This window comes from Streptomyces sp. NBC_01707 (assembly GCF_041438805.1).
GTDB lineage: Bacteria > Actinomycetota > Actinomycetes > Streptomycetales > Streptomycetaceae > Streptomyces.
The window spans coordinates 1,489,560-1,604,902 of the sequence record NZ_CP109190.1 but is presented as its reverse complement, the minus strand read 5'-3'; the positions used below and the strand labels follow the sequence as shown (position 1 = coordinate 1,604,902).

General features: G+C 69.7%; 96 protein-coding genes and 3 pseudogenes (2 of these 99 cut by a window edge). 59 read left to right on the top strand and 40 right to left on the bottom strand.

Annotation, left to right across the window (positions count from 1 at the left end; genetic code table 11):
- Positions 1-1,768, top strand: the 3' portion of a protein-coding gene (locus OG963_RS07395) for a glycoside hydrolase family 65 protein (RefSeq protein WP_371798673.1). 698 nt of this gene lie to the left of the window's left edge; 1,768 of the gene's 2,466 nt are visible here — the last part of the coding sequence; the start codon falls outside the window, past its left edge; the stop codon is at positions 1,766-1,768.
- A gap of 114 nt (positions 1,769-1,882) precedes the next feature.
- Here the strand turns inward: OG963_RS07395 and OG963_RS07390 are convergent, their stop codons facing one another.
- Positions 1,883-2,965, bottom strand: a complete 1,083-nt coding sequence (locus tag OG963_RS07390; protein ID WP_093770256.1) for an aldo/keto reductase — start codon at positions 2,963-2,965, stop codon at positions 1,883-1,885.
- A gap of 257 nt (positions 2,966-3,222) precedes the next feature.
- On the opposite strand from OG963_RS07390, the gene OG963_RS07385 reads away from it, so the two are divergent.
- Both OG963_RS07385 and OG963_RS07380 read left to right on the top strand, forming a co-directional pair.
- Positions 3,223-4,035 (top strand): AraC family transcriptional regulator, encoded by an 813-nt coding sequence (locus OG963_RS07385; RefSeq protein WP_093929295.1) that lies wholly within the window; start codon positions 3,223-3,225, stop codon positions 4,033-4,035.
- Positions 4,036-4,190: 155 nt separating this feature from the next.
- Complete coding sequence (locus OG963_RS07380; RefSeq protein WP_256223304.1) at positions 4,191-4,322, top strand: hypothetical protein; 132 nt, start codon at positions 4,191-4,193, stop codon at positions 4,320-4,322.
- A 24-nt stretch (positions 4,323-4,346) separates the two neighbouring features.
- Here OG963_RS07380 and OG963_RS07375 read toward each other — a convergent pair whose 3' ends face one another.
- From OG963_RS07375 to OG963_RS07350, 6 genes are all read right to left on the bottom strand, one after another.
- Positions 4,347-4,523 carry a hypothetical protein gene (locus tag OG963_RS07375; protein ID WP_176902022.1) on the bottom strand — a complete coding sequence of 59 codons (177 nt, stop codon included), beginning with the start codon at positions 4,521-4,523 and terminating at the stop codon, positions 4,347-4,349.
- A gap of 530 nt (positions 4,524-5,053) precedes the next feature.
- Positions 5,054-6,088: an alpha/beta fold hydrolase gene (locus tag OG963_RS07370; protein ID WP_093770258.1), complete on the bottom strand. Its 1,035-nt coding sequence runs from the start codon at positions 6,086-6,088 to the stop codon at positions 5,054-5,056.
- A gap of 214 nt (positions 6,089-6,302) precedes the next feature.
- Complete coding sequence (locus OG963_RS07365; protein ID WP_093770260.1) at positions 6,303-6,908, bottom strand: GPP34 family phosphoprotein; 606 nt, start codon at positions 6,906-6,908, stop codon at positions 6,303-6,305.
- 384 nt (positions 6,909-7,292) lie between these two features.
- Positions 7,293-8,066 carry a polysaccharide deacetylase family protein gene (locus OG963_RS07360; protein ID WP_093929148.1) on the bottom strand — a complete coding sequence of 258 codons (774 nt, stop codon included), beginning with the start codon at positions 8,064-8,066 and terminating at the stop codon, positions 7,293-7,295.
- Positions 8,060-8,926, bottom strand: coding sequence for a DMT family transporter (locus tag OG963_RS07355; protein ID WP_093770264.1), 867 nt, complete (start codon positions 8,924-8,926; stop codon positions 8,060-8,062). Before OG963_RS07355 ends, OG963_RS07360 begins: the two co-directional genes overlap by 7 nt.
- A 42-nt stretch (positions 8,927-8,968) precedes the next feature.
- Positions 8,969-9,802 carry an SDR family oxidoreductase gene (locus tag OG963_RS07350; protein WP_093770266.1) on the bottom strand — a complete coding sequence of 278 codons (834 nt, stop codon included), beginning with the start codon at positions 9,800-9,802 and terminating at the stop codon, positions 8,969-8,971.
- Positions 9,803-9,998: 196 nt separating this feature from the next.
- Here OG963_RS07350 and OG963_RS07345 point away from each other — a divergent pair, with 196 nt between their 5' ends.
- Positions 9,999-11,111, top strand: a complete 1,113-nt coding sequence (locus OG963_RS07345) for a galactosyldiacylglycerol synthase (protein WP_093770268.1) — start codon at positions 9,999-10,001, stop codon at positions 11,109-11,111.
- Between the two features lie 183 nt (positions 11,112-11,294).
- On the opposite strand, the gene OG963_RS07340 is transcribed toward OG963_RS07345, so the two are convergent.
- Complete coding sequence (locus tag OG963_RS07340) at positions 11,295-11,891, bottom strand: GNAT family N-acetyltransferase (protein WP_093770270.1); 597 nt, start codon at positions 11,889-11,891, stop codon at positions 11,295-11,297.
- Between the two features lie 496 nt (positions 11,892-12,387).
- Here OG963_RS07340 and OG963_RS07335 point away from each other — a divergent pair, with 496 nt between their 5' ends.
- Positions 12,388-13,269 carry a peptidoglycan recognition protein gene (locus OG963_RS07335; RefSeq protein ID WP_256328022.1) on the top strand — a complete coding sequence of 294 codons (882 nt, stop codon included), beginning with the start codon at positions 12,388-12,390 and terminating at the stop codon, positions 13,267-13,269.
- Between the two features lie 54 nt (positions 13,270-13,323).
- Here OG963_RS07335 and OG963_RS07330 read toward each other — a convergent pair whose 3' ends face one another.
- Together OG963_RS07330 and OG963_RS07325 are read right to left on the bottom strand one after the other, a co-directional pair.
- Positions 13,324-14,295 carry a M56 family metallopeptidase gene (locus tag OG963_RS07330; protein ID WP_093770272.1) on the bottom strand — a complete coding sequence of 324 codons (972 nt, stop codon included), beginning with the start codon at positions 14,293-14,295 and terminating at the stop codon, positions 13,324-13,326.
- 16 nt (positions 14,296-14,311) lie between these two features.
- Positions 14,312-14,713, bottom strand: a complete 402-nt coding sequence (locus OG963_RS07325; protein ID WP_093770273.1) for a BlaI/MecI/CopY family transcriptional regulator — start codon at positions 14,711-14,713, stop codon at positions 14,312-14,314.
- A gap of 309 nt (positions 14,714-15,022) precedes the next feature.
- On the opposite strand from OG963_RS07325, the gene OG963_RS07320 reads away from it, so the two are divergent.
- Positions 15,023-15,859 carry an undecaprenyl-diphosphate phosphatase gene (locus tag OG963_RS07320; RefSeq protein ID WP_030924460.1) on the top strand — a complete coding sequence of 279 codons (837 nt, stop codon included), beginning with the start codon at positions 15,023-15,025 and terminating at the stop codon, positions 15,857-15,859.
- Between the two features lie 111 nt (positions 15,860-15,970).
- Here the strand turns inward: OG963_RS07320 and OG963_RS07315 are convergent, their stop codons facing one another.
- Positions 15,971-17,353, bottom strand: coding sequence for a nucleobase:cation symporter-2 family protein (locus OG963_RS07315; protein WP_362271114.1), 1,383 nt, complete (start codon positions 17,351-17,353; stop codon positions 15,971-15,973).
- Between the two features lie 200 nt (positions 17,354-17,553).
- Here OG963_RS07315 and OG963_RS07310 point away from each other — a divergent pair.
- The 3 genes and pseudogenes from OG963_RS07310 to OG963_RS07300 all read left to right on the top strand — a co-directional run bounded on the left by OG963_RS07310 (position 17,554) and on the right by OG963_RS07300 (position 21,213).
- Positions 17,554-18,361: pseudogene (locus OG963_RS07310) on the top strand (IS5 family transposase).
- A 615-nt stretch (positions 18,362-18,976) separates the two neighbouring features.
- Positions 18,977-20,749 (top strand): PP2C family protein-serine/threonine phosphatase, encoded by a 1,773-nt coding sequence (locus tag OG963_RS07305; RefSeq protein ID WP_319326304.1) that lies wholly within the window; start codon positions 18,977-18,979, stop codon positions 20,747-20,749.
- A complete protein-coding gene (locus OG963_RS07300; protein ID WP_093770275.1) occupies positions 20,746-21,213 on the top strand; it encodes a response regulator in 468 nt (155 codons plus the stop codon). Before OG963_RS07305 ends, OG963_RS07300 begins: the two co-directional genes overlap by 4 nt.
- Here the strand turns inward: OG963_RS07300 and OG963_RS07295 are convergent.
- Positions 21,195-23,483, bottom strand: coding sequence for an ATP-binding protein (locus OG963_RS07295; RefSeq protein ID WP_371798672.1), 2,289 nt, complete (start codon positions 23,481-23,483; stop codon positions 21,195-21,197). The genes OG963_RS07300 and OG963_RS07295 overlap by 19 nt on opposite strands.
- Before the next feature lie 494 nt (positions 23,484-23,977).
- On the opposite strand from OG963_RS07295, the gene OG963_RS07290 reads away from it, so the two are divergent.
- The 8 genes and pseudogenes from OG963_RS07290 (at position 23,978) to OG963_RS07255 (ending at position 33,209) form a co-directional block, all read left to right on the top strand.
- A complete protein-coding gene (locus OG963_RS07290) occupies positions 23,978-25,201 on the top strand; it encodes an aromatic acid exporter family protein (protein WP_319326300.1) in 1,224 nt (407 codons plus the stop codon).
- A 134-nt stretch (positions 25,202-25,335) separates the two neighbouring features.
- A complete protein-coding gene (locus OG963_RS07285; RefSeq protein ID WP_030924469.1) occupies positions 25,336-25,695 on the top strand; it encodes a UBP-type zinc finger domain-containing protein in 360 nt (119 codons plus the stop codon).
- Between the two features lie 233 nt (positions 25,696-25,928).
- Positions 25,929-26,375 (top strand): nitroreductase family deazaflavin-dependent oxidoreductase, encoded by a 447-nt coding sequence (locus tag OG963_RS07280; RefSeq protein WP_371798671.1) that lies wholly within the window; start codon positions 25,929-25,931, stop codon positions 26,373-26,375.
- Positions 26,376-26,547: 172 nt separating this feature from the next.
- A complete protein-coding gene (locus OG963_RS07275; protein WP_093770279.1) occupies positions 26,548-27,555 on the top strand; it encodes a PHP domain-containing protein in 1,008 nt (335 codons plus the stop codon).
- A 194-nt stretch (positions 27,556-27,749) separates the two neighbouring features.
- Positions 27,750-27,914, top strand: a pseudogene (locus tag OG963_RS07270) (VOC family protein); the annotation flags it as partial.
- A 130-nt stretch (positions 27,915-28,044) separates the two neighbouring features.
- On the top strand, positions 28,045-29,934 hold the full coding sequence (gene nhaA, locus OG963_RS07265) for a Na+/H+ antiporter NhaA (protein WP_319738182.1): 1,890 nt from the start codon (positions 28,045-28,047) through the stop codon (positions 29,932-29,934).
- Between the two features lie 206 nt (positions 29,935-30,140).
- Positions 30,141-31,199: an NAD(+)/NADH kinase gene (locus tag OG963_RS07260; RefSeq protein ID WP_093770283.1), complete on the top strand. Its 1,059-nt coding sequence runs from the start codon at positions 30,141-30,143 to the stop codon at positions 31,197-31,199.
- A gap of 162 nt (positions 31,200-31,361) precedes the next feature.
- Positions 31,362-33,209, top strand: a complete 1,848-nt coding sequence (locus OG963_RS07255; RefSeq protein ID WP_093770285.1) for a glycoside hydrolase family 15 protein — start codon at positions 31,362-31,364, stop codon at positions 33,207-33,209.
- 7 nt (positions 33,210-33,216) lie between these two features.
- On the opposite strand, the gene OG963_RS07250 is transcribed toward OG963_RS07255, so the two are convergent.
- Positions 33,217-36,105: a SpoIIE family protein phosphatase gene (locus tag OG963_RS07250; protein WP_371798670.1), complete on the bottom strand. Its 2,889-nt coding sequence runs from the start codon at positions 36,103-36,105 to the stop codon at positions 33,217-33,219.
- A gap of 412 nt (positions 36,106-36,517) precedes the next feature.
- Here OG963_RS07250 and OG963_RS07245 point away from each other — a divergent pair, with 412 nt between their 5' ends.
- The 5 genes from OG963_RS07245 to OG963_RS07225 all read left to right on the top strand — a co-directional run bounded on the left by OG963_RS07245 (position 36,518) and on the right by OG963_RS07225 (position 41,989).
- Complete coding sequence (locus OG963_RS07245) at positions 36,518-36,772, top strand: hypothetical protein (protein ID WP_093770289.1); 255 nt, start codon at positions 36,518-36,520, stop codon at positions 36,770-36,772.
- Positions 36,769-38,010, top strand: a complete 1,242-nt coding sequence (locus OG963_RS07240) for a PP2C family protein-serine/threonine phosphatase (protein WP_093770291.1) — start codon at positions 36,769-36,771, stop codon at positions 38,008-38,010. The genes OG963_RS07245 and OG963_RS07240 overlap by 4 nt, the downstream gene beginning before the upstream one ends.
- Before the next feature lie 384 nt (positions 38,011-38,394).
- A complete protein-coding gene (locus OG963_RS07235) occupies positions 38,395-40,221 on the top strand; it encodes a glycoside hydrolase family 15 protein (RefSeq protein WP_371798669.1) in 1,827 nt (608 codons plus the stop codon).
- 47 nt (positions 40,222-40,268) lie between these two features.
- Positions 40,269-40,610, top strand: coding sequence for an iron chaperone (locus OG963_RS07230; protein WP_371798668.1), 342 nt, complete (start codon positions 40,269-40,271; stop codon positions 40,608-40,610).
- A gap of 272 nt (positions 40,611-40,882) precedes the next feature.
- Positions 40,883-41,989 carry an AI-2E family transporter gene (locus OG963_RS07225; RefSeq protein WP_256223300.1) on the top strand — a complete coding sequence of 369 codons (1,107 nt, stop codon included), beginning with the start codon at positions 40,883-40,885 and terminating at the stop codon, positions 41,987-41,989.
- Positions 41,990-42,063: 74 nt separating this feature from the next.
- On the opposite strand, the gene OG963_RS07220 is transcribed toward OG963_RS07225, so the two are convergent.
- Positions 42,064-42,792: a two-component system response regulator gene (locus OG963_RS07220; RefSeq protein ID WP_371798667.1), complete on the bottom strand. Its 729-nt coding sequence runs from the start codon at positions 42,790-42,792 to the stop codon at positions 42,064-42,066.
- On the bottom strand, positions 42,789-47,081 hold the full coding sequence (locus OG963_RS07215; protein WP_093770299.1) for a HAMP domain-containing protein: 4,293 nt from the start codon (positions 47,079-47,081) through the stop codon (positions 42,789-42,791). The genes OG963_RS07220 and OG963_RS07215 overlap by 4 nt, the downstream gene beginning before the upstream one ends.
- A 126-nt stretch (positions 47,082-47,207) precedes the next feature.
- Here OG963_RS07215 and OG963_RS07210 point away from each other — a divergent pair, with 126 nt between their 5' ends.
- A complete protein-coding gene (locus OG963_RS07210) occupies positions 47,208-49,070 on the top strand; it encodes a SpoIIE family protein phosphatase (RefSeq protein ID WP_371126227.1) in 1,863 nt (620 codons plus the stop codon).
- 179 nt (positions 49,071-49,249) lie between these two features.
- On the opposite strand, the gene OG963_RS07205 is transcribed toward OG963_RS07210, so the two are convergent.
- Positions 49,250-50,188, bottom strand: a complete 939-nt coding sequence (locus OG963_RS07205; protein ID WP_371798666.1) for a GlxA family transcriptional regulator — start codon at positions 50,186-50,188, stop codon at positions 49,250-49,252.
- A gap of 206 nt (positions 50,189-50,394) precedes the next feature.
- Between OG963_RS07205 and OG963_RS07200 the strand changes: the two genes are divergently transcribed.
- Genes OG963_RS07200 through OG963_RS07185 form a run of 4 tightly spaced genes read left to right on the top strand, consistent with a single transcriptional unit; the run spans position 50,395 to position 52,223 of the window.
- Positions 50,395-51,084 carry a DJ-1/PfpI family protein gene (locus OG963_RS07200; RefSeq protein ID WP_093770301.1) on the top strand — a complete coding sequence of 230 codons (690 nt, stop codon included), beginning with the start codon at positions 50,395-50,397 and terminating at the stop codon, positions 51,082-51,084.
- Between the two features lie 57 nt (positions 51,085-51,141).
- Positions 51,142-51,462: a hypothetical protein gene (locus OG963_RS07195; protein ID WP_093770302.1), complete on the top strand. Its 321-nt coding sequence runs from the start codon at positions 51,142-51,144 to the stop codon at positions 51,460-51,462.
- 2 nt (positions 51,463-51,464) lie between these two features.
- A complete protein-coding gene (locus OG963_RS07190; protein WP_371798665.1) occupies positions 51,465-51,932 on the top strand; it encodes a hypothetical protein in 468 nt (155 codons plus the stop codon).
- 3 nt (positions 51,933-51,935) lie between these two features.
- On the top strand, positions 51,936-52,223 hold the full coding sequence (locus OG963_RS07185; protein WP_093770311.1) for a DUF3817 domain-containing protein: 288 nt from the start codon (positions 51,936-51,938) through the stop codon (positions 52,221-52,223).
- A 45-nt stretch (positions 52,224-52,268) separates the two neighbouring features.
- On the opposite strand, the gene OG963_RS07180 is transcribed toward OG963_RS07185, so the two are convergent.
- Together OG963_RS07180 and OG963_RS07175 are read right to left on the bottom strand one after the other, a co-directional pair.
- On the bottom strand, positions 52,269-52,541 hold the full coding sequence (locus tag OG963_RS07180) for a DUF6225 family protein (protein WP_371798664.1): 273 nt from the start codon (positions 52,539-52,541) through the stop codon (positions 52,269-52,271).
- Between the two features lie 146 nt (positions 52,542-52,687).
- Positions 52,688-55,198 (bottom strand): SpoIIE family protein phosphatase, encoded by a 2,511-nt coding sequence (locus OG963_RS07175; protein ID WP_256223299.1) that lies wholly within the window; start codon positions 55,196-55,198, stop codon positions 52,688-52,690.
- A 917-nt stretch (positions 55,199-56,115) separates the two neighbouring features.
- Between OG963_RS07175 and OG963_RS07170 the strand changes: the two genes are divergently transcribed.
- Positions 56,116-56,568 (top strand): FxLYD domain-containing protein, encoded by a 453-nt coding sequence (locus OG963_RS07170; protein ID WP_051878431.1) that lies wholly within the window; start codon positions 56,116-56,118, stop codon positions 56,566-56,568.
- Between the two features lie 103 nt (positions 56,569-56,671).
- Here OG963_RS07170 and OG963_RS07165 read toward each other — a convergent pair whose 3' ends face one another.
- The 3 genes and pseudogenes from OG963_RS07165 to OG963_RS07155 all read right to left on the bottom strand — a co-directional run.
- Positions 56,672-57,481, bottom strand: coding sequence for an inositol monophosphatase family protein (locus tag OG963_RS07165; RefSeq protein WP_093929140.1), 810 nt, complete (start codon positions 57,479-57,481; stop codon positions 56,672-56,674).
- A gap of 158 nt (positions 57,482-57,639) precedes the next feature.
- Positions 57,640-61,473: a S8 family serine peptidase gene (locus tag OG963_RS07160; RefSeq protein WP_371798663.1), complete on the bottom strand. Its 3,834-nt coding sequence runs from the start codon at positions 61,471-61,473 to the stop codon at positions 57,640-57,642.
- Between the two features lie 155 nt (positions 61,474-61,628).
- Positions 61,629-62,060 (bottom strand): annotated as a pseudogene (locus OG963_RS07155) (DUF1295 domain-containing protein); the annotation flags it as partial.
- Between the two features lie 188 nt (positions 62,061-62,248).
- Here OG963_RS07155 and OG963_RS07150 point away from each other — a divergent pair.
- Both OG963_RS07150 and OG963_RS07145 read left to right on the top strand, forming a co-directional pair.
- Positions 62,249-62,737, top strand: coding sequence for a MarR family winged helix-turn-helix transcriptional regulator (locus OG963_RS07150; protein WP_093770321.1), 489 nt, complete (start codon positions 62,249-62,251; stop codon positions 62,735-62,737).
- Between the two features lie 254 nt (positions 62,738-62,991).
- Positions 62,992-65,115: an MMPL family transporter gene (locus OG963_RS07145; RefSeq protein WP_093929139.1), complete on the top strand. Its 2,124-nt coding sequence runs from the start codon at positions 62,992-62,994 to the stop codon at positions 65,113-65,115.
- A 181-nt stretch (positions 65,116-65,296) separates the two neighbouring features.
- Here OG963_RS07145 and OG963_RS07140 read toward each other — a convergent pair whose 3' ends face one another.
- Together OG963_RS07140 and OG963_RS07135 are read right to left on the bottom strand one after the other, a co-directional pair.
- Positions 65,297-66,028: a flavodoxin family protein gene (locus OG963_RS07140; RefSeq protein WP_093770325.1), complete on the bottom strand. Its 732-nt coding sequence runs from the start codon at positions 66,026-66,028 to the stop codon at positions 65,297-65,299.
- A 319-nt stretch (positions 66,029-66,347) separates the two neighbouring features.
- Positions 66,348-66,803, bottom strand: coding sequence for an SRPBCC family protein (locus OG963_RS07135; protein ID WP_093770327.1), 456 nt, complete (start codon positions 66,801-66,803; stop codon positions 66,348-66,350).
- 340 nt (positions 66,804-67,143) lie between these two features.
- Between OG963_RS07135 and OG963_RS07130 the strand changes: the two genes are divergently transcribed.
- The 3 genes from OG963_RS07130 to OG963_RS07120 are packed head-to-tail and all read left to right on the top strand — an operon-like array spanning position 67,144 to position 69,445.
- Positions 67,144-67,821, top strand: a complete 678-nt coding sequence (locus OG963_RS07130) for an ABC transporter permease (RefSeq protein ID WP_093770329.1) — start codon at positions 67,144-67,146, stop codon at positions 67,819-67,821.
- Positions 67,818-68,495, top strand: coding sequence for an ABC transporter permease (locus OG963_RS07125; RefSeq protein WP_371798662.1), 678 nt, complete (start codon positions 67,818-67,820; stop codon positions 68,493-68,495). Before OG963_RS07130 ends, OG963_RS07125 begins: the two co-directional genes overlap by 4 nt.
- Complete coding sequence (locus tag OG963_RS07120) at positions 68,492-69,445, top strand: ABC transporter substrate-binding protein (protein WP_093770333.1); 954 nt, start codon at positions 68,492-68,494, stop codon at positions 69,443-69,445. The genes OG963_RS07125 and OG963_RS07120 overlap by 4 nt, the downstream gene beginning before the upstream one ends.
- A gap of 56 nt (positions 69,446-69,501) precedes the next feature.
- Here OG963_RS07120 and OG963_RS07115 read toward each other — a convergent pair whose 3' ends face one another.
- Entirely contained in the window at positions 69,502-70,665 is a 1,164-nt protein-coding gene (locus OG963_RS07115; RefSeq protein WP_093770335.1) for an ABC transporter ATP-binding protein, read from the bottom strand.
- Between the two features lie 106 nt (positions 70,666-70,771).
- On the opposite strand from OG963_RS07115, the gene OG963_RS07110 reads away from it, so the two are divergent.
- Positions 70,772-72,067: an alpha/beta fold hydrolase gene (locus OG963_RS07110; protein WP_093772097.1), complete on the top strand. Its 1,296-nt coding sequence runs from the start codon at positions 70,772-70,774 to the stop codon at positions 72,065-72,067.
- Positions 72,068-72,143: 76 nt separating this feature from the next.
- On the opposite strand, the gene OG963_RS07105 is transcribed toward OG963_RS07110, so the two are convergent.
- Positions 72,144-72,716, bottom strand: coding sequence for a rhodanese-like domain-containing protein (locus tag OG963_RS07105; RefSeq protein WP_030924586.1), 573 nt, complete (start codon positions 72,714-72,716; stop codon positions 72,144-72,146).
- Positions 72,717-72,793: 77 nt separating this feature from the next.
- Between OG963_RS07105 and OG963_RS07100 the strand changes: the two genes are divergently transcribed.
- Positions 72,794-73,072 carry a metal-sensitive transcriptional regulator gene (locus OG963_RS07100; protein ID WP_030924588.1) on the top strand — a complete coding sequence of 93 codons (279 nt, stop codon included), beginning with the start codon at positions 72,794-72,796 and terminating at the stop codon, positions 73,070-73,072.
- Between the two features lie 33 nt (positions 73,073-73,105).
- On the opposite strand, the gene OG963_RS07095 is transcribed toward OG963_RS07100, so the two are convergent.
- The 3 genes from OG963_RS07095 to OG963_RS07085 are packed head-to-tail and all read right to left on the bottom strand — an operon-like array spanning position 73,106 to position 75,710.
- Entirely contained in the window at positions 73,106-73,888 is a 783-nt protein-coding gene (locus OG963_RS07095) for a sulfite exporter TauE/SafE family protein (RefSeq protein WP_093770336.1), read from the bottom strand.
- The gene (locus tag OG963_RS07090) at positions 73,885-74,244 is read right to left on the bottom strand and encodes a rhodanese-like domain-containing protein (RefSeq protein ID WP_093772099.1); all 360 of its coding nucleotides are present in this window, start codon (positions 74,242-74,244) and stop codon (positions 73,885-73,887) included. The genes OG963_RS07095 and OG963_RS07090 overlap by 4 nt, the downstream gene beginning before the upstream one ends.
- 53 nt (positions 74,245-74,297) lie before the next feature.
- Entirely contained in the window at positions 74,298-75,710 is a 1,413-nt protein-coding gene (locus OG963_RS07085; protein WP_093770337.1) for an MBL fold metallo-hydrolase, read from the bottom strand.
- 489 nt (positions 75,711-76,199) lie between these two features.
- On the opposite strand from OG963_RS07085, the gene OG963_RS07080 reads away from it, so the two are divergent.
- From OG963_RS07080 to OG963_RS07045, 8 genes are all read left to right on the top strand, one after another.
- On the top strand, positions 76,200-77,024 hold the full coding sequence (locus tag OG963_RS07080) for an LLM class F420-dependent oxidoreductase (RefSeq protein WP_093770338.1): 825 nt from the start codon (positions 76,200-76,202) through the stop codon (positions 77,022-77,024).
- A gap of 92 nt (positions 77,025-77,116) precedes the next feature.
- Positions 77,117-77,545: a TIGR03668 family PPOX class F420-dependent oxidoreductase gene (locus OG963_RS07075; RefSeq protein WP_093770339.1), complete on the top strand. Its 429-nt coding sequence runs from the start codon at positions 77,117-77,119 to the stop codon at positions 77,543-77,545.
- 402 nt (positions 77,546-77,947) lie between these two features.
- Complete coding sequence (locus tag OG963_RS07070) at positions 77,948-80,623, top strand: beta-N-acetylglucosaminidase domain-containing protein (protein WP_371798661.1); 2,676 nt, start codon at positions 77,948-77,950, stop codon at positions 80,621-80,623.
- A gap of 214 nt (positions 80,624-80,837) precedes the next feature.
- Positions 80,838-81,806, top strand: a complete 969-nt coding sequence (locus OG963_RS07065) for an NADPH:quinone oxidoreductase family protein (RefSeq protein ID WP_093770341.1) — start codon at positions 80,838-80,840, stop codon at positions 81,804-81,806.
- Positions 81,803-82,996: an acyl-CoA dehydrogenase family protein gene (locus OG963_RS07060; RefSeq protein ID WP_319326254.1), complete on the top strand. Its 1,194-nt coding sequence runs from the start codon at positions 81,803-81,805 to the stop codon at positions 82,994-82,996. The genes OG963_RS07065 and OG963_RS07060 overlap by 4 nt, the downstream gene beginning before the upstream one ends.
- Positions 82,993-84,120, top strand: a complete 1,128-nt coding sequence (locus OG963_RS07055) for an acyl-CoA dehydrogenase family protein (protein WP_371798660.1) — start codon at positions 82,993-82,995, stop codon at positions 84,118-84,120. The genes OG963_RS07060 and OG963_RS07055 overlap by 4 nt, the downstream gene beginning before the upstream one ends.
- 298 nt (positions 84,121-84,418) lie before the next feature.
- Positions 84,419-85,312: a phosphatidylinositol-specific phospholipase C/glycerophosphodiester phosphodiesterase family protein gene (locus OG963_RS07050; RefSeq protein WP_093770345.1), complete on the top strand. Its 894-nt coding sequence runs from the start codon at positions 84,419-84,421 to the stop codon at positions 85,310-85,312.
- Positions 85,313-85,446: 134 nt separating this feature from the next.
- Complete coding sequence (locus OG963_RS07045) at positions 85,447-85,641, top strand: hypothetical protein (protein ID WP_030924608.1); 195 nt, start codon at positions 85,447-85,449, stop codon at positions 85,639-85,641.
- A 332-nt stretch (positions 85,642-85,973) separates the two neighbouring features.
- On the opposite strand, the gene OG963_RS07040 is transcribed toward OG963_RS07045, so the two are convergent.
- Positions 85,974-86,336, bottom strand: a complete 363-nt coding sequence (locus OG963_RS07040) for a DUF779 domain-containing protein (protein WP_030924611.1) — start codon at positions 86,334-86,336, stop codon at positions 85,974-85,976.
- 277 nt (positions 86,337-86,613) lie between these two features.
- Here OG963_RS07040 and OG963_RS07035 point away from each other — a divergent pair, with 277 nt between their 5' ends.
- The 5 genes from OG963_RS07035 to rbsD are packed head-to-tail and all read left to right on the top strand — an operon-like array spanning position 86,614 to position 92,440.
- A complete protein-coding gene (locus tag OG963_RS07035; RefSeq protein WP_371798659.1) occupies positions 86,614-87,630 on the top strand; it encodes a LacI family DNA-binding transcriptional regulator in 1,017 nt (338 codons plus the stop codon).
- The gene (locus tag OG963_RS07030; RefSeq protein WP_093770347.1) at positions 87,627-89,171 is read left to right on the top strand and encodes a sugar ABC transporter ATP-binding protein; all 1,545 of its coding nucleotides are present in this window, start codon (positions 87,627-87,629) and stop codon (positions 89,169-89,171) included. Before OG963_RS07035 ends, OG963_RS07030 begins: the two co-directional genes overlap by 4 nt.
- Positions 89,161-91,113 (top strand): substrate-binding domain-containing protein, encoded by a 1,953-nt coding sequence (locus OG963_RS07025; RefSeq protein ID WP_371798658.1) that lies wholly within the window; start codon positions 89,161-89,163, stop codon positions 91,111-91,113. Before OG963_RS07030 ends, OG963_RS07025 begins: the two co-directional genes overlap by 11 nt.
- Before the next feature lie 35 nt (positions 91,114-91,148).
- Complete coding sequence (locus tag OG963_RS07020; RefSeq protein ID WP_093770351.1) at positions 91,149-92,054, top strand: ribokinase; 906 nt, start codon at positions 91,149-91,151, stop codon at positions 92,052-92,054.
- Complete coding sequence (gene rbsD / locus OG963_RS07015) at positions 92,051-92,440, top strand: D-ribose pyranase (RefSeq protein ID WP_371798657.1); 390 nt, start codon at positions 92,051-92,053, stop codon at positions 92,438-92,440. Before OG963_RS07020 ends, rbsD begins: the two co-directional genes overlap by 4 nt.
- A gap of 313 nt (positions 92,441-92,753) precedes the next feature.
- Here the strand turns inward: rbsD and OG963_RS07010 are convergent, their stop codons facing one another.
- The 4 genes from OG963_RS07010 to OG963_RS06995 all read right to left on the bottom strand — a co-directional run bounded on the left by OG963_RS07010 (position 92,754) and on the right by OG963_RS06995 (position 96,714).
- Positions 92,754-93,614 (bottom strand): hypothetical protein, encoded by an 861-nt coding sequence (locus tag OG963_RS07010; protein ID WP_256223296.1) that lies wholly within the window; start codon positions 93,612-93,614, stop codon positions 92,754-92,756.
- The gene (locus tag OG963_RS07005; RefSeq protein WP_093770353.1) at positions 93,604-94,332 is read right to left on the bottom strand and encodes a 2OG-Fe(II) oxygenase; all 729 of its coding nucleotides are present in this window, start codon (positions 94,330-94,332) and stop codon (positions 93,604-93,606) included. The genes OG963_RS07010 and OG963_RS07005 overlap by 11 nt, the downstream gene beginning before the upstream one ends.
- Before the next feature lie 57 nt (positions 94,333-94,389).
- A complete protein-coding gene (locus OG963_RS07000; protein WP_371798656.1) occupies positions 94,390-94,899 on the bottom strand; it encodes a methylated-DNA--[protein]-cysteine S-methyltransferase in 510 nt (169 codons plus the stop codon).
- A gap of 327 nt (positions 94,900-95,226) precedes the next feature.
- Positions 95,227-96,714, bottom strand: coding sequence for a PLP-dependent aminotransferase family protein (locus OG963_RS06995; RefSeq protein WP_371798655.1), 1,488 nt, complete (start codon positions 96,712-96,714; stop codon positions 95,227-95,229).
- 98 nt (positions 96,715-96,812) lie between these two features.
- Here OG963_RS06995 and OG963_RS06990 point away from each other — a divergent pair, with 98 nt between their 5' ends.
- The 5 genes from OG963_RS06990 to OG963_RS06970 all read left to right on the top strand — a co-directional run bounded on the left by OG963_RS06990 (position 96,813) and on the right by OG963_RS06970 (position 101,070).
- Positions 96,813-97,652: a YitT family protein gene (locus OG963_RS06990; protein ID WP_256223295.1), complete on the top strand. Its 840-nt coding sequence runs from the start codon at positions 96,813-96,815 to the stop codon at positions 97,650-97,652.
- A 77-nt stretch (positions 97,653-97,729) separates the two neighbouring features.
- Positions 97,730-98,077 carry a VOC family protein gene (locus OG963_RS06985; protein ID WP_093770357.1) on the top strand — a complete coding sequence of 116 codons (348 nt, stop codon included), beginning with the start codon at positions 97,730-97,732 and terminating at the stop codon, positions 98,075-98,077.
- Between the two features lie 171 nt (positions 98,078-98,248).
- Positions 98,249-98,458: a ferredoxin gene (locus OG963_RS06980; protein ID WP_093772103.1), complete on the top strand. Its 210-nt coding sequence runs from the start codon at positions 98,249-98,251 to the stop codon at positions 98,456-98,458.
- The gene (locus OG963_RS06975; RefSeq protein ID WP_093770358.1) at positions 98,455-99,837 is read left to right on the top strand and encodes an NAD(P)/FAD-dependent oxidoreductase; all 1,383 of its coding nucleotides are present in this window, start codon (positions 98,455-98,457) and stop codon (positions 99,835-99,837) included. The genes OG963_RS06980 and OG963_RS06975 overlap by 4 nt, the downstream gene beginning before the upstream one ends.
- A gap of 12 nt (positions 99,838-99,849) precedes the next feature.
- Positions 99,850-101,070 carry a cytochrome P450 gene (locus OG963_RS06970; protein WP_371798654.1) on the top strand — a complete coding sequence of 407 codons (1,221 nt, stop codon included), beginning with the start codon at positions 99,850-99,852 and terminating at the stop codon, positions 101,068-101,070.
- 65 nt (positions 101,071-101,135) lie between these two features.
- Here the strand turns inward: OG963_RS06970 and OG963_RS06965 are convergent, their stop codons facing one another.
- Together OG963_RS06965 and OG963_RS06960 are read right to left on the bottom strand one after the other, a co-directional pair.
- A complete protein-coding gene (locus OG963_RS06965; protein WP_371798653.1) occupies positions 101,136-102,653 on the bottom strand; it encodes a glutamate synthase subunit beta in 1,518 nt (505 codons plus the stop codon).
- An 88-nt stretch (positions 102,654-102,741) separates the two neighbouring features.
- On the bottom strand, positions 102,742-103,362 hold the full coding sequence (locus OG963_RS06960) for an L-threonylcarbamoyladenylate synthase (RefSeq protein ID WP_030924662.1): 621 nt from the start codon (positions 103,360-103,362) through the stop codon (positions 102,742-102,744).
- A 219-nt stretch (positions 103,363-103,581) separates the two neighbouring features.
- Between OG963_RS06960 and OG963_RS06955 the strand changes: the two genes are divergently transcribed.
- Entirely contained in the window at positions 103,582-105,000 is a 1,419-nt protein-coding gene (locus tag OG963_RS06955; protein ID WP_371798652.1) for a DEAD/DEAH box helicase, read from the top strand.
- A 184-nt stretch (positions 105,001-105,184) separates the two neighbouring features.
- Here the strand turns inward: OG963_RS06955 and OG963_RS06950 are convergent, their stop codons facing one another.
- Entirely contained in the window at positions 105,185-105,622 is a 438-nt protein-coding gene (locus tag OG963_RS06950) for a hypothetical protein (RefSeq protein ID WP_030924666.1), read from the bottom strand.
- Between the two features lie 484 nt (positions 105,623-106,106).
- On the opposite strand from OG963_RS06950, the gene OG963_RS06945 reads away from it, so the two are divergent.
- Both OG963_RS06945 and OG963_RS06940 read left to right on the top strand, forming a co-directional pair.
- The gene (locus tag OG963_RS06945; RefSeq protein WP_319326223.1) at positions 106,107-107,000 is read left to right on the top strand and encodes a MerR family transcriptional regulator; all 894 of its coding nucleotides are present in this window, start codon (positions 106,107-106,109) and stop codon (positions 106,998-107,000) included.
- Between the two features lie 243 nt (positions 107,001-107,243).
- On the top strand, positions 107,244-108,176 hold the full coding sequence (locus OG963_RS06940; RefSeq protein ID WP_319738395.1) for an NADP-dependent oxidoreductase: 933 nt from the start codon (positions 107,244-107,246) through the stop codon (positions 108,174-108,176).
- Positions 108,177-108,214: 38 nt separating this feature from the next.
- On the opposite strand, the gene OG963_RS06935 is transcribed toward OG963_RS06940, so the two are convergent.
- Positions 108,215-109,159 (bottom strand): TauD/TfdA family dioxygenase, encoded by a 945-nt coding sequence (locus OG963_RS06935; RefSeq protein WP_093770366.1) that lies wholly within the window; start codon positions 109,157-109,159, stop codon positions 108,215-108,217.
- A 572-nt stretch (positions 109,160-109,731) separates the two neighbouring features.
- Between OG963_RS06935 and lpdA the strand changes: the two genes are divergently transcribed.
- Positions 109,732-111,144 (top strand): dihydrolipoyl dehydrogenase, encoded by a 1,413-nt coding sequence (lpdA, locus tag OG963_RS06930; RefSeq protein ID WP_030924678.1) that lies wholly within the window; start codon positions 109,732-109,734, stop codon positions 111,142-111,144.
- A gap of 207 nt (positions 111,145-111,351) precedes the next feature.
- Here the strand turns inward: lpdA and OG963_RS06925 are convergent, their stop codons facing one another.
- Entirely contained in the window at positions 111,352-111,819 is a 468-nt protein-coding gene (locus tag OG963_RS06925) for a nuclear transport factor 2 family protein (protein WP_093770368.1), read from the bottom strand.
- A gap of 221 nt (positions 111,820-112,040) precedes the next feature.
- Here OG963_RS06925 and OG963_RS06920 point away from each other — a divergent pair, with 221 nt between their 5' ends.
- Positions 112,041-112,991 (top strand): aminoglycoside phosphotransferase family protein, encoded by a 951-nt coding sequence (locus OG963_RS06920; RefSeq protein ID WP_093772107.1) that lies wholly within the window; start codon positions 112,041-112,043, stop codon positions 112,989-112,991.
- Positions 112,992-113,045: 54 nt separating this feature from the next.
- Here the strand turns inward: OG963_RS06920 and OG963_RS06915 are convergent, their stop codons facing one another.
- Positions 113,046-113,840, bottom strand: coding sequence for an SDR family NAD(P)-dependent oxidoreductase (locus OG963_RS06915; RefSeq protein WP_093770369.1), 795 nt, complete (start codon positions 113,838-113,840; stop codon positions 113,046-113,048).
- A 154-nt stretch (positions 113,841-113,994) separates the two neighbouring features.
- Positions 113,995-114,822: an aldo/keto reductase gene (locus tag OG963_RS06910; protein WP_371798651.1), complete on the bottom strand. Its 828-nt coding sequence runs from the start codon at positions 114,820-114,822 to the stop codon at positions 113,995-113,997.
- 254 nt (positions 114,823-115,076) lie between these two features.
- Here OG963_RS06910 and OG963_RS06905 point away from each other — a divergent pair, with 254 nt between their 5' ends.
- Positions 115,077-115,343: the 5' end (the start) of an NAD(+)/NADH kinase gene (locus OG963_RS06905; protein ID WP_093770371.1), read on the top strand. It continues 813 nt past the right edge of the window; 267 of the gene's 1,080 nt are visible here — the first part of the coding sequence; the start codon lies at positions 115,077-115,079; its stop codon lies beyond the right edge, outside the window.

Below are 115,343 nucleotides of genomic sequence, written 5' to 3'. Positions count from 1 at the left end.
TGAGTCCGGTCGGCATTCGCGTCCCCGGCGGGCGCCACGGCAGGTCTTCCAGACACTGGTGCTGTCGCTGGACCCGGAACGCGATGCCGTCGTGGACAAGACGGTCGCGCTGTACACCTCGCGTGACCCGGCGATCGGCAGCCCCCTGCGGGCTGCTGTGGCCGGCGTCCGGACGGCCCCGGATTTCGCGGAGCTGCTGGCCTCGCACTGTCGGGCGTGGGCCGGCCTGTGGCGGCGGGCCCGTATCGAGGTTCCGGGCGAAGTCGGCAGGATTCTGCGACTGCACCTCTTTCATGTGCTGCAGACGCTGTCTCCGCACACCGCCGAGCTCGACGTCGGTGTACCGGCGAGAGGGCTGCACGGTGAGGCGTACCGCGGCCACGTGTTCTGGGACGAGCTGTTCGTACTGAGGTTCCTGAGTCTGCATTTCCCGGAGGTGTGCCGGGGACTTCTGGACTACCGCCACCGGAGGTTGCCCGCGGCCTGCCGGGCGGCGCAACAGGCGGGGCGGGCAGGGGCCATGTTCCCCTGGCAGAGTGCCGACGACGGCCGGGAGGAGACGCAGGAACTCCATCTCAACCCGGCTTCGGGGCGTTGGCTGCCCGATCGCTCACGACTGCAGCACCACGTGGGTTCGGCCGTTGCCTACAACGTGTGGCAGTACTGTCAGGCCACCGCGGACACCGATTACCTGCATTCCAAGGGCGCGGAGATGCTGCTGCAGATCGCCCGGTTCTGGGCTGCCGGTGCCGAATGGGACGCGTCGCTGGCCCGGTACCGCATCCGTGGTGTGGTCGGCCCCGACGAGTACCACGACGCCTACCCCGGAGCCGGGAGTGCGGGCATCGATGACAACGCGTACACGAATGTGACGGCGGCCTGGGTGCTGGCGCGGGCCACGGAGCTGTACCGCGACCTGCCCGAGCCATGGCGCAGGACCCTGCTGGAGCGCTCGGGGCTCGACCCCGCAGAGCTGGAACGGTGGGAGGACATTTCCCGGCGGCTGTATGTGCCGTATCACCGTGGTGTCATCAGCCAGTTCGCCGGTTACGGCGAGCTCGACGAACTCGACTGGGCCGCATACCGGAAGCGCTATGGCGACATCCGGCGGCTCGACCGCATTCTTGAGGCGGAGGGCGACACGGTCAACCGCTACCAGGCATCCAAGCAGGCCGATGTGCTGATGCTCGGCTACCTCTTCTCACCCGGAGAGCTCGGCGGCCTGTTCCAGCGCCTCGGGCATGTTCTGGACGACGAGACCTGGCGGGCCACCGTCGACTACTACCTCGCGCGTACCAGCCACGGTTCCACCCTCAGCTCTCTGGTCCACGCCTGGGTGCTCGCACGGGTGCACCGCGAGGAGGCGTGGACCTACTGCGAAGAGGCCTTGACCGGTGATGTGGTCGACATCCAGGGCGGCACCACCGCCGAAGGCATCCACCTGGGGGCGATGGCCGGCACCCTCGATCTGGTGCAGCGTGGGATGACCGGGCTGGAGACCCGTGACGACGCACTGTGGCTCTCCCCGGCCCCGCTTCCCCAGCTGTCGAAATTCGGGGTACGCATCCGATTCCGCGGACACGGGGACGTGGACCTGGGGATACGGGCGCAGCGGCTCCGGATCGCGGTACCGCACTCGCACCACCCGGCCGTGCGGCTGGTCCTGGGTGGCCACACCCACCTGATCGCCCCCGGCACCGTGCGATGGCTCGATCTGCCGGCGGGCGGACGTCCCGACCGCCGGCACAGGAACGGCCGTCAGGGCTGAGACCGTCGGCGTCCACTACGTGGTCGACGTGGTTCGGTGGCGATCACGACGGTGTCGCGGACCGGGGGCGGGCCTTGCCGAGGACCGGTTCGTCGCCGTGTCCCGGGGGGGGGGTCAGTAGCGGGCGCTGCCGGCCTGCAGCAGCGGGGACACCGTTGACCGGCGGCCGTCCACGGTGGCTCCGCCGAACTGGATCATCGGCGCCAACGTCCTGTTGTTGTCGGCGGGGAAGTTCAGCGTGGGAGCGGACACGTCATCCAGCACACCGCGCTGGGCCTCGGTGAGGGTCACGTCCAGGGCCTGCAGGTTGGCCTCGAACTGGTCGATGCGGCGCGCGCCGACCAGGGTGGAGGTGATCCCGGGACGACCCTGCACCCAGGCCAGGGCCACTGCGGCGGGGCCGGCGCCCACCTCGCGGGCGACGGCGTCGAGCGCGTCGATCACGACATAGTCGGCCTCGCTCGGCGCACCGACCAGCTGTGTGCGCGTGGTGTCGACCGGGCCGGTGGTGGTGCTGGAGTACTTGCCGGACAGGAACCCGCTCTTCAACGGGCTCCATGGCATCACACCCATGCCCAGGGCCTGGGCCATGGGGATCAACTCCCCCTCCGAGGTGCGTTCGAGCAGGGAGTACTCCAACTGCAGAGCGATGATCGGGGCCCACCCGCGGAAACGCGCGATGGTTGCCGCCTCGGCGGCGGCCCACGCAGGCACGTCGGAGAATCCGACGTAGCGGACCTTGCCGTCGCGGATCAGGTCATCCAGCGCGCGGAGAGTCTCCTCGACCGGTGTGACCGGGTCGAAATTGTGCAACCAGTAGATGTCGACGAAGTCGGTCTGCAGACGCCGCAGCGAGTTCTCCAGCTGTTGCACGATCGCCTTCCGACCGGGTCCGCCGCCGTTGGGGTCGTTCTCGTACAGGTTGCCGAAGAACTTCGTGCCGATCACGACCCGGTCGCGCAGCGCGGACCGGCCCGCGAAGTAGTCGCCGATGATCTTCTCGGAGTGGCCGTTGGTGTAGATGTTGGCAGTGTCGATCGAGTTGCCGCCCCGGTCCAGATAGGCGGCCAGGATGTTCGCGGACTCCTGTGGGCTGCTGCCCCACCCGAGATCCTCACCGAAGGTCATCGTGCCCAGCGTGAAGGGGCTGACGCGCAGACCTGAGCGGCCGAGCGTGACGTAGGAATCGAGCGACATGGTGGAACTCCCAGACGGAACGAGGTTCGGGGACGCCGTGGAGGCCATCCCGGTGCCCCTCCATTCGACCCCGCGGCCTGGCGATCTCCTAGACCGATGCGCGCGGATCGTTGCACAATCCGCTCAACCTTGCCTGGATCATGTTGGCCTTGCGGGCAACCCCATGGTCCACTGGTGTGGTGCATCACCTGGACGAAATCCGAAACCGGATCGCGCGGCTCGCCGCGGGCGGCCCGCGCCCGGTGCGGGTCGAGGGAATGACGGTGTTCTCGACCGAGCACGTGACCGAACCGCTGGGCACGGTCACCGAACCCGTGATCGCTCTGGTGGCTCAGGGGGCGAAGCGCTCGATCCTCAACGACCGCGTCTTCGACTACCACGCGGGCCAGTACCTCGTCGCGACCGTCGACCTCCCCCTGACCTCGCAGATCACCGACGCCACGCCCGCCGAGCCGTTTCTCGCGTTCGGGCTTCCGTTGCAACCCTCGATCGTTGCGCAACTGCTGGTGGAAGCCGGCCCCGCGGCCGTCCCCACTCATGACGGACCGGGCATCGCGACCAGCGACGCCGACGACACGCTGCTCGATGCCGTCGTCCGGCTGCTGCGCCTGCTGGACGAGCCACGCGACATCCCGGTACTGGCGCCCGGCGTGCGACGCGAGATTCATTGGCGACTGCTCAACGGGCCCCAGGCGGCCCTGGTCAGACAGGTCGGCCTGGCCGACAGCCGTATGGCTCTCGTCGCCCGCGCGACCGAGTGGATCCAGGCTCATTACGACCAGGTGATTCGCGTCGACGACCTCGCCCGCGAGGTCGGCATGAGCGTCTCGTCGCTCAATCGGCACTTCCGTGCGGTGACCGCCATGAGTCCGCTGCAGTATCAAAAGCAACTCCGGCTCCAGAAGGCCCGCATTCAACTCATCGCAGCGTCGCACGACGTGGCCGCGATCGGACACGCCGTCGGCTACGACAGCCCGTCGCAGTTCAGTCGCGAGTACCGGCGCATGTTCGGAGCCCCGCCGGGTCAGGACGCGGCACGCCTCCAGAGCGCGGTGATCGTCCAGGAGTAGACACTCGGTCCCGCGGCCTCCCGCCGGCGGACCGCGCCTGTCAGCACACAGAGGACCGGCGGGTGCCACGCCCAGAGATGTGACAAGGCCCTACCGGTTGTCCCCGAAGCCCTTGGCCGGCGGCCGAGGCGGGGTGTGGACCGCGGGCCACACCCATGGCTTCGGACCTCCTGGGGGAGGCGGCGTTTCAGAAGAGTTGGACGAAGCAGCCGAAGGCGATGGTCACCGCACCCACGGCCACCGACACCCTCTTCAGCGGCATTGACATCTTCACGGGAATCCTTTGACGGACGGGCGGGGCGTTCTGCACGTCACAGACACATGCGCACGAGCCACTCGTCGTAGTTGTACGCATCCCTCGCCGGATCCAGGAATGTGGCCGCGTGCCCTTCGGTCGTGTCCTCCAGGCGGATGCGCTCCGGCAGTCTGCCGAACCGGGCATGACGGGCCGCTTCGGCGTCGCTCGGGATCTTCTCTGTTCGCGACATGGGTCGCCTCCTGCGCTGGTTGTGCTGGAGCCTGGGTCGTTACCGGTCGCCGGAGATACGGCACCGGCGAGGGTGGTGGCCCGTGTGATCACGTGCCAGGCACTCTGAGATGCATCACTGGTTAGAGTAGTGACGATATTTACACGCAAGTTCGTCACCCGTCAAGGTGGTGATGTGGGGCACGTCTTTCCTGCATCTACCGTTCACGGGGAGCGCGCTGGGAGTGGTGCGCCATGGATCCGCGCGACTACAAGATCAAGGTGGCGGCGTGCCGTGCCCGCACGCGTGCGGGCACGGCAGGCAACATCAGTCGCCACGCGTCCGTGACCGGGCCGGGTGGCGATCTCGATCCTGTCTCGTCGAGCCGCAGCAGTGGAGGCCGGGCGGTTGCAGGTCCGCCGGGCCGACAGCGGTGAGGCGTTCCGATCACGCCGGAGGTCGGCATCGGAGGTCGGTGACGTCGAGTGGCGCCGACGGCCGTCCACCGGGACATCCACTGGACGGCCGTGAGCAGACAGCGGGTCGGCCGGTCAAAAGCTGTCGACCTCGACCACCGCTTCGGCAAAGGCTTCAGGGGCCTCCTGCGGCAGGTTGTGGCCGATGCCCTTCAGAGTTCGGTGGGCGTACCTGCCCGTGAAGCGGCCGCGATAACTGGCGCCGTCTCCGGGCGGAGTGAACGGATCCAGCTCACCGTCAAGGGTGATCGTCGGGAGCGAGATGGCAGGGCTTCGGGCAAGTTGCTTCTCGAGCTGATCGAATTGTGGGTCGCCCGCGGCCAGGCCAAGTCGCCAGCGGTAGTTGTGAATCACGATGGGCACCCAGTCCGGATTGTCGAAGGCCGTCGCAGTGCGCTCGAACGTTGCGTCATCGAAATGCCATGTCGGGGAGACGTTCTTCCAGATGAGCTTCGCGAAAGCGTGCTTGTACCGCTCGAGGCCGAGCCTGCCCCTTTCCGTGGCGAAGTAGTACTGATACCACCACGCCCACTCGGCCTCCGGCGCCAGTGGCGCCTTGTTGCGTTCACGGTTGGTGATCAGATAGCCGGTCACCGAGACCAGCGCCTTGCATCGTGCCGGCCAGAGGGCCGCGATGATGTCGGCCGTCCGCGCGCCCCAGTCGAAACCGGCGAGGACAGCCTTCTCGATCTTCAGCGCGTCCATCAGCGCGATGATGTCGAGAGCGATCACCGACTGCTGGGCGTTCCGGAACGTCTTGCTCGAAAGGAAGCGCGTCGTGCCATGACCGCGCAGATACGGGACGACCACCCGGTAGCCCTTCGCGGCCAGCAACGGTGTCACGTCGACATAGCTGTGAATGTCGTAGGGCCAGCCGTGCAGAAGGACGACCACAGGGCCGTCGGCGGGGCCGGCCTCGGCGTATCCGATGTTCAGGACCCCGGCATCGACCTGCTTGAGTGTGCCGAAGGACGTGTTACCCCGCCGTCCCGCGGGGGGCATCGTGAGCCCTTCCCGGCCGGGTGCCGAGGCCGATGTCACCGGCAGCGCCGGTAACGATATTCCGACAGCCCCTGCCGTGAGAATTCTGGAAAACGTACGCCTGTCCATCGGGCTCACCTCTCTGCGAAGTCTCCACACGCTCATGCACGCCGGGCGAGCGGCCACATCGGACGTGGCGGATGAATCAGTTGGGAAACCGCGTGACGTCGGTGAGTCGGCGACACAGGGCGTCATCCGGTTCAATCACGGCATCATCTGCGGTTCATCGCCGGTGGCTGCGGCTCCCGGCCTGTGGAGATGGCTGATGGTCCGCCCGTGCCCGTCATTGGCCGCGCCAGATGTTGTCGAAGGCCGCATCTTCGATGGCTCGCCGCTGCCGTACGGCCTCCAGCTCCATCACTGCGTCGTTGACGGCGGCGAGCACCGTCTCGACCGCGTCGTCGGCCCCGCTCGGGGAGTCCTCAGCAGGCATTTCGCGGATCCCGACGGCAGCAGCGAGGACCGCGAGGACGGGCTCACCGGACGTCCAGCGTTCAGAGGCGTGGCGGCGAGCGGGTGAGTCGACCGGTGCCGTCCGGATGGTCCGCGTGGGAATCCAGCGGCCGTGCTGCCGAGTGACCTGCCCTTCCGCCTCCAGGGCGGCCAGATAGGCCGAGGACAGTCCGCGGCCCCGGCGCCACAGCCAGTCCTCGACCGACTCGTAGGGCATCTGCCGAACGAGTGACGAAGCGGCCTCGTCCAACAAGTGATCAGCCAGCGTCCACCGGGCACTCGGCACGATGCGGTCGTCGTCCAGAGTCAGTGCCTCGGCGTCGATGAGATCGATCACCTCGGCTCCCGCGAGTGCCAGCGACAGATCGCCCTGCTCCACGGGACGGCTGGGTTCCACGTCCAAGGCGACGATCAGCAGATCTTGCGGTGTGGTCATGAAGGGCTCCACGTCAGAGGCATCGGTGGCGATACGTCGCTGAGCGGCCGGCCCGGCACCGGGCGCGAGGCCGAACGCGGCGGCCGGCCCGAGGTCCGGCCGGACACCGGGGACGGTGTCCGGGGTCGGGAGCTTGTCGTACGTGGCCGACTGTAGCCCGGTCGAGCCGACGGCGGTCGGTCGAGACCGGTGCGGTTACTCCGATGCGGGCCATCCGGGAAGCGTGCGCCGCAGAGGGCCATGCGATGCCGGAGGCCGATTCGCGGGACGGCGACAGCAACGCGGCGGCGAGTGTCACGAGGGCGGGCGGGATCAGGGACCGGCTCCCGTTCCGGGCGTCCCCACCGGCGAGGCCGTCGCTCTCACCGGCGGCGCCGTGCCCGGTCAGCGTGTGCCGGTGTGCACGCGCTTGATGCCGTGCTCGGCGAGCGGGCCGGCGGTCAGACCGAGTCGGCGACACTCGGCGAGCAGTCCGGGCAGCGCGCCCAGCGCGGCTCGCCAGGCACCCGGCGCGCTCCAGCCGTCCGCGTCGTGCAGCAGTACGGTGCCACCGCCGGTCAGATCCGCGAGGACCGATGCCTGCACGGAGCGAGCATCGGCGCACGCCGTCCAGTCCCGGCCCCAGGCCGACCACAGCACCGGTCGCAGCCCGGCGCGGCGGGCTGCGACCAGGCGGCCGCCGGTGAGGATGCCGTAAGGCGGCCGGTACCACTGCGGAACGGTCCCGCAGATTCGCCGTACCGCGCCGACGGTGCGCGCCACCTCCCGTACGTCGCGCAGCGGCGTGGGGAACCAGGGGCGCCCGTGCTGCCAGCCGTGCACCGCGACCTCGTGACCACCCGCCACAAGCGCCCGGCCGAGGTCAGGATGCCGTTCCAGCGAGCTGCCGACGACGAAGAAGGTGGCCCGCACCCGGTGCTCGTCCAGGACGCGCAGGAAGTGTGGGGTGCTGGCCGGATCCGGCCCGTCGTCGAAGGTCAGCGCCACATGGGCGGGATGACCGCGGCCGTCCAACGCCGGGCTGAGGATCCTCCGTACGGGCGGCAGCCAGGTGGCGGCGGGCCCGATGTGCCACGCGGCGGCCGCGGCCGCACCCACCGCGCCGGCCGCCGCGCCTGACGACACCGCCGTCCGCCCTGCACCGGAGCGTCCTACCATCGCTGTTCTTCCTTTCCGGAGACCACCGGTGAACTGCTCAGATGCACGCTGGCGAGCGCGATGAGCCCCAGCGCCGCAGCCTCCGGCAGCACCCGCCAGCCCAGGTCGATCTGCTCTTCGAAGAGCGCGACACCCAGAATGACGCTCAGCAACGAGTCGCCGAGCGTGAGCGCGGGCTGCGACGCCGCCAGCGAGCCGGCCCGCAACGTGGCCTGCAGCAGCAGGAAGGATCCCAGGCCCACGGCCGCGGCCGTGTAGATCTGCCATGTCGCGAACAGCCCCTCGACCCCGCCGGACACCAGGCCGAGCGTGTCCTTGATCAGCGCCGCGGTGAAGGAGAAGCCGATGGCGGTCGCCGACCCCAGTACCGCCGCGCGGGCGGAGCCCAGCAGTCGCATACCCACCACGATCAGCACGGTCGACACGGCGGCGGCCGGGACGGCGCCGAGCAGCCACCTCTTCGGCGGCACGGTCTCCAGGCCCCCGGTCGGACTGGCCAGCAGCAGGAAGACCGCCAGACCCAGCGCCATCCCGAGGAACGCTCCCCAGGTACGAACCCCGGGCGGCCGCCGGAAGACGATCGCGGCCAGCACCAGTGTGAACAGCAGCTCCGTCGTCATCACCGGCTGCACCACAGCCAGTGGTCCGGTCGCCAGGGCGAGGGCCTGTGCCAGCCCGGAGACGACCAGCAGCGCCGCACCCCAGCGCCAGGCCGGCCGGCGGATGAACCCCAGCTTTCCGAACAGATGGCTGCCCGCGAGCCCGGGCAGGTCGACCGCCGCGGCGCGGCGCTGCAGCACGGAGGCTCCCGCGTTCCCCAGCGCGGCGAGCAGTGCCAGTACGACAGACAGGATGATCATGTGTCACCACCCCTGCGCGCGTGCCCGTCGCCGTGGGCCCGCTCAGCCAAAGCGTGTGGCCAGCCTGCGGAAGAGCCGCGGGGCCATACCCTGCACCCGGCCCGGCACGCCCAGCCAGCGTGGCACGGCGATCTCGTCCCGCCCACCGGCCAGCGCCTCCTCGACCGCTGCCGCGACCCGCCCGGCGGATACCGGCCGTGGCCAGGACCGCGTGTACGGCGTGCCACGGCGGGTGAAGAACGGCGTGTCGACGGGCCCCGGCAGTACCAGGCAGAGCTGGACGCCGGTGCCCCGGAGCTCGTAGCGCAGGCTGTCCGCGAACGCGATCAGGGAGCCCTTCGTCGCCGCGTACGCCGCCTCGCCCCGCACGCCGAACCGGCCGGCGACAGAGCCGATGAGCACCAGCCGGCCCGATCCGCGGGACACCATCTGCGGCAGGACCAGGCGAACGAGATGGAGAACGGCGCAGACGTTGACACTCACCAGGCGGTCCACGGTGGCGGGCGGCATGTCGGTGTAGGCGCCCGCCCAGCCGAGGCCCGCTGCTGCGACGAGGGCGTCGACTCTGCCACTGTGCGCCAGCGCGGCCTCGGCGAGCCTGCGGCAGCCCTCCTCGGAGGCCAGGTCCATCGGCAGCGCGACACCGGAAGTACGCGCGGCGACACTGCCGAGCCGGTCTTCGTCCCGCCCGTTCAGCAGCAGTTCCCATCGGCCGCCGACGGCGAGCCGTGAGGCGACTTCGGCACCGATACCGGAGGAGGCCCCGGTGATCAACACGACCGGACGCGGGGCGCGGGCAGACGGACCGGCCGCAGCCGACAGTGCCGCACCGGCCTCGGCTGCGGGCATTCCGCGGGGTAGGGGGCTCTTGCGCATGGGCCTTCCGTCCTCCGGGGCCGCCGACATCCTGGTGCTCTCGAAGCACCGCCTGTACCGACCCGTACTGAGTAATCCTTCATGCAACCGACGCAACGGCAAACGCGCGCGACGCCACTGGGCTAACGGCCCGCCCGTCCGGGTGTGGCGCACCGGCCGCCATGCGCGGAGGGTCCATGCGGAGGAATATCCAAGAATGGGACGTCGGATTTTGATCGTCAGCGCGAGCATGGGCGCCGGACACGATGCCGTCGCCGCCGAACTGGCCGGGCGTCTGCGGTCCGGCGGCGACCTGACGGTATGCGTGGACCTCCTCGACCTGCTGCCCCCCGGTGCCGGGCGTGGGCTGCGCGCCGTGTACCGCACGACGCTGCGCCGCTGCCCCTGGGCCTACGGAGCGGTCTACTCTGCATTCTTCCGCGACCGCGGAGACCCGGGCGACCGGAACAACTGGGCACCGGGCACCGGGCCGCTGGCCGCGGTCCTGGAGCCACGCCTGCGCAGCGTCGTGGAACGCTGGCGACCGGACGCGCTCGTCTCCACCTTCCACCAGGCCGCTCAGGTCACGGGGCGGCTGCGGTCCCGGGACGGTGTCTGCCCGCCCAGCACGGTCGTGGTCACCGACTTCGCCGTGCACCGACAGTGGCTGCATCCCGGCAACGACCTGCACCTGTGCCTGACCGAGGCCGCCGCGGCACGCGTGCGCGCCACGACCGGACGCCCGGCAGAGGTCTGCGGCCCGATCGTGCCCCCGGCCTTCGCCTCGGTCGGCCACGAGAACCCGCGCGGCCGGTCGTCCCGCTGGGCGCGGGAGTTCGCGCGGCGCGGCCCCGGCCGTCCACCCGTGCTGATTTCGGCCGGGGCCTGGGGCGTGGGACACGGGCTGACGGAAACGGCGCTGCTGCTCGCCGGCGCGGGCCACATACCGGTGCTGCTGTGCGGCAGGGACGAACAGCTGCGGGACCGTGCCGCGATGCTTCCCGGCGTTCTGGCGCTGGGCTGGGTCGAGGACCTGCCCGACCTCATGGCGGCATCGAGCGCCCTGGTTGACAACGCCGCGGGGCAGACGGCACAGCAGGCGCTCGCCGCCGGCGTACCGGTCGTCGGATACCGGCCGATCGCCGGTCACGGCGCCGAGGGCGTCGGCGAGATGGCTGCCGCAGGACTCACCGAGCATGCTGCCGACGAGATGGCGCTGGTCCGCGCGCTGGACCGGCTGGTGCGCCCCGGACCCGACCGGGACCGACAGGTGGCCGCCGGGCGGGCTGTCTTCACCGTGGACGCGGCCGGACTGGTCGCCTGCTCCTGACCTCCACCGACGACCTGCCGCTGATCGGCCTGCCGGTGGGCGCCACTCGCCAGGGCGGGCCGCACGGGCCGACCGGTCACCATGTCGCGTGAGCCGCACGCCGGCTCGTCCGTCCGACCGGTGAACACCTTGAGGGCTCCGTGTACGGGAGTGGCTGCGACCGGCGCGCTGTCGCGGCAGGCCTCAGATGCCGATGTCGCCCTGGACGAGGGCGTGCAGGTGCTGGTCGTGCCAGCCGTCCGCGTGCAGCAGCGCGCTGCGCATGGTGCCTTCGAGGGAGTATCCGGCCTTGACCGCCACCCGGCAGGACGCCGGGTTGGCCACCGAGTGGCACAGCCGGAGCCGGTGCAGGCCGAGGTCGTCCAGGGCCCACCGGCTGACGCGTTTCGTGGCTTCGACCGCCACACCGCCGCCGCGTACCGCGGGCAGGACCCAGTAGACGATCTCGGCACCGCCGCCCTTGAGGTCGATGCCACTCCACCCGATCAGGCCCGTGGCTTCGCCGCCGTCCGTGCGGGCGATGGCCCACATGGCACTCAGCTCGGTCTGCCACCGCTCGTGCATGCGCTCGATCCTCTCGCGTGCGTCCTCCGGCGAGTCCACATGCAGAAGGTTCCATCGCCGAATCGAGGGATCCTGGCCGGCCGCCACGAGGACGCCCGCGTCACTCCGGCGCCACGGACGGAGTTCCAGGCCGCCGGAAAGACCGAGCACCGGCTGTCGCATCCGGGCCATCCGGCCCGCGGGAACGACCGAAGGTATGGGCGAGTTGGAGATCATTTCAGGATCGTGTCACAGGGCCCGGTGGTGCGGAACCCGTCAAGTACCGGGCAGTGTTGGCATGCGGTCGGACGTGCGGCGCCGTGTACGTGGCCGGCGAGGGCGCCGTCCTGCCACGACGTGCCGCGGGGCAGGTCCGCGCCCGTACCGGCGCCCCCGCAACGTGCCGCACGGGTCGGCCAGGGTGCCGTCAGGCGTACACCGAGGTCGGCTGTGTCGTACTCGCCTGCATGCAGTAGCCCGGCGCGCGCGGCGAACCCACTGCCGCAAGGCTGATGGCTGTCGCGCCATCCCTGGCGGGCGCGCGACGACAGCCACGGCGCTTCGCCGTTGTCGGAACGTCCGAGTACATGCAGTATGCGGATGTCCTTCCGCCTTGCGATGCGCCGCATCTGACGCCGTGCGCTGATCCACCAGGGATGACGGGTCAGCCCTCAGCGGGCTCACGTGCTCCCGCCGCCCGCTCGGCGAAATGGAAAGAAGGCCCCCTGTGCGTATGTGGCGAATCGTGCTGCCCCTCACGGCTTCCATAGCGGCAGTTCCACTCGTGGCGGCACCGGCGAGGGTGACGACGGCCGGGATCGTCGGCGGGACGATGCCGGGTAGCCCTGCTTCGGTGCTGCAGGTCGGTACGGGGCCGGCGCCGACCGTCGATTCCACGCCGTCACTCGTCGCGCTGAGTGCGATGACGGTGGCGTTCCCCCATGCGGCACTTCGCCCCACCATCGTGTCCCGTGCGCAGTGGCGGGCCGACGAGAGCAAGCGTGATCCCCGGGCCCACTACGCGAATGGGGTGAGTGCGATCTTCATTCACCATACGGACACTCCGAATGCCTACGACTGCGCCGACGTGCCGCACATCCTGCGCAACCTGTACACGGGCCAGACCCGTGACCAGCACTGGGGAGACTTCGGCTACAACTTCCTCGTCGACCGATGCGGAAACATCTACGAAGGCCGCGCCGGCGGTGTCGACCGCCCCGTCGTCGGGTCCCACACCCAGGGGTTCAACCAGGGCACCGCGGGGATCGCGGCGATCGGCACCTTCGGACGAGGGACGAAGGTGCCGGCACCCATGGAACGTGCGATCGCAGCCCTCGCCGCCTGGAAACTCGGCCTGCGCGACGTCGACCCCCGCGGCAAGGTGCGACTGACGTCCACCAATGACAAGAGCCTCTACCCCAAGGGGACTTCGGCCAGCTTTTATGCCATCTCCGCCCATCGCGACGGCTTTGCCACCGACTGCCCGGGGGATGCGCTGTTCGCCCGTCTCCCAGCGATCCGGGACCTTGCGGCCCGCCTTCAGGGCAGAGTCCTGCGCGAACCCGCTCGTGTCCAGCTTTCCCGGGCCCTGCCGAGCCTCGACGGCAGTCGCTGACCGTCCACCTGTACGCAGTGCGGCTCCGGGGCCCGAGGCCCGCGGAACGGCCCGTCAGCCGCCTCTGGCCCGCTCCAGCACCTCGTGCAGATCCTGGGCGGCTTCGACCGTGCACAGGACGGCAGCCGTGAGGTAGGCGGCGGTGACCATGGCTCGCCACTTCCCGCCCGTCGGTGCGGGGGACAGGAGCGCAGCCACCCGCCGCGGCACGGGGCCCGCCCTGTCCAGCCCCGTCCGATCCGTGTCCGTCCGGCGCTCCGCACCCCGGCGGCCGAGAAGTCCCAGGGCCGCGGAAGGCAGTCGCCGCTGCCCCCCGGAGCGCTGTGTCGCCAGCGCCGCCTTTCCCACGGTGACCGCCACCCGCCGCCGGTCGCCGGTTGTTCCTGCCGCGGCCTCGTCCGCCCACCGCTCGATCGTGTAGGAGACCTGGGCCGCCAAGGGGCGTACCAACGGGTTGGCGGTTGCCGCCAGTTGGGCGGCTGCGGCGAACAGGTAGTGGTGCGCGCGCAGATGGGCCCGCTCGTGCGCGAACAGGATTGCCCGCTCGGTCTCGTCGAGCGTGGCCAGCATGCCCGTCGAGACCACGATGCGGCCGGGCAGTCCGGGCATCGCGAACGCGTCGGCGGCCGACTCCTCCATCACCACGAGCGGATCCTGACCCGGGAAGCACGCGGACTCCAGAACGGCCGCACACACCGCCCGGACCCGGCGTACCAGGAATCGGGAGGCGACCACGGTCACGGCGAGCAGCAGCACCGCGGCCGGCGCGGCCACCGGCAACCACGCCGGATCGTCGCGCCCCAGCACGGCCGGGGACAGATCGGCGAGTCGGGCGATCCTCGGGATACGCACCAGGCCGGCGAGGGCGAGCAGGCCAAGTACCGTCGTACTGCCCGCGGCCAACACCGCGGACGCCGTCGTCAGCACCCAGGTGGCCAGCCGCGGTTCCAGCCGGTCGGCAAGCGGCCGGGCCGCGGGTCCCGCCAGCAGCGGGAAGAGCAGCGGCAGGTAGACCGCGAGATGCATGGCAGCCTCCGTGGCCCTACCGGTCGGAGTCCAGGTCGCCGCCGAGCAGGCGGCGCAGAAGCGCCTCGTCACCGCTCGACAGGTCGTCGACGAAACGGGTGAGAACCGTCTCGCGATCCGGAACCTCCTCCATGGCCTGGCGCATCCGCCGGGCGGCGAAACCCGGCTCGTCGGTCGCGGGCGTGTAGGCGAAGGCCCGGCCTCGTGGGACCCGGGTGAGGACGTCCTTCTCGTACAGCCGGGTCAGGATGGTCACGACGGTGCTGTACGACAAGTCGTCGTCCATGACCTCACGTACGGCTCTCGGGGTGAGCGGCTCCTGCGCCGACCGGAGCACGGCGAGCACCTCGGCCTCCCGCTTCCCGTTGGCCAGGCGGCTGTCCGTCTCGTGCGTCCCGGCACGCTCGACCGCATCCACCGTTGGCTGCCTCCTTGCTCATCCTCTACAGTCACACCCGTCTTCTACGCGCGCGTAGAAGACAATGGCCTTCCCCGAGTGTGCCACGCATGCTCGGGGACCCGTGACGCCCGCCGCCATGACAGGAATCCCATGCTCCGTCACACGCCCGACCCCGGGGCACCGCCCGGTACGGCACCGGTGCGCCCGCCCACCGGCTGTCGGCGGCTGCGCGGGCCTCGCTTCCCGGAACTGCGGCCCTGAGCCGAGAGCGCCACCGAACCGCACCACCACCGTCATCCCATCGAATGCTTCGCAAGGACGGATCACTTGAGCGCCATCACCATCGGACAGGCCATCGTTCTCGGGATCGTGGAGGGGGTGACCGAGTTCCTGCCGATCTCCTCCACCGGGCACCTGAAGATCACCGAGGGGCTGATGGACATCCCGGTGGACGACAAGGGCGTCGTTGCCTTCACCGCCGTCATCCAGGTGGGTGCGATCGCCGCCGTCCTCGTGTACTTCTTCAAGGACATCGTCCGATTCGTCACCGCGTGGGTACGGGGCCTGGCCCATCGCGACCAACGGGACAACCATGACTACAAGTTCACCTGGTGGGTCATCTACGCAACGATCCCGATCGTGATCGTCGGACTCGCGGCGAAACGGCTCATCGAAGGTCCGCTCGCCTCGCTGTGGGTGGTGGCCGGATCGCTGATCGTCGGCAGTGGCGTCATGTGGGCGGCCGATCAGATGGGCCGGCACAGGCGAGGCGAGGAGGACACCACGCTCAAGGACGCGATGCTGGTCGGCTGCTCCCAGATCCTGGCGCTCCTCTTCCCCGGCTTCTCCCGCTCCGGCGCCACCATGTCCACCGGACTCATCCTGGACCTCAACCGGGTTGCCGCGACCCGGCTTTCGTTCTTCCTCGGAATCCCGTCACTGACCGGTGCCGGGCTGTACGAGCTGAAGGACGCGGTCGGCGGCGGGGTGGGCGCGGTCCCGCTCGCCGTGGGCACGGTGGTCTCCTTCGTCGTCGCGTACGCCTCGATCGCCTGGCTGTTGAAGTTCGTCGCCAAGCACTCGTTCAACGCGTTCGTGATCTACCGCATCATCGTGGGCGTGCTGCTCTTCGCCCTGCTGGGCGCGGGTGTCCTCAACGCCTGACGGACGGACATGCACGAAAGACGGCGAGGCCGATCGGCCTCGCCCTCCCGGCGTCGGTGGGCCGTCGACTCCCTCACCCCAGGGGCGGCAGGACTCGAGGCTCGGGGTTTGTCAGGTCGGGCCGGAAGTGGCCACCTCCGCGGCCGACACCGGCCCGGCCGTCGCGGATCTGCCGCGGCCCCCTGTGTGGTTGAAGAGCAGGTTGAGGAGGAACGCGGCGAGGGTGGCACTGGTGATGGCGCTGCCGCCGATGATCTGGAACCAGGTCGGGAAGGCGTGATAGATCGACGGCGCGACGACGGGGAGCATGCCGATCCCGATGGAGACAGCGACGACCATCAGGTTGTTGGTCCCCTCGAACTCCACCGTGCGCAGGGTCTTGATGCCCACGGCGGTCACGGTGGCGAACATGACCAGACCGGCCGCGCCGATCACCGGCTCGGGGAGCGAGGCGACGATCTCGCCGAGCTTGGGGACCAGGCCCAGCAGGAGCAGGATGCCTCCGGCGACGGCGGCGACGTAGCGGCTACGGACCTTGGTCATGCCGACCAGCCCGACGTTCTGGGCGAATACGGTGTCCATGAAGCCGTTCATGATGCCGCCGAGGATGCCGGAGACGCCGTCGGCGGCAAGCCCCCGGGCCACGTCGGCCTTGGAGAGCGGGCGGTCGGTCATCTCACCGACGGCGAGCATGTCGGCGGTGGACTCGGTGAACGTCACCAGCATCACGACACACATCGAGATGACGGCGGCGATCGGGAACTGCGGGGCGCCGAAATGGAACGGCGTGGAGACGCCCAGCCAGTCGGCCGGCCCGACCGAGGAGAAATCGGTCAGTCCCATCGGAACGGCGACCAGGGTGCCGGCGACCAGGCCCAGGAGCACGCCGATCTGCGCGAAGAAGCCACGGGTGAAACGGCTGACGACGATGATGAGCAGGATGATGCCGCCCGCCAGCGCGAGGTGGCTGGGGGCGGCGTAATCCTTGGCTGTGGGGTCGAGACCGGCGATCAGCCCGGCCGCGACTCCGATGAGCGAGAGCCCGATGACGGTGATCACCGAACCGCTGACCAGCGGCGGGAAGAACCGTACGGCGCGGGAGAAGGGCACGGCGACGAGCAGGCCGAAGACACCTGCCGCGATCATGGACCCGTACACGGCCTGCATGCCGTACTTGCCCGCGATGAGGATCATCGGGGTCACCGCCGTGAAGGTGGCTCCGGCGACGACCGGCAGCCGCACGCCGAGGAGTTTGCCGATGCCGAGCGCCTGGATCAGCGTGATCAGGCCGGCCACCAACAGGTCGGCGTTGATCAACAGCCCGATGGTGGAGGTGTCCAGCTTGGCGGCGGAGCCGAAGACAAGGGGGACGGTGACGCAGCCTGTGTACATGACCAGCACGTGCTGCAGACCGAGGATCCCGAGCCGGCCGGGCGGCAGCACCTGATCGACGGGGTGGCGGGCGGGGGCGGGCGAGGACGGTGCCTGTGACACGGATGCCTCCGTAACGGGGCGGGGACGGACGGGTACGCGTGAGAACGGGTGGGTGGGGCGCGAGCGCGGACGGACGGCCCGCTCGAGTGCGGGGGAGCGGTGACGCGGCAGCGGGTCAACTTTCTGTTGAAGGTGTTTCCCGTGGGTTGCCGCATTCCTAAGAAGTCGTCTCATTTGGCGGAGTCGGTAGGCTGTCGTTCATGGTGGGGATTGTTGAGCGGCTGGTGCCGGATGAGTTGTGGGAGTTGTTTCAGCGGGTGGTGCCGGATGCGCCGTCGCGGCCTCAGGGTGGTGGTCGGCGGCGGCATGGTGATCGTGAGGTGCTGGCCGCGATCGTGTTCGTGGCCACGTCAGGGTGCACGTGGCAGCAGCTGCCCACTGCTTCGTTCGGGCCGTCGGGGGCCACGGCTCATCGGCGTTTTTCCGAGTGGACGAAGGCCAGGGTGTGGGCCAAGCTCCACCGCCTGGTCCTCGACGAGCTCGGCTCCCGCGGCGGGTTGGACTGGTCCCGGTGCGCGATCGACTCAGTCAACATGCGAGCCCTGAAAAGGGGGACCTGACAGGTCCGAATCCTGTCGACCGGGGCAAGTACGGGTCAAAGATCCATCTGATCACCGAGCAGGCCGGTCTGCCCCTCTCTGTCAGGATCTCGGGAGCGAACCTGCACGACAGCCAGGCCCTGATCCCCCTCGTGCAAGGGATACCGCCGATCCGCTCCCGCCGCGGACCGCAGCGCCGCAAACCCGCAAAGCTCCACGCCGACAAAAGCTACGACTACCCCCACCTGCGACGATGGTTACGCCAACGCGGCATCCGGCAACGCATGCGAGGAAGGGCGTCGAGTCCTTACAGCGACTGGGCCGCCACCGCTGGACCGTCGAACGCACCATGGCCTGGCTCGCCGGCTGCCGCCGTCTCCACCGGCGCTACGAGCGCAAAGCCGAGCACTTCCTCGCCTTCACGGGCATCGCCTGCACCCACATCTGCCACCGCGGACTAACCAAATGAGATGCAATGGGGCGTCCGACGCTACGCTGACGCGCCAAACGGCAGCAGCGAGAAGCCCCGAGTCCACCTCGTGAGCCGGATCGCTGGCCAGGATCTGGTCCGCTTCTACCGCCCAGGAGATCAGAGCTTTGGGGTCACCTACGGCTGCCGGCCGCCTTCCCGTGGTATTCGAAGTGCCTGGTTCACGAGCCCTTCGACGAGGCCACGAGCCACGGGTTGCGCACCCTGCAGCAGAGGCGAAGAGGCGAAGAGGCGAAGAGGCGAAGAGGCGAAGAGGCGAAGAGGCGACCTGGCCTGGTGGAACCGGAGACGTTCGCTTCTCGTCGCTCCAGTCGGCTCGGGCGCGAGGGTGGGCCGCCGTCGGCACCACTCAGTGGCGATGAGCTGCTTGGAACGACGGCGCCGCCGCTTTCACCGGCGACGGCGTCCACTGCACTTCCCAGCACCGGGCGGGCGGCGCCTCTGCGCGTGGGGGCCCATGGCGATCAGGCTCGCGCGTCTCGTGCGGAACGCCGCCGCGGGGATCGCGCCTGGAGGCGCTCAGCCGCGGCGTGACATAGCGTTTCCCCTGACGGGCCGGAGCCGACAGTGGTATTACGGAACGGCGGATCAGCGGTGGAGCAGCACGAGGGCAAAGCTTCCTGTCAGGCGGATGACGGATGGTGGTCCAGCCGTCTGCATGAGCTCTGGAGTCTCGCCGACAGCGCGCAGGACGTGACCGAGCTGGCCGGTTCCCTCTACGACATGCTGCTCCGTATGCCCGGCGTACTGGCCGTCGTGGGCACCCGCTGGAGCGGTGGGCTGCTGCACTATCTGCGTAGTGTCACCCTGGCGGAGCCCACGCCATCGTTCGTGGAATTCGAACAGGATTTTGGCGAATCTGCCGCCGCCGGGGCTCCGGGCGGCGATCCGACTGTCACGGTTCACGAGGTGTCGGAACTCGACGGTGCTATGCCGCATGCCCAGATTCTGGCAGCAGCGGGCGCGCGGAGTGTGGCCTTGTGTGCTGTGCCGCTGGGGCAGGGCGGCTGGGCGTCGTTCATGGTCGGCACCGCAGAGAGGGACGCAGCCGATGTGACGCTACGGACCCGGTTGAAGCAGGTGGCTGAGGTCACCATGGTCTCCAACAGGCGCATCGTGGCGCGGCGCGAGGATGAGCTGCGTCAGGTGAGTGACGCCTTCCTGGCGGAGGCGTCGTTGCAGATGGATTCGAGCCTTGATGTGAAGAGGACCGTGCGACGGGTGGCTCGGACGGCTGTTCCCGCTGTCGCCGAGGGGTGCGTCCTGCATCTGTGTCTTTCCCGCGGACTGACTCCCGTGGCCTTCTCACATATGGACGCGGGCGAGCAGCAGTGGCTCGGTGTGGTCGCGGCCGAGGACCTCTGGCTCACGGATGTGTTGCAGCAGGTCGTCAACGGCGGGCAGGGGCTGGTGTTGCAAGGTGACGAGCTGGCAGGAGGTCCCTTCGGGACCACCTCGTCCGGGGCGGGGCGTGCTGTGCGTGCGCTCAGTGTGAATCCGCTCAAGGCTCGGGGGCGGGCTCTGGGCACTCTGACGTTCCTGTACCACCGGGTGGACATCGCTGAGGTGGCCTCTCTGTTCCTTGCCGATCTTGCAGACCGGGCCGCGTTGGCCATCGATACGAGCACCCTCCATGAACAGCGGCGCCGGCACGTGGTCTCTCTCCAGCGGCATCTGCTACCGAGAGAGCTACCGCAGATTTCGGGTCTCACTCTGAGTTCGGCATACGAAGTGGGCGATGAATCGCTAGATGTGGGCGGTGACTTCTATGACGCTGTCCCGGGGGCGCAGGGCAGTGTGACGCTCCTTATCGGTGACGTCTGTGGTCGCGGGGCGGAGGCTGCGGCACTCACTGGTCTGGCCCGCCATACCCTGCGCACCCTGCTCGAGGACGGCAGTACGCCCGAGCACGCGCTGGGACGGCTGAACCAGACTCTGGTCAGGGAGGGCACGTTCCGCTTCGTGACAGCGCTCGTAGCGGTACTGGTGTCGGACGGAAGGGGATTTCGCCTGCGTTATTGGAGTGCCGGGCATCCGGCGCCTTTGGTGCGGCGTGAGGATGGCGCTGTGGAGGAGCTCGCGGCCCACGGGGATCTACTGGGCGTACTGGATGAAATCGAGTACGGATCTGGGTCGGCGCATATGGCGCCGGGGGACGCGCTGGTGCTGTTCACCGACGGGGTGACCGAGGCGAGAGCGGCTGACGGAACATTCTTCGAATCCTGCCTGCAGGACGCGGTGGCGCAGCAGGGGGCCGGTGAGGCTCAAGGTTTTGCCGAACGGCTGGCAGCGGCTGTTGTGGAATTCCGCGCGGCGGGTGCGGACGACATTGCCGTGCTCGTCGCACAGGCGGAGATGGTCGCGTGAGCGGGTCAGCCGGGGATCCGAGGATCGATCACGATTTCGTCTGGGTGGTCGAGGATTCGGCGGAGGACGCTGAGGCGATTCAGCGGGCGCTCGGACGTACTCATCCGGGTCTGACGCTGGAATTCACGGACAGGGGGGCCGGAGTGGCCGAGCGGTTGCTGGAAGCCACCCGACGACCGGGGCTAGTCCTCCTGGATCTGCACATGCCCGGTCTCAGTGGAACCGCGGTACTCCGATCGATCCGCTCCATGCCCGAACTGAACAACGTGACCGTGGTTGTCTTCACGTCATTGACCGCGCCGGACGAGGTCGACGCAACCTACGCAGCAGGGGCCGACAGCTACATCTACAAGCCGGTCAACTTCGAGCTCTTCCGCACCGTTCTGAAGGGGGCCGTGGACTACTGGCAGAGAAGAGTGAAGGGCGGGGACGAGGGCCCTGCCGCTCAGTCGCCGCCGTCCTGACCCAGAGTGAAGCAGAAGCTGGTCCCGCAGCCTGGTTCGCTTTCGAGCCACAGCTCGCCACCGTGCCGTTCGACGATCCGTTTGACGATCGCGAGACCCACACCGGTGCCTCCGCCGCGCTCGTCCTGCCCGTGCAGTCTGCGGAACAGCTCGAAAACCTCGCCCTGCTGGTCGGCCGGAATGCCGATGCCGTTGTCGCGGACCACGACGGTCTGCTGGGGGGTCCCGCCTGCCGGCGTGCGGAGTGTGTCGACCAGGACCTCGACCGTGCGGTCTCCTTGGTCGGCGGCGTACTTGGCAGCGTTCACCAAGAGGTTGACCAGGACCTCGTAGAGCCGGTGCTCATCGGCGTACACCTCGGGTAGATCTCTTCTGATGACCCGCACATGGGCCTCGGCCAGACGTTCCCCGGCCACATCGAGTGCGGAGTCCAGTACCCGGTCCAGTGGAACACGGATGCGGTGCAGTCCGCCTCGACCCAGCCGGGCGAAGTGCAGCAGCGAGTCGAGCAGGTCGTCTATCCGACCGGCCAGTCGCCGCATGGTGAGCATCCGTCGGACGGTCGTCGAGTCGAGGTCCGCTGCGGCATCCTCAATGATGAAGGTCGCGGCGTTGAAGATGCCCCGCAGTGGTTCCTTGAGGTCGTGGGCTGCCACATGGGCGAACGAGTCGAGGTCGGAGTTGGCGACACGTAGCTGTTCGTTGAGCGCTGTCAGTTCGGCCTCGTGCCGGAGTACCAGACCGGTCAGCGTGCGCCAGAGCTCCTGCGCGGTGGCGCGGTCGGTCGGCGTCCAGGGCAGGCTCTGTCCACGTACCACCGCGCGGAAGACGGCACCTGATCCGCGAGGAGTGAGCCGCTCGCCTCGCGGGCCGACCTGGATGGGTTTGGAAGGGTCGGTGGCCCATTGGCGGGCGGTGGGACGGTCCCTGCGGAACCAAGCGAGGAAGTCGCCCGCGCGGCTCAGCGTCACCATCAGGACCCCCGCAGGACCGCTTTCCGTCGTGTCGCCGCCGGGTCGGTCCGGTTCCTCGGACAGGCGGTCCGTACTCCAGACCGTGCCCGGTGACAGCCCTGCCGAGCGTGCCTGGAGGGTCTCCAGCAGAGCGGGCGCAACACTCATCCCGCTGGAGGTGCTGCGTCCGCCGCGGCAGAGCGCCGCACCATCGGCGTCCAGCAGTGTTCTGAGGGCGTCGTCCCCGGCCAGAAGCGAGTTCTCCAGATCGGACGTGACCCGGGAGATGATCTGATCAAGCCGCTCACGGGACGCGGCGAGCGCCTCGGCCTGCTCTCGTTCCGCGATGACCGCGAGTTGCAGGGAGAAGGCGACACCGAAGAACTCACATACCGCCCGCAGTTCCGGGGGAACGGTTGCAGGGGCGTCGCCATGACAGGCGATCAGCCCCCAGAGCTCGCCCTCCCGCAGGACACTCACCGACATCGACGACTTCACACCGATGTTCCGCAGGTACTCCAGATGAAAGCCGGACACGGTGCGCAGTACGGAATTCGACAGGTCCAGTGGCAGGCCCGAGCCGGCCCGTCGCGGGGGGTGCAAGCCCACACTGACGTCGTCCACGTCGGCGATCACCCGGATCCAGTTGTCGCGGTAGAGCTGCCTCGCCTGGGGCGGGATGTCACTGGCGGGGAACCAGAGCCCCAGCCAGGGCTCGTGGCCGTCGGTGAGTTCCTCCGCGACCACCTCTCCTGGCCCGTCTTCGCCCTCGAAGCGGTAGGCGACTACACGGTCGAAGCCGGTCAGCGCCCGGATCTCATGGGTGGCCGCCTGGCAGCACTCGGCGGCCGTCGTCGACGACCGAAGCCGTGTCAGGGCTCGCCGAACCCCCTGGTAGTAGCGCGCGAAATGCGGCAACGCGACGGCTCGCGGCTCGCACTCCAGGATCAGAAGGGGCCCCTGCCGGTGTGCGGTCACGTCGAACATCCGGGGGGCGCCTGCCACGTCGATGGAAACAGGGAGAACCAGGCTTGCCGCCTCGTGCTGAGCGCTGACCTCAAGAGCCTCGGCCCAGTCCTCGGGGGACAGCACCCGTGTGATGGATCCCCCGACCAACTCCTGGGCCGCGATCCCCAGCAAACAGCCGGTGTTCAGAGCTGCGGTCTCCACGGTGCCGGTATCGGCCTCCACCGCGAGCAGGGTGCCGTGGGACTGGATCCTGCCCAGCAGATGAATGGGCTCCTCGACGCACTCGCTGAGGTCGAAGCCCAGGGCCGCCGCGGCCTCGGCCTCCCGCCCCGGGTCCGGAAGGGACATCTCTTCTCCCACGTACCGTGTTCTCGATCCGGTCTGGTCGGCCGTCCGGCCCGCCGAGATCCTTCCACGGCACCCTGGGGCTGAGGGGCTGCTGCGGGCGCGTGTCGTCGCTGCTGGCGGCGGCCACCTGCCGCCGGGCTGCCGGTGCGATAGGCCTTTGGGACCACATGTCTCCCCGCAGTCGTACCCCTCCGTGCCGTTCAGAGCGGATGACAGCGGTCAAGTACGGACCGGCTGGACCCTGGACACGGGCCCTGCTCAAAACAAGATCAAGAAGACGGGTTAAAGATCTGCACGCCCTTAATGAGGTGAGGTTGCGCGTCCCGCGCCACCGGGCGGTTCCCCCGCCGGTACGCCGCGAGGCCCGCGAGCCCCGGATCGGCCGGCCGGCTCGGGGTCTTCGGTGGCGGTTGCGCCGGTCGATCCCGACACATCGGCACCCGTCCGGTCCATTCGTGGGGCTGCAAGCGGTCGTGCGAGGGAAGGGGAGTGAGATGCCAGAACTCTCCGCACCTGTGGTCAAGCTCGTCCGGCGAACCACCGAACCTGTCGCGGCGCAGACCCTGCGTTCGACGGCGGCGGCGGTCATCGCCTATGTCGTCGCGGTGTGGACCCTTCCTCAGCCCGCTCCGCTGACGGCTCCGCTCACCGCACTCCTGGTCGTTCAGGTCACCCTGTACGCGACGCTCACCACAGGCATCCGGCGAGTCAACTCCGTCGTCGTCGGGGTGCTCATCGCCATCGGATTCAGCGCGCTGGTGGGCCTGACCTGGTGGAGTCTGGGGCTGACGATCTTCAGTTCGCTGATCATCGGACGCATGGTGCGGGTCGATGAGTTCGTGCCCGAGGTGGCGATCAGCGCGATGCTCGTCCTCGGCGTGTCCCAGATCGCCTACACCGCGTGGGACCGCGTACTCGAGACCCTGATCGGTGCGGGCGTCGGCCTGTTGTTCAACCTGCTGTTCGCACCGCCCGTATGGGTGCAGACCGCCGGGGCGTCCATCGACACGCTGGCACGGGAGATGGGACGGATGTTCCGTGCCATGGGTGAGGAGTCCGGCGGACACCTCACCGTCCCCCAGGCGGCGGCCAGACTGCACGACGCCCGTCGGCTGGACCACGACATCGTGGCCGTCGACGCCTCGCTGCGGCAGGCCGAGGAGAGCCTCATGCTCAACCCCCGGGTCCGCCAGGGACTCCTCTACCGGATCGTCCTGCGTACCGGACTCGACACGCTGGAGATCTGCGCGGTCGTGCTCCGCGTGCTGGCACGCACCATGACGGATCTGGCCAAGGCCCGCACCGAGGAATCGCTGTTCCCCGAGGACGTGGCGCGGTCACTGCGAGAACTCTTCGCCCAGATGGCCGAGGCGATCGAAAGCTTTTCCACGCTGATCACCACCCCGGTGTCCGCCAACGCCGAGGAAGCCGAGTCGCGGCTGGCCGCCGCACTGGTGTCCAGCCGCGCCGCCCGGGACGTGGTGGCCGACCTCCTGTTGGAGGACGTCCAGGAACACCCCAGGGAGTGGCAACTGCACGGTGCCCTGCTCGCCGAGGTCGATCGCATTCTGGATGAGCTGGACATCGACAAGCGCGCCGAACGACTCGGGCATGAACTCGACCGCCACTCGGCCGAAATGCATGAACGACATCCCCGACTCGCCGCACTCCGGCGGCGGCTGGTGAGCAGCCGGGAGACGCAGCCGTCGGCCCGGTGAGGTGAGGGACTACCGACACAGGCGCACCGTCCCACCCGGCCGTACGATGCAGAAGGGGAGACGGAAGGCCTCAGCGCGTCGAGCCAAGACCATTGAGGTCGGTGTGCTCACGCTTGATCACGGAGACACGTCCCATGGCACCTGACCGGATTCCAGGTATCGATCCCACCGCGGCTCCCAGTGGCACAGGGTGTGCGGACTGCATGGCGGGCGACGGACCGGGGTGGTGGTTCCATCTGCGCCGCTGCGCCGCCTGCGGACACATCGGATGCTGCGACTCCTCACCCGGGCAGCACGGAACGAAGCATGCCCGCGACGCGGGACATCCCTTCCTGGCCAGCTTCGAGCCGGGGGAGGACTGGATGTGGAACGTCGAGACCGAGGAGTACTACGAGGGGCCGGAGCTACTCGCGCCCACCTGCCACCCGGCGGCTCAGCCGACCCCGGGTCCGCAGGGGATGGTTCCGGCGGACTGGGAGGCGCAGCTGCGCTGAGCTTGCACGGATCGGCGTCCGTGCTCGTCACCCGCGCTCTCCATCCACGAGCGGGCGGACCTGTCGAGCGGACCCACCGACCCGCCCGCATCCCGCCGCGCAGGGGACCGAACTGCCGCTCTGACACGCGTACTCGCCCAGGTCCCGGGACGGCGCGATGATGGAAGAGTTCGCGGTGCAGCGGGACACATCGGTGTCCGCGCTGCCCGAATGCCGACGATGGGACAGATGCCATGCCTCTCAAAGGTGAGTACGAGCCGAGCCCCGAGCAGTGGGTCCGCGATCAGGTCGAACTGTTCGAAGGTTCGGGAGGGACGGACGGGACCACGATGCGGGGCATGCCGGTCATCATCCTGACCACGCGTGGAGCCAAGAGCGGCAAGATCCGCAAGACACCGCTGATGAGGGTCGAGCACGACGGCGCGTACGCCGTGGTCGCCTCGCTGGGCGGAGCTCCCCGGCATCCCGTCTGGTATCACAACATCACCGCGGACCCCCGGGTGGAGCTGCAGGACGGCCCGGTACGCCAGGACATGAACGCCCGTGAGGTCACCGGCGACGAGAAGCGCATGTGGTGGGAGCGCGCGGTCGAGGCCTTCCCCGACTACGCCGACTACCAGGAGAAGACGGACCGGCAGATTCCTGTCCTCGTCCTGGAACCGGCCGCCGGGAGTCACTGACACGGTCCGGAGGAGGCGTCGGCCTGTGCCCGCCGCGTCTCCTCCGGCGCGCCGCCCGACGGTGCAGCCCGGCGGCCGAGCGGGAGCGTACGAGACGCCGCCGCCTCAGGGGTGTGCCGACGTGGGAAGAACCCCGGTGCGCAGCCCCCGCGTGGCGGGACGGGAGGAGCCGATGGATCCGGTGGATGCCCTGCGCCGGATCGCCTTCCTGCTGGAACGCGACCGGGCAGCCACGTACCGCGTCCAGGCGTTCCGTACAGCGGCTGGTGCGATCGGAGCGATGGGGGGCGACGAGATCACGGAACGCGTGACGGCGGGGACGCTGGAGTCGGTCAGAGGCATCGGGCCGAAGACGGCACAGGTCGTACGGGAAGCGCTGGCCGGTGAAGTCCCGGACTACCTCCGGCGGCTGGAGGAGGACACGGCCGGTCCGCTCACCGAAGGCGGCGGTGGCCTGCGTGCCGAGCTGCGCGGCGACTGCCATCTGCATTCCGACTGGTCGGACGGCGGAAGCCCGATCGAGGAGATGGGCCGTACGGCCATGGAGCTGGGACACGAGTGGGCGGTCCTCACCGACCACTCTCCCCGGCTGACCGTGGCACACGGCCTGTCGCCGGAACGGCTGCGCCGCCAGTTGGCGGCCGTGGCCGAACTCAACGACCGCTGGGCGCCGTTCCGGCTGCTCACCGGAATCGAGTGCGACATCCTCCCGGACGGCTCCCTCGACCAGGAAGCGCAACTGCTGGAACAGCTCGACGTGGTGGTCGTGTCCGCGCACTCCGAACTGCGGATGGACGCGCGGACCATGACCCGCCGGCTGGTCGCCGCCGTCCGTCATCCGCAGGCGAACGTTCTGGGGCACTGCACAGGCCGTCTGATCACCGGCCGAGGGCGCCCGGAGTCGCAGTTCGACGCGGACGAGGTGTTCGCCGCGTGCGCCGAGTCCGGCACCGCCGTGGAGATCAACAGCCGGCCCGAACGGCTCGATCCGCCCCGGCGTCTGCTGCGTCGCGCCGTGGATGCCGGAGTGCTGTTCGCCATCGACACCGACGCCCACGCGCCGGGTCAGCTCGACTGGCAGATCTTCGGCTGTGCCCGGGCCGAGGAGTGCGGTGTGCCGGCGGAACGGGTCGTCACCTCATGGCCGGCGGACACACTGCTGGCCTGGTCAGGACGGTGAGACCGATCCCTCCGCGCGACCTCGCCGTTCGGGTCCGGCGGGCGGGGCGCCGAGGCCGTCGTCAGGAGAGCGCCGTCGGTGACGCCAGGAGGGGCTCCCTCGCCGGCACCGTACTCGGCCTCAGCCCTGGCTGCCCCTCGGACGTCGTGCGAGGAAGACGAGTTCCTGGCCCGGGCGGTCGGGCGCGTCGCGGACGGCGCGGCGTGGTGTTCGAAAAGGTCGACGTACCCGGATCGCGAACGAGGGACGGGATCGCCGAGATCGAGGGAGACCACCCCGGCAAGGCTGCACGGGGTGAACGCGGCGACTGGTTCCGTGACAGCGAGGGGAACATGCTCGGCGTCGGCGAGCCGGTCGTCCGAGGAGAGAACCTGGTCGACGCCTGGCATGAACGGGCCGGGTCCGGTCGTCATCTGAAGCGGTCGAATGCCGTGCGGCCCTGGTGGGCCGTTGCAGCCCAACAAGCACACGACACGCGATGATGGCCCGGTGACACACGCCCCCTCCTCCCCTCAGCCCTTCCAGGAGCAGAGCACACGTGACCCGGAGACCCGGACCCCGCTGCGCGCGTTCCTCGCAACCGAGTCCGGCAGCGCGGCGGTGCTGCTGGCCGCCACGGTGGCGGCGCTGGTGTGGGCGAACGTGGCTCCCGTGGGGTACGCATCCTTCTGGGAGACGCATCTGTCGGTGACCCTGGGATCGGCAGGGGTGTCGCTGGACCTGCGTGAGTGGGTGAACAGCGGCCTGATGACGTTCTTCTTCTTCGTCATCGGGCTGGAGGCGCGCCGGGAGTTCGACACGGGCGAACTACGGGAGCGGCAGCGGGTCATGCTGCCACTGGCCGCCGGGCTCGCCGGCATGATCGTCCCCGTCGGTATCTACTTGGCGTTCAACGCGGGCGATGCCTCGGCCCACGGATGGGGTGCGGCCATGTCCACGGACACCGCGTTCGCCCTGGGCATGCTGGCGATCCTGGGACGACGGTTCCCCGACGCGCTGCGCACGTTCATCCTCACGGTCACCGTGGTCGACGACTTGCTGGCCCTGGTGGTCATCGCGTTCGTCTACAGCGACGACATCGCCGTGCCCGCCCTGCTGGCGGCGGTGGCTCTGTTCGGCTTGATCCTGCTGGTCAGGGCAGCAGGCGTGCGCCGCGGAGTGGCGTACCTGCTGATGGGGGTCGCGACCTGGGTCGCCCTGCTCAAGTCCGGTGTCGATCCGGTGGTCGTCGGTCTGGCCATGGGGCTGCTGACCTATGCCTACCCGGCGGCGCGCAGTGACCTGGAACGGGCAAGTGATCTGTTCATCTCGTTCCGGGAGCAGCCCACACCCGAACTGGAGCGTTCGGCACGTCAGGGACTGGCCTCGGCGGTGTCGCTCAACGAGCGGCTCCAGCAGATGTACCACCCGTGGACGAGTTATGTGATCGTGCCGCTCTTCGCCCTCGCCAACGCCGGCATCACCGTCGACGCAGGTCTGCTGTCGCGGGCGGCAACGTCCCCGATCACTCTGGGCATCCTGCTCGGCTATGTGGTCGGCAAGCCGGTGGGTATCACCGGTGCCTCCTGGCTGCTTGCCCGGCTGAGCCGCGGTCGGTTGAGACCTCCGGTCGGTTGGGGCGCCCTGGCCGGGGGCGGCACGATCGCCGGGGTCGGGTTCACCGTCGCCCTGCTGATCTCCACACTCGCCTTCGAAGGAGACCGGCTCGAGGAGGCGAAGATGGGCATCCTGAGCGCGGTGATCTGTTCCTTCCTCGCAACTTGCGCCGTGGCGACGGCGATCAGGCTCCTGTCGCCGCACAGGCGTGCACGGGTGCTGCTCGGCACCGCGGAGAGGGTGATCGATCTCGCGGTCCCGGTCGACCCCGCTCGCGACCACGTCCGGGGCCCGAAGAACGCCCCGGTGACCCTGGTCGAGTACGCCGATTTCGAATGCCCCTTCTGCGGCCAGGCCGAACCCGTGGTCCGCGACCTTCTCGCCGACTTCGGTGATCTTCGCTACGTGTGGCGGCATCTGCCGCTCACCGACGTCCATCCCAACGCGCAACTCGCCGCCGAGGCGGCCGAGGCAGCGGCGGAGCAGGGGGCCTTCTGGGAGATGCACGACCGCCTCCTGGAGCACCAAGGCGCGCTACAGGTGTCCGACCTGAAGCGCTACGCGGACGAGCTGGGCCTGGACGCCAAGCGCTTCCAGCGCAGTCTGCGTACCCACGCGGGGGCCGGCCGGGTCGCCGAGCACATGGAGTCGGCCGATCTGAGCGGGGTGTCCGGAACGCCCACCTTCTTCATCAACGGCCTGCTGCACCGCGGCGCCTACGACATCGACGCATTGTCCGCCGCGGTGCGGACAGCCCGTGCGCGCGCAGGGCTGAGGCGGTAGATCCGCCGGACGCCACCGATGGCGTCCGGGCACTCCTCCAGCAGCCGGGCTCGGGCAAGGCTTCGCGGCGGTCGGCTCCGCGTTCGCAGCGGGTACGGATGCGTTCGGAGCCCGGAAGCCAGGCGAAGATCCGCTCGACCACCGGTGCGCCGGGACGATCTGTCGCGATCTGCGCGGCGGCCCGGGGCGGTCTACGGTGAGAGGTGATGCCTCTCAATCGGCTGGGTCTGGTTGTCCACCAAGGCCGGCCCGCCGCCGTCGCGGCGGCGCGGACTGCCCGCCTGTGGTGTGCCGCTCGCGGCATCGCCTGCACCGATATCGACGTGTGGCGGGAGGGGGAACCGCGGCACGGAGGCCAGGAGGAGGCCGAGGCGGCGGGTCATCCCGGGGCGATCATCACATTCGGTGGTGACGGTACGTTTCTACGTGGGGCACGGATCGCCGCCAAGGACGGGGCGTCGGTGCTGGGAGTGAACGTGGGCCGGGTCGGCTTCCTGACCGAGATCTCCACCGACCAGGTGGAGGAGGCTCTGGACGTACTCCACCGGGACGCGGCGGTGATCGAGGAGCGGATGGTGCTCACGCTGCGCGCGTCGCGCCCGCTGCAGACGCCCGTCGGCCTGGACACGGTGCTGTGCTACGGGCGCGGCCCCGCGCTGCCGGCGCCGACGCTGCGTCCCGCCGGGCCGCAGCCGGTCGGCTGGGGTGTCGCCCTGGACGTCACCGCCGTGAACGACGTGGTCCTGGAAAAGCTCGCCCGGGACCGGCAGGCGAGCGTGGCCGTGTACCTGGCCGGGCAGCTGCTCGCCTCCTACTCGGCCGACGCGGTCATCATGGCGACGCCCACCGGCTCGACCGCCTACAACTTCGCCGCGGGTGGGCCGGTACTGGACCCTGCCACCGACGCCATCGTCTTCACCCCGGTCGCTCCGCACATGGCCTTCGGCCGTACCGTGATCGCCGCCGCCGACGAGGCGGTCGCGGTACGTGTGCTGCCGCACTCCGGCCGGGTGGCCGTGAGTATCGACGGGGAGACGCGCGGAGTGCTGGACCCCGGCGACTGGGTCGCGGTCTACCGGGCGCCGTATCGGCTGCGCCTGGCCCGTCTGGCGCCGCTGGAGTTCTACCACCGGCTGCGTGAACGCTTCCAGCTGGCCGACGCCCCGGCGGCCGCCATCGACCAGACCCCGCTTTTCCACCGGCCCGACAGCCCACCGCCCGACGATCTGGCCCACCTGCGGCGGCCCACGCCGCCTGCCGCTTGAACGCACGGATGGTGACGAATCGCAGTTGTGGTCGCGGCACGGCACACGGCGGTGGTGCAGCTGAGGAGGAAGATCCAAGTTCAATTGTGTGGCGATTTAGACTCTTATCAGGGTCATTTTCGGTTTCACGGCGATGGTGCCGCGGTGGCAGGGAGGCCTGGCATGGCGTTCGAGAATGCCGGATTCGGTGGATGCGGGCAGGGAGCGGGCTCCGGGCGCTATCTGCCGATCGCCGAACACGGCCTGATTGGCGACCTTCGTACCGTCGCGCTCGTGGGCACCGACGGCACGATCGACTGGTACTGCTGCCCGCAATTCGACGCGCCCAGCGTGTTCGGTTCCATCCTGGACGCGGACCGGGGCGGATCGTTCCAGCTGGCAGCGGACGTACCTGCGCGGACCCGGCAGTTCTATTTTCCCGACACCAATGTGCTGATCACGCGGTTCTTCGCCGCGGACGGAGTGGGCGAGATCCAGGACTTCATGCCCATCGGTGACGAAGGGGGCGAGGTCCACCGGCACCGGCTGATCCGGCGTCTGCTGTGTGTCCGGGGCTCGCTTCCGTTCACCGCGAGGGTGGCTCCCCGCTTCGGTTACGGGACCGAACCACACAGTGCGCGCCTGCAGGGCGACAGCGCGCTCTTCGTGTCCGAGAACCTTTCCTTGGCCCTGACGGCCACGGTCCCGCTCGAATGCGACGGCACGGATGCCTGGTCACACTTCAAATTGCTGGAAGGCGAGTCCGCGGTCTTCGCCCTCGACCGGGTGGGGGCAGAGGTCGCTCCGCGGGCGTGTGCCAGGTGTGAGGCCGAGGACGAGTTCCAGGCCACGGTCCGCTACTGGCGGCGGTGGCTGAGTTCCTCGCGCTACCACGGGCGGTGGCGGGAGATGGTGCACCGCTCCGCGCTGACGCTGAAGCTGCTCGTCTACGCGCCGACCGGCGCGATCGTGGCTGCGCCGACGACGAGCCTGCCCGAGGAGATCGGATGCGAGCGCAACTGGGACTACCGGTACACGTGGGTCAGGGACGCCGCCTTCTGCATCTACGCCATGCTCAGGCTGGGCTTCACGTCGGAGGCCGAAGCGTTCATGGGCTTCCTGTCCTCCTGCATCAAGTGCGAGGACGACGACGACACCGGGCCGCTGCAGGTCATGTACGGCATCGACGGACGCCGTGAGCTGCCCGAATGCGAACTGCAGCATTTCGAGGGGTACATGGGTTCGTCCCCGGTGCGGGTGGGCAATGGTGCCGCGACCCAGCTCCAGCTCGACATCTACGGAGCGCTCATCGACTCCATCTATCTGTACGACAAGTGGGGGCAGCCCATCAGCAGCAACCACTGGGACGAGGTCGGCGCCGTGGTGGACTGGGTCTGCGACCACTGGGACCAGCCGGACGAAGGTGTCTGGGAGACCCGCGGCGGACGACGGGACTTCTTGTACTCGCGCCTGATGTGCTGGGTGGCGATCGAACGGGCCATGCGCATGGCGACCCGGCGTGGCCTGCCTGCCGACCTTGTCCGATGGGGGCGGAGCCGTGACGCCATCTACCGGCAGATCATGAGCCGGGGCTGGTCGTCCGAGGTCGGCGCCTTCGTCCAGCAACTGGACGGCGACGTCCTTGATGCCGCCGTGCTGATGATGCCCTTGGTCAAGTTCGTCTCCCCGGTCGACCCGAAGTGGCTCTCGACGCTGGACGCCCTGGGTGCGAACCTGGTCACCGACTCGCTTGTCCACCGCTACGACGTGGGAGCCAGCCCGGATGGCCTCCTGGGCACGGAGGGCACCTTTTCGATCTGCTCGTTCTGGTACATCGAAGCCCTCACCCGGGCAGGCCGCCTGGAAGACGCCCGCCTGGCCTTCGAAAAAATGCTCACCTACTCCAACCATCTCGGCCTGTACGCGGAGGAGATCGGACCGACGGGGGAACAACTCGGCAACTTCCCGCAGGCGTTCACCCACCTTTCCCTCATCAGCGCCGCATTCAACCTCGATCGCGCCCTCGGCTGAGCACCGATCAGGCGTGCTCGGCGTCAAGCGGTGATTCGGGGGGCGCGCCGGCGTCCGTGTCGGATTCCGGCGGGGGCGGAGCCGCGACGTCGGCTCCGTGCATCGTCTGCGCGGTCCAGATGCACTTGCCGGCAGCGGTGTAGCGAGTACCCCACCGCTGGGAGAGTGCGGCGACCAGCTGCAGTCCCCGGCCGCCCTCGTCCGTCTCGGACGCGTGGCGGACCCTGGGCATGGTCAGACTGCCGTCGGAGACCTCGCAGACCAGGTCGGCGTCGAGCAGCAGCCGCAGCTGCAGCGGGCCCCTCCCATGACGCACGACGTTCCCGACCAGTTCGCTGACGAGCAGTTCCGTGGTCGTCGCCATGTCGTCCAGCCCCCACGTGGACAGCTGCTCCCGGACGTGCCTGCGGGCCAGGCCCGCTGCCTGGGGGTCCTCCGGGAGTGGCCAGGAGGCCATGTGGTCCGGGCTGAGCGCGTGCACACGGGCGACCAGGAGGGCGGCGTCGTCGCTGGTGTGATCTCCGGCTGGGAGCAGGCCGGCGATGAGGTACTCGCACAGCAGGTCCAGGTCTTCGCTCTCCCTGGTGCGCAGGAGCTGCGCCAGATCCGTCATGCCCTGGTCGATCTCGCGCTCGGACGATTCGATGAGGCCGTCGGTGTACAGCACCAGGAGGCTTCCCGGTGGCATCGTCAGCTCCACCGTTTCGAACGGCGGCTCTGCCACCCCCAGGGGCGGATCGGGGACCGGATGCGGGAAGTGCACGGTGCCGTCGGGGTGGACCACTGCCGGTGGTGGGTGCCCGGCGCGGGTGATGGAACACGTCCGGGTGGTGGAGTCGTAGAGCGCGTACAGGCACGTGGCGTACGAGTCCTCCCCGAGGCCGCTGACGATGTCGTTGAGGTGGCTCATGATCTCGTCGGGTGGCAGCTCGAGGTCGGCCAGGGTGTGAACGGCCGTGCGCAGCCGTCCCATCGTGGCAGCCTCGGAGAGGCCGTGGCCCATCACGTCGCCGATGACGAGCGCGACCCGTCCGGCGGAGAGCGGGATGACGTCGTACCAGTCACCGCCGACGTCCATGCCGTGGCCGGCGGGCAGGTACCGGGCCGCGGTGGTGCACGCCGGGAGGTCGGGCAGTGTCCGGGGGAGCAGCGCGCGCTGCAGTTCCCGGGACCGGGTGTGCTCGGCGTCGTAGAGCCGTGCGCGTTCCAGGGCGTGCGCGACCAGGGCGCTGATGGCGGTCAGCAGTGTGCGCTCCTCGTCGGCCAGGTGGCGCGGTCGGTCGAACACGATCACGCAGACGCCGAAGGTGTGCCCGGCGGCCGTCAGCGGCAGGAACGCCCAGGACTGCTTGCCGATGTCCTGCGGGTGGTCGGCCATGGCGGGATAGCGCGCCGCGTATTCCTCGGGCGAGGAGACGAACAGCGGCCCCTGGGTGGAGATCGCGTCCCAGACGGGGTCATGCGGGACTCGCGAACGGCCGTCGACTCGCTCGAGGAATGCGCGGGGGTAGCCGACGGCTCCGACGTTGCGGACCCGGTTGCCCTCGACGGCCTGTACGAGCAGCCCGGTGGCGCGGAACGGCGGCAGTACCCGCTGGGCCACCGCGTCCACCACGTCCCGTGACGTGGTCGCCGTGGCGAGCGCTGCGGTCAGCTCCGTGATGCGCGAGGCGCGCTCGGCGGAGGCGGTCTCGGTGGCGATGCGCTCGGCCTCGTGTCTGCGCATCTCGGTGACGTCGGTGAAGTACAGCGTGACGCCGTCGGGCACCGGGACGAGCCGCAGGTGGTAACAGCGTCCTGTATCCGGCATGTGCACATCGAAGCCCGCGGGCGTGGCCGTGGCGGCGGCCCGGCGACAACGGGCCTCCATGTCGGGGACCTGCTGCACGGCGGGCAGTGTCCACAGCACGCGGCCGAACAGCTCCTCCTCGGAGGAACCCAGCAGGCCTTCCGCCTCCAGGTTGACGAAGGTGACCCGCCAGTCGTCGTCCGCCGAGAGGAACCCATCGCTCATGTGGCGCAAAGCGTGGCTGAGCGCGTCGCGGGCGGACCGGGACTCGTTGCTGTCCCATGCCGTCCCGATCATCCGGTAGGGCTCGCCCGCCTCGTCGAGCACCACCCTTGCGCGCGCCTGGGTCCAGCCGTAACTGCCGTCGGGGCGTCGTACACGGTATTCGGCCTGGAATACACCGTGGGTGCGAATCGCCTTCTCGACGGCGGCGAGAGCCCACGGCACGTCGTCGGGGTGGACCACCTTCATCCAGCTCTCGACCTGGGGCGTGAAGTCGGCGGGCTCGGTGCCGTAGACGGCCATGGCCGCGTCGTCCCAGGACAGTGCGCCGGTACGGATGTTCCAGTCCCAGGTGCCTACCTGGACGGCCTTGAGCGCCTGCCGCAGGAAGTTGCCACTCGGTTCCTCCCGGGCAGGGCGGGCGGGTGGCCGGGCCTGGATCATTCGCTCCTTCGCCCAGGCGGCGACCGCTGCGAGGAAATCCCAATGCTTCCTGGTGGGCTCTCCCGACGCACCCGTCACCACGGTGAGGGCGCCGGCCGGGCGATCCGCGCCGAACATCGGTACGGCTGCCAGGCCCGTGCCGGGCCAGTCGGCGACCGACGTGCCTGAGGTGTCGTGGAGTTCCCACACGCCGGTGCCCTGGCGCACGGCCCGGGCCGGGACCGCGTCGTCCTCCTGGTCGATGATCTCCCACGGCCGGACAAGGGCCGGGGGCAGTCCGGTCACCGACACCAGACGCAGCGCCGACATGGGGCCACGCAGGTGCACCGTCCCGCCCAGGCCGTCCAGCTCGGCGACGGCGTGCTGGAGCGCGAGCCGCAGCACCTCGCCCTCCGCGACGCCCTGTTCCACGCTGTTAAGCAGGGCCAACCGAGCATTCATGGATCAACTGTATATTTCGGGCGCCAAGCCGGTAGGGCGTAGTGCCGCGCTGTGGCTTTCCGCCGGTGAGGCGATCGGCAACTCAAGGGGCGGCCGTCACCGCGCCCGCGCCATCGGCAGCCACGCTCGTCGAGACCGGGCCCCTGGCCCCGGCACGACGCCGCGGCCTTGCGGCTCCATCTCCGGCCTCGGTCGGACGTGAATGCTGTCGCCACCCCCACTTCAGCTTGCGTCATCCTCGGCTCGGCGCTCGCCCTCGGCCTGGGACGGCTGGGTGCGTGTCGTGGCGGGATGCCGTTCCTCGGCCGGATTCAAGTCCTCTTCCAACCTCTCGCCCTCGGCCTGAGACGGGGTCGGGTACTCGTCGGTGGGGCGCATGGCTGCCTCCACAGTCGGATGAAATACATACAAAATGAGCGTAACGCTGTGGGTGATCGGCTGCTGCGCGTACCGCGCCCGGCGGTCGAGTCCTGGTGTCGGGGGCGTGCAGCTGGGTGGTATCGCTCTCGTCTGCAGGGCTGCGGGTGGCCTCGTCTCCGCGGCGGCGCAGATCGCGTTCCCGACACTCCTGTGGCGGGGCGAGGTCGGGGGTGGCGGGAACGCAGGACCCATAGTTGAGACGACGTCCGGCCGTCACGGCCACGAGACGGAACCGGAGAGCATGTGACGACACCACGGATCGACTACCAGGCGCTGTTCGCCGCCACGCCCAGCCCCTACCTGGTGCTCGGTCCCGACCTGGTGATCATCGACGTCAACCGGGCGTATCTGACAGCGACGGGCCGCACTCGGGACGAGCTGGTCGGGCAGTACATCTTCGACGCATTCCCCGACAATCCCGCAGATCCGGGTGCCGACGGGGTCCAGAACCTGGGCGCCTCCCTGCGCCGGGCACTGCGCTCCAAGGAGCCGGACACGATGGCGGTGCAGAAGTACGACATCCCGGTTGCCGACAAGCCCGGCGTGTTCGAGGAGCGATGGTGGTCCCCGATCAACACCCCCGTGCCGGGGCCGGACGGGCAGGTGGCGTGGATCATCCACCGGGTGGAGGACGTGACCGCCTTCGTGCTGTCCCACCCCTCCCGCCCGCGAGGAGGTGGGGACCTCGGCAAATGGGAGGCGATGGAATCCGAACTGTACGCACGGGCGCGTGAGCTTCAGGGGCTGAACGAGGAGCTGCGCCTGGCTCACGCCCGCGAACGCCAGGTCGCCGTCACTCTGCAGGAGGCCATGCTCTACTCGCCCGACCTGGCCCGGCATCGCGACGTCGCGGTGCGCTACCTGCCCGCCGCCGGTTCCCTGAACGTGTGCGGCGACTGGTACGACCTGGTCGACCTGCCCGACGGCGGCTGCGCCCTGGCCGTCGGTGACGTCGTCGGCCACGGCCTGGAGGCCGCCGCCGTCATGGGAATGCTGCGCAGCGCGCTGTCCGCCGCCGTCCGGTCCCGCCACGAGCCCGCCAAGGCGCTGGAGGTCCTGGGGCTGTACGCGCGCTCGGTCGAAGGTGCGCTGGCCACCACCGCGGTCCAAGTCGTCATCGCCCCTCGCAGCCACCGCATCACCTACAGCAGCGCCGGACATCTCCCGCCGGTCCTGGTCCACCACGACGGCACTTTCGACCTGCTCGACCGGGCCACCGACCCGCCGCTGGGAGCCCGCCCCAAACCCGTCCCCCGACCTCAGGCAGAACTGTCCTACACCCCTGGCGACACTCTCGTGCTCTACAGCGACGGTCTCATCGAACGCCGCGGCGAGGACATCGACGCCGGTCTGCACCGCCTCACCGACGCACTTGCCCGTTTCACCGGCCTCAGCCCCCAACGCCTCGCCGATGCCGTGCTCGCCCGCCTCGGCGTCAGCGCCGGCGCCCGCGATGACATCGTCCTCGTCGTTCTGCGCCTGTAGGCGCGGGGCCCGCCTGCCGAGCGGAAGCCCTGCTGCCGACCACCGACGCCGGGTCCCGTGTGCGCACGCTCCGCCGTTGCACGCGGATCGGTTTTCACCGGAAAGCATCACTGCCGGAGCGGCCGGGTCGCGTTCCGACTCGCTCCCTGGGAGCGTGGGAGCGCGATGCGACGCGGCGCGGACGCGATCGTGGATGTTCACCGGCGAAGGCGTTGCCGTGCGGATCCCTGAGTTGACACGGGGCCGGGGCCATCGAGGCCCCCTGCGCGGACGGGACGTTCCAGACCGCGGTCGAGAGCACCGAACGCAGGGAAAGCGGTGATCACCTTCCAGGTGTGCACAGGAGATCGCCCGGAGTTTTCGGCGCTGCGGAAGCGAGGCGGCATGCACGATCCGGATCCACCCTTCCGGCCGGTCCGCAGGCGGGAGGGCTACCTGCCGCTGGAGGACCTCGGCCTTGTCGGGGACGGCGCGACGGCCGCGCTGGTAGGTCTGGACGGCTCCATCCCGTGGATGTGCCTCCCCCGATTCGATGCCGAACCCCTGTTCTGCGGCTTGCTGGATCAAGCGCGAGGCGGGCACTTCACCTTGGCACCGGAGAATCTGGTGGAGGCGCGACAGCGCTATGAACCTGATACCGGTGTACTGACAACGGAATTGCGCAGTCCCACCGGCTTGGTCCGCGTCACCGATGCGCTGGCCCTGCGCTCCGGCGCCGACCTCACCGATGACGCACCGGCTGACCGGGCGGAACTCGTGCGTTCGGCCGTGGTGCTGGCCGGCCACGTCCGCCTACGGGCGGACCTCGAGCCGCGCGGCGGTGGGCAGGCGCGGGCACTCTTCGGCGGACTGGAGGTGCGATCGTCCCGGCGACCGGACCTGCGACTCCACCTGCGGTCCAACCGTCCGCTGGGTGGCCTGCACAGCACACATGACCTGCGGCAAGGTGATCGCCTTGATCTCGTGTTGTCCTGGGGCCGCTTCCATCGCCACCACCGGTTCGACGCCGACGCGATGCTCCAGGAAACCGCCGACGCGTGGCGCCGCTGGATGAAACATATGGACTACGGCGGCCCTGAGGAGTCCTTGGTCAGGCGCGCGGCGATCACGCTGAAGATGTGTGACGACTGGGCCAGTGGCTCGCTGGTCGCGGCACCTACGTCCTCCTTGCCTGCGCCGATCGGCGGAATCCGCAACTGGGACTACCGCTACGCCTGGATCCGCGACGCGGCCTTCGCCGTGTTCGCCCTGCGCCGCATCGGTTTCCGTGGTGAGGCCGATGCCTTCCTCGGCTGGGTTCTCGATGCCTTCGAGTACAGCCGACGGCCCCGGATCATGTACGGCCTCGATGGCAGTCCCGTGCCGGACGAGGTCGAGGACGGCGAGTTGGAGGGCTATCTGCGCTCCGGCCCGGTGCGATGGGGCAACGGCGCGGCCGACCAACGCCAGCACGACGTCTACGGCGAGATCCTCGACTGCGCCGACCAGTGGCTGCTTTCCGGCGGCGAGATCCAGCCCGCGCTGTGGACCAGCCTGGCCGAGCTGGCCGAGGCGGCGGGGCAGGCCTGGCGGCAGCCGGATCAGGGAATCTGGGAGGTGCGCAGCGAGGGCCGGGCGTTCACGTACTCGGCCGGGATGTGCCAGGTGGCCCTGGACCGGGCCGCCTCGATCGGTGAGCGGCTTCACCTGCCCGGGCGGATCGCCGAATGGCGAGCCTCGGCCGACCGGCTGCGCCGGCTCATCCTGGAGCAGTCCTGGGACGACGACGCACAGACCCTGAGCACACACCTGGACGGCGGCGGCGTGGACGCGAGCCTGCTCGCCCTTCCCCTGCGCCAGGTTGTGCCGGTTGATCACCCGCGGATGGTGGCGACCACCACGGCCGTCGCCGAGCGTCTGTCGGCCGGCAACGGGCTGCTCCATCGCTACCTTCAAAGGGAGTCACCCGATGGTCTGGCCGGCGACGAGGGCGCCTTCGTGCTGTGCAGTTTCTGGCTGGTCGACAACCTGATCGGCCAAGGCCGGATCGATGAGGCCGGCGAACTCTATGCCTCGCTGTGTGCCCGGGCGAGCCCGCTGGGGCTGCTCTCGGAGCAGATCGACCCGTCCACCGGAGAGTTCATGGGCAACTTTCCTCAGGCATTCAGCCACATCGGGATCATCGCCAGTGGCGTCAACCTCGCCAGGGCGAAGGCAGGTGCTCAGCCCTGATCCCGGCTCGCCGCCCCACGTGCGAGCAGGGAGACCATAATGAAGCCGTGGACAAGGAAGTGCGCGACTACATCGACGGCATCCCGGCCGAGCACCGTCCGCTGTTCGACCGGCTGCACCGGCTGATCCTCGAGGCGCACCCGGGGGCAGCCGTGGTCATCTCCTACAGGATCCCCACCTACAAGGTCGGCGGCCGCAGGCTCCATGTCGGCGCATGGAACCACGGAGTGTCCCTCTACGGTTGGCAGCAAGGCCGCGACGCCGGTTTCGCCACCCGCCACCCCGCGCTCATCTCAGGCAGGGCGACCATCCGGCTACGGCCCGAGGACGCGGCTTCTCTCCCGGACGACGAACTCCGTGACCTGGCGCGGGCGGCCTTGGACGACTGAGCTGTCGGCGCGACCGGTGACTGCGCCTGCTGGGTGACTTCGCGTGTGTGCAGCCGCGGGAGCTGGGATGATGCGTCGCCGACTGGTACCAGCAAGGGATGCCCAGGCGATCGCATCTGCAGCCCGACGACCCGGACGCCGGCTCCCGGCCTGAGAGACCGAGGCACCGGGCTCGTGCGGCGTCACGCCGGGCGCTGCGCGGCATCAACGGCCGTGCTGCCCGGGATCCGGGCCCGCGGTACGGGCCGGCCGACCCGGTGCAGGGGCCGCATGTGTCCCCTGCGCTGCGGACGGCCGCTGCCTACGCCTGGCGGATCCTCGTCGTGGGAGTTGTCGTCTACGGCGGTTTTTCGGCGCTGGGGCGGTTCCACGAGGTCGCGGCAGCCGTCTTCCTCGGCCTGGTCGTCACCGCGGTGCTGCGCCCGCCGACGGACTACCTGGCTCGTGTGCTGCCGCGGCCGCTCGCGGTGGCAGTGGCGCTCGTCGGCAGTATCGTCCTGGTCCTGGGCGTCCTGTCCCTTGTCGGTGAGGCGGTCGCCGGAGAAAGGGCGGGGCTGGAGCGGCAGTTCAGCGAAGGCCTCACCAGGATCGAGCGCTGGCTGGCTGAGCCGCCGTTCCGTGTGAACCCAGGGGCACTGAAAGACCTGCAGGCCAGGATCGGGCAATATCTGTCCAGCCATCGGTCCACCGTGATCAGCTCGGCGCTCAGTGGTGTGGGCCGGCTGGTGGAGGTGATGACCGTGTTCGTCCTCGCACTGTTCTGCTCGGTCTTCTTCATCTACTCGGGCGACCGGCAATGGGTCTGGTTGTGCGAACAGCTGCCGGCGACGGCGCGGGAGCGGGTGGAGATCGCGGGCCGAGCGGCGTGGCGGACGTTCACGGGGTACACCCACGGCATCATCGTGGTGGCTGCCACCAACGCCGTACTCGTCGGACTGGCCCTGTTCGTACTGGGAGTGCCGCTGGCGCTTCCGCTGGCGCTGCTGGAGTTCCTCGCAGCCTTCGTACCCCTGATCGGCTCGCCCATCGCCCTTGGAATCGCTGCCGTAGTGGCTCTGGCGTCGAAGGGCCCGATCGTGGCGGCCGTCGTCATCGCGCTGATCGTCGTCATCGGCCAGATCGAGGGGCACCTGCTCCACCCGATCGTGATGAGCTGGGCCGTCCGCCTGCATCCGGTCGTGATCGCGCTCTCCGTGATCGCCGGCGCGATCGCGGCGGGGGTGCTGGGAGCGATCGTGACGGTGCCGCTCGTTTCCGTCGTCTGGTCGGTCCATCAGGCTTTGCAGCGGACGCGGAGATCCACACGGGCGAAGGCCCTTCGCGCAGGGTCGGCGACCGGCGTCCGAAGGGGACGCGGGCCGGACCGTCCCAGCTCGTAGCGACCCGGCAGGGATAGGAGCCTTCGCGGCGGTCGGTGGCGCGATCAGCGGAGCGTGACGATCCGGGTGCGTCCCTACGTCTCGCGCTCCGTCATCAGCCGTCCCACCGCCTGTTCCAGTTCGACGACGCGGTCGGCGAGGTCCGCCCCGCCCGGACCGTTGGCATCTCGTAGCAGGAGCTCCGCCTGTGCGAGTTGGCCGACGACTTCGGAGAGCCGCCCGGTGTCGTCCAGGAGGGGAGGGCGTTCCTCGGGGTCCGTGGTGTCCTTGTCGTCCGTACCGTAGGACGGCTCGGTGGGTGTGGTCGTCGGGGGAGGGGCGGACTGTGTAACCGCCGGGCGTCCGCCGTCCGCCGTCAGCAGGCGCTTCAACTGTTCGGATTGGTCCGTGAGTTGACGGTTCTTGCGAAACAGATCGAGGAAGACGTTGACCTTGGTCCGCAGCAGCCAGGGGTCGAAGGGTTTGATCAGGAAATCGGCGGCGCCGACCGTGTAGCCGCGGTAGGCGTAGTTCGGATCGACTGCGGCTCCGGTCAGCAGGATGATCGGGACGTCCTTCGTCTGGTCGAGGCCCTTGATGTTGGCGGCGGTCTCGAAGCCGTTCATACCCGGCATCAGCACGTCGATGAGCACGACCGCGAACTCCTGGCGCAGCATCGCCTTGAGGGCTTCCTCGCCCGAGTGTGCGCGGACCACATGGCCCAGCGAGCCGAGTACGGCTTCCAGGGCGACCAGGTTCTCCTCCATGTCGTCGACGATGAGGATGCTGGCGGTCTCCGATGCTGCTGGCTGTGTCGCCGTCATGATGGCCGCCCTGTTGCTCCGTCGTCATCGCCCGTGTTCCTGGGGGTGTCGTCGTGGTCCGTGGAACGGGCACCGTCGCAGGGATCCGGCCGTGGCTCCGGCAGGGTGCAGTGCGGGTCGAAGAGCCGGCAGATCACCGACAGCAGACGATCGACGTCCACCGGCTTGGGGACGTACTCGTTCGCGCCGCTCTCGATGGCCTTCTCACGGTCACCGGGCATGGCCTTCGCGGTGAGCGCGATGATCGGCAGGTCTGCGAAACGAGGTGTGCGCCGAATCGCTGCGATCATCTCGTATCCATCCATCTCGGGCATCATGATGTCCATCAGCACCAGTGATACGTCAGGTGTCCGATCAAGGACCTCAAGGCCCTCGCGGCCGTTCTCCGCGTACTTGACGCTGATGCCGACGCGGCCCAGCACATGGGTCAGTGCGAAGACGTTCCGGATGTCGTCGTCGACGATGAGGATGCGGCGGTTGGTCAGCACCCCGGCGAGGCGGCCGCTCAGCCAGTCCCTGAGCCGGGTCGTCTCCGGCCAGCTGACGCCGTCGCTGTCGCCGCCGTCGGGCCGGGGTCCGGTGCGGGGCGCGGACTCCTGGGGCCTGAACACGCCGATCTGCGACGCGGGCACGGGCTCCGTCGCGGGTCCGGGCTGGGCCGCGGGCCGCCCGCTGAGGGCGGTGAGTTCGGCAATGGCTCGGGTGGTGCCGCTCGTGGGGCGCGATTCCACCGAAGGGAGGGCACCGGAGGGCGGCCCCGTGTAGTGCACGGGCACGAAGAGGGTGAAGGCGGAGCCGACCCCCGGTTCGCTCTCGGCGAAGATCCGGCCGCCGAGCAGGCCTGCCATGTCCCGGCTGATGGAGAGGCCGAGCCCGGTGCCGCCGTATTTGCGGTTGGTGGTGCCGTCGGACTGCTGGAAGGCCTCGAAGATCCCGTCGAGCTTGTCCGGCGCGATGCCGATTCCGGTGTCCTTGACCGTCAGAGCGATCACGGAGTCGGCGTTGCGCAGCGTCTCCTCCTCGAAGTCCGAGACCGACGCGCGTTCGACGCTCAGTTGCACTCCGCCGGACGAGGTGAACTTCATTGCGTTGGAGAGGAGGTTGCGGAGGATCTGCTGGAGCCGCTGCTCGTCCGAGAAGAGTTCGAGCGGTACGTCCTCGCCGACCTTGATCTCGAACGACAGCCCGCGGTCCAGAGCGAGCGGCTGGAACGTCGCCCGTACGTAGTCGAGCAGTTTGATCAGTGGCAGCTTCTTGGGATGCACATCCATCCGGCCTGCTTCGATCTTCGACAGGTCGAGGATGTCGTTGATCAATTGCAGCAGGTCGGAGCCCGCGCGGTGGATGGTGACGGCGAACTCCACCTCCTGCGAGGAGAGATGTTCGTCGGGGTTGTCGGCGAGGAGACGCGACAGCACGAGGAGCGAGTTGAGCGGCGTGCGCAGTTCGTGCGACATGTTCGCCAGGAATTCCGACTTGTACTGGGAGGAAGTGGCCAGCAGTGCCGCCTTCTCCTCCAGCTCGGCGTTGGTGAGCTGCAACTCGTCGGAGCGCTTGCGCAGCTCGGCGGTGAGGCGCTGCGATTCCGAGAGCAGTGACTCGGTACGGGAGTTGGCGATGATGGTGTTGATGGAGACACCGATCGTGTTCACGAACTGGTCGACAAATGCGAGGTGGACCTCGCTGAAGCTGCTGAACGAGGCCAGTTCGATGACTCCGAGCACCCGGTCCTCGAAGAGGATCGGCAGGATGACGATGCTGGCCGGGGGCGCGGCACCGAGGCCGGAGCTGATGGTGATGTATTCCGTGGGGACCGCCTCGATGATGATCCGGCGCTTCTCCGTGGCGGCCTGGGTGATCAGACCCCAGCCGGGGGCGTCGAGGCTGAGGCGGGTACGCCGGCGGCGGCCTTCGGGCTGGCCGGTGCCGTAACCGGCCAGGAGCTCAAGGTCCTCGCCCGGCTCCGCGCCCGCTTCTGCCAGGAAGAACGCTCCGTACTGGGCGTTCACCAGAGGGGTCAGCTCGCGCAGGATCAGGTCGGCGACCTCGACCAGGTCGCGGTGGCCCTGCATGAGTCCGGCGATACGGGTCAGGTTGGACTCCAGCCAATCCTTGGCCCGGGTGGTCTCACGGAGATTCGCCACCATGAGGTTGATGTTGTTCTTCAGGGCGGCGACCTCGCCCTGCGCCTCCACCGAGATGGAGCCGGACATGTCGCCCTGCGTGACGGCGCTGGCGACCTCGGCGATCGCGCGCACCTGAGTGGTCAGGTTCAGTGCCAGCTCATTGACGCTGGTGGTCAGCCGCTTCCACGTTCCGAAGACGCCCTCCACCCGGGCCTGGCCGCCCAGCTGCCCCTCGCTGCCGACCTCGCGCGCCACTCGTGTCACCTCGGAGGCGAACGAGGAGAGGGTGTCGACCATGGTGTTGATGGTGGACTTGAGTTCCAGGATCTCGCCGCGTGCGTCCACGTCGATCTTCTTCGACAGGTCGCCCTCCGCGACGGCGGTGGCGACCTGGGCGATGTTGCGGACCTGGGAGGTGAGGTTGTCGGCCATGAAGTTGACGTTGTCGGTGAGGTTCTTCCAGACGCCCGAGACACCGTGGACCTGGGCCTGGCCGCCGAGTCGCCCGTCGGTGCCGACCTCGCGGGCCACCCTGGTCACCTCGTCCGCGAAAGCCCTCAGCTGCTGCACCATCGTGTTGACGGTGTCCTTCAGCTCCAGGATCTCGCCGCGCGCGTCGACATCGATCTTCTTCGACAGGTCGCCGTTGGCGACGGCGGTGGTCACCTGGGCGATGTTGCGGACCTGGGAGGTCAGATTGAGCGCCATGCGGTTGACGTTGTCGGTGAGGTCCTTCCAGACCCCGGAAGCGCCCCTGACCTGTGCCTGGCCGCCGAGGTTGCCTTCGGTGCCGACCTCGCGGGCGACGCGGGTGACCTCGTCGGCGAAGGCGGATAGCTGGTCGACCATGGTGTTGATCGTCGACTTCAGCTCCAGGATCTCCCCCTTGGCCTCCACGGTGATCGTCTTGCCGAGGTCGCCCTCCGCGACGGCGGTGGCGACCTGGGCGATGTTGCGGACCTGGGAGGTGAGGTTGTCGGCCATGAAGTTGACGTTGTCGGTGAGGTCCTTCCAGACCCCGGACACGCCCCTGACGTGGGCGCGGCCGCCGAGCTGGCCTTCGGTGCCGACCTCGCGGGCGACGCGGGTGACCTCGTCGGCGAAGGCGGATAGCTGGTCGACCATGGTGTTGATCGTCGACTTCAGCTGCAGGATCTCGCCCCGCGCGTCCACAGTGATCTTCTGACTGAGGTCGCCGTTGGCGACGGCGGTGGTCACCTGGGCGATGTTGCGGACCTGGGACGTCAGGTTCGACGCCATGAAGTTGACGTTGTCGGTGAGGTCCTTCCAGACCCCGGACACGCCCCTGACCTGGGCGCGGCCGCCGAGCTGGCCTTCGGTGCCGACCTCGCGGGCGACGCGGGTGACCTCGTCGGCGAACGCCCGCAGCTGGTCGACCATGGTGTTGACCGTGAGCTTCAGCTCCAGCAGCTCGCCGGTGGCTTCGACCGTCACCTGCTGTGTCAGGTCGCCGCGCGCCACCGCCGTCGTCACGACCGCGATGTCCCGCACCTGCGCCGTCAGCCGGGACGCCATCGTATTGACCGCTTCGGTCACATGGAGCCAGTCGCCCGACAGCCCCTGCGCCTTCGCCCGGCCGCCCAGGCGCCCTTCGGTGCCGACCTCCCGGGCGACCCGGGTCACCTCGCCGGTGAAGAGCGAGAGCTGGTCGACCATGCGGTTCACGCCGATGCCCAGGCGCCGCAGGTCACCGCGGAGCTGTCGGCTTCCGTCGTGCAGATCGACGTGCTGGGTCAGATCGCCGTCCGCGACGGCGTCGAGCACCCGGGTGGCCTTCGCGACGGGGACCACCAGCGCTTCGAGCACCGTGTTGGCGGCCTCGATGTTCGTCGTCCAGGTACCCGTGCCGGGACTGGCCGAGATCCGCTCGTCCAAGCGTCCCTGTCGGATGATCTCGTGGCGCACCCGCTGGAGCTCCGAGGCGAGATGTGCGTTCCGCGCGACGATCTGTTGGAGCACCCCGGCCATTTCGGCCAGCACCCCGTCCGGCATGGAGGTGCCCTGTCTCTCCGGATCCTCCACGCGCGCTGTGAAATCACCGTCGCACAGGGCCCGCATCGCGCCGAGCAAGGGGCGTAGATCGCTCGTACGAACCCACTGCTCGTCCGGCTCCGTGACGGGTCGGGTCGGGTTCAGCGTCATGGAACACCCTCCGCCCAAGATCCATCGATACACACCAGAGGTTCATTGGTCACGCATGTCATAGTATAAAGCGCACGAAAATACTGCTTTCTGGGCGTATTTGACGCACGGGGGAAAGGGGTTTCGTTGTCCGTACACGCGACCGAATCCGTGTCCAGGAAGGGGCTGTCGGCGAACCAGCTGGCGGCCGCCCGGGCGCGGGAATTCGTGTGTGCGGCGCTCCAGGGGTGGACAGTGCCGTCCGTGAACGGGGACGAGGCGTCGACCGTCGATGTGGTCGGAGCCCCTGTTCCGATGGCGATCCCCGAGGAGCTCGTGGACGACGCCGTCCTGCTCGTCAGCGAGCTGGTCACCAACGCCGTCATGTACGCCGGCACCGATATCGACGTGGTCTGCCGGCTGGAGCGCAACCCGGACACCCGGTTGGGTGTCGTCGTGGAGGTCGCGGACCGCCACCCCTCCAGAGGGGTACGCGGCGGAGCGGACACCAGGCGTGGCGAGCCCGGCTACGGCCTCCAGCTGGTGAGCGCACTCTCGGAGTCCTGGGGCGTGACCTACCGGCGGGCGGAGAAGCGGGTCTGGTTCCGGCTGGAGGCCGCGGAGGAAGACACTGCCGCGACAGATGCGGCGGCCTCCGGGCCCGGTGCCACCGGGCGCCACAGCGACGCACAGCCCTATGATGCAGGGCCATCCGTACATCCGGCGCACGCCCAGGGATACGCCGCCGAGTGGACCGACCGTGGGGGCCCGTCGTTCCTCGCCGAGACCAGCGAACTCCTCGCAGGCCAGCTCGACGAGGCTATGGTCACCGCGCTCGCGGCCCAGATGCTCGTACCCCGGCTCGCGGACTGGTGCGGCATCTGGCTGAGCATGCCCGGGATGGGCGTGCAGTTGTCCCGGGTCTGGCATACCGACGAGCAGCGCATCACTCCGCTGCGCGAGGAACTGGAACGGATGCCGCCGCCGTCCGCGATCCGCATCGGGGGTACGCCCTGGCCCTGGCCGGAGAGTGCCGGCATCGCCCATGAGGGCGGGTCGGCGTTCGCCTTCCCACTCATCGCCCGCGACACGGACCAGGGTGTACTGCTGCTCGGCCGGGCCGGGCAGCCACAGATGACCGACACCGTGGTGCGGATGGTCCAGGATGTGGCCCGCAGGGTCGCGCAGGCCGTGTTCACCGCTCGCCAGTACACCCGGCAGCGCAGGATCAGCGCCGCGCTCCAGCGCAGGCAGCTGCCGGCGACCCTGGCCAGGATCGTCGGCGTCGACACGGCCATCGTCTACGAACCGCACGGCGAGGGGCAGACCGTCGGCGGCGACTTCTACGACATCTTCCCGAGGGGCGAGAACCACTGGTGCTTCCTGCTCGGGGACGTACAGGGAAAGGACCCGGAGGCGATGTCCGTCACCGGCCTGGCCCGCCACCTGGTGAGGCTGCTGGCGCGTGAGGGCCACGGCGTCGAGTCGGTGCTGGGCCGGCTGAACGTCGCCATGGCGGAGGAGAGCGCCGAGGCATTCGCGCTCGGTGCCGAGCAGTCCGGTTCCCGCTTCCTCAGCCTGCTGTACGGGGAGCTCACGGTCGACCCGGGCGTGCCCGGAGCCCACTGCACGGTCGCCACCGCGGGCCATCCTCCGCCGTTGCACATGTGCGCCGACGGCAGGGTGGAACCGGCCTCCGTACCCCAGATGTTGCTCGGTATCGATGAGGGCGCCGAATTCCGGGCCGCCACCTTCCACCTCGCGCCCGGTGAGACGCTGTTGTGCGTGACCGACGGCGTCACCGAACGCCGCTGCGGCAACTGGCAGTTGGACGACAACGACGGTCTGGCCGACGTGCTCAGGCAGGGAATGGGCCTGAGCGCGAAGGCGCTTGCGGAGCACGTGCGACGGGCGGCGCACGACTTCGGGACGGGGCCGGTCGAGGACGACCTCTCGGTACTGGTGCTGCAAGCAGTGGCGGGGGAGAAGACCTGTGCGAGGCGGCCCTGAACATCGACGGGCATGCCGCGGCTAGACCGGGCCCGAACTCCGTCGTCGAGAGCTTCGGATGCCGCGCGAATTATGTGCCGGCGCCCGTGCACCTCACGGTCGCGAGCAGCACCGTTCACCCACCTCGGTAGGCTCGACGTCCTTCATGGGTCCACTCGTCGGCAGGGCGGACGAGAGAGTCAGCTGAAGGAGCGCCGGTACGTGTGGGGGCTGACCCCGGTGGTGCGTCGGAAGCGGTCGCGGAAGGCGGTGGGCGACCCGAAGCCGACCTGGGCACCGATGCGTTCGACCGAATGCCGGGTGGTCTCCAGAAGGTGCTGGGCCTGGCGGATGCGGGCCCGGTGGAGCCACTGGAGCGGGGTGACCCCGGTCTGTTCGCGGAAATGCCGGATCAGTGTCCGCGTGCTGAATCCGGCCTGAGCGGCGATGTCGGCGAGGGTCAGATCGCGGCTCAGGTTCTCCTGGAGCCAGGTGAGCAGGGGTTCGAGCGCGGAGCCCCGCGGGGTGGGAATGTGGTCGTGGACGATGAACTGCGCCTGGCCACCCTCGCGTTCGAGAGGGACGACGGACAGGCGTGCGGCGTCGGCGGCGACGGCCGAGCCGTAGTCGCTGCGGATCATGTGCAGGCACAGGTCCAGGCCGGCGGCGGCTCCTGCCGAGGTGAGGATCTGCCCGTTGTCGACGTACAGGACATCCGGGTCGACCTCGATGGCCGGGTAGGCGGCGGCCAGGGGACCGGCCGCGATCCAGTGGGTGGTGGCGCGCAGGCCGTCCAGCAGGCCGGTGGCGGCGAGGGGGAAGGCACCCGAGCAGATGGAGGCGATACGTGTGCCGTCCTTGGCCGCGGCGCGCAGCGCGTCGCGGACAGCGGTGGCGAGCGGGGCGGTGGTGTGGGCGGTGCCGGGCACGATGATCGTGTCGGCGTCCTTGAGGCCGTCGAGCCCCCAGGGGGCGCGCAGACGGAAGGTGCCCGCGTCGATATCCGGCTGCTCAGCACACACGCGGACCTGATAGCCGGGGCGCCCGTCCGGGAGGCGGGTGCGGGCGAAGACCTCGATCGGGGTGGACAGGTCGAAGGGGATCACCTGGTCCAGGGCGAGAACGGCGACGGTGTGCATGGCCAGAACATACCTCCCCGCCGTAGCGAAGACTCGGCTGTGGGGGAATCACTCGCGACCATATGTCCAGCTCAAGGCCCATGGTCTGACGATGGCGATATTCCGTTGATACATGTCACTAACGCCACTGGGCCGTCGAATGAAATGTGCATAGCGTCGAGGTCGACCCGGTACAGATCCGGTTCCTCGCACGTGAAGGAAGTTCCATGCACGCCCAGATCGTCCTGTTCGACGGCTTCGATCCGCTGGATGTCGTCGCCCCCTACGAGGTGCTGTACGCCGGTGGCACCGCCTCCGGCGGGGCGGTGAGTGTGGAACTGGTGTCCGCGGAGGGGCCCCGCGAGGTGGTCAGCGGAACCGGAGGGCTGGCGCTGCGCGCGACCGCCGCTCTTGACCCCGGCCGTGCGGGCCTGGTCCTGGTTCCCGGCGCCTCGGGCCGTGTCGGGGAGCCGGGCGAAACACCTGACCTGGAGGCCGGGACGGGCGAACAGCAGCAGGACGACCTCATCCCCGTCCTGTTGGGCCGCACCTTGAACACCGAACTGCCGGCGCTGCTGAAAGCGGCCATGAACAATCCGCAGGTGACGGTCGGCGCGGTGTGCGGCGGCTCGCTCGTGCCGGCGATGGCCGGCCTGATCGAGGGCCGTCACGCCACCACCCACCACATGGGCCTCGACATGCTCGACGCCACCGGAGTCCATGCGGTTCACGCCCGTGTCGTCGACGACGGCGACCTGGTCACCGGCGCCGGCGTCACCTCCGGGATCGACCTGGGCCTCTACCTGCTGGAGCGCGAAGTGGGCCCTCGGATCGCCCACGCCGTCGAGGAGTTGTTCGCCCACGAGCGTCGCGGCACCGTCTGGCGCGCCCAGGGCCCGGCTCCCACCGGCCTCTGACCCTGCCCCCTCTCGGCCAACCTGTTCACCGCACGCACCGTAAGGAAGTACAGCAGCATGTCCGTCGAAGGCATCTGGGACCTGTCCGTCTCGACCCCCATCGGCACGATCAAGGCAGTGGTGGAACTGCGCAGACAGCACGGTGTCCTGACCGGGGTCGCCCACGGGGCGGGGGAAGAGGTCCCGCTTGCCGAAGTCGCTCTCGACGGCCCCCGGCTCACGTGGAGGCAGGCCGTCACCCGGCCCATGCGCCTGAACCTGGCCTTTGCGGTGACGGTCGACGGCGACACGCTGATCGGCACATCCAGGGCCGGGCGCCTGCCCGCCTCCAAGGTCACCGGCCGACGCCGGGCCACCCGGCCGACGACGGAACACTGACCATGACGAAACTCCTGCTCTCCCTGCACGTCCTGGCCTCCGTCCTGGCCGTCGGCCCGGTGACCGTCGCCGCGAGCAAGTTTCCCGGAGCTCTGCGCCATGCGCATACCGAACCGGGCGACGGCGAGGCGCTCACGAACCTGCGGATGCTGCACCGCATCTGCCGCGTCTACGCGGTCATCGGCATCGCCGTCCCGGTCTTCGGTTTCGCCACGGCCAGCAGCCTCGGCGTCCTCGGCAGCGGATGGCTGATCACATCGATCGTGCTGACCGCGGCGGCCGCGGCCACCCTGGCCCTGCTGATCCTGCCCGCCCAGGACCGAGCGCTCGCCACGGCACAGACCCCGGGCTCCGGTTCCGGGCCCCGTTCAGCCGGCCGCCTCGCCATGCACACCGGTGTCTTCAACCTGCTGTGGGCCACCGTCACGGTCCTGATGATCATCCGCCCCGGCTCCACGACGGGAGCGTGACCCGTGAGCCTCCGTCACCTGCGTATTGCGGCCCGGGGCGAACTCATCTCACTGATCATCCTGCTGACCAACCTCGCCACCGCCCATCTCGAGCCCGTCTCCTCCCTGGCGGGCCCCACCCACGGCTGTGCCTACCTCTTCGTCGTGGTGACCACCTGGCGCCTCGAACAGGCCACGACGGTCACCAAGGCCACGGCCGTCATCCCTGGCATCGGCGGCCTGCTCGCACTGCGCCGGCTCGACCGCCCCCACCTCGCCCGTCAGCCGAGTGAGGACGTCATCCGGCCCTGACCCGCGCCCCACGGTGAGTGGCAGCCCGGTGGGAACGCGGCCGGGTCAGTCGAGACGGTCGTACCTGTCCGGCTCCCAGTCGGCGAACAGCGTCAGCGCCCTCTCCGTCTCGGTGCGTTCCGGTGCGGATGAAGTGGCCGGCCACCAGTTCTCCACCTGATGTGCGTCCACGAGGACGAAGCCGCGGTATCCGTCGAAGTCACCGGGGTCGCTCGCCACGCCGATATGGATGGGCGCGTCATCGGGAAGATCCTTGAGGGCATCGCGCAATTGAGCGGCGTTCCAGATCTGAGGGGTGTGCGCGAAGGTGTCGGTCATGCGCACAGGTTGCCGCAGCGGGGTGTCCAGCCGGCGGAGACACGGCTGCTTCCCGGGCCGAAGCGCTGATCCGGTGTAAGGGCGGGACAAGGACCGGACGAATCGCCGTGGCAGGTGGCAGCGGACGAGCCAAGAGGGCGCTTCGCCTACGGCAGGGCTTGCTCCACCCAAATGATCTTTCCGGTGGGCGTGTAGCGCGTGCCCCACTGCTGCGCCATCTGGGCGACGATGAACAGGCCACGGCCGCTCTCGTCGTCAGCGGCGGCATGGCGCAGATGGGGTGAGGTGTGTCCGGTGTCGGCGACTTCGCAGATCAGCGTTTCGTCGCGGATGAGCCGGACATGGATCGGGCCGGCGGCATAGCGGATGGCGTTGGTGACCAGCTCACTGACGATGAGTTCGGTGGAGAACGACAGCTCGTCCAGCCCCCATGCTCCGAGTTGCCCCGTGGTCACGGCGCGGGCCTTGCCGACCATCGCCGTCTCCGCGGTCAGCTCCCACGCGGCCACCTGGCGTTCGTCGAGCATCCGTGTGCGCACGAGGAGCAGGACCGCGTCGTCGTTCGCCGGCCCCGGCACCAGGGTCGTGACAGCGCGGTCACAGAGTTCTTCCAGGGGACGCCGGTGCTCGGCGAGGGCTCCGGCGAGCAGACCGAGTCCCACGTCGACGTCGTCGGCGGCCGCCTGGATGAGCCCGTCGGTGAAGAGGGCGACGAGGCTGCCCTGAGGCAGCTGGAATCCCGTGGTCTCGTAGGGCAGGCCACCCAGTCCAAGCGGAGGGCCCGGCGGGAGATCCGGGTAGGTGGCGACACCGCTGTCGGACCGGACGACCGCGGCCATCGACTCTCCGGCGCGCGACATGCTGCACTGTCCGGACACCGGGTCGTACACCGCGTACAGGCACGTCACGCCCAGGGCGTCGTCCTCCCGGGGCCCCGTGGCACCCGCAGCATGAACGGCCGCCCGCTCCTTGGCCGTCTGCCCGACCAGGTCGTCCAGGCGCGAGAGAAGCTCGTCCGGGTCGAGGTCCAGGCGGGCGAGGACGCGTACGCCTGTGCGCAGGCGCCCCATGGTGGCGGCGGCGAGCAGTCCGTGGCCGATCACCTCCCCGACGACCAGGCCGACTCGCGTTCCCGACAGCGGGATGACGTCGAACCAGTCGCCGCCCACCCCGGACCGGCTGTCGGCGGGCACATAGCGGCTCGCCATCTCGACAGCGGTCGGCTGCGGCAGCCGGTGGGGAAGCAGACTGCGTTGAAGCCTGAGGGCCGCGGCGTGCTCACGCGTGACGACCAGCATCAGTACGACGCCGAGCAGCAGGGCTCCGAGGCCTACGACGGTGACCCCGCCCGTCAGTCCGATGAACGGCAGGTCGATGACGGTTGCACCGTATTCGGGGTCGGCGTAGACGACGAAGGCGGCGTAACAGAAGAGGAAGAGCATCGTCAGCGCGCCCAGACCCGGCAGCAGGCCCTTGAACAGGAAGTCCCTGCGGCTGCGGGTGAGCACCCTGCGGAAGTACCAGACACAGGCGAAGCCGGTGAGGCCGTAGTAGAACGTGATCGCGAGCCCGACCGACTCGATGGAGTCGGCGAGGACGTTGTCGCTGATCACCGTCAGCAGGACGAGGAAGCCGACGGAGGCCAGGCCCAAGGAGACGGTCGACCAGGTCGGGGTGAGGAATCTGCGGTGCAGGCGGGCGAATCTGGAGGGGACGGCCTTGTGCGCGGCCATGGAGAAGACGGTCCGGGCCATGGGGAGGATGGTCGTCTGGGCGGAAGCCACGGCGGACGTCAGCACCATGAGGATCAGCAGCTTGGAGAAGAGGGGCCCCGCGCCGTGGGCACCGAAGACGGCGTTGCCCAGCCCCGAGAGCACGTCGCCCGCGTTCTCCCTGTTGCCGAGCCCGGTTCCGGCGTCGCCGACTCCGGCGAAGGCCTGCGCCGAGGTGGCGACCAGGGCGTAGATGACCAACAGCAGCACAACTGAGATGATCGCGGCGCGTCCGGGGGTGCGCGTGCTGTCCGCGGTCTCCTCGTTGACCGTGACGGCGGTGTCCCAGCCCCAGTAGATGAAGACGGCGGCGAGGATGCCTGCCGTCAGCGCCTCGGCCGATGGCACGTGGAGGGGGTTGAACCAGGAGGCCGAGACGTGGATCGCCATCTCGGGGTTGCCGGTGTAGACCCTGACCAGGGCGGTGATGGCGAACAGCAACAGCACGGCCACCTCGATGAACAGGAGCCATCGCTGCATGGCAGCCGAGATCTCGATGCCGATGTAGCAGATCGCGGTCATGACGCCGATCCAGATGACACCCGCGACGGTGGTCCACAGCCTGCTTTCCGTGAGGGAGTCGTAGCCCAGGAGCCGGAAACTGTAGATGCCGGCGATCTCGGCGAGGTTCGCCATGACGATGATGTCGGCGACGATGATGCCCCAGCCGCCCATCCAGCCGGTGCGCGGGCCGAATGCACGGGTCGCCCAGGTGAAGGTGGTCCCGCAGTCCGCGTTGCTCGCGTTGAGTTCCTTGTAGGCGTACGCGATCAGCAGCATCGGGACGAAGGCCAGCATCGTGATGATCGGGGCCTGCAGTCCGACCCCCGCCACGATGAGGCCCAGCGTGGCCGCGAGGCTGTACGCCGGGGCGGTGGAAGCCAAGCCGATGGCAACGCAGGAGACCAGTCCCAGGGCACCTGATTTGAGCCCTTTCTTACCCGCGCCTGAATCGATTGCGAGCGGCGCGTCGGACGCGCCGGGGCTACGGGAGAGCTTCACACCGGATGCCAACCTCCTCATTTGCCTTCCGCCCACCATTTTCGTCGCAGGCGAGGCGGCCTGCCACGGGAAACCGGCTGGATGATCCACGCCGCCGAAAAACAGGACCGGTGGCACCGGACTGCCGAACGTCCGGCCCGACGGTGCCGGGGGTGTGCGGGGGGTGTCCGGAGCCGCCGAGCGTCCTCCATCCTGTACCTGCGCCTCACGCTCCCGGGGCAAGGCGAACTGCTCGTGTCGGGGGCGAGCTGTCCGCCCCGTCGGCCGCCGGCTGACTCCGCTGCCGCCGCCTCACCCCGTCGAGCAGTCGGCTTGCCGGAGTCTTCGACGACGTGGCTGCGGCGATGATGGTGCACGCCGCCCCCGACGACAGCGTCGGCGCGCCTCCTCGCTGGCCATCGGGGCCTGGGATCGCCAGACCGGCACCGGTCAGTGCGAGTGCGGTCGCCCCGTCGAGCACCGCCCGGCGGGGGTGCGCTCGCGCGAGCCGGGCCTTCTTCACGCCCCACGGCCGCGTCCGGGGCACGACCGAACAGGTCCGTCACGAATCCGGCCCGAGGCAGCCGGAACCTCCGGACAGGCATACCGTGAGCGGACGCAGGACCACGCGCATCCCATGGGGGGATCACATGTCGTACGGCTATCCGCCTCCGCCTCAGCAACCCGGCCAGGAGCCCGGCCGGCAGCCACAGCAACCGCCCCAGTGGGGGCAGCAACCTCCACCGCCGTATCAGCAATGGCCCCAGCAGGGCCCGGGGTGGGGCGCGCCGCCGCCCCGGAAGTCGAATACCGGGCTGATCGTGACGCTGTCGGTGCTCGGCGGGCTGGTGCTGCTCGGCGGCTGTGGTGCGCTGGTGGCAGTCACGGTGAGCCATGCACCGAAGCCCCGGACGCTGCCGATGACCGAGGCACCGCAGGACAAGGCACCTGGGAAGGACGAGTCCTCCGAGGATCCCGCCGTCGAGGAAGGGGGCCCCGAGGCTGATGTGAAGGTCACCAGGTGCGGGGTGGATTCGCTGACCACGTGGCCGGACGCCGTTGTGGAGATCGTGAACCACGGCGACTCGAAGGCGACCTACGTCGTCAACGTGGACTTCGTGGACGATTCCGGTACTCGTCTCGGCAAGGGCTTGGCCGCCACCGACACCCTGGCCGTGGGGCAGAAGGTCACGGAGAAGGCGCAGGGCCTCGTGAAGGTACCGGGCAAGGTGACGTGCAAGGTGTCGAAGGTGACGCGTTACCCGACGAACTGACGGCATGTCGATGCCCTGTCGCCCGTGGTGGTGGCAGGGCATTCGTGGGATCGGAGGTGACCGCTCCGGCTCGGCTGCAACTCCGGCCACGCCTGTGACGAGGTCAGGTGCGGTTCCCGCGTCCGCTGCGGATCATCGACATGAGCAGCCCGTGGGTGTCGGCGTCGGCGGCCACGACGAGCCCGCGGCCCGCCTGTCCGATCGGGGTGCCGTCGATCCCGGAGACGACGCAGCCGGCGGCCCGGCACAAGGCGATGCCCGCGGCGAAATGCACGCTCCCGGACAGGTCGCCGCCATCGGTGACATACGCGGCGCGCTTGCCGGCGGCGACCCAGGCCAATGCCAGCGTCGTGGACACGACCCGTGGCCGGAACCGCTCGACGAACCCGGGATGGGCCAGCAGGTCCACGGCCCGGAACCCCGGCGCACCCGGGAACGGCGGATCCAGGTTGACGTCCACCAGCTGGGTGGCGGGCGTGGGCGTCAGCCCCGCGTCCGCCCCGTCCCGCCGCACCCGGGCGGTCTCACCGTCGGTGAAGAAGACCTCGCCGCTGAACGGGTCGGCCACCGCCGCCGCCCCGTCGCGCAGCGCCACGTTGACGGCCACCAGCATGTTGCCGACGGCGTAGTTCAGCGTGCCGCACAGGGGATCCACCAACCACTGGCGCACCGCGTCGGAAGCACCCTGCTGCCCGCCCTCCTCGCCGAGCACCGCGTCATCGGGCCGGGCGGCACGGATGACGCCGAGAATCGCCTCCTCGGCCTCCACATCGGCGGCGGTGGCGAAGTCCCCGGCTCCCTTGTCGATGCGGGTGAGCCGCCGGCCGTACATGTGGTGCACCACGTTCGCGCCGGCACGTGCTGCGGCTATCGCAACCCCGGCATCGTCAAGTCCCGCATATGAGTTGATCACGTCCCGAAGACTATGGGCACGAGGCCGTCCCCGTCGGTCGGACCGGCATCGTCGCGAGGAACGGCGACACGGACACGGCACGGCGGGTGCCAGGGCTCACACCCCCTGGCACCCGCCGCGATTCAGCCGGGTAGTTCCGCGCTACCGTTCGTTGCGCCTCATGCGGTGCCGCGCTGCAGGTACGCGCGGTCCACCGTCTGCCGCACGGTGTTGCCGGCCGCGTCCTTCGCGGTCACGCGCAGCGTCACGTAGGCGTCGCCGTGCACCCGGGCCGGCCGCTCCACGACGGCGGTGAAGCCGCTGCCCTTGCGGGCCGTGGTGGCAGTGGTCCAGGTCCGCCCGTCGTCGTAGGACGTCTCGACCTTCAGCGTCACGCCACGCGGCGCCGCCATGCCGTCCTGCATCCGGACGTCCAGGCCGAGAGTGTGCTTGCGCTGCGAGCCCACCGCATTCCGGGCGTCGACCGGCACGGTGTAGTCGACCTGGAGCATCGGCAGCAGGGCCGTGTCGGCCGCGGTGTCGGAACGGAACGTCCACGACGTTCGCGTGCCGGTGCCGAAGCGCCAGTCGTCCGAGGTGCGGGCGGTCGTCAGGTCCATCCGGTATTCGGCGTCGCCCGTGGGCACCTCGAAGTTGCCCCACGCGCCCTGGTCGGACTCGGCGATCCGCTTTCCGTTCCGGTACAGCGCCGCCGTGGCCGTGTCGCTCACCGCGGCCGCCGTGACGCCGGTGCCGACGCCGCCACCGAAGCTGTCGGCCTCCGCGAACGACCAGTGGCCGGCGCCGGAGTCGTTGAACTCCGGCACGTACACCGACAGGGTGTCGCCGTTGCGCACCGATGGCAGGTGCCCACCACGCGGGATCGACGGGCGGACCACCGCTCCGAACCAGCGTTCCGTGGCGCGCTGGCCCGGCCGGTAGGTGCGCGTGTCGTCGTGCATGCCGGCCGCCAGCGGGAAGTCGGGCACGTCGATGACGTTGTGGTGCACGACGTGCTTCCACAGCGTGTCACCGCCGGTCACGTACTCGATGCGTTCCTGTCCTGCCGGAACGTAGCGCGTGTACTGGTTCCACGCGGTGTCCTGGTAGGGCCGCCATCCGAAACGCTGCTCGCTCGCCCAGGACGAGGCACCGGTGCGGGTGTACGTGCTGCGGACCACCGCGCTCTCGCGCTCGGAGACGGTGTACACCAGCCGCTTGGGGACGGAGCCCTTGGACACCTGCATCACGTCGTACAGGTACGGGCTGCGGACCGTGCCGGAGAACTCCACCGTCGTGGTCCGCTGCGTGGCGCGCTTGAGCAGCGCGGTGCCTTCCGCCGTGCCGGCGCGCATGGTGGGCACGGCCATCCGGTCACCGGTCGGGCTCCACCGCGTCCAGGGGTAGAAGCCTTCCTCCACGACCAGCATCAGTGCCTTGGCCCCGGCGTCCGCCGCGGCCTGCGCGAGTGCCCGGTCGTCGGAGAAGTCCCAGCGGACGACGGCCAGCTTGCCGCGTACGTGTGCGGCGCGAAGCTCGGCGCTCGTGCCCTTGCCGGCGTCCACGGCGGTCAGCCGTGCTCCCTTGTCGCTGAAGGCCGGGGAGGTGTTCACGTAGTACGGGCTGAAGTTCAGCGACGTACCGGACACCTTCGCCTGCAGCTGCGGGGCCACCATCTGCCAGCGAGAGGAGAACTCGAAGTCGCCGTCGGTGACCTTGGCGGTGGGGCTGACGTAGATCCGCTTGGCGATGTCGAAGAACATCACGCCCTGGATCAGGCCGTTGCCGTCGATCTTCCGGTACGTCTGGTAGCTGAGCACACCGCGCTGCTCGGCCGGGCGGGGCGTGCGGATCTGCACCGGGGTGGTGTCGGCGGCGTTGAGCGTCACCGACATGTCCTTGGTGACCTTCACCTCCGGGTTGACCACCTCGCGCAACTCCTGGCCGTCGGCCGCCCGGTCCAGCGTGCCGAAGCTGAGCTGGTAGGTGCCCTCCTCCACTTCGGCGACGGCCGGCTCCAGGCTCGTGTAGTTCACGAAGCCGTCCGCCCCCCAGATCACCGGAGCCGCGCCCTCGATGACCTTGCCGTCGCGGTCGCGGGCGACCACGGTGAGCTTGTGCACCGGGGCGTGCACGTTCAGGGCCGCAGTGGTGTGCGCGAGCACGGTGCCGTCGGCAGCTGTGGCGGTGACGTAGCCGTAGTACTTGCCGCGGACGGCGTGCGCCGCGTCGGTGCGCAGCGGCACTTCGGCCGTGGCGCCGGCGGCCAGCCGCACCGTGTCGGAGCCGAGGGTGACCACGCCGCCGGCGAGGGCGCGCCCGGTGTTGGTGGCCAGGCCGGCAGCCAGGGAGAGCGTCACCGGCTTGTCGCCGGTGTTGGTGTAGCGGACGGTGGCCGCCTGCTGCTTCCCGCTGTCGTCCGTGTGGATCGGGGCGAGGGTGACGCTGCCGGTGGCCGTCACGGGGCCCATGGCCGTGGCCAGGTCGATGCGGCCGCCGCCCTGCTCGGTCACCTTGGTGCCGGGCACCGTGTGCGAGGTGCTGATCAACGCGTCCTTGAGCTGCTGGGCGCCCCAGTCGGGGTGCTGCTGGGCCAGGAGCGCCGCGGCGCCGGCGACATGCGGGGTCGCCATCGAAGTGCCGGACGCGGAGGTGTAGTTGGCATCCACCGGGTCGCCCATGGTGGTGCCGGAGGCGCGGGCGGCGACGATACCGACGCCGGGGGCGGTCACGTCGGGCTTGACCGCCGCGTCGCCCAGGCGCGGGCCGCGGCTGGAGAAGGAGGCGAGGGAGTCGTCGCGGTCGACGGCTCCGACGGTCAGGGCGGCGTCGGCCGCGCCCGGCGAGCCGACCGTGGACGGGCCCGGGCCGGCGTTGCCCGCCGCGACGACGAAGAGCGTGTCGGTCGACGCGGTCAGGGTGTTGACGGCCTGGCTCATCGGGTCGGTGCCATCGGTCTCGGCGTCCGAACCGAGGCTCATGTTGACGACCTTGGCGTGCTGGGAGGCAGCCCACTCCATGCCGTCGATGACGGACGACTCCGAGCCGTAGCCGTCGTCGCCCAGTACCTTGCCGATCAGCAGGTCGGCGTGGGGAGCGACACCGCGCCGGGTGCCCGAGGAGGCGGCGCCCGTGCCACCGACGGTCGCGGCGACGTGCGTGCCGTGTCCGAAGTGGTCGTCCGTGCTCGGGCTGCCGGAGAAGTCCTTCGCCTCCGCGACGCGGCCGGCCAGGTCGGGGTGGTTCGCGTCGACGCCGGTGTCCAGCACGGCCACCTTCACGCCCTGGCCCTCGTAGCCGGCCTTCCAGGCGGCGGGCGCGTTGATCTGCGCGGTGCTGCGGTCCAGTACGGCCTTCACCTTGCCGTCCAGCGCGATCCGCGGAGCGACCGCGGCACGGGCGGCGTCCGACTTTCCGCCGGGGTTCAGCGTCTTCCAGAAGCGGCCCAGGTCGTCGTCGGCGACGCGCAGCGACCGGGCGTCGAGGCTCTCCAGCGTACGGGCGGGCGTCGCGGCCGACTTGAACGCCACCAGCCGGTCAGCGGTCGCCGCGGCGGCCTTCGCCGCCTGCGAGCTGACTCTGGCCCCGACCCGTGACGGCGCCGAGGAGACGATCAGCGGAAGCGTGGAGGTGTGGGCCTCGTCGTAGCCGTCGGCGATCAGGGCCGTCACATCGAAGAGGCGGCGGTCCAGGGTGCCGGCGGACACCAACGCCTCTGCGTCGAACGGCAGCACGGTCAGTGCCTTGTCGTCCCCCTCCAGCGTCCGGAAGGGGACACGCTCGCGTCCGGGTCCGGGCTGCACCGACGCGGTGTGCCGTCCGCCGGGCAACGACGTCACGGTCACCCGGTCGCCGGTCACCAGTCGCACGGTCGCGGAGCGAGCCCCCGGCTTGGCGGCGGGACGAGTGGCGGGACCGGTGGCTGCCTCTTCCGTGGACGCGGCAGCCGGCACGCCTCCGGCAACCAGCAACAGCCCTGCCGATATCGCCCCCGTCAGGCGGATCCATTTCATCAGCGAAAACCCTTTCGTACAGCTGGGGGTCACAACCTGTTCGAAAGAATCCACTGATGAAGGTGACGTGTCGCCGGCCTCACGTGTCACAACTGCGACATGTCCCAACGGCGACATCCGCCACCGCGGCTCGAAGGGTCAGCCGGCACGGGCCGTCACGGGGGCTCGGGCCGGGGCGGGCGTCGGCGTGGTGGGCGGGGTAGGAAGCCGCTCGTGCGGGCCTTGTAGGCCGCGTATCCCGGACGCTGCATCATGTGGGCTTCCAGAAGTCGTTTCCCGCTTCCCCAGATGAGCAGGACGCTCATCAACAGGGGCGGGACGAGGGTGAGGGCCGCGGTCTGCCGGCTCGGGCACGCGGTCGGGTACAGCCCCCACCAGACGAGGAAGTCGCCGAAGTAGTTGGGGTGCCGGGTCCAGCTCCACAGGCCCTGGTCCATGATCCGTCCCCGGTTGGCGGGGTCGGACTTGAAGCGGGCGAGCTGGTGGTCGCCCACGGCCTCGAAGGCCAGTCCCGCCGCCCACAGGACGAGGCCGAGGACCAGCAGGGCGTCCACGCCTTGGGGCAGGTACGCCGCTGCCTGGACGGGGCCCGTCCGGATGGGTGCGTGTTCCACGGGCGGAGACCCGCCGCCGAAATCCACCGGGGTCGGCTGTCGGACACACCCGTTCCAGGGCACGGACGGTTGCGTCGGACATCTCGGTCCAACTCATGGACCGGCAGTGCGGCCGCCGGGACCTGGAAGGGACCGACGTGTCGCTTCTATAGGCTGATCGTGTGGCCAGTACTGACGACCAAGAGACCGGGGCCCCGAACGTGGCGCCGGGCGACCTCCAGCATTTCGCTGTCGCGCTGCGCCGTACGCATGGGGAGATCACCAGGCTGGTCCACGGCTTCGCCCTCGCGCAGGGCCTGCATCCGACCGACGTGCAGGCGCTCGGCGTCGTCCTGGACAGCCCGGAACCGCTGACGCCCGGGCGGCTGCGGGAGCACCTGGGACTGACATCGGGGGCGGTCACGGCTTGTCTCGACCGCCTTGAGAAGGCCGGTCATATCCGTAGGTCGCGTGACAGCGTGGACCGCCGGGTGGTCCACGTGCACTACAGGGACGGGGCGCGGGCGGCCGCGCGCCGCTACTTCCGGCCACTGGCGGAGGCGACCGCCCGGGCGACGGACAGCTTCGACGAGCAGGAGCTGGCCACAGCGTTGAGGTTCCTCACCGTGCTGAACGAGGAACTCGGGGCGCTGCGGGTGCCGCGCCGCTGACTTCCCTGCTGCGCGATCACCGGCCATTCCCCACGAGCGCCGAACCGGCGCGCGGAGCAGAGGCGGGGCTCATCGCGAGAGCTATGTGTGACAGGGGCACAGTCCCGGTGCATCCATGGTGCCGTCCTCGGACGAAGGAGTGCCGGAGAAGACGCTGGTGCCCCCGCTCCTCCGTGCGGCGGGACGAGCATGGCACAATTTTCTCTCAATCATTGAGATTATTAATCGTTGTAACAACACACCTCGGAGCCCAGATGCTCAACCGCGCGTCCCGTTGGCGTTTCCTGCTCCCCCTCGCCCTGCTCATCGCCTGGCTCGCCATCGGCGGAGGCCTCGGCCCTTACGCGGGGAAGCTCGGCGAGGTGTCCACCAACGACCAGGCCGCCTTCCTGCCCCGAAGCGCCGAATCCACCCGTGTCATCGACGAACAGAAGGCCTTCCGCCAGTCGGAGACGGTGCCCGCGCTCGTCGTGTGGACCGCCCGCGACGGCGAAACCCTGGACGCCGGCCTCCAGGACCGGGCGACCCGGGCCATGACAGGCCTTGCGGGCGAACCGGGCATCGTGGGCACGCCTTCCCCCGCACTGGCCGCCGAGGACGGCAAGGCCCTCCGGTCCGTGGTCCAACTCCGACCGGACCTCGGAGAGGCGGTTCCCGACACGCTCGACACGATCCGCGACCGTGCTCAGGCGGTCCCGGGCACCACCGTGTGGCTCTCCGGCCCCGCCGCGACGCAGGCCGACCTCTCGGGCGCGTTCGCCGGCATCGACGGGCTCCTGCTCGGCGTCGCCCTGGTGACGGTGCTGCTGATCCTTCTCGTCGTCTACCGCAGCGTGCTCCTGCCCCTGATGATCATCCTGGGAGCCGTCTTCGCCCTGGGGCTGGCCTGCGCCGTCGTCTACATGCTCGCGTATGCCGACGTCGTACGGGTGGACGGACAGGTGCAGGGCATCCTCTCCATCCTGGTCATCGGAGCCGCCACCGACTATGCCCTGCTCCTGGCCGCCCGCTATCGCGAGGAGTTGAGCGCGCCCGGCGCGGAGCGCCACAGCGCCATGCGGGCGGCTCTGCGCCGTTCCTTCGGCCCGATCGTCGCCAGCGCTGCCACCGTGGCCCTCGGCCTGATCGCCCTGCTCGTGAGCGACCTGTCGAACAACCGGGCGCTCGGTCCGGTCGGAGCCATCGGCATCGCCTGCGCCGTGCTCAGCACGCTGACCTTCCTGCCGGCGGCTCTGGTGCTGACGGGCCGCGCCACCTACTGGCCCGCCCGGCCCAAAGCCGACGGGGCAGGGGGCGGCAGCCAGGGGATCTGGCGCCGGGTCGCCGCGCTGGTGGACCGCGCCCCCCGAAGGGTGTGGGCGGCCACGCTTGCAGGTCTCCTCGCCTGTGCCGCGTTCGCCCCCGGCCTGAGCTCCGGGGGCGTGCCGATTGAGGAGATCTTCGTCAACGACGTGCCGTCAGTCGCCGCGCAGGAGACGCTTGGACGCCACTTCCCCGGCGGCGCCGGTAACCCCGCCGTGATCATCGCCGACGCGCGGGCAGCCGACGGGGTGGCCGAGGCCGCCGCACGGGTCGAGGGGGTCGATTCGGCCTTGCCGGTAGACGCCGCAGGCCGCCCCGCGCCCGGATCCGCCCCTGCGGTCGACGGCCGGGTACGGATCGACGCCACGCTGAGCGCCCCCGCCGACAGCGACGCCGCCAAGGCCGCCGTCGTCCGGCTGCGTACCGCCGTACACGCCGTGCCGGGCGCCAACGCGCTCGTCGGCGGCTTCACCGCGCAGCGCTACGACGTCCAGCGCACCGCCGAGCGTGACCGTACGCTCATCGTTCCGGTGGTCCTCGCGATCATCCTGCTCATCCTCGTGGCACTGCTGCGTTCCCTGGTCCTTCCGCTGCTGCTGGTCACAACAGTGGCGCTCAACTTCGCGGCCACCCTAGGCATCGCCTCGCTCGCGTTCGAGCACGTCTTCGGATTCACGGGCACCGACGCGTCGGTGCCCCTCTACGGATTCGTCTTCCTGGTGGCGCTCGGCGTCGACTACAACATCTTTCTGATGTCACGGGTGAGGGAGGAGTCCCTGCGGCACGGCGTGCGCGAGGGTGTCCTGATCGGACTCACCACCACGGGTGGCGTCATCACCTCGGCCGGAGTGGTGCTTGCAGCGACCTTCGCCGCCCTCGGGGTGATCCCCCTGGCATTCCTGGTCCAGATCGCGTTCATCGTCGCTGTCGGGGTGCTCCTGGACACCCTGGTCGTGCGCTCCTTCCTGGTGCCGGCGCTGGTCCGGGACCTGGGTCGGCGGGCTTGGTGGCCAGGGGGTCTGAGCCGTGCCTCCCTGCGGGAGGAGGCAGTTGACGCGGCGCCGTCCAGAGTGTGACGTGACGGGCGCCGACGGGGACCGGCCTGTCGGCGCCGCGCTCCGGACGGTTCGCGTGCCCGCCGATCGCACGAGGGTCAACGATGGAGCATCCGTTCGGTGGCGGTCGTCGCTCCGCCTCCCGTGCGGACCACTGCACGGGCTTCCCGGATCGACCCGATCGGGGTTCCGGCTCCTGATGTCAGCGGTGTTCGGGGTTCTCGAAGTCGAAGCGGCAGCCGGCGTCCCACTCCGAGCGCTGGTTCCCGTGCGCCGGAATGCCACCCGCGTCCTTGAGCAGCCGCGCCAGGTGCAGCAGGTTCCACGTCATGAACGTGGTGTTCCGGTTGGTGAAGTCGTTCTCCGGGCCGCCCGATCCCTTGTCCAGGTACGACGGTCCCGGACCTGCTTCTCCCACCCAGCCGGCGTCCGCCTGCGGCGGCACCGTGTACCCGAGGTGCTGCAGGCTGTAGAGCAGGTTCATGGCGCAGTGCTTCGCACCGTCCTCGTTACCCGTGATCAGACAGCCCCCGACCCGCCCGTAGTACGCGTACTGGCCTGCCTCGTTCAGAATTGACGAGCACGCGTACAACCGCTCGATCACCCGCTTCATGACCGACGAGTTGTCTCCGAGCCAGATCGGCCCGCACAGCACCAGGATGTCGGAGGCCATCACTCTCTCGTACAGCTCGGGCCAGGCGTCGGTCTCCCAGCCGTGCTCCCTCATGTCCGGCCACACGCCGGTGGCGATCTCGTGGTCGATGGCCCGGACCACCTCGGTGGTGACGCCGCGCCCCTCCATCACCGCGCGGCTCCGGTCGATCAGTCCCTCGGTGTTGCTGACTTCGGGCGAGCGCTTGAGCGTGCAGTTGAGGTAGATGGCGCGCAGACCGTCGAAGCGGTATGCGTCATCGGTAGGGCCGGGTGGCACCATGCGGGACTCCTGTGCAGGTACGGAGAACGTGAGACGTGACCCGGTCTACCGTCACCTACGGGCTTCCCCGGCCAAAGGCGCGCGGGCGCCCCCCATACGCAGCAGGCGCACGAGGGTCGGGCACGGACAGGCATTGCGTATGCCCGCCGTGGGTGGGCGCGGCTCATGGGGCCGGTCGGCCCGTCGTCCGGCCCCGGCCGTCCTCGCCCCCGCCATGGTGATCCGTACTTCTACGGTGGTCGTGGGGCTCGTCGGCCGGCCCGTGGTCGCGATACGCCGCAGGAGGTGAACGAGCCCGACGGGGCGGGTCACCGCTGGCTCAGCGGGCGATCGCAGCCTCGGCCGCCGCCTTGATCCGCTGTCCGAACGCGGGGGCGTCCTTGCGCGCGGCACCGGCGGCGAAGCCCACCAGGAGCTTGCCGATGCCGTGGCCCTCCAGGACGTTGAAGATCCGCACCTTGGTCGTCCCGTCGGCTGTGGCCTCGAGGTCGTAGCCGCCTTCCGCGGCGGTGACCAGGTTCTTCGAGAGCTCCTCCCAGCGGATGCGGGTGGGCGTCGCCAGTTCCTTGATCCGGAACTCCCGCCGGGTCTTCATACCGGCGTCCTTGACCGTGCTCCGGAACACCGTTCCCACTGCCGTCGGCCCGGCCGGTGACTTCTCGATCCTCATCACACGTGGACTGAACTCAGGGTCGTGCTCGCCGTCGGCGAGATAAGCGAAGACTTCGGCGATGGGCCGGTCGATCTCGACCGTAGCCTCGAACTGAGTGGCCATGACTTCTCCTCGTCACCCTGATCAGGGGTGCTCGGGCTGCGGGGGCGGTCCGCGAACGCAGGCCCGCGAAAGGCGCGGGACGGCGATCATAAGTCCGCCAGGGGCGGGCGGCATGGCGAACGACATACAGCGCTGCTGCCGGTCACCCCGGGCAGCAGGGGGCAGGCGCCGAAGGCGCCCGGGCACGTCGCTGCCCCGTCGGCCGCGGCGGTACCCGGAACAGCCCGCGGGACGGTCCGATGGCATGCGTCGCAGCGGGCGTCCGCTCCGGCCGGCCGCGCGGCCCCCGAACAGCCGATCAAGGCGCGCGGCACCCGCCTCGCCGCGTTCCAATGAACACGTGACCGCGCCACCCGACGACTGCCTCGCGCGCAACGACTGGCTCTGCGGGTCCTATCTGACGAGCCGTCGCGAGATCCTCCAGGACGCCGTCATCCAGCATCTCCAGCTGACCGCGGTCTCCGTGTCCGTCGGACTGCTCGTCGCCGTCCCGCTCGCTCTCGCCGCCCGGCGCTGGCGGTGGGCGGCCGGACCCGTGCTCGGCGTGACGACCATCCTCTACGCCGTGCCGTCGCTCGCCATGTTCTCGCTGCTGCTCCCGGTCTACGGACTCTCCGCCTCGCTCGTCGTCGCGGGGCTCGTGCTCTACTCGCTCACCCTGCTGGTTCGGAACATCCTCGCCGGACTGCGCGCTGTGCCCGAGGAGACCCGGCAGGCCGCCCGCGGCATGGGTTACGGTCCCATCCGTCTGCTCGTCGCAGTGGAGCTGCCACTCGCCCTCCCCACCGCCATGGCCGGGCTGCGGATCGCGACCGTCTCGGCGGTCTCCCTTGTGACCGTCGGCGCGATCGTCGGGTACGGCGGGCTGGGCAATCTCATCTACTCCGGGATGAACACCCACTTCAAGGCCCAGGTGCTCACCGCATCCGTTCTCTGCGTCGTCATCGCCGTCTGCGCCGACCTGCTGCTGCTCGGCGTCCAGCGGCTGCTGACCTCGTGGACCCGGGGGCAGTTGTGAAGAACCTCTCCGACACCTGGACCTGGCTCAACGGCGCCACCCACTGGTCGGGCGACAACGGCATCTGGCACCGTCTCGAACAGCATCTGTTCCTCACCGTCGGCTGTCTGCTGATCAGTTGTCTGATCGCACTGCCGGTGGCCGTGGCCCTCGGCCATCTCGGCAAGGGCGGCGCCTTCGCCGTCAACATCTCCAACGTCGGGCGGGCCGTCCCCACCTTCGCCGTGCTCGTTCTGCTGCTCCTCACCCCGATCGGCAGGTACGGGGAGGGGCCGACCGTCGTCGCCCTGGTGCTCTTCGCCGTCCCGCCGCTGCTCACCAACGCGTACGTGGGGATGCGGGAGGTCGACCGCGATGTCGTGGAGGCCGCCCGCGGCATGGGCATGACGGGCAGGCAGCTGCTGGTACACGTCGAGGTGCCGCTCGCTCTGCCGCTCATCCTGACCGGCGTACGGATCGCCGCGGTCCAGCTCGTCGCCACGGCCACCCTTGCCGCGCTGGCGGGCGGCGGGGGTCTCGGCCGGATCATCACCGCGGGCTTCGACCTCGCCTCCACGCCACAGGTGGTCGCAGGAGCGATCCTCGTCGCCGTCTTCGCTCTGATCGTCGAAGGAGCTTTCGAGATCGGGCAGCGGTTCGCCCCCGCCTGGGTGCGCGGCGAGGACCCCGGATGAAGGCCTGCCGGACCGTACCCGTAATCCTGACGTTGCTGCTCGCGGGGACCGCGTGCGCCACCGGGCCCGCCCTGGAGAACCAGCGAGACATCACCGGCCCGCCGGGTGACAGCAAACACCTCACCATCGGTTCCGCGGGCTTCACCGAGAGCGATCTGCTCGCCCGGATGTACGCACTGCTGCTCGACCGGGCCGGATACTCCACGGAGGTCATCTCCGTCACCGAACGGGAGATCTACGAACCGGCGCTGGAGACCGGCCGGATCGACGTCGTACCGGAGTACGCCGCAACCTTCGCCGACTGGCTGAACACCGAGAAGAACGGCGCCGACGCCACCCCTGTCGGCTCGCCCGACCGCGACACCACCATAAAGGCCCTGCGCGCACTGGTCGCCCCCCGCGGCCTCACCGTCCTGGACCCGGGACGCGCCGTCGCCCAGCACGCGTTCGCCGTCGCCGCCCCGTACGCGGCGCGGCACCGACTGAAGACGCTCAGCGACCTCGGTAGGTCCGGGCTTCCGGTGCGGCTCGCCGCGGGCGACGAATGCGTACAACGGCCGTACTGCGCAGCCGGGCTGAAGAAGACGTACGGCATCGACATCACCGCCGTCGACCCCAAGGGTGTCGGCACCACCCAGGCCAAACAGGCTGTGCAGAGCGGTCGGGACCAGATGGTTCTTACCACCACCACCGACGCCACCCTCGACAACTTCGGGCTCGTGCTGCTCGCCGACGACAGACACCTTCAGAACGCCGACCACCTCGTCCCCGTCGTCAGTCGGTCGCAGGCCGGCAGCGTCGGGGTACGCGACGCACTGGACGGGCTCAACACTGTGCTGACCACCTCCGACCTGGCCGGCATGAACGAACAGGTGGACAGCTGGCGACGGCTGCCCGAGGACGTCGCACGGAACTACCTCGAGTCCAAAACGCTTCTGCTGGGTGGCTGAAGCTTCGGGGGAGCGGTGGCAGGCCGCCGCGCACGGACCGGGGCGGCTCCTGCCTTCTACGCGCCTGCCACCGCGTCGAACCGCACCTCGACGCGTCCCACTCCTCGCGCGTCCGCGTCCACCGACCGACGCAGCGCCTCGTGGAGCTTCGCCGGAGTCAGTACGCCGAGAAAACGTGCACCGTCCAGCACCGCCACCCACCCGGCGTCCTGCTGGAGCATCTCGCTGAACGCCTGCTTCAGCGAGGCGCCGACCGGTACCCACGCGTCCATCCGACGGGCCAGGCCACCGACCGTGCCGTGTTCCCCGGCGGTCCGCAGCGCGTCCGCGGACACCCAGCCGCGCAGTTCGCCCTCGCCGTTCAGCACGACCGCCCAGCGGGCGTCCGCGCCGTTCAGCCGGGCCGCCGCCGTCCGGGCGGGTTCGTCGAACCGCGCGACCGGCGGTTCCTCCAGGTGGTCCGGCTCGACCGTGGTGACCGACAGCTGCTTCAGCCCCCGGTCCGCACCGACGAACCGGGCCACGTACGGAGTCGCGGGCGCGCCGAGCACGGCCGCCGGGCTGTCGAACTGCTCGATGTGCCCCGCTCCGTACACCGCGATCCGGTCGCCCATCCGGACCGCCTCCTCGATGTCATGGGTCACCATCAGGACCGTCTTCCGGACAGTCGCCTGCAGGCTCAGGAACTCGTCCTGCAGCCGCTCGCGCACCATAGGGTCGACCGCGCCGAACGGTTCGTCCATCAGCAGGACCGGCGGATCGGCGGCCAGCGCCCGTGCGACGCCGACCCGCCGGCGCTGGCCGCCGGAGAGCTGGGCGGGGTATCGGGGCCCGTACGTCTTCGGGTCCAGTCCCACCAGATCCAGCAGTTCGGCCGCCCGCTCCCGCGCCCTCGTCCGCTTCCAGCCGACCAACGACGGGACGGTCGCCGTGTTGTCGAGGACGGTGCGGTGCGGGAAGAGCCCGACCCGCTGGATGACATAGCCGATCCGGCGGCGCAGCTTCACCGGGTCGACCTGTGCGATGTCCTCGCCGGCAACCAGGATTCTGCCCGAGGTCGGCTCGATCAGCCGGTTCACCATCATCATCGTGGTCGTCTTGCCGCAGCCGGACGGTCCGACCAGCGCGACGAGCTCCCCCTCGCCCACCTCGAAGGACAGCTCGTCGACCAACGTCGTACCGTCCGGACAGACCTTGCTGACCTGCTCGAACCGGATCATGACTGCACGCTAGGAGCGCGCCGTGCACGGCGCACACGGGCCGGGACCGTCCGAGTCACTGCCGTGTGCTGAACTGTCCGTGAAACATCTGATACAGGAGCATCTCTTGAGCAGTTACCGGCAGCCCGGCGTCGTTCTCACCGACCGTCATTTCACGGTTCCTCTCGATCACACCGATCCGGGCGGTGAGCAGATCGAGCTCTTCGGCCGGGAAGCCGTCGCCCGAGGCAAGGCCGACGACGATCTGCCGTGGCTGGTCTATCTGGAGGGCGGACCCGGCTTCGGGGCCCGTCGCTTCGTCGGTACGGAGGCCTGGCTGGGGCGGGCCGTGGAGGAGTTCCGCGTGCTGCTCCTCGACCAGCGCGGGACCGGCCTCTCCTCCCCCGCCAACCGGCAGACGCTGCCGCTGCGTGGCGGCCCGCGCGAACAGGCCGACTATCTCGCGCACTTCCGCTCCGACAACATCGTGCGCGACTGCGAGCTGATCCGGCCGCAGCTGACCGGCGGCGCCCCGTGGACCGTGCTCGGCCAGTCGTTCGGCGGCTTCTGCGCGGTCCGTTACCTGTCGGCCTCCCCCGAGGGGCTCAAGGCTGTCCTGATCACCGGCGGGCTGCCGTCGCTCGATGCCCACGCCGACGACGTGTACCGCGCCGCGTACCCACGGATCGAGCGCAAGGTCGCCGCCCACTACGCCCGCTACCCGCAGGACGTCGAACGCGTCCGCGAGATCGCCGCGTACCTTGCGGAGCACCGTCCGGAGAGCGCCGGACACCGGCTCACGCCCGAGGGGTTCCAGTCCCTGGGCATCATGCTCGGCAGCGGCAACGGCAGCCACCAGCTGCACTACCTGCTGGAGAACGCCTTCGTCCGCACGCCGCTGGGCATCGAGCTCTCCGACACGTTCCAGGAAGCCGTGCGCACGGCCAACTCGTTCGCGGGACACCCTCTGTACGCCCTGATGCACGAGGCGATCTACGGCCGGGGCAAGGAGGCCACCGGCTGGGCCGCCGAGCGGGTCCGCGCCGAATTCCCCCAGTTCGACGTCGCCACCGCCCTGGCGGGCGACGGGCCGGTGCTCCTCACCGGCGAGACCATCCACCCCTGGCACTTCGACGTCGACCCGGCGCTGCGCCCACTGCGCGAGACCGCTGAACTGCTCGCCTCCCGCACCGACTGGCCCGAGCTGTACGACGCCGAGCGCCTCGCCGCCAATCAGGTGCCGGTCGCCGCGGCCGTCTACCACGACGACATGTACGTCGACACGGAGCATGCGCTGCGCACCGCCGCGTCGATCCGCGGACTGCGCACCTGGGTGACGAACGAGTTCGAGCACGACGGCCTGCGCGCCGGGGGACCGCGGGTGCTGGACCGGCTGCTGGCTCTCGTCCGGGGCGACGTCTGACCTGCTTGCTCACGCCAGGAGCCGGTCACGCGGGTGGCGTGACCGGCTCCTGCCGTACGGGCACTTCGGTACCGCTTCAGCTCTGCAGCGCGTCCAGCGTGGCGTCGAAGTCCGTCGCCGAGTGCGGGGCCCGGTTGTGCGGCAGCTTCGAGAGAACGGCGGCCATCCCGCAGGTGTTGGTCACCGCGGAGAAGACCAGACCGGAGCCGACGCCCGCCGACAGCCAGCGTGCGGCCGGGAAGCGTCGGCCCGCGAGCAGACCGGCCACCACGAGCGAACCGGCGGCGAACCGGACCTGACGCTCCATGGGCCAGGTGGCCCGGGCGCCGGCGGGACGGTCCAGGCCGTGGCCCTCGCCCTCCCATGCCGACGTGCCGCCGGACAGCGTGACCGCGTCGATGTCCGCCGCGGCGAGTGCGTCACAGGCGCGGGTGGAACGGACACCGGAGGCGCACACCACGAGCAGGGAGCCGCGGGCCGACGCCGCCTTCAGGGCAGGCAGCGCCTCGTCGAGACGGTCCAGCGGGATGTTCAGCGCGCCCGGCACGTGCCCGGAGGCGTACTCGCCCGGGGCACGAACGTCGATGACGGTGAATTCGGCGATCCGGGCTGCGGCCTGGGTGGGGGAGAGGGAGGCGGGGCTGGTCACGAGGGGAGCTTCCTTTCGTCGCCGGGGCGTACCCCGGACAGGCTAGAATACCCCTTGGGGTATTCGAAGGAGGATGTGTGGAATTCGACATGGCGGCCGACGAACTGAAATCGGTCCTCAATCGCCTTCGCCGTGCTCAGGGCCAGCTTGCCGCGATCATCAGGATGATCGAGGAAGGCCGGGACTGCGAGGACGTCATCACCCAGATGGCAGCCGTCTCACGCGCGCTCGACCGAGCGGGTTTCGCGATCATCGCGACGGGCCTTCAGCACTGCATGGCCGACGACACCGCCGAACCGGCCGACCGGAACCAGATGCGCGCCCGGCTGGAGAAGCTGTTCCTCTCGCTCGCCTGAGCCCGGATCCCGGTCCGTCGTCGACGGCGTGGCTCAGACCACGGCATCGACGAGCATGAAGAGCGCAACGGCGAGCAGCGATGCGCCGAAGATCCGCTGGAGTGCGGCGGTGGACACCTTGGCGGCCAGACGCTTGCCGTCCCAGGCCCCGAGGACCGCCGTCGCCGTGAATGGGGCGATCACCGCCCAGTCCAGCGAGGTGGGGGTGGTGAGCCGCGTGGCCAGGGCGGCCGTGGAGTTCACCGTGATGACGAGCAGGCTGGTACCGACCGCTGCCGTCATGGGAAGGGCGAGGACGGTGACCAGCGCGGGCACGGCGAGAAATCCGCCGCCGACCCCGAGGAACCCGGTCACGGTCCCGAGGCCGGCCCCGGCGCGCACGGCCCGCCCGGCGTCCGTACGGTCGGCAGGGTCCGGGGCGTATGCCTCGGCCGTGGTCGCCTCGCACCGCGCAGGCGCCCGTGGTCGGATCATCCGCACCGCGGCCACGATTGCCAGCACGGCGAACGCCGCCGTGAGTACACCCGCCGGAATCCGGACCGACATGGCCCCGGACACCGCCGCCGGCACGATGCCCGCCATCGCGAAGAGTCCGCCGGTTCGCCAACGGACGTGGCCGTCCCGGGCATGCGCCACCAGCCCGGTCAGGGAGGTCGCGATGACGATGAGCAGAGCGGCGGTGGTGGCCGCGCCCGGGGTGAAGCCGAGCAGATAGATCAGTGCGGGAACGGCGAGCACACTGCCGCCGCCACCCAGCCCACCCAGCGCCAGACCGACCACCGCACCGGCGACCAGGGTCAGGATCAGGGTGGTCATGCGACGGTGCCCGCCGCTCCGTGACGGTTCCGCACCGGCAGCCCCTCGGCCGCCCAGGCGGTCATGCCCCCGGTGACGTCGACGGCGTCGGTGCCGCGTCCGGCGAGGATGCGGGCGGCCCGCCGGGAACGGTGGCCGGAACGACAGATGACCACCACCGGGCGGCCCGAGGTCGAAGCGGGCAGTGTCTGCCCGGCGGCGAGCCGGGAGAGCGGCAGATGGACGGCGTCCGGAGCGTGTCCGGCTTTCCATTCGGAGGTTTCGCGTACGTCGAGCAGGACCGCCGCGCCATCGGCGGTCCGCCGACGGGCCTCGGCCGGGGTGACGCGGCCCGGGCCGCGCCGGAAGAAGGGCATCAGGGAAGGCATGGGGAAGTGCTCCAGGAGTGCAGGACGGAGAAGTTCGACGGTCAGGCGGCGGCCGGCGCGGTGCCGGTCTTGCTGGCGGGTGCGCCGGATGCCGGAGCGGCGATCGTCAGACCGGCGGCCTCCGCGGCGGCGAAGCCGTCGTCGACGGCCACGACCTCACGGTCGGCGGCGTCCAGCAGCGACGCCGCGATCGCCGCCCGCATCCCGCCCGCGCAGTGCACCCACACCTTGCCGCCCGGGACGTCGTGCAGCCGCTTGGGCAGCTCGTGAACCGGGATGTGCACCGACCCGACGACAGCTCCGGCCCGGCGTTCGGAGTCCCTGCGGACATCGAGAATCACCGGCTGCTCGCCACGCTCGCGTGCCGCGGCCAGGCCCGCGAAGTCCGACCTGCGGAACGAGCGCAGTTCGTCCGTGGTGCGCACCCAGGTCTGCGGGTCGCCGGTCGCAACGGCCACCGGGCGGCCGATGCCCACCCGGGCCAGCTCGCGCTGGGCGTGCGCGACGTCGTCGGCGGTGTGCGCCAGCAGGGTGACCGGCCTGCCCCAGGGGATCAGCCAGGCCAGATACGTGGCGAGTTGGCCCTCGCCCTCGAAGTTGAACGAACCGGCGACATGCCCCTCGGCGAACGCCACTCTGCTGCGCAGATCCACCACCCATTCACCTGCGGCCAGCCGTCGCGCGATCTGCTCGGCGTCGGCCCGGGCGGGCGGGATCAGATCGATCGGATCGGGACCTGCGGCGTTGGCCGGGCCCATGTGCGCGTAGTAGGCGGGGACGTCGTCCAGGCCGGCGAGCAGCTCGGCGACGAATGTGTCCACATCCTTGACGAGCGCGTCGTTGCGGGCTCGCTCGGCACCGATCGTCGTGGTGTCCCCGTCGGCCTGCGCGGAGGAACAGAAGCTTCCGAAGCCGTGGGTCGGCAGCACGGGCACGGCGTCGTCGAGCTCGTCGGCGAGGCGGTGCGCGGAGGCGTGCTGGGCGCGGGCCAGCACGGCGGTGAGCCGGGGCTCCACCAGGTCGGGCCGGCCCACGCTGCCGATCAGCAGCGAACCGCCGGTGAAGGCAGCCACAGGGCGGCCGTCCTCCTCCAGCACGTACGAGGTGTGGTGCGGGGTGTGCCCGGGAGTGGCCATCGCACGCACTGTCAGCCCCTCGTCGACCGGGGCGGTGTCCCCGTCGGCGACCGGCACCCGGTCGAACGAGACCGGCGCGGCGGCGGGCACCAGGTATGCGGCCCCGGTGACACGCGCCAGCTCAAGGCCGCCGGTCACGTAGTCGTTGTGCAGATGCGTCTCCACGACCAGGGCGATCCGCACGCCGCGCCGTGCCGCTGCGGCGATGACCCGGTCGATGTCGCGGGGCGGGTCCACCACCAGCGCGGAGTGCCGCCCGCCCGCCAGATAGCTGCGGTTGCCGAGGCCGGCGGTCTCCATGGTGTCGACGAAGAACACGGCGTGATTCCTTCCGTACGGGTTACCCCGGGGGGTATCTCTCTCCGAGATTAGCACTTATACCCCGGGGGGTATTTAGAGCTCCGGTGTGACGTGCGGAACGACGGGCGGCCGTCGCGGACCCGGCGCCGCCGGGCGCGAGGTCGTCCCCGCGCCGGCCACCCGCTGCGAGGCGGTTGTCGACGCCGCGGGCCGGGGGTGCGCGTACCGCTGTGCGGGCAGGACCGGCGATCGTGCTCCGCGGTCGTCGGGCACTGCGCATCGCGGACGCGGGGGATTGCGTGCAGCCACGCCGACGCGTCGCGCGTGCGCGTTCGAGCAACACGAGCGCGCAGCGAACCCGCGAGGCGTTCATGCGGTCACCGAGCCGGGGAGGCGGCTCCGCGATGGTTCTCCCGGGTGGTCATGGAAGCGGGAGCGCCGGGGGCGGGTAGTGAACAGATCTGTGCCACCCGTTCCTTCCCGTACTCAATCCTCGACGGAGCCGCCGTGAAATTCGGGGTATCGACGTTCATCACCGACCAGGGAATCAGCCCGACCTCGCTCGGGGCCGCGCTCGAAGAACGATCCTTCGACTCGTTGTTCATCGCCGAGCACAGCCACATCCCGGTCGACCGTCAGACGCCCTACCCGGGCGGCGGTGAACTGCCGGGGATGTACTACCGCACGCTGGACCCCTTCGTGGCCCTGACCGCGATCGGCGTGGTGACCGAGCGGCTGCTGCTGGGCACCGGCATCGCCCTGATCCCACAGCGGGACCCGATCACCACGGCGAAGGAGGTCGCTTCGCTCGATCTGATCTCCGGTGGCCGCATGATCCTGGGTATCGGTGTCGGCTGGAACCGTGAGGAGATGCGGAACCACGGAACAAATCCCTCGACCCGTGGCCGGCTCACCGACGAGCGACTGCGCGCCATGCGAGAACTGTGGACCTCGGAGAGAGCCGAGTTCCACGGTGAGTTCGTGAATTTCGATCCGGTCTTCGCATGGCCCAAACCCGTACAGCGTCCCCATCCGCCGATCTACGTCGGCGGCGGCGAGGGAGCGTTCCCGCGGGTGGCGCAACTCGGAGACGCATGGCTGGCCAACAGTGCGTCGCCGCAGGAGCTCGGTCCAAAGATCGAGCGGCTGCGCGCACTTGCCGAGCGAGAGGTGCCGGTGACGGTGTACGCGGCTTCCGACGACCCCGGTCAGATCGAGGGTTACATCGGTCTGGGCGTCGAACGGCTGCTGCTCTACCTGCCGACGATGCCCGAGCGCGAGACGCTGGAGCACCTCGACCGGCTGGCCGAAGTGGCTGCCCGGTACCGCTGAGGAACCGGAGGCGACTGCATCTCGGGACGTGGGGGCGATCCGGAAATCCCCGACCGTCCGCCGTGATTGCCGCAACTGCCGTAAGGGGAGCGATGCCCGCTCTGACGAGCGCCGAGGCCCGGGAGAGATTCGCCTCGGCGCGCATCGCCCACCTGGGCACGATCGACGAGGCCTCCCGCCCGCACCTGGTACCGGTCGTGTTCGCCCTGGACGGCGACACGGTCGTGCTGGCCGTGGACCACAAACCGAAGCGGACGACGCGGCTGAAACGCCTGGCCAACATCGCCGCCAACCCTTCGGTCTGTCTGCTCGTCGACCGCTACGAGGAGGACTGGGACCGACTGTGGTGGGTGCGGGCCGACGGCGAGGCCCGGGTACTCCCGTCACCCGACCGCTGCTCCGAGGCCGCCCGCTGCGTCGGCCTGCTCAGGGCGAAGTACCGGCAGTACGCCGAGCACCCTCCGGACGGACCGGTGGTCGAAGTCTCGGTTCTGCGGTGGAGCGGCTGGCGCGCGTCGTGAGCGGGCCGCACACGTGGTCCGCCGCCCGCCGGGCGTTCGGAGACAACTTCGCGGGGGAGAGCGGTAGTTGGCCGACGTGTTGTTGCACGGCGCGTGCGGTGGGCCTCGCGACGGATCTGCCGAGTCGAACACCTCCGTGATCTGCTCCGGCTCCTGGATGACGCCGACCGGAGCCGTCGTTGTGCCGCCGCGATCGGGCCGGCGGCTCCCGTGTCCCCGGCGGCCGCTCCGGCCTGCGAACCATGACCCGGCAGAGCGCGTATCGCCACCCTCTTGCGAAGACAAAACACCAGGTCCAGGCGTTGATGTTGTCCAGACCATTGACATGTCGGCGCCACGATGTTGAATTCGGTCTCGTTGTGTTGCGCGACTCTGGTGACTTGAGTGACCCATGGAGGACCTGTGACGCCTCGCCCACCCCGTCTCACCGCGCTCGCCGCGGCCGCGAGTCTGCTCGTCGGTGGCCTGCTGACCGCCGCACCGGCCGCCCAGGCCGCCGACAGCGGCCGGACGGACGCCCTGACGAATGCCGCGACCGGCCGACGCACTCCGGCCATCACCCCGACCCCGCAATCGGTCAGGACCCGGTCCGACCGGATCACGATCAGCCCCACCGTCACCCTCGTGACGGGCGACACCTCCGACGAACCCTCCGTGAAGGTCGTCGAAGCCGCGCTGCGCCGGGCCGGAGCGCAGCGGATCGTACGGAGCGACAGCCCCGGCAGAAGCGGACTCACCGTCCACATCGGTGTCTCCGCCGCCCTCGGCGCCCAGCACATCGAAGGCCCCGACGCGCTGCCCGCCGACGGATACGTCCTCGGCATCGGCGCCGACCGCATCGTCCTCGCGGGCAAGGACACCACCGGCACGTACTACGCCGCCCAGACCCTCCGTCAGATCCTGCCGCGGCAGAACCACCCCGGCACCAAGGTCGACGGGCTTGCCGTGCGCGACTGGCCGGGCACCGCGCTGCGCGGCGTCATCGAGGGCTTCTACGGCACGCCTTGGTCCCACGCAGCCCGCCTCGACCAACTCGACTACTACGGCGAGCACAAGATGAACATCTACGTGTACTCGCCGAAGGACGACGCGTATCTCCGTGCGAAGTGGCGCGACCAGTACCCCGCCGATCAGCTGGCGCAGATCAAGGAACTCGCCGACCGGGCCGTGCAGCGGCACGTCGAGTTCACCTACGCCCTCTCGCCCGGACTCTCCGTCTGCTACAGCTCCGACGCCGACGTCAAGGCGCTCGTCGACAAGTTCCAGACGATCTGGGACATCGGTGTACGCACCTTCGCCGTCCCGCTTGACGACATCAGCTACACCGACTGGAACTGCGCGGCGGACAAGGAGAAGTGGGGGACCGGCGGCGGTGCGGCGGGTGCCGCGCAGGCGTACCTCCTGAACAAGGTGAACAAGGAGTTCATCGCCACGCACCCAGGAGCCCAACCGCTCCAGATGGTGCCCACCGAGTACTACAACGTCACCGCCTCGCCCTACAAGACGGCGCTCGCCGAGCAGCTCGACCCGGATGTCCTCGTCGAGTGGACGGGTGTCGGCGTCATCGCACCGACGATGACCGTCGCCCAGGCCAAGGACGCGCGCACGGTCTTCAACCATCCGATCCTGACCTGGGACAACTACCCGGTCAACGACTACGTCACCAACCGGCTGCTGCTCGGCCCGTTCAACGGCCGCGAGAAGGGGCTGCCGGCGGAGCTGGCCGGGATCACCGCGAACCCGATGATCCAGCCGTACGCCTCCAAGCTCTCGCTCCACACCGTCGCGGACTACTCGTGGAACGACGCCGCGTACGACGAGCGGGCCTCCTGGCTGCAGGGGTTGAAGGAGTACGCGGGCGGCGACGCCCGCACCGAGAAGGCGCTGCGGGCGTTCGCCGACGTCAACTACAGCTCGGCCCTGAACAAGCAGGAAGCACCCGACCTGGCCGCCGAGTTCGCCCGCTATTGGAAGTCCGGCGACGCGGCGCGGCTCGCCTCGGTCCTCCGTGACCTGGGCCAGGCACCGGACCGCCTGCGCAGCAGCCTCCCGGACCGCGGGTTCATCGACGACTCCGGTCCTTGGCTGGACGCCACCGAAGCCTGGGCGACCGCGACCCGCACCGCCCTGCACATGGTCGAGGCGGCGCGTGCCGGAAAGGGCGCGCAGGCCTGGGAGCTCCGTCGGCAACTGCCCGCACTCGTCGCCGAGGCGAAGTCCTTCACCTACACGGGCCTTGACGGCCGCAAGGTGCCGGTCGTCGTCGGCAGCGGAGTGCTGGACGGATTCGTGGACAAGGCGAACGCGGAACACGACCGGATCATCGGTGTGAGCGGCAGGCCGACGGCATCGACCAGCCTCGGTACGTACCAGACCAACACCGTCGCCCGGATGCTCGACGGCGACGACTCGACGTACTTCTGGAGCGACGCGGCCCCCGTCGCCGGTGATCAGCTCACCGTCGACCTGGGCCGGGCACGGGAGGTCGGCGACATCACTCTCGCCATGGCCAAGCCCGGCAGCGTCGGCGACTACCTCCACGACGGCGTGCTGGAGTACTCCGTCGACGGGCAGAGCTGGCAGCAGCTCACCACGTTCTCCGGGAAGCCGGACGTCACCGCGGCGGCCCCCGGAGGTACGAAGGCCCGCTATGTACGGGCGCGGGCGACCGCGGACCAGACGAACTGGCTTGTCGTGCGTGAGTTCGGCATCGAGCTGAAGGACGGTGCGGTGGCCGGCGGACCGCCCGCCGCCACCGGATCCGTCCTGCGCTCGGCGGCCGACGGCGACCTGGACACCGTTTACCGGGCGGCTCGCGCGCCCGAGGCCGGTGAGGCGCTGGAGCTGGGGCTCGGCTCCGCGCGCTCCGTCGGGTCCGTCACCGTCCTGCAGCCCGCCGGTTCGGACGCCCTCGCCGACATCCAGCTACGGGGCGCCGACGGAACCTGGCACACCGTCGGTGACCTCGACGGTCCGTACACCAGGGTGAACACGACCGGTCGCACGGCCGATGCGGTACGTCTGGCCTGGCGCGCCGGGTCCGGAGCACCGCAGATCGCCGAGCTGGTGGTCGGCTGAACCCGTAGGGCCGTCCGAGCGGCCCACGACACCGGCCGGCTCCGCTCCGGCCGGCCGCGCGCCCCGCATCCCCGGACCTCTCGGGGCGTGCCGGGCGCGCGGCCATGTCCTGGCCCGGCCGAATCGGTCCGGGCAGGCTGTTCCCAGGTGGGCAAGCGACCGCTTAGTATGCGCCGGAGCAGTGGTAATGCCGACAGTGTTGTGGAGGCCCCTCATGCAGGCATGGCGAGTGCACCGGAACGGCGAGCCGAGCGAGGTGATGCGGCTCGAGGAGACGGACCGGCCCACGCCCGGCAACGGACAGGTGCTCCTCAAGGTGCTCGCGGCGAACATCAACTTCCCGGACGCGCTGCTGTGCCGCGGCCAGTACCAGGTACGGCCGCCCCTGCCGTTCACCCCGGGAGTCGAGATCTGCGGCGAGACGCAGGACGGGCGCCGGGTCCTCGCCACCCCCGCCCTGCCGAACGGCGGCTTCGCCGAGTACGTCGTCGCGGACGAGGCGGCTCTGCTGCCCGCCCCGGACACCCTGGACGACGCCGAAGCGGCGGCTCTGCACATCGGTTATCAGACGGGCTGGTTCGGACTGCATCGCAGGGCGCACCTCCAAGCGGGCGAGACCCTTCTCGTGCATGCCGCGGCGGGCGGTGTCGGCAGCGCGGCCGTCCAGCTCGGCAAGGCCGCCGGGGCCAAGGTCATCGGTGTCGTCGGAGGCCCCGAGAAGGCCAAGATCGCCCATGAGCTGGGCTGCGACCTGGTCATCGACCGTCGTACCGAGGACATTGTCGCGGCGGTCAAGGAAGCCACCGGTGGCCGCGGCGCCGATGTCGTGTACGACCCGGTCGGCGGCGACGCGTATGCCAAGTCGGTGAAGTGCATCGCCTTCGAGGGCCGGGTGATCGTCGTCGGCTTCGCGAGCGGTGTCATCCCCACCCCGGCGCTCAACCACGCACTGGTCAAGAACTATTCGATCGTCGGGCTCCACTGGGGTCTGTACAACACCAAGGACCCGGCCGCGGTTCTCGCCTGCCACCAGGAGCTCACCGCGTTTGCGGCGCGCGGTGTCATCAAACCGCTGATCAGCGAGCGTGTCGCGATGGACGGCGCGGCGGACGCGGTCCAGCGTGTGGCCGACGGCACGAGCACCGGTCGTATCGTCGTCCTTCCGTCGGGAGTCGCCCGATGACGGCCATCGACGCGCCCGAACTCCGCCGCCGCACCCGGGAGCTGCTCGCCGCACACCCCCCGGCCACCACCGGGCGCACGGACTTCCTGAGGGCCCGTTTCGACGCCGGCCTCGCGTGGGTGCACTATCCGGCCGGGCTCGGCGGACTCGACGCACCCCGCTCCCTGCAGCCGGTCGTCGACGCCGAACTCGCCGCGGCGGGCGCCCCCGACAACGACCCGCGCCGCATCGGCATCGGCCTCGGTATGGCCGCCCCCACCATCCTCGGCTTCGGCACCGACGAGCAGAAGCGGCGCTTCCTGCGACCCCTTTGGGTCGGCGAGGAGGTGTGGTGCCAGCTGTTCAGCGAACCGGGCGCCGGGTCCGACCTGGCCGCGCTGGGCACCCGCGCGGTGCGCGAAGAGGCCGACGGGGACTGGATCGTCGACGGCCAGAAGGTCTGGACGTCCAGCGCCCATGTGGCCCGCTGGGCGATCCTCATCGCCCGCACCGACCCGGACCTGCCCAAGCACCGCGGCATCAGCTACTTCATCTGCGACATGACCGACCCGGGTGTCGAGGTACGGCCGCTGCGTCAGATCACCGGCGAGGCCGAGTTCAACGAGGTCTTCCTCACCGGCGTACGCATCCCCGACAGCCGGCGGCTCGGGCCGGTCGGCGCCGGCTGGAAGGTCGCCCAGACCACCCTGATGAACGAGCGAGTCTCGATCGGCGGATCCCGGATTCCGCGCGAGGGCGGCATGATCGGCCCGGTTGCCAGGACCTGGCGCGAGCGTCCCGAACTGCGCACCCACGATCTCCATCAGCGGCTGCTCACCCTCTGGGTCGAGGCCGAGGTCGCCAGGCTGGCCGGCGAGCGGCTGCGCCAGCAGCTCGTCGCCGGGCAGCCGGGCCCCGAAGGCTCCGGCATGAAACTCGCCTTCGCCCGGCTCAACCAGGAGATCAGCGGACTGGAGGTCGAACTCCTCGGCGAGGAAGGGCTGTTGTACAGCGACTGGACGATGCGCCGGCCGGACCTGGTCGACTTCACCGGACGCGATGCCGGCTACCGCTATCTGCGGTCCAAGGGCAACTCGATCGAGGGCGGCACGAGCGAGGTTCTCCTGAACATCGTCGCCGAACGCGTTCTCGGGCTGCCTGCCGAGCCGCGTAACGACAAGGACGTCGCCTGGAAGGACCTGTCCCGATGACAGCACAGACCGAAGAGACCGTGGCGCCCGATCTGCTGTACTCGGAGGCCGAGGACGATCTGCGGGCCGCCGTGCGGTCGTTGCTCGCCGATCGGTCCGACGCGCCGACGGTGATAGCCCGCATCGAGTCCGACACGCCGTACGACCCGCAGCTGTGGAGGGCTCTCGGCGCCGACATCGGCACCGCCGGGCTGCTCGTGCCGGAGAAACTCGGCGGCCAGGGCGCGGGCCATCGCGAGGCTGCGGTCGTCCTCGAGGAACTCGGCCGCAGCGTGACTCCCGCTCCCTATCTGACCAGCGCGGTCGTCGCGACCGAGACGCTCCTCGCCCTCGGGAGCGAGGACGGTCCGGTCGCCGAACTCCTTGCCGAGCTCGCCGCAGGACGCAAGGTCGCGGTCCTCGCCGTGCCGTTCTCCGCGGCGCCGGAGGGCAGCTCGGCGGCCGAGGCCGTGACCGGCTCGCTGGACGGCACCGTCACCGCGGTCGCCGACGCGGCCGCAGCAGATGTGCTGCTCGTGCCGACCACCGACGGCCTGTACGCGGTCGAGACGGATGCGCCGGGCGTCACCGTCGAGCCGCTCGTCGCGCTCGACCGGACCCGCCCGCTCGCCACCGTCACCCTCGCCGCCGCCACCGGAACATGCCTCGCCGGCACGGAGGCGGCGCGCTCCGCACTACGTCGCGGGCTGCTCGCCGGTGCCGGCTTGCTCGCCTCCGAGCAGCTCGGCCTCGCCGAGTGGTGCCTGACCGAGACGGTCAGGTACACCCGCGAACGGCACCAGTTCAACCGGCCCATCGGGTCGTTCCAGGCGCTCAAGCACCGGATGGCGCAGCTCTGGCTGGAGGTCGTCTCGGCCCGCGCCGCCGCACGGAACGCCGCGGACGCACTTGCGACCGGCAGCCCCGACACGCCGCTCGCGGTGGCCGTGGCACAGGCGTACTGCTCCAAGGTCGCGGTCCACGCAGCCGAGGAGTGCATCCAGCTGCACGGTGGCATCGGTATGACGTGGGAGCACCCCGCGCACCTGTATCTGAAGCGGGCCAAGGCCGACGCGATCGCGTACGGCACGGCCGGAAGCCACCGTGAGGCGATCGCCGAGCTGATGGAACTGCCCGCGCCGTAGCTGAACTGCGCCCAGGGCGGCGGGATGTGGGGCGGGGGCACGTGTCACGTGTCCCCGCCCCTTCGTCGTTCCGAGCGGGGTGGCCGCGCGGTGCAGACACGAGCGCGACCGGACAGGACCAGGGCAGTCCGACCCCGCCCCCGCGCCGCCCACGAGCCCGTCCGCCCGGGGGAACGGCAGACGACCGACGGTCGACGACCGCGTCAACTCTTGGCAGGTACCTGCTCAGTGGTGTGTTCCGGACCCATACTCGGTCGCGTCCGCCCCATCGGTCCGCACCTCGTTCCCGGGAGAATCCATGACGTTCCCGAGCCGCCGTCGCGTCGTCACCACCGCCCTTGCCACCCTGGCCGCAGGCGCAACCGTCCCTCTTCGGTCCGCCGCGGCCGCCGCACCCGTCGCAGCGCGGCACCGTCCGCCCCTGCGCCCGCTGCGACAGGCGCACGCACACAACGACTACCTCCACCCGCACCCACTCCACGACGCCCTCTCGCACGGGTTCACCAGCGTCGAGGCGGACATCTTCCTCGTGGACGGGGAGTTGCTCGTCGCCCACGAAACCACCGACCTCGACCCCACCCGGACCCTTGCGTCGCTCTACCTGGACCCGTTGCTGGCCAGGGTCGGGGCCAACCGCGGCACGGTGTACGCCGGCCACCGCGAACCCGTGCAGCTGCTCATCGACATCAAGACGGACGGCGCCGCCGCCTACCTCGAGCTCGACCGGCAACTGCGGCGGTACCGCCGGATGCTGACCTCGTACCACGACGGCCGGGTACGCGCAGGCGCAGTCACCCCCGTCATCTCCGGCGACCGGGCCGCCCGGGTCCCGATGGAGGCGCAGCGCACGCGCCTCGCCTTCTACGACGGCAGGCTCGACGACCTCGGCACCGCGGCGACGGCCTCGTTCATCCCGCTCATCAGCAGCAACTGGACCGAGAGCTTCGGCTGGCTGGGCACGGGCCCGTTCCCCGCCGTCGAACGGGACAGGCTCCGCGCCCTCGTCGGTGCTGCCCACCGCGCTGGGCAGCGCGTCCGCTTCTGGGCGACGCCCGACGTCGCGGGTCCCGAGCGCGACGCCGTCTGGACCGAACTGCTGGCGGCCGGGGTGGACCATCTCAACACGGACGACCTGGCAGGCCTCGAGCTCTTCCTGCGCGCGAGGAACAGCCCTGTCCGGCAAGGCGCCTGACGAGCCGCACGGCCTGCGGCGGTGACAGTCAGTCAACACCCGGATGGCGGACACGCCAGTCCGCCGGATGGCCCCTTCGTTACGCCACACTGGCGGCCGAATGCCGCATTCCGGCGCGGCGGAGGAGGTTGGCCATGGCCATTTCGATCTCACTGGTGCTGTTACTGCTGGTCCTTGCGGTGATCTTCCTCCGCAACGGGGGACTGAAGCTCTCGCATGCGATCGTCTGCGCGCTGCTCGGATTCTTCCTGGCGGGGACGAGCATGGCGCCGAGCATTCAGGAGGGGCTGACGGCCACAGCCGACGTCGTGAGCAGCCTCAAGCCCTGACCGGACTCGTCGTGGCGCGGTGAAGTCGTCATGAAACACAGGGCACTTCCGTGAACACCTCAAGGGGGTCGCATCCGGCGCCTGGCGGCGGTGCGACCCCGTACGCAGGCCGGCTTCATCGGCGACGGCGGCGTCGGCACCTCGCCGCGGTCGACTTCCGCACCGGCGAAGCCGCCGACGCCGACTGACGGGCACGGGCTGCTCGTACAAGAACAACCGGGCGCCGATCACTGTCGGTCCCGACGGCGTGGCGTGCGTCGGCGTGTTCAACCGCGTCGTGGCGGTACGCGACACGGGGTGACGTGCGGCGTCCGGCGCGTGGCCCGCGCGGATCAGACGCCGACGAGGCGCGACCGGATCAGGAACCGGACCCCCTCCGGTGCTTCCAGCGAGAACCCGCTGCCGCGCCCCGCCACCACGTCGACGATCAGCCGGGTGTGCGCCCACACCTCGAACTGGCTCTTCGACATCCAGAAGGGGACGCGCTCCGCGACCCCGTCGACGGTGAGCGAGGCGAGCAGCACGTCGGAGTTGCCGGTACGGAACTCGCCGTCCTGGTAGCACATGGGCGCACTGCCGTCGCAGCAGCCGCCGGACTGGTGGAACATCAGCGGTCCGTGGGCCTCGCGCAGCCGCCGCACCAGATCGGCGGCTGCGGGGGTGAGCTCCACGAGCGGTGCGTCCGAGGGGGTCACGTGTCGGCCTTTCGCTGTCCGATACCGATGCGATGGCTCCAGGTAACCCCGCACGACGTTGCGTGGAGGTTGCACGGCAACAAGTTTCAGCCCCGAGGGTGACGCTCATATGAGCACCACTTCATTACGGTTATGTCTCGCTGTGTCGGCAGGGTCTTGCTTCTGGGGCATGTAATCGTTTCCAATCGTTCGTGTAATCGTTTCCACGAGCTGCGGCACCGACCGTGCCGTCCGCTGGATCCGATGCTCACGGAAACCACAAGGAGGTGGTCCGGAAGTGGCGAGCATCAAAGATGTCGCAGCCGAGGCGGGCGTGTCCGTCGCCACGGTGTCGCGTGTCCTCAACAGCCATCCGTCCGTCAGCCCCGACGCGAAGGCCCGCGTCCTCGCCGCTGTCGACGCGCTCGGCTACCGTCCCAATGCCGTCGCCCGGTCGCTGCGCACCGACCAGACGCGCACCCTCGGGCTGATCATCAGCGACGTACTGAATCCGTACTTCACCGCGCTGGCCCGCTCCGTCGAGGAAGAGGCGCGCGCCCTCGGGTACAGCGTCATCATCGGAAACGCCGACGAGCGGCCCGAGCTGCAGGACCACCACATCCGTACGCTCCTCGACCGCCGCATCGACGGGCTCCTCGTCTCGCCCACCGACGGCGGCTCCCCGCAGATACTCGATGCCGCACGTGGCGGCACCCCCATGGTGTTCGTGGACCGCTGGATTCCCGGGGTGGACGTTCCCGTGGTGCGCGCCGACGGTTGTCCCGCCGTGCGGGACCTCGTCGCCCATCTGCACCGCCTCGACCACCGCCGGCTGGCGATCATCGCAGGCCCGGCTGCCACCACCACCGGCAGCGAGCGCGTCGAGGCCTTTCGCGACGCCTTGGGTGAGCTCGGGCTTCCGCTGCCCGACGCCTATATCGGCCAGGGCGACTTCCAGGCGGACAGCGGACGCCGTGCCACCGAGCGGTTCCTGGCCCTGCCCGAGCCGCCCGACGTGGTCTTCGCCGCCGACAACCTGATGGCCCTCGGCGCACTGGACGCGATCCGGGCGCGTGGGCTGCGGGTTCCGCAGGACATCGCGCTCGCCGCGTTCGACGACATTCCGTGGTTCGTCCACACCGATCCGCCGGTCACGGCGATCGCCCAGCCGACCGGAGACCTCGGCCGAGCAGCCGTACGGGCGCTGGTCGACGTCATCGAGGGCCGGCCCCCGCAGTCCGTCACCCTTTCCGCCCGTCTCGTCGTACGCAGGTCGTGCGGCGAGCCCGCTTCGAACCCGAGGAGCAACCTGTGAGCAGCCAGGACGAGTTGCTGCGCATCGAGGGAATACGAAAGACCTTCCCCGGCGTGGTCGCGCTGGACTCCGTCGACTTCGACCTGCGCCGCGGCGAGGTGCATGTCCTGCTCGGTGAGAACGGCGCAGGCAAGAGCACGCTGATCAAGATGCTCTCCGGCGCCTACCGCCCGGACAGTGGACGGATCCTGGTCGACGGGAACGAGGTGCGTGTCCACGGCGCCCAGGACGCCGAACGGCTCGGGATCGCCACCATCTACCAGGAATTCAACCTGGTGCCGGAGCTGACCGTCGCCGAGAACATCTTCCTCGGCCGCCAGCCGCGGCGCTACGGCATGATCGACCGCAAGAAGATGGAGGCGGACGCCGAGGAACTCCTGCGCCGGGTCGGCGTGAATGTCTCACCGAGGGCCAAGGTGCGCGAACTGGGCATCGCGCGGCTCCAGATGGTGGAGATCGCCAAGGCTCTCAGTCTCGACGCCCGTGTCCTGATCATGGACGAGCCGACCGCCGTGCTGACCAGCGAAGAGGTGGAAAAGCTCTTCCGGATCGTCCGGCAGCTGCGCGCTGACGGCGTGGGGATCGTCTTCATCACCCACCACCTGGAGGAGATCGCGGCACTCGGCGACCGGGTCACCGTTCTGCGCGACGGCCGCAGCATCGACCAGGTGCCCGCCTCGACACCCGAGAACGAGCTCGTACGGCTGATGGTCGGACGCAGCATCGACCAGCAGTATCCGCGCGAACGCCCGGAGACGGGCGAAGCGTTGCTCTCCGTACGCGGGCTGACCCGGGGCGGCGTCTTCCACGACATCAGCTTCGACGTGCACGCCGGAGAGGTCGTCGGACTCGCCGGACTCGTCGGCGCCGGCCGCACCGAGGTCGTCCGCGCGGTCTTCGGCGCCGACCACTACGACGCGGGGAGCGTCGAGGTGCGCGGCGAGCGGCTGGGCAAGGGCGACGTGAACGCGGCCATGGGCGCCGGGATCGGGCTCGTGCCCGAGGACCGCAAGGGGCAGGGCCTCGTGCTCGACGCCTCGGTGCAGGAGAACCTCGGCCTGGTCACGCTGCGTTCGGCCAGCCGCGGCGGTCTCGTGGACCTCAAGGGGCAGCGCATCGCCGCCGCCCGGATCGCCGCGGAGCTCGGTGTACGGATGGCAGGCCTCGGCCAGCACGTCCGCACTCTGTCCGGCGGCAACCAGCAGAAGGTCGTCATCGGGAAGTGGCTGCTCGCCGATACCAAGGTGCTGATCCTCGACGAGCCGACCCGAGGCATCGACGTCGGCGCGAAGGTCGAGATCTATCAGCTCATCAACCAACTGACGGCCTCCGGCCACGCGGTCCTGATGATCTCCAGCGACCTTCCCGAAGTCCTCGGCATGAGCGACCGGGTTCTCGTCATGGCCCAGGGCCGGATCGCCGGTGAACTGCCCGCGCACGAAGCGACCCAGGACGCGGTGATGGCGCTCGCCGTCAGCGGTCCGTCCGCAACAACCACCCCAGATGTGAACGATGAAGTGGAGGGCTCCCGTGGCCACTGACACGCTCAAGAGCAATACGGGCGCAAGTGGCGCCTCGGCGCTCCGCCGCATCCTGCTCGACAACGGCGCGCTGAGCGCCCTGGTGGTCCTGGTGGTGGCGATGTCGCTGCTCTCCGGCGACTTCCTCACCACGCAGAACCTGCTGAATGTCGGTGTACAGGCCTCCGTGACGGCGATTCTCGCGTTCGGCGTGACCTTCGTCATCGTCTCGGCAGGTATCGACCTGTCCGTCGGCTCGGTGGCGGCGCTCTCGGCGACCGTACTCGCCTGGATGGCGACGTCCGAGGGCGTCCCCGTGTGGATCGCGGTGATCCTGGCCGTGGTCACGGGCATCGCCTGCGGTCTGGTCAACGGCGCACTCGTCTCGTACGGGAAACTCCCGCCGTTCATCGCCACGCTGGCGATGCTCTCGATCGGCCGTGGCCTGTCCCTCGTCATCTCGCAGGGCAGCCCGATCCCCTTCCCCGACTCCGTCTCGGTGCTCGGTGACACGCTCGGTGGATGGCTGCCCGTCCCCGTCCTCGTGATGGTCGGTATGGGGCTGGTGACGGCGGTCGTCCTCGGTCGCACCTACATCGGCCGTTCGATGTACGCCATCGGCGGCAACGAGGAAGCGGCCCGGCTCTCGGGCCTGCGCGTCAAGCGGCAGAAGCTCGTCATCTACGCCCTGTCCGGGTTCTTCGCCGCTGTCGCAGGCATCGTCCTCGCCTCCCGCCTGGTCTCCGCGCAGCCGCAGGCCGCGCAGGGGTACGAGCTGGACGCGATCGCCGCGGTCGTCATCGGCGGCGCCAGCCTCGCGGGCGGCGTCGGCAAGGCCTCCGGAACCCTGATCGGCGCGCTGATACTCGCCGTTCTCCGCAACGGCCTCAACCTGCTGTCCGTCTCAGCTTTCTGGCAGCAGGTCGTCATCGGTGTCGTGATCGCGCTCGCGGTCCTGCTGGACACGGTGCGCCGTCGGGCCGGCGGTGGGTCCGCGACGTCGGCGCCCTCGTCCGGTGCTTCCGGGCCACGGGGCAAGGGAGCCGCGAAGATCGCGATCGCCGCGGTATGCGTGGCGGCCGTCGTCGCAGCCGTGTCCTTCTTCAACTCCGGCAACTCCGGTACGACCACCAAGGTCGGCATGTCGCTCTCCACGCTCAACAACCCCTTCTTCGTCCAGATGAAGGCGGGCGCGCAGGCCGAGGCGAAGGACGCGGGCATCGACCTCACGGTGACGGACGCGCAGAACGACGCGTCGCAGCAGGCCAACCAGCTGCAGAACTTCACCGGTGCAGGAATGCAGTCGATCATCGTCAACCCGGTCGACTCGGACGCGGTGGGACCCGCGGTGCGGGCCGCCAACAAGGCCGACATCCCGGTGGTCGCGGCCGACCGCGGCGTCAACAAGGCGGAGACGGCGACGCTCGTCGCCTCCGACAACGTCGCGGGTGGCAGGCTCGCCGCGAAGGCGCTGGCCGACAAGCTCGGTGGCAAGGGCGACATCGTCGTCCTCCAGGGCACCGCGGGCACCTCCGCCAGCCGCGAGCGTGGCAAGGGATTCACCGAGGGGCTGAAGGCCTACCCGGGGATCAAGGTCGTCGCCTCCCAGCCCGCGGACTTCGACCGCACGAAGGGTCTGGACGTCATGACCAACCTGCTGCAGTCCCACCCCCGCATCACCGGTGTCTTCGCCGAGAACGACGAGATGGCGCTCGGCGCGGTCAAGGCGCTCGGCAGCAAGGCCGGCAAGTCCGTCGACGTCGTCGGGTTCGACGGCACCCCCGACGGTCTGAAGGCGGTCGCCGCGGGCACCCTGTACGCCTCGGTCGCCCAGCAGCCGAAGGAACTCGGGAAGATCGCCGTGCAGAACGCGGTGGAGGCCGCGCGCGGCAAGCAGGTCGACAGCACGGTCAAGGTGCCGGTGAAGGTCGTGACGGAGAAGAACGTCGCCGACTTCTCCTGACCGGACCCTCGCACCTCAGTGAAAGGAGGACAGTGATGCGCGACTACGACCTGCTGGTCGTGGGGTCGGCCAACGCCGACCTGGTGATCGGCGTCGAGCGTCGACCCGCGCCGGGCGAGACCGTGCTCGGTTCCGATCTCGCCGTCCACCCCGGCGGCAAGGGAGCCAACCAGGCCGTCGCCGCCGCCCGCCTCGGCGCCAGGACCGCGCTGCTCGCCAGAGTCGGCGACGACGCCCATGGGCGGCTGCTGCTGGAATCGCAGCGGGCGGCCGGTGTCGATACCGGTGGTGTCCAGGTCGGCGGTGCGCCCACCGGCGTCGCGCTGATCACGGTGGACCCGTCGGGTGACAACAGCATCGTGGTCTCGCCCGGGGCCAACGCCCGGCTGACCCCCGGCGACATCCGGGCCGCCGACGGCCTGCTCGCCGGCGCGCGGGTCGTCTCGGCACAGTTGGAGATCCCCCTGGAGACCGTGGCCGAGGTCGTACGCACCCGGCCGGCCGGTTCCCGGTTCGTACTGAATCCGTCGCCGCCCGCACCGCTTCCCGCGGACGTGCTCGCCGCCTGCGACCCGCTGGTCGTCAACGAGCACGAAGCCCGGTTCACGCTCGGCGACGCCGCGGGGCCGGGACCCGCGGACTGGGCGCGAGGGCTTCTCGCACTCGGCCCGCGGTCGGTGGTGGTCACGTTGGGTGCGCAGGGCGCGCTTGTCGCCGACGGTCGCACGGGCACCGTGGTGCTGGTCCCCAGCCCCCGGGTCGACGCGGTGGACACCACCGGCGCCGGCGACGCCTTCACCGCCGCCCTCGCCTGGCGGCTCAGCCTGGGCGAGGACCTCGCGACGGCTGCTGCCTTCGCCGTGCGCGTGGGCGCCGCCGCGGTCACCAGGGAAGGCGCGCAGGCGTCCTTCCCGACCGCCGAGGAGGTGTCCGCGCTGTGAAGAAGGCAGGAATCCTCAACCGTCATCTGGCCGGGGCACTGGCCGAACTGGGCCACGGCGACGGGGTCCTCGTCTGCGACGCGGGCATGCCCGTCCCGGCCGGGCCGCGCGTCGTCGATCTGGCGTTCCGCGCCGGGATCCCATCCTTCGCCGACGTGCTCGAAGGGCTGCTGGACGAGCTGGTGATCGAGAGCGCCACGGCCGCGCACGAGGTGCGGGAGGCGAATCCTGAGGCCGCCCGGCTGCTGGCGGGGTGCCTCCCGGATCTGGAGCTGGTCGCACACGACGAGCTCAAGGCGCTGTCGGCAGGGGCGCGGCTGGTGGTACGTACCGGAGAGGCGCGGCCCTACGCGAACGTGCTGCTGCGCTGCGGCGTCTTCTTCTGATACGTGTGCGCGCGAGTGGGGCCCGGTACCAGGACAAGGTGCCGGGCCCCACTGCGTGTCCTGGCGGTCCACCGGCTCAAGCGCGGCCGTGCCTCCGGCACCGAGGCCGAGGGCACGGGCCACCCCGAACTGCCGACCTCCGCCTGCTCCGGGCTTCCCGGGTGGGGTCGCCATGCCTTGCGGCCGCCGGGGTGACCGGGGGAACCCTGGTCCGGATCGCCCCGTCGGCCTTCCAGGATGTCGTCGACCACCTCGACTGGCGGCCGCTTCGCGACGAGGCCTCCTGACTCGGCACGGCGAGCACTCCGACGTGTCACCCCGGCCGGGCAGCGGTACCACCGGTCGGCGCAGGCCGCCAGGAGGTCACCCAGCCGCGGCGTGCGCTCCACGTGCCACCGTCGGCGCTCGCGCCGCGCAGACCGTCCAGGACGTCTGCTCCGGCGAGCGCGAGCAGGCGGGTGTCCTGGAGTGAGGCGAAGGCAACCGTACGGTCAGGGGCCCAGTCGGTGTTCCGGCGCAGTCGACGGGCCAGTTGGGCGAAGCCGAGCGGGGCGGCGGCGATCACCCAGGCATCAGGTGTCTGACGGGTCAGCCTCGTTGCGGGGCGTAGCCAGGACGCCGCCGACTCGGGCCAGTCGACCACGGCCAGGACCGTTCCACCGCCGGCCTGCCAGGCGGTGGTGAAGGCCTCGGCCGCCGTTCCGGACGCGTCGTCGCGGCTGTGACCGACGGACACGGTCTCGATGCGGGACCCGGGGTACCTCAACAGGTCGATGAGTGCGGTGAGTTCGGCCTCGGTGTGCGGGGACGGGAACGGCAGGTCGCCGTACTCGGCGAGATCCGAGGCGGGGATCAGAGGTGAGCGGTGCTGCTGCTGCCGCTCCTCGAGGGTGTCCATGATGGATGCGCTCTCCCGGTTCCGTTTCCAGCGGGCGTACCTCGCGGGCAGGCACACCGCGCAAGGCCGGTAGCCGGCCCTGATCGCGGTGGTCTCGTCCGGGAAGAAGACCCGACGCGCGACATAGTGGCCACGGGCGAGGGCCCGCAGGGCGGACGGGCAGTCCAGTCGGCCGTACAGTCGCCCGCGCCGGTGCCCTCCGAGACTGCCGGGTGTGGTACTCCGGTACGGCACTCCGTCCGCGCCGAGCAGGGTGTACGCGCGCTCAGGCGGCATCGTGGAAGACCAGTCCCAGCGCATGGCGGCGGCCGGAGCGGACGGTGCTGACCCCGTGCCGCATCGCACCTGCCGACCACCCGCGTCTGGTGGCCACCGGGCGGTCGCGCGTCGTGAAGATCAGTCCGTGGCCCTGATCGAGGACGTTGGTGGTGCCGCGCGACTGGGCGCGCGGACGCTGCTCGACGAGCAGGAACTCCCCGCCGGTGTAGTCGGTGCCGTACGCGTCGAGACCGATCACGACCTGGAGAGGGAAAAGCATGTCGCCGAACACATCACGGTGCAGGGCGTTCCAGTCGCCCTCCTCGTAGCGCAGCAGGATCTGGGCCGAGCGGTCCTGCCCCGCTTCGTGACACATGGACACCCATTCCTCCAGGGTGTCGGGCCAGGGTGCGGGGCGGCCGAGCCGAGCGGCCCAGTCGCGGGCGACGGTCAGCAGGTGCGGGTAGAGCGCGGCGCGCAGTTCGGCCACCGGCCGGGGCAGGTCATGGGTGAAGTACCGGTACCGGCCGGAACCGAAACGGTGGCGTGCCATGTCGACCGTCGTCCGGAACAGGTCTTCCTGGTCGTAGAGTTCGCTGATCTCGGCGCACTGGGCGAGGGTGAGGAGGCGTGGCGTGAGCGCGCATCCGTGGGCGTCCAGTTCTTCGGCGAGGTGCGCCCAGTCGGCCGTGTCCACCTGTCTGCGGGTGCGGGTGATGTCGGTCTCGCTGCTCATCGGTGTGCTCCGGTAGGGGGTGTGGGCCGCGCCGCCGTCGGCGGTGGCTGCCCGTTGTCAGACGAGCGTCGGCTGCAGGGCGCCCTCGTGCGTGAGGAGCTGTACCTTCCGCTCCACGCCGCCCGCGTAACCCTGCATCGAACCGTCGGCACCGATCACGCGGTGGCAGGGGCGCACCAGCAGCAGGGGGTTGGCACCGACCGCACCGCCTACGGCCTGCACCCGCTCACGCGGCAGGCCGAGCCGTTCGGTCAGCTTGCCGTAGGTGGTGGTGGCGCCGTACGGGATGGCATCCAGGGCGTCCCACACCTGCTGCTGGAATTCGGTCCCGGCGGGTGTGAACTCCAGGCGGAACGTGGTCAGTTCACCTGTGAAGTACGCCCGGATCTGCCGTTCGGCCTCGGCAAAGGCGGCTTCGTCGTGCCGGCCCTCGTGGACGACGGGAGCTTTCTTCATGCCCTGCACGGACAGTGAGGTGATCGCCGTGCCGCCTGGTGCGGTGCCGGACTCCTCGCCCACCAGGAGCAGTTGGCCGAGCGGGCTGTCGATCACGGTGTGGACCCTCATGGTCGTGGTCCCTTCGTCTGGATGTTTCCGTTCTGCTCTCACAGCCTGAGGTCCTCGGGCGCGAGAAGCTGGCGGTAATCGGACGCCGCGCTGTGAGTTGCCGTAGGGGCCGGATCCCACGACATCGAAGGGGCTCGTCGCGGCGCCCCGACGGCCGCTGTGCGAGGCCACGGCGAGCAGATCCACTTGCAAGTGGCTGCGCCGTTTCAGCGAGATGGTGCACGGGGACGAGCTGGGCACGGTACGGGCCGCAGGATTACTTGCCGAAATGGCAAGTCCGCAGACGGTCCAGCGGTGACGCGACGGACTCGGGTGAGTGGATTGCCGTCAGGCGACCCAGTGCGGCCGTCGGCCGGCGGACGAGGGCGGAAGGCCGTCGGCGAGCGCGGTGGCCATGCGGCGCACGGCCTCACGCAGGGTGTCGGGAGGCGTTGTGTACGGGATGCGGAGGCGCTGTTCGAAGATGCCGGGGTCGGTGGCGAAGTAGGCGCCACCCTCGATCCGCACCCCGTAGTCCAGGGCGTGCTCGGCCAGCGGAGAGGCGATGGGCTCACCCAGATCGACCCACAGCGAGAGACCGCCGGGTGGCAGCTGCCAGGTCCATTGCGGAATGTGCTCGGCCAGGGCGGCGGCGAGGGCGGCGCGCTGCTCGCGCAGGTGTTCCAGGCGCGGCGGCAACAGCTCCCCGGCCCGAGCCAGCAGGGCGAGGGCCAGGAGCTGGTCCAGGACCGAGCCGCCCATGTCGGTGGCGATCCGTTGGCCGGCGAGCTCGGTCACCAGCCGCGACGGGGCGCGCAGCCAGCCGATGCGCAGACCGCCCCAGTGGGTCTTGCTCATCGAGCCGATGGTGATGACCTGTCCGGTCCCACCGCGCGTGGCGTGGGCGGCGAAGGGCAGCGGGGCCGGGACGTCGAGTGCGAGGTCGGCGAGGGTTTCGTCGATGACCAGCCAGGTGCCGGAGCGCTCAGCTGCGCGCAGAATGCGGACGCGCTCGTCATCGGGCATGAGGCAGCCGGTCGGATTGTGGAAGTCGGGGATCAGATAGGCGAGTTGAGGAACCGCTTGGCGGAGGGTCGATTCGACGATCTCGATGTCCCAGCCCGTATCGGTCACCGGGACCGACACCGTACGGAGGTGGGCGCGGCGCATGGCCTCCAGGGCGTTCGGGTAGGACGGATTCTCGACCATGATCCGGTCGCCGGACCGGCACAGCAGCCCCATGACCAGTGTGAGTGCGTGCTGGGCGCCGGAGGTCAGCAGGATCTGTTCAGGCACGGTGGCCAGGCCGCGCCGAGTGAAACGCTCGGCGATGGCGGCGCGCAGCTCCGGAAGACCGTAGGGGTGGTAGCCGGGCGTGTGGGCGTGCTCGGCCAGCCGAGGGGCGACCTGGGCGAGGGCATCGACGAGCGTCTGTTCCGGCAGACCGGGGGCGGCCCTGGCCAGGTCGATCGCGGTGTCCTGCGGTCCGAGGAGCCGGGTGATGCCGCTGGGTGTACGGCCTTCCGGCAGGGCCGTCCAGGTACCGGAGCCCTGACGGCTGTGCGCGTAGCCGCTCTCGCGCAGCAGGTCGTACACAGCGGTGACGGTGGCTCTGCTGGTGTTCAGAGCGGTGGCCAGCTCCCGTTCGGCGGGCAGTCTGACGTGCAACGCGATCCGTCCGTCCAGGATCAGCGCGCTGATCGCCTGCGCCAGGTGGCGGTAGGCGGGCCTCATTCCGGTCGGGTCGGGCAGCAGCGCGGCGAGCTGTCGGCTCCCCAGGGTCCGGCCGGTGCGGTTCACCCGGTCCACCGGCTGGATCGCATTCGAGTCGGCCATACCACTCTCCCCGGATTGGCCGTGTTGTCTGGGCCAATCACTGTACAGACTCGCCGCCTGTGGCCTTGGGCCACCCGAACTCGCTGGAGGCGACTGGTATGGAGCAGAAGAACACGGACCGCCGCGAGCGCGAATTCCGGCGCCGTCACGAGGAACGCACTGCCGCTCCGCCGGTGCCCATGACGCGTCCCTCCCCGCCGCCCCTCACGTACGTCCCGTTCGGCGAGCACCTGCGCAGGCGCCTTCCCCAGCTGTTCGTCGGCCTCGCCCTGTACGGGTTCAGCCTCTCGCTCACGGTGCGCGCCTCGCTGGGCGTCAATCCCTGGAGCGTCCTCAACGAGGGTCTGGAGCAGCACACCTCCCTGAGCTTCGGCACGATCACAGGCGCCGTCGGTGTTCTCGTGCTCCTGCTGTGGATCCCGCTCAGGCAGAGGCCGACGTTCGGCACCGTCGCGAACATCGTCGTCCTGGCGGGCTCGTCCGACCTCGGCCTCCTGCTCATCCCCGAGAACCTCGGATTCCCTGCCCGGGTCGGCCTGCTCGTCGGGGGTGTCTTCCTCAATGGGTTGTCAGTCGCCGTCTACGTCGGCGCGCGCTTCGGCCCAGGCCCCCGTGACGGGTTGATGACCGGGGTGTCCGCCGCAACCGGGCACTCCATCCGGCTCGTCCGCACCCTGATCGAGATCACCGTGCTCGGCGTGGGCTGGCTGCTCGGCGGGAGCGTGGGCGTCGGCACGGTGCTGTACGCCCTCGCGGTCGGCCCGACCACGCAGTTCTTCATGTCGTGGTTCGCCTACAGGAGCACTGCCGAACGCACCCCGGCGGAAGCACGATCCGGGAGGGCCACTCCGACTGCACCGGTCAAGCCTGAGAGGGACGCGCGGAAGCGGCTGAATGACGGTGACTCAGTCACCCCTGTTCGGGGCGAGGGCCCATAGCCTGGAGCCCGTTGAGAGAGCGCGTGCCCGAGGTTTCCTGGGCGGCTCATAGACATGATTGCTTCGTGGAGGCTCTGATGGCCGTTCGCCGTGTCGTGCCCAACATCCAGTCGGAAGCCGTACAGGAGAGCCGCGCCTTCTACGGTCTGCTGGGCCTCGAAGAGGTCATGAACCATGGCTGGATCATGACGCTTGCCTCTCCCTCCGCTCCGACGGCACAGGTCAGCTTCATGACGGACGACAGGACCGCACCGGTCGTGCCCGACATGAGCGTCGAGGTGGACGATGTGGACGCGGCATACGCGGTCGTGCGTGACAGCGGTGCGGAGATCCTGCACCCGTTGCAGGACGAGGAATGGGGAGTGCGCCGGTTCTTCGTCCGTGACCCCAACGGTCGGGTCGTCAACGTGCTGGGCCACCGTTAGGGGCCGTCGCGGCTGCCGTTCCGGTAAGGGCGCTTCCCCGATGCGCGGTCTCCCCAGCCGCCGCCCTTCCTGACCCGTCCGTCCGCGGACCCGGATGGACCAGCATCGTTCGCGTCGCCCGCCGGCAGGCATTAGGAAGAGATGACGGGTGGCAGGGAGGAGTGGGCCGGGATGCAGATCGTTGTCGACCTCAATCGCTGCCAGGGGTATGCGCAGTGCGTCTTTCTCGCACCGCAGGTGTTCGAGTTGCATGGCGAGGAGGCCCTGATGTTCACGCCGACCGTGCCCGAAGACCAGCATGCGCGCGTCCGCCGGGCAGCGGCGGCCTGCCCGGTACAGGCCATCCTCGTCGGCGAGCTCGCGGGCGTCGGCGCTCCGTGAGCGGCGTCGGCCGGATCGTCGTCGTCGGTGCGTCGTTGGCCGGTCTCCGCGCCGCCGAGACGTTGCGTGACGAAGGCTTCGCCGGGTCACTGACCCTTGTGGGGGAGGAACCCCACCCTCCTTACGACAGACCACCGCTGTCCAAGCAGGTGCTGCTCGGGCGGGTGCACGCGCACGACGTCGGTCTGCCGAGCCGCCGCGAGGTGGACGCGCGATGGAAGCTCGGTGTACGTGCCGTCGGGGTCGATCCGATCAAGAAGCGGGTGCTGCTCGCCGACGGCGAGGAACTTCCCTTCGACCGGCTGCTGATCGCCACCGGGACCCGGGCCCGCCCCTGGGCGAACTCGGACGAAGCCCGCCTGGACGGCGTACTCACCCTGCGTACGAATGACGACGCGGCCCGCCTGGCCGAACTCCTCGATGCCGGTCCGCGCCGGGTCCTGGTGATCGGCGCCGGATTCATCGGCTCGGAGATCGCGTCAGCCTGCCGGGAACGCGGTCTCGACGTGACGGTCGCCGAGCGCGGACCCTCGCCTCTCGTCGGCGCGCTCGGCGGGACACTCGGCAGCTATGCGGGGCGGCTGCAGCGTGCACACGGGGTCGACCTGCGCTGCGGCGTGACCGTCACCGCTCTGAAGGGCAGCAACGGCCGGCTCACCGGTGCCGAGTTCTCCGACGGCCGCCGGATCGACGCCGATGTCGCCGTGGTCGCGTTGGGAGCCATCCGCAACACCGAATGGCTGGACGGATCAGGTCTGGCCGCGGGCCCTCGAGGCGTCGCCTGCGACGCGGGGTGCCGCGCCTTCGACATGTACGGGATCGTGACCGACGACGTCTTCGTCGCCGGAGACGTGGCCCGCTTCCCGCATCCCCTCTTCGAGTACCAGATGCTCTCCCTCGAACACTGGGGCAACGCGGTCGCACAGGCCGAAGTGGCGGCCCACAACATGATCAGCCCGGGACCGGGCAGGCGCCCGCACCTGTCGGTGCCCGCCTTCTGGTCCAGCCAGTTCGGCCTCAACATCAAGTCCGTGGGCGTACCGACCTTCTCCGATCAAGTGGTCATCGCCCAGGGCTCGTTGCGCGAGGACCGGTTCGTTGCCGTCTACGGCTACCGGGGACGTGTCACCGCGGCGGTCAGTGTGAACCGCGCCAAGTGGCTGGAGCACTACCAGTACCTCATCGAGACGGCGGCACCGTTCCCGCCCGCCCCGGGTGCCGCCGACCGGTCCGGCTCATCCGCGCCCGTCCCCTCCGACGTGCCGTCCCCCCAACTGCTCTCGCACGGTCCGACCGTGGCTCTCACCGGTCATCTGCCGGACCGGCACCTGATTCTGGTGCGGGCCGAATCACCCCCGACCGCCGCCCACGCTCGATGAGGAGCCCCACGCATGCCCCCGGACACGCTCTTTGAACGCATCACCGACTACGCGAACCGCGCCGACCCGTATCCGCTCTACGCAGAACTCCGCGAGAACGGCGTGTCACAACAGGGCGACGGAAGCTTCCTGGTGGGCACCTACCATGAGATCGCCGCCCTGCTCCACGACCCGCGGATCAGTTCGGACCTGCGTAACCGAACGGAACCGGACCCGCTGCTGGCCAGGTCGGACGACATGCCGCCGGCCTTCATCGGCGTCGACGACCCCGAACACGACCGGCTCCGCCGCATCGCCATGCGTCCTTTCGGTCCGCCGCACACCCCGGGACGGATCGACGCCCTGCAGGGCGACATCACCCGGATCGCCGAGGATCTGATCCAGGCGTTCCGGGGCAAGGACCGGATCGACCTCGTCGACGATTTCGCCTACCCGCTGCCCGTCACCGTGATCTGCGGGCTCCTGGGCGTGCCCCGGGACGATGTGCCCCGCATCCGCGCCTGGACGAACACGATCATCGCCGGCTTCGACTTCAGTCACGGTGAGGACCCGGAGCAGCGTCGGCAGTCGGCCATGCAGGCGCGGGACGAAATGGCGCACTACCTGGGGGATCTCGCCGAAGAGCGTCGTGGCCACCCGTCCGGCGACATGCTCTCCGCCCTGGCCAACGACGAAGGGCCCGAAGGCCGTCTCACCCAGCCGGAACTGATGGCCACAGCCGTACTGCTGCTCATCGCCGGACACGAGACGACCGTCAACCTGATCACCAACGGCATGCTCACCCTCCTGCGCCACCCCGACATGCTGGCGAAGTTGCGCGCCGCGCCCGAACTCATGCCGAGGGCCGTGGAGGAACTGCTGCGCTACGAGCCTCCCGTCCAGTTCCTGCCACAGCGCTCACCGCTCACGGATATCGAAGTCGCGGGGGTCACCATCCCCAAGGGTGCCTCTCTGATCCTTGTGCTGGCCTCCGGCAACCGGGACCCACTGAGGTTCGACGACCCGGACCGTTTCGACCCGATGCGTGAGGACAATCAGCACTTCGGCTTCGGCAGTGGCATCCACAACTGCTTCGGCGCCCCGCTCGCCCGTGTCGAAGCACAGATCGCGCTCACTGCGCTCGTGCGCAGCCTCGACGACCCCCGCCTGGTCGAGGACCCACCCCCGTACCGGCGCAGTCCCGTGCTGCGCGGTCCCCGGCATCTCATGATCCAGCACGCCGCAGGAACGTAGGCGGAAGGGGCGTCGCGGCTCCGGCCAGGCAGTGATCTTGAGGGTGGGCACGGGACCGGCGGCGCTCACGCCACCATGGGGCGGTCGCTCGGGGCGACGGGGGCCGGCAGCTCTGTGCAGCCGCTCAGATAGCGGTCCGCCGCGGCCGCGGCGGACCGTCCTTCTGCGATGGCCCACACCACGAGGGACTGGCCACGTCCCGCGTCGCCGGCGATGAAGACCCCTTCCGTCCCGGTGCGGACCGTCGGCTCGGGGCTCCGGGCCCGCTCCGCCGTTTCGGCGGCGAAGCCGGCATCCCGGGCGAAGTTGCCCCGGTCGTCCAGCGTGAGCGCGAGCTGCTTCATCAGACCGGTGCCCCGTTCGGGACCGTAGAAGCCGAGCGCGAGCAGGACCAGATCCGCCGAGATCACGTGCTCGGTCTCCGGCCGCGGCCTTCTGCCCTCGGGTTCCACTTCCGCCAGGCGTAGGCCGCGCACGTGGCCGTGCCGGTCCCCTTCGAGACGGAGGGTGGCGGAGGAGAAGACACGTGGGTCCGCACCGTCCCGTTCCCGGCCCTCCGCATGCGCATGGGAGATCCGGTAGACCTTCGGATACGTGGGCCAGGGCTCGGTGTCCCGCCGGGCCTCGCCCGGCTCCGGATTGATGTCCAGCTGCACCACGGACGACGCGCCCTGACGCAGGGCGGTGCCCAGACAGTCCGAGCCGGTGTCCCCGCCTCCGATGATCACCACGTGCCTGCCCTCGGCCGTGACGGGGGACGAGACGTAGTCGCCCTCCCCGACCCGGTTGGCGAAGGTCAGGTAGTCCATGGCCTGATGGATGCCGTGCAGGTCCCGGCCGGGGACAGGCAGCTCCCGTTGTCCCCTGGCTCCGACGGCCACGACCACCGCGTCATGACGTCTTGTGAGCTCGACGGCGTCGAGATCGCTGCCGACGTCGACACCCGTGCGGAACTTCGTGCCCTCCGACCGCATCTGCTCGATGCGGCGGTTCAAGTGCTGCTTCTCCATCTTGAACGCGGGTATGCCGTAGCGCAGCAGTCCACCGACGCGGTCGGCGCGCTCGTACACGGCGACGGTGTGACCGATACGGGTGAGTTGTTGTGCTGCCGCCAGTCCGGCCGGTCCGGAGCCGATGACGGCGACGGTCTTCCCGCTGAGCCGCTCGGGTGGTCGTGGTGGCGCGTACCCGCGCGCCCAGATCTCGTCCGCGATCGCCTGCTCGACGTTCTTGATCGTCACCGGATCGGCATTGATGGTGAGCACGCAGGCGTCCTCACATGGGGCCGGGCACAGCCGCCCGGTGAACTCCGGGAAATTGTTCGTCGCGTGCAGTCGCTCGGCGGCGGCCCACCAGTCGTTCTTCGCCGCGTACGCGTTCCACTCGGGGATCAGATTCCCCAGCGGACAGCCGCTGTGACAGAAAGGTATGCCGCAGTCCATGCAGCGCCCCGCCTGCTCGGACACGAGCGGAAGCCGTGCCTGCCCCGCATAGACCTCCCTCCAGTCGCCCAGCCGTTCCTCGACGGGGCGCGCCGGAACAGGCCGGCGGGGAACTTTGAGAAAGCCGTGGGGGTCGGTCATGCTCCGCCTCCATCGCCCAATTGCGGTGTACCGGCGTTTTGCTCAGCGTACGCCTGGTTCATCCCGCTTTCATCAGGCTGTGGAACGGCTACTCGAAGCGTGTGGTGTCGCCTGCTCCTCGGCGTACGATCTCCGCTTCGCCGTCGGAGAAGTCGATGACCGTGGTCGGTTCGGTACCGCAGTCTCCCGAGTCGACCACGGCATCCACCACGTGGTCGAGCCGCTCCTTGATCTCCCAGCCCTGCGTCAACGGCTCGTCCTCGTCGGGAAGGAGCAGAGTGCTGGACAGCAGCGGCTCACCGAGCTCGGCGACCAGGGCCTGAGCGACAGCATGGTCGGGAATACGGACTCCGACCGTCTTCTTCTTGGGGTGCAGCAGCTGGCGCGGCACCTCCTTCGTCGCAGGGAGGATGAAGGTGTAGCTGCCGGGCGTGGCCGCCTTGATCGCGCGAAACACGTCGTTGTCGATGTGCACGAACTGGCCCAGCTGCGCGAAGTCCTCGCACACAAGGGTGAAGTGGTGACGATCGTCGAGGTTACGGATCGACCGGATGCGGCTGATGCCGTCACGGTTGCCCAGCTGGCATCCCAGGGCATAACAGGAGTCCGTCGGGTACGCGACGAGCGCACCGGAGCGGATGCTGTCAGCCACGCTGCTGATCGCGCGCCGCTGGGGATTGTCGGGGTGCACGTCAAAGTACTTTGCCATCCGCCGAGCCTATGCGATCCGGGCAGTCGTGGTCAGGGACTGCATCGCAGTGGTGAGCTGGACGGCCCCTCCGGCGCCTGCGCATTCACGCTCCTGATGAGCACCGGCTGCTACCGTTGACGCTCTCCATCATCTTCACTTGCCCGTTCTTGCGGTTTGCCGGCTTCTCCGTCTGCCGGGAATTCCCCGATACGTGCCGCACATCGAGGAAGGCTCCCCATGACGCGCTCAGCCCGCACGAACGCCCCGACGGGTGAATTCGCCCTGCCGGACACGGTCACCCCGGCCCTCCCGGCTGCGGCGGCCTTCGCCGACCTGGACCTGCCGCTCGCCCTGCTGGAGACGCTCACCGGCCTCGGCGTGCACCACCCGTTCCCGATTCAGGCCGCGACGCTGCCGAACTCCCTCGCCGGCCGGGACGTCCTTGGTCGCGGGCGCACCGGATCGGGCAAGACTCTGGCCTTCGGCCTGGCGCTGCTCACGCGGATCGCGAGCCGGCGTGCGGAGCCGAAGCAGCCGCTCGGGCTGATTCTCGTCCCCACCAGGGAGCTGGCCCAGCAGGTCGGCGAGGCGCTGGCACCGTACGCCCAGGCTCTGAAGCTGCGGATGGTCACAGTGGTCGGAGGGATATCGATCGGCAGGCAGGCCGGTGCGCTGCGGGCCGGGGCCGAGGTCGTCGTAGCGACCCCCGGGCGCCTCCACGACCTCATCGAGCGCAAGGACTGCCGTCTGGACCGGGTGCGTATCATCGTGCTGGACGAGGCCGACCAGATGTGCGACATGGGATTTCTGCCCCAGGTCACCGAACTGCTCGATCAGGTGCGCCCCGACGGGCAGCGCATGCTGTTCTCGGCGACCTTGGACCGCGATGTCGACCTGCTGGTCCGCCGCTACCTCCACGACCCGGTGGTCCACTCCGTCGACCCGTCGGCGGGGGCGGTCACGACGATGGAACACCATGTGCTGACCGTCCACGGTGCCGACCGGTACGCGGTCACGACCGAGATCGCGGCCCGCGACGGCCGGGTGCTGCTTTTCCTGGACACCAAGCATGCGGTCGACCAACTGACCAAGCATCTGCGGGCCAGCGGTGTCCGTGCGGCCGCGCTGCACAGCGGAAAGTCCCAGCCCCAGCGCACGCGCACCCTCGCCCAGTTCAAGAACGGTCAGGTCACCGCGCTGGTGGCCACCAATGTCGCCGCCCGGGGCCTGCACGTGGACGACCTCGACCTGGTGGTCAATGTCGACCCGCCGAGCGACCACAAGGACTATCTGCACCGTGCAGGGCGCACCGCCCGTGCCGGTGAGTCCGGCAGCGTCGTCACCCTGGTCCCTTCGAGCGGGCGCCGCGAGATGAGCAGGCTCATGGCTGACGCCGGCATCACGCCGAAGATCACCGCGGTCCGCTCGGGCGAGGCGGGACTGAGCCGGATCACCGGTGCCCGGACGCCCTCCGGCGTTCCTCTCGACGGCGGTCCTGCCGCAGCGCGCCCGAAGAGCGGCAACGCCCCGTTCCGCGGCATCGGCACCCCCCGGGGCGAGTCCGGGCGCACCGGTGGCGGGTCCCGTCGGGGCGGGGACGCCCGCAAGATGGCCGAGGCCCGCAGGGCCGCACGGGTGCGCCGCGGCTCCGAGTAGGCGCCTGGCGGTAGAGACGCAGGTCAGGCGCCTACTTCGGGTCTGCAGGGGGCAGGGAGCCCGGTTTCTTCGGGCAGTGCGACACGAGGAGATTCTTCGTCCGCCGGCGGTACGAGTGGCACAACTCCGCCGAGTGCGGTAGGCGCCCGTCGAACGCGCTACGTCGAGTGACGTGGGCCGACCGTCAGTTCCAGAGCCGGTACGTCACTTCTCTCGGCATCTGTGGCGGCTTGTGGCCGGTGTAGACGAGGTGCAGCTGGGTGTAGTGCTGCTTCCCAGGATGCTTCTGCCATTGCTCCGGGCGATCGAGCCTGACGGCCACCGGGTACGAGTGGAACTTTCCTGCAGCACAGTAGGGCCGGCAGTCGTTCAGTACGTTGAGTCCGCGGCCCGTGGCGACGTTCGGTTTCCAGGACGACCACCGGAGCGCGGTGAGGATGCTGTTGCCGTCCCCGCAGGCGATCAGGAACGTGCGTGGGCGTGCTTGTGGATCCGAGAAGCAGTCGACGACCACGGTGTCGGGTGACTTCGGCTTCGTGGAAGCCGAAGCCGGTACGACTGCTGTTGCGAGGGACATCACGGTACAGATCAGGACGGTTGTCTTCAGTTTGAGTCTCTGCATATCCGCTCCCCGGCAGTCTCTCTCCGCGCCCATGAGGCCTTGTTACGTCCTGCCCGCTCCGCGGTGCGGGCCGCGGAATCCGGAGCAGGCGCCCGACGGCGCCTGCGGCCTCTCCTCAACGCATGTTCCGCTATCGACGCTACGGCCGCGCCCGGTGACGCACCACCCACACAGGTAACAAATTCGCAAAGTAGTAAATATGCACCCATCTGACTCGCCTCCTCCCGGCTCCCGCGCCGAGAGGGATGGCCACTCCTCAGGGACCGGGGACTTGCATGAACGGGCAATGACCGGATCGATGAACAAGTGGTGCGTCGCTGCTGCGTGAGCGGCACCCGGACCAGGCAGGGCGGTCCTTGGTGAGGTGGACGCCGAGTGGGACAGTCAACCGGCGTTTCTCGGAGAGGAGTTGACCGTGACTTTGCCGCGCACGCCATTCGCCGTGGCGGGCGAGGCAATGGTCCGGAGCGCACAAAGGTGGGCAGTGCTGCGCACTGTGTTCCTCAGCCGGATCGGCGAGGCCCAGGAGCGGGTCCGTCCCGGCGGCCGCCTGGGGAGCGCCCTTGAACCTCCCGCGACGGGAGGTTCTAGCGTGGTCGACGTGATCGGGAAGGACACCACCGGACGACGGTGGAGCATCGGAGACCTCGCGCACGCGAGCGGGCTGACCGTGCGCGCGCTGTACCACTACGACGAGATCGGTCTGCTGAGCGCGAGCGAGCGTACCGCCTCAGGGCACCGCCGCTACACCGAAGGTGATCTGCGGCGGCTGTACCGGATCCGGGCGCTGCGTGCCCTCGGGCTGTCGCTGGAGCAGATCGCGGGCGTGCTCGAGGACTCCTCGTCGGACGATCTGCTGTCGTTGCGCGACCTGCTGGCCGATCAGCTTCGCAACTTGCAGGAGCAGGCCGAACACATCGACCGGCTCCGTAACCGGATTCACGGCTTGGTGCGTCAGCTGGACGAATCGTCGATGCCCGATCCGGATCAATTCATGACGACCTTGGAGATGATCTCGGTGTACGAGACCGGTTTCACGCGGGAGCAGCGGGAGCAACTGGCCGAGCGCAGGGCCGAACTCGGCCCTGACGCCGTGGAGGCGGCCAAGAGCCGATGGGCGGAGCTGGTCGAACAGCTTCTCGGCCATGTGCGGGACAACACCCCCGTCGACGATCCGCAGGTGCAGGACCTCGTCCGGCGCTGGGACGAACTGGGTGCCACGTTCCACGCCGTCGGCGAGCAGGGCGAACGTACCAAGGCCGCGGCTCGGCGCATGTGGCAGGACAACAGCGCCGAGCTCGGCCGGAGTCTGCCCTGGCCCGCAGACCGGATGACCGCTCTGGTCGGCTATCTGGAACGGGCGCGGCAGGCCCGCTGACCGGTCGGCCCGGCGACACGTGGCCGACTCCCCATGGCTCGGAGGAGATGTCGTGCCCGCGGCCGACTTGCGCCGATTCTCGGTCCCTGCGTGCAGGACGCGCGGAAAGGACGACGTCAGGATCCACCGCCACCTGCGGGAACCGATGCCGGGATCCCGATGGAAGATCGCATGCATGGCCTGGCACGGAACGGCGGCGACCGGCACGCTGGTCCCATGACGAACAACACCGACCAGGCCACCATGCGCGCGATCAGTCAGGACGCCTACGGAACCCCGGACGTACTCAGGGAAGTCCGGCTCCCGAAACCCGTCCCGGGCCCGAGCCAGGTTCTGGTCGCCGTCCGGGCGGCCGGCGTCAACCCCACCGACTGGAAGCACCGGGCGAACCCCAGGTTCCTCGACCGCCTTCCGCTCGTTCTCGGCTGGGACGTCTCCGGCGTCGTCGAGGCCGTCGGCTACGGAGTCACCCTCTTCAAGCCGGGCGACGAGGTCTTCGGCATGCTGCCGTACCCGTACGGCGTCGGCTCCCACGCCGAATACGTGATCGCCCCCGCCCGTGCCCTCGCCCACAAGCCGGCCGGCATCGATCACGTCCAGGCGGGCGCACTTCCGCTCGCCGCCCTCACCGCCTACCAGGCACTCGTCGACACCGCCGAGGTCCGGGCCGGGCACCGCGTCCTCATCCACGCCGCCGCCGGCGGCGTCGGCCACCTCGCCGTGCAGATCGCCAAGTCCCTCGGCGCGTACGTGATCGGCACCGCGAGCGCGCCCAAGCACGACTTCGTACGCGAGATCGGTGCGGACGAAGTCATCGACTACCGCACCGTCGACTTCGCCGACGCCGTCCGGGACATCGACATGGTCCTCGACCCCCTTTCCGGTGAGACCCGCGCCCGTTCCCTCGACGTACTCCGCCCCGGCGGCATCCTCGTCTCCCTCCTGGACGGCGGCTCGCCGCAGGAGGCGGCGAAGGCAGCCGAGCTGGGCATCCGCGTCGAGACACTCCTCGTCGAGCACGACCACGCGGGCATGGAGGCGATCGCGGATCTCGTCGAGGCCGGCTCTCTCCGCGCCCATGTCGAGGCCACCTTCCCCCTCGGGGATGCGGCCAAGGCCCACGAGCTGGGGGAGACCGGCCGAACGACCGGCAAGATCGTCCTGGTCGTGGAGTAGCCCGGTGCTGCCGGGGTCCACCGTGCTCGGCCTGTCCGTCAGGACGGCGGGTGCCGGTCCTGGTCGGTGTTCAGCCAGAGCCGGACGAGGTCACGGCGGCGCTCCGGCTCCGGGTGGTCCACGTACTCGGTGCGGCTGTGCAGGGTGACGTGGTTGTTCAGGAACTGCATGTCGCCCGCGCGCAGGTCCATGGCGAGCATGAAGCGGCGATCGTCGTTCAGGCGGTCGAGCAGTTCCATCGCCTCCAGTTGTGCAGGGGTGAACGGTGGCACGTGGGCGCCGCGCAGCGCCGAACGCATGTAGTCAGGGCCGTAGGACGTGGACAGCCGCCCTGCACCGTCCACGGTGTAGACGGGGCTCTCATGGAAGCTGTCGGGGCCGTCCCCGGAGCGTCGGTCGCGCCACCAGGGCCGGTACAGCACCTCTGCCAGATCGGGGCGGGTGCGCACGACCTCGTTGTGCACCGCCACCGAGCTGACGATGCAGCTGAGACCCCCGGACTTGGCCGGCCGGACGCACAGCAGAGCGACGACGTCGTTCGGGTCGGCGTGGTAGCCGAGCCGCCCGCTGTGCTGGTAGCTGTGACTCGTCGAGCCCGTCGGGACGACGCCCAGGTCGCGTACATGCTGCACATGCTTTCCAGGACCCTGCGGGACGGTGCTGCCGACGTGTCGGCCCACTCCCAGGGCGAGGATCTCGCATTGCCGCTCGTTCAGATCGGCGACGGGCGTGTCCTGCAGCAGCACGAAGCCGCGGCCGTCCATCAGCTCGTCGACGATCTGGTGGAGCAGGGGACCGAGCGTCGGCAACGGAAAGTCCTCGCGTGAGAACTCGGCGAGCCCGAGGCCGGCCGACTCCACGGCGCCGACCGCGGCGCGCAGTTCTGCCTGATGGACGGGGCTGAGTACGACCCGCCAGTCGTCGTTCTCGGCGACGTCGGCGCCACACCAGCCCGCTCCGCGTACTTCCGCGATCACTGTCATGCCGACCCCGACCCCGATCCCGAACCGGGTACCCCCGCGGGCACGCTCCTCGGTGCAGGCTTCCTTGTCGGCAACGATCGTGGACGGCTCGGAGTGCCCTGACGGATCAGGCCGGCACCGGCGTCCGCCAGGAGGTCGACGGGCGGTCCGGCGCGCGTGGGAGCAGAGGCGGATGCTGTGACCACGGACCGACCAGGTTCCTGCCAGGGGCCGAACCCGGTCTGCGCACGGCGACCCGGCCGGGTGGACCGGGCAGCTCGTGCCGTATTCCACCCGACCGGGGGTTGCGCCGCCGTGCGGCGGTACGGGAAGCGGCGGGCGAGAGACGGAGCGTCCGCGCAACCCGCGTGCCGAGCCGATCCGGCTGAGGGAGCATGCTGCTGGGGCCCGAGGACGAGCGACGATGTGACCGGCCGGCCGATCGCCCGCATCGTCTTCCGGGTGATCCCTCACGCGGACGGGTGTGTCGGAAACCGCGGCCGCCCGGCCGGTGCACAGGCTGTTCGACCAGGATGAGTCGGTTCTCACGGTGGCCGGAGCCGATCCGATCCCCGTCAGAAAGGAAATTTTCCATGGATGACCAAGGTGAGCGTTTCGACGTCGTCGTACTCGGAGCAGGCCCGGGCGGATATGTCGCCGCCATTCGAGCAGCCCAGCTGGGCAAGCGCGTCGCCGTTGTCGAGGCCAAATACTGGGGCGGCGTCTGCCTCAACGTCGGTTGCATCCCCACCAAGGCCTTGCTGCGCAACGCCGAGCTGGCGCACATCGTCACGCGCGAGGCCAAGACCTTCGGCATCAAGGTCGAAGGGCAGGTTTCCTTCGATTACGGTGAGGCGTTCCGGCGCAGCCGCCGTGTCGCGGACGGCCGGGTCAAGGGTGTCCACTACCTGATGAAGAAGAATGGGATCACGGAGATCAGCGGCCGTGGCACCTTCGTGGACGCGCACACGCTCGACGTGGCCCTCTTCGACGGCTCGACCCGGACGATCGGCTTCGACCACTGCATCATCGCCGCCGGAGCGACTCCGAAGCTGCTGCCCGGGACCCGCCGCACCTCACGAGTGGTGACGTACGAGGAGCAGATCCTCGCTGAAGACCTGCCTCAGTCCATCGTGGTCGCCGGCGCCGGGGCCATCGGTGTCGAGTTCGCGTACGTCCTGCACAACTACGGTGTGAAGGTCACCGTCGTCGAATTCCTGGACCGGATCGCACCGCTGGAAGACGCCGACGTGTCTGCCGAACTGGCACGGCAGTACAGGAAGTTGGGCATCGACGTGCTCACCTCCACGCGTGTCGACTCGATCGACGAGTCCGGCCCGCAGGTCCGCGTCACGGTCATCGGCAAGGACGGCGCACCGAAGGTGCTGGAGGCCGACAAGGTCCTGCAGGCGATCGGCTTCGCGCCGAACGTCACCGAGTACGGCCTGGAGAGCACCGGCGTACGCGTCACCGAGCGCGGGGCGATCGACATCGACGGCCGCTGCCGCACATCCGTACCGCACATCTACGCGATCGGCGACGTCACCGCGAAGCTGATGCTCGCGCACGCCGCCGAGGCGATGGGCGTGGTCGCGGCGGAGACCATCGCGGGAGCCGAGACCATGGAGCTCGACTACCCGATGATCCCGCGCGCCACGTACTGCCAGCCGCAGGTTGCCAGCTTCGGCTGGACCGAGGCGCAGGCACGGGAGAAGGGCTTCGACGTCAAGGTGGCAAAGTTCCCCTTCACCGCGAACGGCAAGGCTCACGGACTGGGCGACACGACCGGCTTCGTGAAGCTGATCAGCGACGCCAAGTACGGGGAGATCATCGGCGCGCACCTGATCGGCCCCGACGTCACCGAACTGCTGCCCGAGCTCACCTTGGCCCAGCAGTGGGACCTGACGGTCCACGAGGTGGCACGCAACGTCCACGCGCACCCGACGCTGGGCGAGGCGGTCAAGGAGGCCGTGCACGGCCTCGCCGGGCACATGATCAACATGTGAGGCGGCGGCGCCCCACGCTGCGCCCGGATTCCGTCGGCTCCGCCCCCGGGTCCGGGAAATACCCTGAATCCGTCCCGGGCGGCGCCTCGCCCGGCGGTGGCCGCCGCCTGCCCGCCTCCTGCGACCCTCCCGGTCGGGCGCGGCAACCGCATCGCCGGACGTGGCGCGGCCCACAACGCTTCCGGCGCCGCAGGAGCGGCTCCGGGGTCAGAACCCGAGGTCGCTGAGACCGGGATGGTCGTCGGGGCGGCGACCGAGCGGCCAGTGGTACTCGCGGTCCGTTTCCTTGATCTGCAGGTCATTGATGCAGGCGTGCCGTACGGCCATCAGCCCGTTCTCATCGAACTCCCAGTTCTCGTTGCCGTACGAGCGGAACCAGTTGCCGGAGTCGTCGTGCGACTCGTACGCGAACCGCACCGCGATCCGGTTGCCGTCGAACGCCCACAGTTCCTTGATGAGCCGGTAATCGAGCTCGCGGGCCCACTTGCGCCTCAGGAACTCGACGATCTCGTCACGTCCCGTCACGAACTCCGCCCGGTTGCGCCAACGCGAGTCCTCCGTATAGGCCAGGGCCACCTTCTCGGGGTCACGCGTGTTCCAGCCGTCCTCTGCCTGGCGGACCTTCTCGATGGCGGTCTCCCGTGTGAACGGGGGGACGGGCGGGCGTGCGGTCATGACTGCTCCTTCAGGACTGGTCGCTCGGACTTCGACGCTAGGGCTGCCTGTACCCTCCTGCCAGTCGACTGCACCCGCATCGGACGGCGATTCACGGCACCACTCGGTGCAGGAGTGGGACGGGCGGCGGGGCGCAGCGAAGTGCCCTGCGATGTGCGCCGGCGTGGCGAAATAAGTTGACGGGCCGGGCTCCTGGGGCATTTCTTTGGCGGATGGTCAAGATGCATGCTGATCAGACGGACATCGACACAGACCTCGTCAGGCGGCTGGTCGGTGGCCGGTTTCCGCAGTGGGCGGATCTGCCGGTCGAGCGGCTCACCTCCGGGGGCACCGTCAATGCGGTCTACCGGCTCGGCGACGCACTGACCGTCCGGCTCCCCCTCACGGAGGGCGGCGCCAAGGATCTGGAGCGGGAGCAACGGTGGCTGCCCAGACTCGCCCCCGGTCTGCCCGTCATCATTCCGACCGTGGTCGCAACGGGGGAGGCCGCCGAGGGATATCCGTGGGCCTGGTCGGTGCACCGGTGGATCGAAGGCGAAAGCCCGGTCGAGGGCCACCTCGACGAGCCTGAGCTCCTCGCGTGCGATCTGGCCGGGTTCATCAAGGCCATGCGCAACACCCACGTCGAAGGCGGGCCCCTCGCCTACCGGGGGTCCCCGCTGGCGAAGGTCGATGCGCAGACGCGCGCCGCGATCGAGGGACTGCGCCACGCCGAAGAGGACTTCGACGCCGACGTGGCCATGGCTGCCTGGCAGGACGCGCTCGCCGCGCGGCCGTGGAGCGCAGCACCCCGCTGGGCACATTCCGACCTCATGCCGAGCAACCTGCTCGTGGCCCGAGGCAGGCTCACCGCTGTGCTCGACTTCGCCACCGTCGGCGTCGGTGACCCCGCCTGTGACCTGATCCCTGCGTGGAACCTGCTGCCGTCCTCGGCCAGGGACGTGTTCCGGGACGCCGTGGACGTCGACGACGCGACATGGGCGCGCGGCCGTGGCTGGGCCCTGGCCATGGCCGTCATCCAACTCCCGTACTACCGCGACACGAACGCGATCATCTCCGCCAACGCCCGCCACGTCATCCGTGAGGTACTTGCTTCCCAGGGCGCTGATCGGCACGAGACGCTGCGCGGAGACAGAACCCGCGGGGGACCACGTCGAACATCGACCGCCTGAGCGAGGTCACTCTCACGAGACAGGCGTTGCGGGGACCCTGGCGTCCGTCACCTGTCAGGGGAGGATGGAGTCGACATATCCACCGTCCGCGCGCACGGCCCCTCCGGTCGTGGCGGAGGCGAGGTCCGAGCTGAGATATACGGCCATGTTTGCGATCTCTTCCGGCTCGATCAGTCTCTGCAGGAGTGACTGCGGCCGGTGCTTGAGCATGAACTCCCGCTGCGCTTCGTCCCAGGGAAGACCGGGGTCGACGAGTTGGTACACAAAATCCTCGACGCCCCGGGTGTGAGTCGGCCCGGCGATGATCGAATTGACGGTGACTCCGGTACCGGCGGCGTCCTTGGCGAAACCCCGCGTGACAGCGAGCAGAGCCGTCTTCGACACGCCGTAGTGAATCATCTCCACCGGGGTGACCACGGCCGAATCGCTTGCGACGTTCAGGACACGCCCCCAGGAGCGGTCCTTCATGGCGGGGAGATAGGCGCGGATCATCCGGACTGCGGAAAGAACGTTCACGTCGAAGTACTGACGCCACGCCTCGTCGCTGATCTCCAGGGCAGGGGTCGCCCCGAAGATGCCCAGATTGTTGACCAGGACGGCGACGTCCCGGGCAGCGTCGGTGACCTGCCGGGCGCCGTCCTCGGTGGTGACGTCTCCGGGCGCGGCGACGAAGGAGTCGCTGTCCGTCTCCCGCCGCAGTTTCTCGATGGCATCGTCCACGGACTGCGGGCGGCGTCCGTTGACGGCTACGCGGGCGCCGGCCCGGGCCAGCCCCGCGGCAATGGCAAAACCGATACCTTGCGTGGATCCGGTGACGAGCGCGGTCCTGCCGGTGAGATCGATGAGCACGGTTCCTCCTCGGACACGTGATGGGTGCGACACGACTTGCCGCCGCCGGTCGGTGTGACGGTGTTCGGATGCCGACAGCAGCCGACGAGCGTGCGACGGGCAAACCCGTCCGCCCGTCCTTGGCGAGTGTCGCCCATCGGCCTTCGCGTATCCGCTAATTGAAGCTGTCGGGGTCGGGACCGGTCCGGGTGCCGTTGTCGAGGGCGGCGATGGCCTGGGCGTCGGCGTCGGTGAGTTCGAAGTCGAAGACGTTCAGGTTCTCGCGAATGCGTTCGGGCGTGACGGACTTGGGGATGACGACATTGCCGAGCTGCAGGTGCCAACGGAGGATGACCTGCGCGGGGGTCATGCCGTGGCGCTCGGCGATGGTCGTGATCGCCCGATCCTTGAGCAGGGCTCCCTGAGCGAGCGGGCTCCATGCCTCGGTGACGATGCGGTGCTGGGCGTGGAAGGCGCGCAGCTCGCTCTGCTGGAGCCGAGGGTGCAACTCGATCTGGTTGACCGCGGGGACGCTGTCGCTGTGCTCCATCAGGCGCTGCAGGTGAGCGGGCTGGAAGTTGGACACGCCGATGGCACGTGTCCGCCTCTCGGCGTGGATCTTCTCGAGGGCGTGCCAGGTGTCGAGGTACTTGTCCCGTGCCGGGGCGGGCCAGTGGATGAGGTAGAGATCCACATAGTCCAGGCCGAGCCTGTTCAGTGAGGCGTCGAAGGCCCTCAGGGCATTGTCGTAGCCCTGGTCCTCGTTCCACAGCTTGGTGGTGACGAACAGGTCCTCGCGGGGGATGCCGGACGACGCCAGAGCCCGGCCGACGCCGGTCTCATTGCCGTAGACCGCTGCTGTGTCGATGCTCCGGTAGCCGCAGTCGAGGGCGGTGGTGACGGCGGTGGCGGTTTCGTCGTCCGGAATCTGGAAGACGCCGAAACCGAGCTGCGGCATCACGACACCGTTGTTGAGCGTGACGGCCGGAGTGGGAATGCTCATGGCGCCGATCCTTCCGCGTCGAGGATCGGCGACGACGGCATGGCGCGTGCAGGGGATCGGGAAAGACCCTGAAGGGTGACGGCAGGCCTCCTTCAAGGGGCCACCCGCAGGACCCGTCGACCGGTCCCCGTGGCGGCCCGGCGGACCCGATCGCCTGATGGAGAGCGGTGTGTCGGCCCGTCGGCGGGCCGACACACCCCCAGCGCCCTCAAGGTGGGGTAGGACATCGTCGGATCGCGGGGAGTTGGACCGAGATGAGTGTCGAGCGGGTGGGAGTCGTCGTCCATCAGGGCCGCCCCGAGGCTGTTGTCGCGGCGCGCGTCGTACGCGATTGGTGTGCGGATGAAGGTATTCCGTGCACGGACATCGACGTGTGGCGCGACGACGAACGTCGGCGCGGCGGGCGGCAGGAGGCCGATGTCGCAGGCAACCCTGATCTGATTGTGACGCTCGGTGGCGACGGGACGTTTCTGCGCGGCGCCAGGATCGCTGCCAAGACCGATGGCGCCGTTCTGGGGATC

Coding starts and splice junctions, on each gene's coding strand:
- OG963_RS07120 (WP_093770333.1), top strand. CDS start 68,492: ATGAAGGCCTGCCGGACCGTACCCGTAATCCTGACGTTGCTGCTCGCG.
- OG963_RS06970 (WP_371798654.1), top strand. CDS start 99,850: ATGCCCCCGGACACGCTCTTTGAACGCATCACCGACTACGCGAACCGC.
- OG963_RS07220 (WP_371798667.1), bottom strand. CDS start 42,792: ATGACGGCGACACAGCCAGCAGCATCGGAGACCGCCAGCATCCTCATC.
- OG963_RS06920 (WP_093772107.1), top strand. CDS start 112,041: ATGCATGCTGATCAGACGGACATCGACACAGACCTCGTCAGGCGGCTG.
- OG963_RS06950 (WP_030924666.1), bottom strand. CDS start 105,622: ATGCAGAGACTCAAACTGAAGACAACCGTCCTGATCTGTACCGTGATG.
- OG963_RS06935 (WP_093770366.1), bottom strand. CDS start 109,159: ATGACAGTGATCGCGGAAGTACGCGGAGCGGGCTGGTGTGGCGCCGAC.
- OG963_RS07065 (WP_093770341.1), top strand. CDS start 80,838: ATGCAGGCATGGCGAGTGCACCGGAACGGCGAGCCGAGCGAGGTGATG.
- OG963_RS06955 (WP_371798652.1), top strand. CDS start 103,582: ATGACGCGCTCAGCCCGCACGAACGCCCCGACGGGTGAATTCGCCCTG.
- OG963_RS06980 (WP_093772103.1), top strand. CDS start 98,249: ATGCAGATCGTTGTCGACCTCAATCGCTGCCAGGGGTATGCGCAGTGC.
- OG963_RS07200 (WP_093770301.1), top strand. CDS start 50,395: ATGCACGCCCAGATCGTCCTGTTCGACGGCTTCGATCCGCTGGATGTC.
- OG963_RS07045 (WP_030924608.1), top strand. CDS start 85,447: ATGGCCATTTCGATCTCACTGGTGCTGTTACTGCTGGTCCTTGCGGTG.
- OG963_RS07345 (WP_093770268.1), top strand. CDS start 9,999: ATGGGACGTCGGATTTTGATCGTCAGCGCGAGCATGGGCGCCGGACAC.
- OG963_RS06940 (WP_319738395.1), top strand. CDS start 107,244: ATGCGCGCGATCAGTCAGGACGCCTACGGAACCCCGGACGTACTCAGG.
- OG963_RS07090 (WP_093772099.1), bottom strand. CDS start 74,244: ATGCCCTTCTTCCGGCGCGGCCCGGGCCGCGTCACCCCGGCCGAGGCC.
- OG963_RS07255 (WP_093770285.1), top strand. CDS start 31,362: ATGGCGTTCGAGAATGCCGGATTCGGTGGATGCGGGCAGGGAGCGGGC.
- OG963_RS07020 (WP_093770351.1), top strand. CDS start 91,149: ATGCGCGACTACGACCTGCTGGTCGTGGGGTCGGCCAACGCCGACCTG.
- OG963_RS07380 (WP_256223304.1), top strand. CDS start 4,191: ATGGCTTCGGACCTCCTGGGGGAGGCGGCGTTTCAGAAGAGTTGGACG.
- OG963_RS07075 (WP_093770339.1), top strand. CDS start 77,117: ATGCCCGCTCTGACGAGCGCCGAGGCCCGGGAGAGATTCGCCTCGGCG.
- OG963_RS07055 (WP_371798660.1), top strand. CDS start 82,993: ATGACAGCACAGACCGAAGAGACCGTGGCGCCCGATCTGCTGTACTCG.
- OG963_RS07145 (WP_093929139.1), top strand. CDS start 62,992: ATGCTCAACCGCGCGTCCCGTTGGCGTTTCCTGCTCCCCCTCGCCCTG.
- OG963_RS07260 (WP_093770283.1), top strand. CDS start 30,141: ATGCCTCTCAATCGGCTGGGTCTGGTTGTCCACCAAGGCCGGCCCGCC.
- OG963_RS07350 (WP_093770266.1), bottom strand. CDS start 9,802: ATGCGCAAGAGCCCCCTACCCCGCGGAATGCCCGCAGCCGAGGCCGGT.
- OG963_RS07245 (WP_093770289.1), top strand. CDS start 36,518: ATGAGCGTAACGCTGTGGGTGATCGGCTGCTGCGCGTACCGCGCCCGG.
- OG963_RS07330 (WP_093770272.1), bottom strand. CDS start 14,295: ATGCATCTCGCGGTCTACCTGCCGCTGCTCTTCCCGCTGCTGGCGGGA.
- OG963_RS07180 (WP_371798664.1), bottom strand. CDS start 52,541: ATGACCGACACCTTCGCGCACACCCCTCAGATCTGGAACGCCGCTCAA.
- OG963_RS07275 (WP_093770279.1), top strand. CDS start 26,548: ATGGATCCGGTGGATGCCCTGCGCCGGATCGCCTTCCTGCTGGAACGC.
- OG963_RS07290 (WP_319326300.1), top strand. CDS start 23,978: ATGCCAGAACTCTCCGCACCTGTGGTCAAGCTCGTCCGGCGAACCACC.
- OG963_RS06965 (WP_371798653.1), bottom strand. CDS start 102,653: ATGACCGACCCCCACGGCTTTCTCAAAGTTCCCCGCCGGCCTGTTCCG.
- OG963_RS07050 (WP_093770345.1), top strand. CDS start 84,419: ATGACGTTCCCGAGCCGCCGTCGCGTCGTCACCACCGCCCTTGCCACC.
- lpdA (WP_030924678.1), top strand. CDS start 109,732: ATGGATGACCAAGGTGAGCGTTTCGACGTCGTCGTACTCGGAGCAGGC.
- OG963_RS07095 (WP_093770336.1), bottom strand. CDS start 73,888: ATGACCACCCTGATCCTGACCCTGGTCGCCGGTGCGGTGGTCGGTCTG.
- OG963_RS07385 (WP_093929295.1), top strand. CDS start 3,223: ATGACGGTGTTCTCGACCGAGCACGTGACCGAACCGCTGGGCACGGTC.
- OG963_RS07140 (WP_093770325.1), bottom strand. CDS start 66,028: ATGGTGCCACCCGGCCCTACCGATGACGCATACCGCTTCGACGGTCTG.
- OG963_RS07370 (WP_093770258.1), bottom strand. CDS start 6,088: ATGGACAGGCGTACGTTTTCCAGAATTCTCACGGCAGGGGCTGTCGGA.
- OG963_RS07190 (WP_371798665.1), top strand. CDS start 51,465: ATGACGAAACTCCTGCTCTCCCTGCACGTCCTGGCCTCCGTCCTGGCC.
- OG963_RS06985 (WP_093770357.1), top strand. CDS start 97,730: ATGGCCGTTCGCCGTGTCGTGCCCAACATCCAGTCGGAAGCCGTACAG.
- OG963_RS07335 (WP_256328022.1), top strand. CDS start 12,388: ATGTGGCGAATCGTGCTGCCCCTCACGGCTTCCATAGCGGCAGTTCCA.
- OG963_RS07115 (WP_093770335.1), bottom strand. CDS start 70,665: ATGATCCGGTTCGAGCAGGTCAGCAAGGTCTGTCCGGACGGTACGACG.
- OG963_RS07215 (WP_093770299.1), bottom strand. CDS start 47,081: ATGACGCTGAACCCGACCCGACCCGTCACGGAGCCGGACGAGCAGTGG.
- OG963_RS07390 (WP_093770256.1), bottom strand. CDS start 2,965: ATGTCGCTCGATTCCTACGTCACGCTCGGCCGCTCAGGTCTGCGCGTC.
- OG963_RS07375 (WP_176902022.1), bottom strand. CDS start 4,523: ATGTCGCGAACAGAGAAGATCCCGAGCGACGCCGAAGCGGCCCGTCAT.
- OG963_RS07340 (WP_093770270.1), bottom strand. CDS start 11,891: ATGATCTCCAACTCGCCCATACCTTCGGTCGTTCCCGCGGGCCGGATG.
- OG963_RS07295 (WP_371798672.1), bottom strand. CDS start 23,483: ATGTCCCTTCCGGACCCGGGGCGGGAGGCCGAGGCCGCGGCGGCCCTG.
- OG963_RS07135 (WP_093770327.1), bottom strand. CDS start 66,803: ATGGCCACTCAGTTCGAGGCTACGGTCGAGATCGACCGGCCCATCGCC.
- OG963_RS06995 (WP_371798655.1), bottom strand. CDS start 96,714: ATGGCCGACTCGAATGCGATCCAGCCGGTGGACCGGGTGAACCGCACC.
- OG963_RS06910 (WP_371798651.1), bottom strand. CDS start 114,822: ATGAGCATTCCCACTCCGGCCGTCACGCTCAACAACGGTGTCGTGATG.
- OG963_RS07160 (WP_371798663.1), bottom strand. CDS start 61,473: ATGAAATGGATCCGCCTGACGGGGGCGATATCGGCAGGGCTGTTGCTG.
- OG963_RS07250 (WP_371798670.1), bottom strand. CDS start 36,105: ATGAATGCTCGGTTGGCCCTGCTTAACAGCGTGGAACAGGGCGTCGCG.
- OG963_RS07205 (WP_371798666.1), bottom strand. CDS start 50,188: ATGCACACCGTCGCCGTTCTCGCCCTGGACCAGGTGATCCCCTTCGAC.
- OG963_RS07000 (WP_371798656.1), bottom strand. CDS start 94,899: ATGAGGGTCCACACCGTGATCGACAGCCCGCTCGGCCAACTGCTCCTG.
- OG963_RS07360 (WP_093929148.1), bottom strand. CDS start 8,066: ATGGTAGGACGCTCCGGTGCAGGGCGGACGGCGGTGTCGTCAGGCGCG.
- OG963_RS07280 (WP_371798671.1), top strand. CDS start 25,929: ATGCCTCTCAAAGGTGAGTACGAGCCGAGCCCCGAGCAGTGGGTCCGC.
- OG963_RS06990 (WP_256223295.1), top strand. CDS start 96,813: ATGGAGCAGAAGAACACGGACCGCCGCGAGCGCGAATTCCGGCGCCGT.
- OG963_RS07235 (WP_371798669.1), top strand. CDS start 38,395: ATGCACGATCCGGATCCACCCTTCCGGCCGGTCCGCAGGCGGGAGGGC.
- OG963_RS06960 (WP_030924662.1), bottom strand. CDS start 103,362: ATGGCAAAGTACTTTGACGTGCACCCCGACAATCCCCAGCGGCGCGCG.
- OG963_RS06925 (WP_093770368.1), bottom strand. CDS start 111,819: ATGACCGCACGCCCGCCCGTCCCCCCGTTCACACGGGAGACCGCCATC.
- OG963_RS07355 (WP_093770264.1), bottom strand. CDS start 8,926: ATGATCATCCTGTCTGTCGTACTGGCACTGCTCGCCGCGCTGGGGAAC.
- OG963_RS07195 (WP_093770302.1), top strand. CDS start 51,142: ATGTCCGTCGAAGGCATCTGGGACCTGTCCGTCTCGACCCCCATCGGC.
- OG963_RS07365 (WP_093770260.1), bottom strand. CDS start 6,908: ATGACCACACCGCAAGATCTGCTGATCGTCGCCTTGGACGTGGAACCC.
- OG963_RS07285 (WP_030924469.1), top strand. CDS start 25,336: ATGGCACCTGACCGGATTCCAGGTATCGATCCCACCGCGGCTCCCAGT.
- OG963_RS07010 (WP_256223296.1), bottom strand. CDS start 93,614: ATGCCGCCTGAGCGCGCGTACACCCTGCTCGGCGCGGACGGAGTGCCG.
- OG963_RS07060 (WP_319326254.1), top strand. CDS start 81,803: ATGACGGCCATCGACGCGCCCGAACTCCGCCGCCGCACCCGGGAGCTG.
- OG963_RS07005 (WP_093770353.1), bottom strand. CDS start 94,332: ATGAGCAGCGAGACCGACATCACCCGCACCCGCAGACAGGTGGACACG.